Consider the following 101,270-nt stretch of genomic DNA (forward strand, 5'->3'; position numbering starts at 1 on the left):
AAAAAACCAGAGAAGCTAGCTTCTCTGGTTTAAATAATACTTTTTAAAACTGTCAACCTATTTTAGGACGACACATAGCTATTTGTAATTAATTTTAGTTTTCTCGTCTACTTCATTATATAAACAAACTAACCTTATGAAAACTAAAATAAGCCTATTCATAACTTTATTAAGTTGTATATCACTAATCTCTCAAATCATACAACCAAGTTTAAGTCCTACAATTACAACTAAACAAAAAGTTGGTTTAGCTAACATCAATTTACAGTACGGACAACCAAGTGTGAAAGGAAGAACAATTTTTGGTTCTTTAATTCCTTATAATAGAGTTTGGAGAACTGGAGCAAATGCTTCAACAAAATTTACAACAGATAAAGAAATTAATCTTGCTGGTTTAAACCTTCCTGCTGGAACTTACGGTTTATATTCTATTCCTGGAGAAAAAGAATGGACCGTTATATTCAACAAGAAAAGTAATTTATGGGGAAGCGCTGGATACAACAAAGAAAATGATATTATTCGTTTTAAAATACCAGTAACTAGCTCTAAAGAATTAAGAGAAACATTCTCTATATATTTTGAAAACTTTACGATTAATGGAGCTAGTATGGTTATTGCTTGGGAGAATACGATTATTAAAGTTCCTGTTCTAGTAAATTCAGATCGTATTATTGAAGAACAAATCGCTTCTAAAATAACAAATGAAAAAGGAGAAATTAAAGCACAGACATATTTTGATGCCGCTCAGTATTATTATCAAAAAAACAAAGATTTAAAGCAAGCTTTAATCTGGTTTACAAAAGCAGAAGAATTAAGACCTCAGGCTTTTTGGTATACGTATTATAAATCTGAATTGGCTTTAAAATTGAATAAAAAAGATATCGCTAAAACAGGAGCGCAAAAATGTTTAAAAGCGGCAAAAAATAGTAAGAGTTCTGACTATGGTTATATTGCTAAATGTTCATTATTGTTAAAAGCAATAGATAACTAAAAAACAAAACATATTTGATACTTTTAAAGGCTAATTATAATTAGCCTTTTTATATTTTTGGAACATGAATTTTCTTTATAACATTCTCATTCATGTCGCCTACTTGATTATACAGTGTCTAAGTCTCTTTAATAAAAAACTTAAACTGTTTGTTAATGGACGTAAAGAGACTTTTATAAAATTAGCTTCAATTACTTCTAATGATCGTGTTTTCTGGATTCATGTTGCTTCTTTGGGTGAGTTTGAGCAAGCCAGACCCATCATTGAAAAACTAAAAATTAAATATCCAAATCATAAAATTGTAGTTACTTTCTTCTCTCCTTCAGGATATGAAATCAGAAAAAATTATAATCTAGCAGATGTTGTTTGCTATTTACCTTTCGATACCAAAAGAAATGTAAAACGTTTTATAAAATTAGTACATCCTGATTTAGCTATTATTGTTAAATATGAATTCTGGCCTAATTTATTGAATCAACTAAAAAAGTCTAATACTACAACTATTTTAGTTTCTGGAATATTTAGAAAAGATCAACTGTTTTTTAAATCTTACGGACAATGGATGCGTAAGTTTTTACATACTTTTTCTTTCTTTTTTGTTCAAAATGAATCCTCTAAAAAATTATTAAACGACATCAATCTAGAAAATGTAAATATTTCTGGTGATACAAGGTTCGATCGTGTTTCTGAAATTCTAAGTCAAGATAATACTATTGAAACTATAGAATTATTTAAAAATAACACCTACACGGTTGTTGCAGGAAGTACGTGGAAAGAAGATGATGAATGCATAGTAAACTACATAAATAATAATGCTAAGAAAGATGAAAAATTTATTATTGCTCCACATAATATCGATAAGAATAAAATAGAAGAATTAAGAAATCTCATTTTAGAAAAAACAATCTTATATTCTGAAAGAAACAATGTTAATCTTTCAGATTATAAAGTTCTTATTATTGATAATATAGGATTACTTACCAAAATATATTCTTATGCAAACGCAGCTTATGTTGGAGGAGGATTAGCAACTGGTTTACATAATATTTTAGAACCTGCCACTTTCGGAATTCCTGTTGTTTTTGGAGGAAATAAGCATCAAAAGTTTCAAGAAGCAATAGATTTAACTTCACTAGGAGGTGCGAAAACCATCTTAAATACTAACGATTTTTCTAATATCTTTACCAGCTTAAAAAAAGACATCAACCTAAGAGTTACTATGGGAAACATCAATAAAAATTATATTGAAAACAATACAGGTGCTACCCAAAATATACTTGATTACATAGAAAAGAATATTGTATTGTGAATTTTATATTTGAACCTTGGCCATGGTATGTTTCTGGTCCTTTAATTGCTATTATTTTATTTCTGTTTTTTTACTTCGGAAAAAGTTTTGGTGTTTCATCTAATTTAGAAACGCTATGTACAATAAGTGGAGCAGATAAATTCTCAGACTATTTTAAAAAAGATTGGAAAGAAAGAGATTGGGCTTTAGTATTTTTATTAGGGTTAATTATTGGTGGTTTTATAGCTAGCAATTATCTCTCTAATCAAGCACCAATAGATTTAAATCCAACAACAATAATTGAACTAAACAAATTAGGCTTTTCCAATGCTGGTGAAACTTTAATGCCTAATGAATTGTTCGATTTTGAGCATATTTTCACTTTGAAAGGTTTCTTACTTTTATTAATCGCAGGAATTTGTATTGGTTTTGGAACACGTTATGCAGACGGTTGCACTTCTGGCCATGCTATTACAGGATTAAGTAATTTACAACTGCCTTCATTAATTGCTGTCTTAGGTTTTTTTATTGGTGGATTAATAATGATTTGGTTAATCTTCCCTCTTTTATTTAGATAACATGAAATACGTACGTTTTTTATTTATAGGAATTTTATTTGGTATTATACTAACTAAATCAGAAGCAGTTTCTTGGTATCGAATCTATGAAATGTTCAAATTTCAATCTTTTCATATGTATGGAATTATTGGAACAGCTATTACCACTTCAATGATTTTTATGTTTCTTTTTAAAAAAGGAATTATTAAAGATTATTTAGGTAATAAAATCCAACTTAAAGATAAAAGCAAAGAATATAAAAGAACGCTAATTGGTGGTGTTATTTTTGGGTTAGGTTGGGCTTTAGCCGGTTCTTGTCCTGCTCCTATTTTTACATTAATTGGCAATGGCGTTTTTGCTATATTAATTGTTCTATTAGGAAGTTTAATTGGAACTTTTATTTATGGTTTATTAAATAAAAAATTACCGAAATAAAATTTAATCTAATAACGGAATTTCTTTAAACGTATTGGTATTGTCTACTACTTCCCAATTATAAATTTTAGATAACTGGTAAATTTTAGATAACTCTTCAAATAAGCGCGTTTTAGCCTGCTTTCTTTGAAATTCATATTTAACAGTTTCTTTAATCTGATCAATTGCTCTTTTACTTAGTTCATTGAAGTCCTCGTTTGAAAACGTATTAAACTTACTTTGTTGTAAATCGAAATATTTGATATCTGGTGAAATAGTAATTTCTTCTTCAGGAATTTTATGAATTACTATTTGTTTAGCAACACTATCTATTTGAATATCTAGCTTAGATAAATCGTAGCCAACTTCAACTTTGGCATTTACAGATAACATTGCTTTTTTCTGAAACTCTACATAATCAAAAAAATACTTTTTAGTATCCGAAAAGCTATACATTTCAGAATATGTTCCCTGAGAAACAACAAGTTTACTCAAGTTTTCTATCTGATTTACCATTACTTTAATTTCTTCAGTTTGATGTTTTTCTTCTTTTCTATCGTACCAAAACTTTGCAACTAAGAAACCTATAAAGAAAACGGCTATATACTTTAGGAAACGCATAACAATTCAATATTTATGGATAGAAAATTACTAAATATTTAGAAGAAGAGGAAATTAAATTAAAATCGGGATGAAAGGATTCGAAAACATCAATTCCAAAAACACAAACAACTGTTTATCAACAGATTGAAAACCCGAAAAAACTCAATATTGTATGTTTTTGACACAGTTTTGACACATTAAACTGCTAACATCTACATCTTGGTTTGCAATATAAAACTAAATAACTATACATAACTCTATACTAATTATATATTTTTTGTACTCATTGTACTCAAAGAATAAATATATAAATAAACAGCTATAAAACAACTGTTTATAATGAGTACAAAATTTGAGTACAAAAATAATAATGAGTACAGTGAGTACAAACTCAAGATTTTACTCCAAAATATTTCTAAAAAAAGTTGCTCTTCTAAGGGTAAACCCTGATTGATTCCTAAAAATTGTCGGTATACATTTGTGTAGTAATCAGAAGTTAAACTATTATAATCAACATGGAAATAAAAAATAAAATGAAATTTAATTCGAATAAATCAGATATTTTAAAAAGAAGAATTTTAAGAACAACAATTATTGTTTTACTTCAAGTAATTGTTTTAATTCTTCCTTTTTTCATGTCTTCTTATTTTGTTTATTCTACTATTTTAAAAACTGATAATTTCTCTCTAATCTTTTTCTTAGCAATAGCTATTTCAAACATTATTTTATCAATAATATTTATCTCAAAACTTTACAACATATTACTTAGAATGAATAGAGGGAACGAAAAAGTAATTCAAAATTTAAATAGTTTATTAATAAACCATCCTACTAAATATATCAATCCAGAAAAGCATAAAGAATATTTAGCTGATACAGTTAATAAAATCTATGATACGATATATACAAAATTGTAATAACCTTTATTTTATTAAAAAAAATTCCTTTTCTAAGGGTTTCATGTACAAATTAGTTTGTTTGTTCGATTTATATTTGTGAAGTGATTTAAATTAATTAACCTCCAGCTGTTTAAACACAGTATAAAAATTTAAAAAGAAAATGAAAGTATTTCTGGTAGACGACCACGATATTATTTTCCCTGCTTACGAAGCCTTATTAAAACAAGAAAGGCACGAAGTAGTTGGAAAATCTACAACGGGTCAGGGACTGATTGATTTTCTTGAAAATGATACCTGTGATATTGTTTTTCTCGATTTGGTCCTTACAGATATGGACGGAATAGAAGTATTACAGAAAATCTATAATGTAGAAAACAAACCTAAAGTAATTGTTGTTTCTGGTGAATACGATACAGACCATATACAAAAAGCTTTAATACAAGGAGCTTTAGGATTTATAGATAAAAACGAAGTTTATGAAGTTATATTCGATGCAATTCGAATAGTTTCTAGAGGGAAAAAGTTTATCTCTCAAAACATCATAGATGATATTTTAAGAATGAGTATAGAAACGAACCAAATTGTTTCTATAGATGGTTTATTGTCTTCCAGACAAAATGAAGCTTTAGAGTTAATGTTAGAAGGTTATAACACCAAGGAGATAAGCAACAAAATGGAGATTGAATCTGGTACACTTTGGAAATTTTTTCAACGTATCAGAGAAAAACTCGGAGTGAAATCTAATATTGAATTAGCAAAATTATCATTAAAACATAACTATCTGAATAAGAAAAAACAAAGTGAGTAGAATGTAATTTTTCTTAATTTTAGTGGTTTAAAAATTTAAATCACTTATTATGAAAAATCTATTAAAATTCGTTGCAGTTGTAGCAATCTTAAGCTTTGTTTCTTGTACAGATAACCAAGAAATAGTAACAGAAAATGGACAAGTTATTCAAACAGACGAATTCGCAGTCGGGAAAGGAGATTCCTCAAACCCAAACAATGATGGAGGAATTGAACAAGATTACGACGAAGAATAAGAAAAACTTAATCAAACATATTTTATTAGGAGTCTTATTAGTAGGGCTTTTATATGCGTATGAGTTATTTAATAACTTCAGCGATAGCTATACTATTGCTCAAAAAGAATTTATTTCTGCAAAAAAAGAAAATAAAGCTGCTTTAAATAAGTTTAAGAAAGCTTATGAAAATACACCAGAATACAAAGAGTATTTATTGGTAAATGAAAAATATAAAGAAGCTATAAAAAAACATAAATCAATTGTTGATGATGAAAAGTTTTTGAATTTTAAATCTTTTCAATTGTTTTCATATGAGTTTTTTCCAACGTTAGCTTTACTACTGTACTTCTTACTTAATTTGTATAAAAACATTAGAAATAATATAGCCAACATTGGTTCTATGTTTGTTCATTTTGTTTTTATAATGTTTGCAATGTTTAAATTGACCTGGATATTTCAACCATTTGAAGATCTAAGTAAAATAGAGTATTATTCAATTGCGTTTATTAGTGCTGGAATTATTTCAATAGGAATTTGGTTCATCCATAAAAGAGAACAATCTTGGGAAAAGAAAGTACAAAAACGATTGTTGGAAGTTTCGTATCATGCTATGTTGAATTGCGATGAAGATCGAGTTGAAGATATGGCTAAAATAATTGAGCAACCAATTAAATAAAAAATCTAAATCCCCACATAAAATTAAGAATATAAAGAACTATTAACTTTTTAATAGGCTAGAATACTATTGTGTTATGTTAAGTAAGAGTAAACCATTAATTCTTCTTGAAAAATTAAGTATTTCGTTTAATTTACAATTAAACTTTAAGAGACTTCTCTACAAGTTAAAACCAGAATGTTTAAGTAAAAAACAATGCGCTCAAATACTCTATGAGCAAGAATTAAAAACCACTTTATTAAAGGCTAAGTTTGATAGAGAAAAAAGAGAGTTGTTTAAATAGTTTTTAAGCCTTTGTTTATGTGAGGTTAAAAGTATTTTTTATATTTATGATTGTTTATGAATAAGTAAAATTTAACTCCTATAAATTAAATGAAAAATTCAATTTTCAGAACAATTGCTATATCAATATTAATTATTCTATTTATATTACTTTCATTAGTAATTTCTATTAATTACGAAAACATTGCAAATTGGTTATACCCAAAAAATGATAATAAAAACGGAGAACTCCTAAAAATTATTTTAAGTGTTTTAGGAGCTTTAGGTGTTGTTTATGGTTTACATATCTCTTTAAGAAGAGCAAAAGCAATAGAAAAAGGTATAGAAAAGCAAAGTGAAGCTTTGGATCTTCAAAGTGACCAAATTAATCTTTCAAGAATTTCACAAATAAACGAACAATTTAAAAACGCTGTTGAACATTTAGGAAGTGATAAGGAACCTATTATTTTAGGTGGTGTTTCTGAATTACACCAAATAGCTAAAGAAAACCCAGATAAATATTCTGAAATTGTTTTTAATATTTTAACTGCATATATCAGATCTAATACAAAAAGAGAAGACTTACACAATGTAGAACCTGAAAAAGAAAAAGAAGAAGAAGATATAAAGGAAGCAGAAAAGACTTCTAATACAGTTATTCAAACAATTGTTGATTTTATTTTTGATAAAAATGCAAATTATTATAGTTATAAAGCTGATTTAAGTAGATGTGATTTAGCTGGTGTAAATTTTATTGATTTAGATTTAAGATATGTCAATTTTTATAAATCTAAAATGGGTAATTTAACCTCATGTGATATAGATTCTGCTGACTTTTCAAACGCTGTATTCTTTTTAAGTTCATTGAAAAATTTAAATTTTAGTAATACAAAAATTAATTATACATTATTTTTCCGAAGTAGTTTAAATAATATCGTTTTTGAAAATTTAGTCGATACATATGAATTAAATTTTTTAGAAACAGATTTAGAAGATGTAAAATTTAATGAAATTGAAATGATAGGTTGGAACTTTATTTCATGTAATATTCAAAAGTGTAGTTTCCATAAAGGTGAGATAAATTCTTCTGATTTTTGTTATAATACTATAGACAATTCTATATTTGATAATCCTCGTGTTTTTAGAAATGATTTTAGAGCAACAAGTTTTAACAATGTAAAATTTAAAAACATGTTTGTTATCGGTTGTAATTTTAATGGTATACAAAACTTACCGTTTAATTCTCTTAAAAGGATTGTTAATATTGATAGCATTTTGAATGAATCAGCTGATGAAAAAGGAATTGAACTTGAAAATAGTAGATTTGATAACGATTGTACATTTGATTCTATTTCAGAATCAGATTTTTTTGAAATAAAAACAAAATATAATACTTTGGGGAGGTTGTTTTTTAATAAAGATTTAGTTTAACTTATATTAAATCTTTTAATTTCACAAACCATTCTCCCTTTTCAACTCATCAATCTTTTGACGAACCTCTTTAGCTTCTTCATAAGCTTCAGCGATAATTTGTTGCACTTTAAAGTTTCCAAAAAGTCCAATAACTGCATCTATTTTAGATTCGTTTTTAAAATCTTTATTGTTACTAATTATATGATCTAAAATTTCTTCTGGAGTAAAAACATTAAGTGGTAATGTTTTCTTTAAAGCATTAAGTTTATCGTTATCTAATTGTAAGTTGTTTTGACTATAAATTAAGTTTGATTCTTCCTTTTTAAAAAACTCTTCAAAACCTTCAATTTTAAAATACTTCTCTTTAGTCTTACTTCTAGGGTTTCCTTGCTTTGACAAAAAATCACTAACAGCTTGTGGTGAATCTCCAATTATATTGGCTATATCATTCTGAGTTAAGCCTTTTAGCGTAATGTATTTTCGAAGTATTTCTTTAAACATATAATTAAAATCAATTTAAAAACAAGTTTTAATAAATATAAAATATTAAAAATACTTGATATTTACTTTATTTCTTGATTAATACTTGATATATTTGTCTTGTTCTCAAGTATTACAAATAACGCATTTTTCGTGCCAATACACAAGAAAACAGGTACAAATGCATATAAAATGTGATGTTTTCAGAAAATAAAAAAGCCCCATAAAATGAGGCTTTTAAGTAAGAAAGAGTATAAAACTCTAACTTCTAGTTTCACAGCTTCAAAGTTAGTTTTAATTCTCTTTCCAACAAAATTTTACAGAATAAACAATTGTTGTTTCAATACTTGTCAGGTGTGTTGTAGCAATTGTAAATAATTTAAAGTAGTAGTAATAGTTTTGATACCTAGTAAAATGCAGTCAATCTACCTGACCAATTTAAGTTTGGCTGCTTTTTTTACTACTACCTAAAGTAAAAAAATGGTCAGGATGAAACGAACAAAACTTCAAGCTCATGAAAGATTATAAATACAATGTAAATGAGCTATACGAAAACACCAACGATGGTTTAGATATCATTCATAAATATATCCCAGGGAGCGTCGGGTTAGAAAACACAAGCAAAAAGTTTGTGTTAACGCAAATAAGAGAAGAAAGAACAGCTTCTGCTTGTTTGTTTAAAACTAAAACCAACTGGATTGTTAAGGATTTCGGGGGTGAAACCTACAATCCAGTTGAATTAGTAATGAAAATTTCTGGTTCCGATTTCTTAACCACGCTTAAAAATTTATATGAAGAGTTTCATGTAAATACTTCTTTTAATCCTGTTAAAGCCAACATTACATTTAAAGAAAATAAAGAGAATTTTCCTAAAAGTTACTTTAGAATTAACATTAAAGAAGACTACGAAAACTTAAATCGTTTTGGTCCTTTTGTTTCTCCTAAAATAGCAATGATGTATAATGTACACGAAGTAGCATCGTATACAAAAATTACTACAAAAGAAGGAAAGTTAATGACGGTTGAAGCAACAGAAGATTATCCAATTTTTTGTTATTCATCAGATCTTAAAAAAGGAGCAAAACTTTATAATCCAGCAGAGTATAAAAGAAAAGATAAAAACGGAAAAACGATCAACTATAAACATGGATATTTAGGAGAAAAAGAAGCGAGTTATATTCATGGTTTAGATCGAATTCTTGCAGATGTAGAAGAAAAAACGATTAAAGAGTTATACAACAGTTTAAAATCAACTTCTAGTAGTGCAAGAAAAGAGATTTTAGATAAGATTAAAGACTTACAAGTAAAGAACATTATTATCTGTTCTGGTGGTTCCGATGGATTAAATCTTGCTTCTATTTCACATGATTATTATCCGATTTGGTTTAATTCCGAAAGTGAACAATTAAGCTATCAACAATACCAACGCATCAACAAATTGTGCAACAATTTTTATAACCTTCCAGATGTAGATACTTCAGGAATTAAATATGCACACAAGCTTTCCAACAGATATTGGAATTTAAAAACAATTTGGTTACCAAAGGAAAAACTAAATTCTAAAGGAAAAGATTTTAGAGATTGGATGAAATGTTATCCTAAAGCAGATCAACCAACACTAAAAAGACAATTTGAAAAACTTAAAAATGTTGCACTCCAATGCAATTTTATAGATAAAAACTCAAATAATAGACCAAGAGTAAACTTGGCAAATTTTCATTATTTCTTAAATGCAAACAATTATTATTCTTACAAGCCAAACTATTCTTATTTAGAGAAAAACAACGACGATACATCATTTTTAATAAAGATTGATGAATATAAAGTATCGATTCCAGAAAGTTCTGAAGTAAGAAAATTCTGTATTGATTTTTTAATTGATAAAGGTGCAGATTTAGATAAGATAAATTTGATAAAACAATCGAAGTTTTTTAATTCTAGTGAGTTAAAAACAATAGATCGAATTCAATTAGATTTCAAAAATTATGATGCAGATACACAATACTTTTATTTTAATAATAGTGTGGTTTCTATTTCTGCAGATGAGATTAAAAACTCTACTTCCAACATTAACGGAAAATACGTTTGGAATCATAAAATTGTCGATAAAAATATACGAATAGAAGATTCATATTTTAAGTATTACAAAGATGAAGAAGGAAATAATCGAGTAAAAATACTTGATAAATCATGCGACTTTATGTGTTATTTAATGAATGCAAGTCGTGTGTTCTGGAGAAAAGAAATTGAAGAAGCTTTTAACACAGTTGAAGAACAGGAAAAATACAGAAAAGAACACCTGTTTACACTTAACGGAAATCACTTATCTAATGAAGAACAAATAATACAAGAGCAACATTTTTTAAACAAATGTTTTGCTATTGGTTATTTGTTGCATCGTTACAAAAGAGAAGATTTTGCAAAGTTCGTTTACATCATGGATGATGCAGTAAAGTCTAACAGTTCAGAAGCAAATGGTGGAACAGGAAAGAGTTTATTGATTAGAGGATTAAAAGAACTTCTGAGTATTTTTAATGTAGACGGAAGAGACAAAAATCTTGTAACAGATAAGCATTTACTGGGTGAATTAAGACCAGAACACGATGTTATAAATATAGAAGATGGATTAAAAGGATTTGCTTTCAATTATTTTTACAATAAAGTAACTTCAGATATACAAGTAAATCCTAAAAACAGAAGTGGGTATAGTATTCCTTTTGCTGAAGCACAAAAATTAGTTGGAACTTTTAATTACGGATTATCAAATAGTAATGGATCCGATTTAAGAAGGATTTTGTTTGTGTCTTTTTCTAACTATTATCATTCTCTTACAGATGAATTTAAAAAAGAAAGAAAGGTTTCCGATGATTTTGGATATTCCTTCTTTCAAAATTGGAATGAAACTCACTATAACAAGTTTTACAATTTTCTTTTTCAGTGTTGTCAATTGTATTTACAGAATAGAAAAAATGTGTTTGCTGCTCCAATGGAGAACATTAACCAGAATAATATTATTTCTCAAATTGGAGACAACTTCATTGAGTGGGCATCAGAATACTTCATTGAAGATGCGGAAGAATCTAATTTCAATAAGAACATTTCAAGAATAGAATTATACGATACCTACAAGAGTAACATTGGAGCTAAAATGGCAATGGGAAAAAATAGATTTAAGTCTTCTCTTGGAAAGTTTTGTGAATTTAAAGGCTATGTTTTCAATCCTGTTGAATATAGAAATTCTCAAGGAAGAATTGTTGTAAATGTAACTATCCCAGGAACTCAGAAAAGAAAATCACAAGAATGTTTTCATATCCGATATAATCCTGAACCAAAATTAAATGTAAACACCGATGGACTTAGTTATTGAAGCTAAAAGATGGTGTTGGGCGCATCAAATAAAAATATATCCACATCCATTAAATACTAATGGAACGAAGCTGAAAATAATCATTTCTAAAAACGGAAATGAAGGGCTTGGAGAAAATACGTACTCGAAAGAGAATGTCTTCAAGAAAATAAATGAACTATACACTACTATTTACGAAAGACAATTAACTAATCAACTAAATAGTAATGGGAAGAGGACCAGATAAAAAGATCACAAAAGAGCAACAACGAGAGTTTTGGAAGCACGGTATAAATCCGATCATAGGAAGAAAATACAAAGGAATGAACTATGAGCAAGAAACAAAAAACAACAGTTGTTGTAAAGAACCAGATATAAGCATAATGGTAACTGAAGCATTTGATATTTATGAAGAAACTAAAGTAATATGTAACAAGTGCGGAAAGGAAATAAATAATCTTTAAAAATTTACTAGATGTATGATTCAAAAATTATAATAATTCAAAACGGAAAAGATTCCTACAATTTAACATTATTAGAAAATCGAAATCTAAATAGTGGAGAAATACGTCATATTATAGAAGTGTTAGATAAAGCAATTGATAAAGGAAAATGAATTTATCACTAGAAAATAAAATCACCAGTTTGAGATTGGTTACAATTCTAATGTTGTTTTATTTATTGGGATATTTTCTTAAAGCTTTCTTCTTGTTTGATAAATCATTTATTGAATTAATAAGTAGTCCAATTGCAAGAACGATAACATCTGTTTTTAGCTCGATAGTTGCTTCTTCTGCCCTTCTTGTGGCTTATGTTCATAAAGACCAACTAGAAAAAATCATTGGAACAAAGTATAAGGTTTTCAAATACCTTCCTTTAGTCATGTTCTTGTTTGATGTAATGATGATGCTCCTAATACTTGATGTCATCAAAAGCAAAGTGTTCAGGTTATGTTTTATCAGTGTTCTTTATGCAGTTTGTGGATTGCTGCTTATAAGCATATTCAAAGCACTATACAAGCAAGAAGAAGTAAACATAAAGCAAGCTAAAGCGAAGGTTGAGCAAAAAGAAGCAGAGGAAAAGCACAAGTGCGTTTGTGGTGTTGGATTTCCCACTAAGAAACAATTATCAGGACATCAAGGAAGATGTAAGATTTATAAAGAATTTAAAAATAACTAAAGTCTGTTGACAAGAATTTAATTAACCCACCTAAAATCAATAAAAAATGCCTTTTAAATATAACTACCCTAAAGTCAAAAGTAACGATTTAATCAACCATTTAATAACTATTATAGTCTCTATGATGTCAGGGGCAATGTTAACAATATTAGTGATTTATCTAACTTATTAAAACAAATTATAAAAAACTGTACGATAAAACTTTATTAATCAACAATGAAATTTGGATACGCAAGAGTAAGTACATCGGCTCAAAATTTAGACATGCAAATGGAAGCATTAGAAGCTTTTGGAATTGATGTTAAAAACATATTTACAGATGTAGCTTCAGGAGCAAAAGAAGATAGAAAAGGTTTAGAAACCTTATTGATGAAACTAAGAGAAGGAGATACTGTTGTAGTTTGGAAATCGTGCAGATTAGCAAGAAATGTCAAGCATATGCTTTCAATGATGGAGTTTTTTGAAAGTAATGATATAGAGTTTAAGAGTATTCAAGAGCCTTTTTTAGACACCAAATCACCACATGGCAAATTCATTTTTAATGTATTTACTTCTTTAAATCAAATGGATAGAGAGATAAATAGAGAAAGGGTAATGATTGGATTAAAGTCTGCAAGGAATCGAGGAAAAGTAGGAGGTAGACCAAAAGGTATCTCAAAAAAACTAAAAGAGGTTGCACCTGGAGTAGTTGCAATGTGGAAAGATGACAAGTCTTCTATAAGAACTATTCAAAATACTTTTAAAATATCACAAGGATCTGTATACAAATGCTTGGCACATGAAGGAATCGACCTAAAGAAGTTTAAGCATAAAAACACAAATAATAAAAACGCTAGTAAAAAACTAGTTTAAACAATCTGCAACTAAAGAAACATGGCTAGAAATAATAGACTTATTCAATTAAGAAACCGAAAAGTAAAACAACGTTTTAATCAGATAAGCTTAAAGTTTCCTCATTGGAAATATGATGCAGTTTTAGAAAATCTTTCACTTGAATTTTTTCTTAGTAAAAGAACATTATCAGCAATTTTAAATAACGAAGGAGTTTATAAAACAATTTAACTGTAATAAAATTAATACGATGAGAAAAGTAAGAATTAGAGCTAAAAGAGAAATTTTTTTCAATGTTGAAACTGAAATATCCGAAGAAGAATTTAAAAAAATTAAATCTCTTCAATATGACAATGTTCATTTTAATGATCGAGATAAATTTTTAGTTCTGGAAGATAATCTAGATGGAGAAGGTATAGAAAGTAGTTTCTTGTTTGAAGATGTAAGGGTAACAGAAATACAGTAGGTTTTCAGATCCTCAAAACTGAAAAGTTCATTGACATTGTAGTAAGAATATTATTTGCTATATTTAATTTTATACAAATTAATAACTATGCCTTCTTACAACCCAAATACTAAATACGGTAGAAGAAAAAACCGGGAAGAATTTCAAAGGAATTATAATAATAAAACAGAAGAAGAGAAAAGAAAACTTGATCAACAGGTTGGTTGTGCACGTTTTGTTTTGTTCATTATTGCAATGATAGTTTGTTTTGTCATAATAGCATTAGGAGGAAAAATAAAATAAATTTAAAATAAAATACTTACTACAAGAGCTTCATAACGAAGCTCTTTTTTATTGTCAAATATTTAGAAAACGAATTAAAAACAAAGTGTAGAAATTATGATAAAAATAGTACAAAAATTAATGGCTTTCGGGATGGACTTTGAATATGAAAATCGCGGATCAAATGGAGAAAAGATAATTGCATTTGAGATAGGTTTAGAAATATCTAATCAAAATGGTAAAATTTATTACTCAATTTCTTCTCCTACAGAAATAATTGATGAAACAGAAGATGCTTATAGTTTTTTGGCAAATAAAGTAAAAGAAGAATGTATTGCAGAAACATCATCATTTTAAGTGTAGAAAAAATGGAAAATATTGAAATCTCGAAAAAATTAGCAATTCAATGTTATTCTCTATTAGGATCAATCGATTTTGAATCTATACTTCTTGAAGAAAAGAGGAAAGATTCTATAGAGCAATTAGAAAAAACAATTAAACAGTAGTTAATCGACACTACTAAAACAGTCGATAAAGTTCATTGACATAATTGTAGTAAATAATAAATTCTTGTATTTTAGCAAGAAAAATTAAAATATAAAAGTACGTCAATTTCTATGCTAAATTTGGATTACAACCATGTACTTTATTCTTATTTCAGTAAGTTGTTGTAAGATTCGAAAAACTTAAAATTATGAGCATAAAAGATATATTTGAAATTAATAAACTTCCTTCATATTTTTTCTTGGTAATAGCATTTGTGGGAGCTTTTGTTTTTTATGGTGGTGAATATGTTTTGATTAAAGCCAACCCAAAAACTACGGTTGGATTTTATGCTTACATAATATGGCTAGTAAGTTGTGGTTTACTCATAACAAATATTGTTAAATATCTAATTCGAAAAATTCGTGGACTTTATCTAACTAAAAAATTTAATAAACAAGATAAAGATACTCTTAATGAATTGGATGCTCATGAAATTTCTGTAATCAGGGAATTCTTTTTACATAACCGTCATGCACTCGAATTCCCATATAATCACCCGGTTATTACCTGATTAATTAGTAAAAGAGTTATTTTCATTACATCTTCTTTAGGTCCTAATAATTTCATCGTAAAAGGAAGAAAAACAACTTTTACTATGAATAAATACATGCGCTCAATTATAGACCCAAATGATTTTTTTGGTTTAGACAAAATGAGTAAGCAACAAATTGAACAAAGTCGCCCACATTTTCTATATAAATAAAAGTCATAGGCCAATACAGTAAATATAAAACTGCTGTTTTAGAGCTAAACCCATGGAGGTTGCTCGTTTTGCTAATTATGATTTCTCATTGGATTATATTCCCTTACAAAACATAAACTATCTATATACAAACCGTAAAATATTATTTACTACAAACACCTTAATTAAGGTGTTTTTTTATGTCTAAAATTTTAGAAACAAATAATTAAATAATTGTAGTTAAGATGGCATCGAAAAGACGCAGTAAAAAAAAGATAAAGAAGATTTTAAATAAAGTTGAAAAGGAGTTGATAAGAGATGATATAAACATGGTTACATATAGTTATCTCTATTCAGCTAAAAGGCTACTAGAATCAAATTTAAAATTAATAATAAACCTGTAGCATTTCCGCTACGCAAAAAACGCAAAAATTAACCTTAAAAATACGTAGCAAATATGAAATGTAGAAAGTGTAAGATAGAAATGAAAGAAGAAGGAAAAGCTATAAAAAACACTTTACTAACTTTTGATGAAGGAACAATAACGAGAAAAGGGAGGGCAATAATAGTTAATGTATATAAGTGTCCGAAGTGTGGGCATAGTATAGAAAAATAGTAGTTAAATGAACCGAGAAGAAAAAACGACAGGATAAAAAAAGTCTCTCAGTGCGTTCGAGAGACTTTCTAATCTCATGCTGAGATTCGGGGGAAAGAAAGTTATTTAAAAGTAAACTAAAAATCAAAATCAGCAAACAGGTAAAACACTGATTTTAAACCAAATTATAAACTAATCGTAGCTAATCGACACTACTAAAACAATCGATAAAGTTCTTAAACATATTGGCAGAAAAGATTCATAAAAAACCACCTGCGATAACAGGTGGTGAAAAATTAGTTTAAAGATTTTGCAATCAATAAACCTAATGCAACTCCGAATAAAACAGGGGTAATAATATTATCGCCTTTAATTGCTACGGTGTTACATTCTTTTTCTTTACAATTACTAATCATAATTGTATTCATAAGCATTTTTAGATTCAGATTTTGAATAAATGGAATTAGAGTCCATTTGAAGCCTGAACCTAATTCAAAAATAAGTTTCTTTTCTGCCTTTTTCAGCAATAACCAACAAAATAGCGACAAATATTGCTACAATTTTTAAACAGTAATTAAATGAATTTCAAAGCACAACCTTATTTATCAAAGCAATGTGGTCAAACTTGTGTTGCCATGATTACAGGAAAGTCAATTGAAGATGTTTGTAATGAAATTAATAAAGAGTATACTACAAATATTTATACTGATTTACAAAAGTATTTAAATAATAATGGATATAAAACCTTTGTAGCATATGGAGACTTTCAATTTTCAGAAGTTCCTAACAACAGTATTATCCGACTTAATAAACCTGATGATTCAGGACATTTTGTAGTAAAAAACGAAAACGGAATAATTTACGATCCATCCGTAGGAATTGTTCAAAAGTATATGAGTTATTATACTATAACTCATTATCTAAAATTTGAAAAAGAGTAAAAAATAAAAACCCACTCAAAGCTTGAGTGGGAAAATTGCTATGAAAAAGAAAAAGTGTCTAAAACGTCTTTTAGACAATATCAAATATAATATATTTTACATTAAACTTCCCCCATTATATTTATAAACTCTTTACACTCTTTTGGTGTAATGTTTCTCTTCTTTTTTGCTTCACTTAAAGAGATATTCCTGCAATCTTTGATAATATTATTTATTGTTTCACGAATAAATCGATCAGGAAGTTTGTAATACTTTTTAAATAATTCTTGTTTGGTAAATAAGGGATTTATAGTCATGAATTTTATTTTGCGAAACTTATCAAAACTATTTGAAATACTAATTGTTACAAAATATTTGAACGAATATTTTTCTTTCTAGCCTCGCTTAAACTAGCGTAGCTTAACCTATCCTAACTTAGCCTTGCATAGCCTCACTTAGCTTGACATTGTAATTAGAAAACATTTCATTTTTGTTGTGTTAATAGTTTGTAAATGAGCATAAGCGCAATCAACACAGCATTATATAGACCAATAAAATCAAACTCGAAATATGATAAGTATTTTGAAAAAGTAAGTTGTGTATCAACATTTTTAGGAGAAGCAACAACAACTGTTGGTTTACAGTTAATGTCAGATTGGGCGAAAAAATATCAATATCAAACTAAACAGATTAGTAAAGAACTAAAAGGCAATACACTACACAAAACGGTAAATAACGTATACAATTTTTTATACCAGCACATTCAATATCAGGCCGACGGTTACGAACAAGAATTAAAAAGTCCAGCTTGCAGTTGGAAAATGAGGTTTACAGGAATAGACTGTAAGAGCTATTCACTTTTTGCCTCAACCATTCTTTCCAATTTAAATATAGCACACAAGTTTAGAAAAGTCGTTCAACCGTCCGCTCCTGATAGATGGTCTCATGTGTATGTAATCATAGAAAATGGAGGTAAAGAATTGGTTATAGACGGAGCAAATCATTTCAATAAAGAGGTTGAGTATTTACAAAAACACGATATGGAAATCAGAGATCAGAAACTGCCTTATTATGGTATGAACTCAGCTTTTACAAAATCATTTATGAATATGGATAAAGCTGTACGAAACTTTATAGGCTTCTTAGATGAACTTAAAATCAAACATGGTTTAAGTCCACAAATTGCAAATCAAATTAAATATGATGCGAAAAGGCATCTTGACAAAGGAGTTGAACCAAGAGTTCTTATTACAAAACGTTATGTTCAAATAAATCAAAATAGACATTATTTGAATTTAACTCCATCAGGCTTAGGTTTTTTAGATTTTGGTGGTAGTAATGATAAAGATAAAGACGATGATGATAGTAGTTTTTTAGGTGATCTAATTGATGCAATTAATGTAGGGAACTTTATCGATAGAGGTTTTGGTCAAGTGTTCGATAACGGCTTTGACTTCTCTTGTTGGAGAGCTTCCTTCCCTCCTTCTTTAGCTGAATCTGAAACTAAAGCTAAAATACAAGATATGTTTGTTAAGTCTAATCTTAGAGGTGTTGTTCAATCTTTAGATTTGACACGAATAAAACTTTCAGCAAATCGTGTTATAAGAGAATTACAATTAGCTGTAAATGATCGTTATGCACTTAGTCAATCTAGGAAAGGATGCACTAAAAAAGGAGAAACAGAGTCTTATAAGTTATTTAAGGCTGCTTTAGATAAGTTGTATGTGGCATTAGATTCAGACTTTAAAATAAACTATATAACAGTTGACAAGCCTGTCAATTTCACTTTTAGAGGTGGTTCAATAACTAGAAATACAACCGTGAAAGAGATTAGTACAATTTCATTGAAAAACAAACCAGTTACTGATACACCGACAAAACCAGTCACTGTAGATGATAAGAGCGGTACAGGAAAACCAAAAGAACCAAAAAATAACTCAAAAATATTAGGAACATTAGCTACTATTCTTGGTGGTGGTTTCTTATTGTTTAAATAAAATGCAAGATTAATATGAATTTTAAATTTAACAGAGGTAGTGTGCAAGATACAGCTACTTTAGGTGTTGGAGCAATAGCAGGAACTTATGTTTCTAAAGGTATTTCTGCTGTTGTTCCTTCGGAAATTAACGAACCAATAATTAAAGCAGCTATCGGTGCAGGTGGTATTGTTTTAGGAGGTTCTATACAAGGAAAAGGAAGTTTAGCAAATTTACTTAGAGGTGTTTGTCTAGGTTTAGGTGCAGAAAATATTTCTGGAGCAATAAATGGTTTAGTCGCACCAACTCTACCAGCAGATTCTACAACAAAAACTCAGAAAATTGCAAAAGCAATGTTTGGTATGAATTCTCCTATTGAAGAAGATTATATGCCAACTTTTATACCACCATCATTAGATGTATGGGAGAATACCGATTCGGTTAATTCAAGTAATGACAATTTAAATATAGCATTTAAAGCAGCTTAAAAAATAATCAGATAAAAAGAATAAAATGAATAGTTTAAATACACAAGAAGGAATAAGTGGAATTATAAATTTTAATAAATCTCGTCTTTCAACTCAATTTAAAGAATCTGCTAAAGAGGGACAATTAAAGTTTATGGATAGCTTTCATGTTTTAAGAAAACAAGTAGATGTTGGAAATAGACAATTTTTAGTAGACTCTACTACTAACAAAATTGATGGAGTTTCTGATTTCGATAAAAACAAGTTTGAAGCAGGAAAAGTTTTAATCGTTGATAGAATAAAAATTGGATACGACAAAGATCCAAGTGAAGGAAAAGAAGGAGTTTTAGGTTATCAAAAAGCATTACCTGCTGCATTTAGAAATGCAAAATTAGTAATTGATCAAGATGGTAAATTAGGAGAGTATCCTCTTTCTGAATTAGTTAACAAATACACTGGAAATTCTGTTCAAGATGATTATTTAGTGTTAAAACATCCTATCGTTTTAGTTGGAGGTCCTGAGTTTGTATTTGAATTAGTGTTTCCTAAGGGAGTTTCAGATACTGGAACTGATAAACATTATTTAGAGTTAACAGCAAGCGGAATTGTTGTTCAAAGATCAACAGCTGCATAAAGCTTCAATCAATTTATATAAGTAATAAAAAAGCTCATAAGGCTTTCTTGTGAGCTTTTTTTAAAAACAATTACATATGAAAATAAAAGCTTTAAATATAAAAATACCAACAGGAAACAGTTTTAGTGATGCTGAAATTAATATTCCTGAAGGAATGATTGCAAGATGTTCGATATTCACTGATGATAAACCAAGTTCTCCAGTAGATGTTCGATTAGAAGATGTAAACTCTGAAGAACTACATCCTTATGTTTCTTATAAAGAATATCAACCAACAAATGGCAATCATTATGAGAGCAGAAAAAAGCTAAACGCTAAAGGAAATAGAACTATTAGGGTAATAGCTAAATCAAGACAAAATTTAACTGAAGATTTTGATTTTCAGATGATCTTTTACATTGAAAAAGAATCTCAATAATGGGAAATGCACAAGGAACATATTTTGAAAAGATAATTACTTCAAATCAAGATTTTAAAATTGGAGGATTGGAAGACCTGTTTATTCAAAACATTGGTTCAAATTCTGTGAAAGTAGGTATTAGAACTTTAGAACCTTATGAAAGTTTACCGCCAATTGCAAGGCGAACAACATTAGAAAATACTGATTTATCAATTCATTTCGACACTGCTGAAGGAGGCATGAATCAATTGTATATAAGAGCAATTAAGGTTAGTTGTATTTGTACAGATTAATTTAATAACACACTACTAATTAAAAGCATGGAACAATATATAGACAATTTTGAAAATTATTTAAAGAGCAATTCAAAGTACTCTATTGATGTAAGAAATCACGATGATAATACTTTATTACATCGAAAATTAACCTTTGCAAAAATTAAAGAAACTGGGGCTGTTTCTCTATTTGAACTACTAACTCGATACTATAATAGAGGTATAAAAAATTTCTTCATTCAAAAGTTTAAACCTAATGGTACAAGTCATTCAAAATTTGAAGATCCATTAATTATTAAGAGTGTAGATAAAAAAAGTAGTAGTGTAGTTAATGAAACAGGAGTGAATATAGTTCATCAGCCCGCTGTTGCAACTCCTGTTTCTTCACAATCAACAAATGTTGCAAATAATTACCCGCCAACACAAAATATGTTTGGAATGAATGCTGCTGCTTTTGGTATGAATGGTATGCATTTAACCAACTTAATGTCTAAAGCTGATCGTTTTGATGAGAAAGTTGAATTAATAGGAGATCAAAAAGAAGAAATCAGAAGATTAAGAGTAAAGAACGATGAATTGGAATCTGAAAATAGAAGATTAAAGACAGAAGTCCAATTTGCTCAAAAAGAAAAGGAGTTAGAGTTAAAACAATTAGAGCTAAAAGACAAACCTATTTTACCTCCAGATACTGTAACTGCTTTAATGGGTGTAGTAGGAAAATTGATAGCCAATAAGTCAGCTCCTGTTCCTGGAATGGCTGCGCCAATACAAGAAAAATTATCTGAAAATAAAGAAGCTTTAATCTCATTAATGAAAGATGTAAAGTTTACAGATCAATTAACTCAAGACTTGATAAATGTTGCTATAGGAAAAATGAATAACCAAGAGTTTTCAATTGGCTTAAACAACTTATTAGAGAAGTATAATTTAAATCAATCATTTTAAGAAATGCAATTCAATATAGAGGTAAAAGGAAGAAATATTCCTGATAAAATCAAAAGAAAAGAATGTCTGGAAAATATATCAAAATCAGATACAGAAACATTAGTGCTATTAAATGATTTATTAAAAATTCCAGGAGCAGCAAACGCATTTAAAGAAAATGCAGATTTTCTTAAAACAGTAATTTAATTTATGAAAACTAAGAATACAAATACTGGTTTACAATCTCCAATTACAGCTTTGAGCATTGCTAATTCTGCTGCAAATACAGAAGAAGGAAAAAAAGCAATTGGTCAAGGTGTAAACGCTGTTAAATATTTAATCGGAGCATTTGGTGTTATAGCTATTGGAAAATTAGGGTATTCTCAGTTTAAGAAAATAAGATCAGATCGTTTTGCTCGTGAAAATGTAGGTAATCCTAATCTTACTGCTGCTGCAATTATTTATGATTCATTTACTCGTTTAGGCTTTCCTGATAGTAGTGTGTTAAGTTATTTAATTCCTTCTGTAAATATTTCTACAGATGAAAGTGCTTTATATGAAATAGCTACTCAGGTAACTAATGTAAAAGCAGTATCGGAAGCGTATACAATCTTATTTGACAGAAGTTTATTTAAAGATATTCATAAAGGTTTAGATACTGATGAACTTAAAAGGTTTTGGAACATTATAAATAGCCCGAGTGCAAATAATCAAAAGACTTTATATCCAATAGGTTCTAAATTATATTCTGGAAGCAAGAATAAAATTACTGTAAACATTGCTGTAAAGGAAAATGGATCTTGGAAAGGCACTGGTGAATTGTATAATACATTCAATTTTAGAGAAGAAGTAGGAGAAGTTATTGCTCATGGAGTTCATAACGGAGAAAATTACTACATAGTTGAACAATTTTTTTGGAGTGGATTATCTAAAAAGCAAGGAGTAGTTCTTCAACATCAAGTTACTAACGAAAAAATTTAAAAAATGTTAAGTTCAATTACAAGTACACGAAATGCAATTTTAACAGATGATATAGGAAGGATTCCTGATGTGCATATTTTCAATAAAACTAAAAAAACTGGAGCTATAACTAATTTAAATGGAGAGTTTACTATAGAAGCTTCAGATAGTGATGTAATTGAAATAACACATCAAAGTTATGCGACAAAAGTAATTTTAGGTAAAGATTTAAAAGGAACTATCGAATTATTAAATTCTTCTAATGTATTAGATGATGTTGAGATTTCATCTAAAAAGAAAAGAAAGTACTTACTTCCTTTTTTGGGTGTATTAGGACTTTTAGCAGCTTTACTTATAGCTAGTAATAACGAACCTGAAAAAGCAGTTTTATAATGGCTAATTTTAATTTATTTACTCAGACAATTTCTGCTTTTGAAGGAGGTTTTCAAAAGAGAAAAAGTGATCCTGGCAACTATAATTCTGAAAGAGTTCTAGTCGGTACAAATCATGGGATTTCAGCATCTTTTTATCAAACTAAAATTGGTAGACCACCAACTGAAGAAGATATGCGTGCTATTACTAAAGAGATGGCTAAAGCATTTTTTAAAACTGATTTCTGGGATAAGGTAAACGCAGATTTAATCCATTCACAAGCAGTTGCAGAAAACATTGTTGACCATGCTATTAATGCTGGACCAGGAACAATTGGTAGAATAGTTCAAAAGGTATTGAATAAATATTTTGGAAAGAGTTTAGCAGTTGACGGAGCAATTGGGTTAAAAAGTATTCAAGCGATCAATAGTGTCTCTTCAGAAAAGTTATTTCAGAAAATCAGTCAATATAGATTAATAGACTACAAAACAAAAAACAATCCAAGTTGGCTGAAAATTTGGATAAAAAGAGTTAATGATTTAGCAGATAAGTTTGGTATAAGCATCGAAAAAAAAAAGTATTTGCTTCATTGGTTGTGTTAACTCTTCTAACACTTGGAATAATCAAATTAAATCAAAAAAATGAAAACACTAATTGAACTTTTAGATAGCATAGGTATTAAAATGAATTATTTCTTACCTGGTCTTTTAGGAGGTTTTACTTATGCGGGATTAACTAAAAAGAGCTTCTGGAGAGGATTCTTTTCTGCTTTTGTTGGAGCTGTAACAACCTCATATATATCTCCAGTACTTTCACCGATTGTAATAGAAAAAATCAGTTGGCTTTCTAATAACTCAGTTTATGGTATATCATTTTCAATCGGGTTGTTATCTATGAATTTGACTTTAATTCTTGTAGATAACACCAAAAGTTTATCAAACATTTTGGAGGGATTGCAAAAGATTAAACATGTAATATTTTCATTTTTCTCAGGCTATGCAAAACATTAAATTAAACAAAAAACAGAAAGAGTTTTCGTTCAAGTATTTTGTGATAGTCGCTTTGATATTTTGTTTGTATCACTTGTACTTTAAACCTCAGGAATCTTTAACTAGAATTACAGAAAATAGAACGGAAACAATAATAGAAAAAAGAGATAGTGTTGTATTTGTTTATGATACTCTTAGAATTGTAAAAAAAGTCTTTTTACTAGATACAATAAAACAAACTATTCGTGAAAACTCTAAGGTTATTTTAAAAGATGAAGTACGCAAAGAATTAGTTGAAACAAAAGACACTTTCAATTTAAAAAATGCAGTGGTAAGATCTCAAATTATATCTGAAGGAAAAATCTTTTCACATAAGGTTGATGTATCAACTTTCGATAAACACATAAATACTGAAAGAACTATTGAAACTACTAAATATAACAATCGTTCAGTCCTTTTCTTAAATTTTGAACCGCTAGTGAACTTTAAGTCCATTATTGGTGGAGAAGTTTCAGTTGATTACACACTAAGAAATAAAATAAGATTTGGAGCAGGAATAGGGTTTAATACTCTTTTACCAAAAACTGAAGAGATATACTTAAAAGCTAAAATAGGAATACCATTAAATTAAAATTATGGAAGAAAATAAAGAAACTCAAAAAGAAAACAACTTTGTAAAGTATTCACTACTAACTCTATTTTTAGCAGGTGGAACTTATTTTAAAAGAAAGAAATTCTTAAACTTTATAGAACGTGTAAAATTTTCTATAAGAGTTAAAGGCATTAGAAATAATGTTGCCTTTTTAAATATTATGCCGTTAAATTTTTTGAACGTTCCTTACCATATCAAATCAATTGATCTGATACATGAAAAACAAAACTTAGCAGCAACAAATTCTAGTTGTGATTTACATCAAAGAATAGTATCTAATTCAAATATAGATGTGCATTTTAATTTGATGTCACCTAACATTGATAAACAAGTTCTTCAGGAGTGCGAGTTAGCAATTACATATTCCTTTTTTAAGTTCTCTTTTACGCGTCTTTACAAGCCTTTAAATTTTGTTGATACTAATAGTACAACAATTGTTGATGTGCCTGTTTCTTCATGCGGATGTAAAAAGTAATTATTATGAGAAAAGTTACAATAGAAAAAATAGAGTCAGCTACTGTTGTTACCATTGAAAAAGATGGTAAAATTCAAAAGAAGGCAACTTCAAAATCTAGAGATGTTAGACCTGTTCATGGTGGAGTAAAAATCATGCCGGAGAAAAATGAAACTCAATTCAATAATATGATTATTAAACTGGAGGAATTGACAGATGATTTTGGTGCATCAACTCCTAATGAATTGATTGAAGTATTTGCTGAAAAAGGTTTTTTTTTTGAGTCGCAAACAAGTTTAGATAACAATCAAGAAGAAGGATGTTTTCATTTGGTAGATCATACCTTAAGTATGTGTAATGTATATACTGTTTGGAACGAAAAGTTTATCTCAAATGGAAGAAATCGAATCGTTTTATTTTTTGAAGTTCCAGATTTTGATTTTTCAAATATTAGAGCAACTATTAATTTAGGGTCTACAAAATTAATAACCCCAACACCATTTATAAGAACAGCCCAAGTAACTAATATTCCACCATTAACAATTAAAATTAATACAAGTATTTATAGTTCTTCGGAGTACAAATTCCTTACAAGAATAGAAAAAACAATTGTTTCGCCAATTGTTTCTTATTCTAAAATCAGTGGTGATATAGAGAACTTCCCAGGTAATTTCTCTCTAAAATTAAGAGGTAATGATGGTATTGATAACCCTGATTCAATATTGCCTAATATTGAGAATTATTATCCTATTAATGATTCTCCGTTGAAAGTAAAAGGGGTACATCTTAATGATGGTAGGAAAGGATTATTTATATACTTACCACAAGATTTCTATGCGGGTATTCTGTCTTCTTTTTTTATTAATCTTTCATCCTTAGAAGTAACGTTTCAAAATTCAATAAATACAGAATTGTATAAAGCTTATCCTAAAGCTTCAATTCATGATCTAGCTAATTTACCTGAGCATGAAAGTATTGAAATACACGATATAGTAAATGGTAATAATTCAACTCCTATAGGATCTTAAATTTATAATAATGAAATTCAAATTAGATTTTAAAGTTTTTAAATACATCCTTAAAAGGATTCAAATATTTGATGATTTTTACCAGGAAGGAAATTTATATGTAACCTTAGTAGGTCATAACGGAGGTGTTGAATACACTTTTGATTCAGCAGGATCTTATGTTAGACTGGGAAACTTAATGCACGTAACCTTTTCTGCTAAAAATATTAACACGGTATTTGAAAATGATTTATCAAGATTTAATACTAGAACAAATTTACGTTTTGGTATTTTAAATCAAGATGGTACTCGTGAACAAATTAATCTTCAAGGAGGACAACATAATCTTAATATTGGATATATGAAAGGATTGTTAAATCAGGATTTTTATTCTGTAATCTTAGGACATCCTGAAGGAACTTCGTTCACATTTCAAAGAGATTTAGATGGAAGTATGGAAGTTGCCTCTGAAGCTTTAGAATTTCAAAATGGTGAATTACATGTTCATGGTACTTTAATTACAAACCTATATACAGTCCAAGAATGATAAGAAAGATACTAATAGGATCAGCCTTAGCTTTAGGAATGTACTCTTTTCGCAAAGTAAAAAGTACAGCGAATGCTTTGGATAAGTTGAAGGTTAAAATCTCCGGATTAAATAATGTAAATATCAGTTTAAAATCAATAAAGCTTCAAATTGATTTAACCTTAGAAAACCATTCTAATTTAGATATTGGAGTTAAAACATTTGAGTTGATAAGAATTAAAAAGGTTGATTTTTATAATAAATCCAATCAAGAATATATCGGTTCTGCCGATGTAAATATTTCCAATATTAAAATTCCTGCAGGAGATAAAACAGTCATTAAAAACATTCCTTTAAAAATTCCAGTTAAAAATCTAATCAACAACCTTTCTGTTTTTAAAGGCGACGTAAAAAACAACCTTAAAATAATTATTGTGTTAGACACTATGGGAAAAGAGTATGCTTTAAACACAGAAAACTTTATTTAATATGCTTAAAAATTTCATTGAAACTTATAACAATTTAGATCAAACAATTGTTGATAGAGCTGTGTTATCAGATATTAAAAGTAAATCAGAAATACTATCTAATATTCATCCTAAGATCAATGAGATTTATATAAAGACAAGTCAATTACTGAAAAACTCTGATGCAGAAGATTTCAGAATTGAAATTCAAAATAAAGTCTCATTTGATGATATTGTTTTAAGTAATAGTGAAATAAAAGGTTTGGGTGTTCCTTTTCACGATAAACCTATTGATAATGTTTTAGGTTTAAATGGTAAAGTTTCTTCTAACGACATTTATCAAATGATAACTGATAAAATGATTAAATTGATTGAAGAAGCTACAGGTTTAGGATATAAAAAAATGTGGCATGCAGATGGTTTCATGTATCCTAAAAACTTTGTTTCAAAAAAAGCCTATAGAGGTATAAATCATAATTTACTTACTCTTTTTGGTACTAGAAATTTCAAAAATCCATATTTCTTAACATTTAAGCAAATAGAAAAATTAAAAGGTAAATTAAAAAAAGGTGCAAAAGGTTATGAAGTAGTTTATTATAGCATCATATATACTTTTAGCCAAAAAGAAGATGATTTAAAAATATCAACTTACGATAACAAAAAGTTTATTTCTTACTTAAAAAAGAATCAATCAAAAATTAATTACTTAAAAAAGGAAGGAAACACCATTGAAAAGTTAATTTATAAATCATCTTTTCGTTTGCTAAAGTATTACTACGTTTTTAATGGTGAAGACATTACAGGTATCGATTTTAAACTTAAGGAATACAGAAAAGAAATGTTTAAAGATGATTCTGAAAAACTAGATACAGCAGAGCGAATCATCGAAAATTATCCTGAATTTGCACCAAGGTTAAAACATGGTGGAGATAGAGCTTTTTATAGTCCTTCACAAGATTTAGTTCAAATGCCAAGAATTAAAGATTTTGAAACGGAATTAGATTATTACAGAACTTTATTTCATGAATATGTACATAGTACAGGACATTACAACCGATTGGATAGATTAACATATTCTGGATTCGGAACTCCTGGATATGCTAAAGAAGAACTGGTTGCAGAATTTGGGTCTGTGTTTTTAAGTGCAGAAGCTGGTATTATGTGGAGAAACAATTCAAACCATGCAGAATATTTAAAAAATTGGAAAAATGCATTACAGTTTATTAAAGAAGACAACAAACTAATTTTAAGAGCATCAACTACTGCTCAAAAAGCGGTTGACTATATTTTACAACGTGATGCGGAAGGAACTCCATTATATCTTAAAAAACTTGAAAAAGAAATAGCTACAGCTAAAGAAATTAAAACTTATGAATTAGTTGGTATGAATGGTAGTAATGAAGTTGAAGTTTCTTTTAATAAAAACACTTTTACTTCCGAAACAAACAAATCAACAACAACTGTTGATAATATAGAAAATTCTATAAAGGAAAGTTTTTCGGACAACAAACAAGAATCAAATCAAGCTATAAATCCAGTTGTTAAAGAAAAAGATAATACTGTAACAACAAACAAACAGGTTTATTCAGTTCCAAAAACAACTAAAAATATAGAACACCAGGAACATAAAAATAATAGATCAAGAACTTTAACTGAACGAGAAGCAAAAAGAAATAGAGTAAAAGAATATTATAAAATACCCAATCCAGAAATTGCTGAGTTTTTAGGTGACATTGAAAAAAAGACAAAAGAAAGTGTTGCTATTACACTTGCTGGAGCACAAGGTTCTGGTAAAACTCGTTTTTTGTTTCAATTAATGGAAACCTTTGCAGAAAATTACAAAGTTGGTCATGCTTCCATGGAAGAACATCCTGATTCTGCATTATATCTTAGTAAGGAAGATGAGTATATAAGTGATCACTCATATTGTAATATTTCAAACCCTGAAATTGAAACTAAAGCGCAATTAGATAAACTCATTAAAGAGAATGACGTAATTCTAATAGATAGTTTCGCTAAACTTAGAAAGATTGATAAAAACATACAGCTAGATGAAGACTTACGAAAAAAATACGATGGAAAACTATTTATTGTTATTTACCAATTAACTGGAAACGGTAAAATGAGAGGCGGAAGCGAAAGTCAATTTGATGGTGATGTAATTTTATTCGTGGAAAAGAACCCAGATTATAGGTTAAGTTATGTGTATGCTGATAAAAACAGGTATCAAAACCGACCTTTAAATGAACTAGAATTTAATATTTATAGAGGTGAATTAAATAATAAGCAAGAAAAACCTATTGAAGCTAAAGAGGTTTGTTTTATCGCTAATTAGTTGTAAATTTTTAAAAATTCAACCATAATGAATGTGTAATTTGTTATATTGTATATTTACTCCTAATAAAATTTCAATGAAAAAAAAAGAAACAAAAATTTCAGATTATTTAAAATTTATAGGTATAGTTTTATTGCTCTTTGGATGCACTTACGCGTTTACTAGGCCTTATTTTCTAAAAAGCTTTAATTTTAGTGAAACTGGCCAGATAGGAGATACTATTGGAGGTATTACTGCGCCCGTGATAAATATCATTGGAGCTTGGCTAGTATATTTATCTTTTAAAGAACAAATGGAAGCTAACAAGTTTCAATATAAATTACTTAAAGATCAAGAAGATGCATTAAAAAAAGATAGAAATTTTCAAATAGCTCTCGAATTATTTAATTCTTTAAAAGAAGAGAATAGTTTTTTATATAAAGACCCCGAAAATATAAGCACTTTAAAGAGACTTATAAACGCTTTAAAACAATTAGATAATGATGGTTACGAAGATGAACAAATAAAAAAAACAGTCAAGAATTACTTGTCTATATTGAATAAATGGAAGTACATTATTATTGAATATGAATTTATTAAGAATCATATTGAAAATTCTAACTTAAGAAATGAGGAGAGATTAAAGATTGATACCCTAGTAGATTCTTTTTATAAAACTTTTCTAAAAGATGATACCGATTATATTAAAATGTTTCTTAATAAACACGATATTGATCTAAATAAGATATAATTTCAAAAATGTTTAAATGCCACGTAAAAAAACGTGGCATTTTTTATTGTATAGAAAAGAAAACACCCTATTGAAAATACAAACCCCCTTACCCCAAAAAACAATTTGTACTCAGTAAACCCCATATTGTACTCGGGTTTTGTACTATTTTAAAACACTATAAAACAGCTGTTTATGCGTATTTTTAGTATTTAAGTACAATGAGTACAAATATTTTTATAAACAGGTCATAGAATGTATTTAAAATTTAAAATCTGCATTTTTTACAGTTAAATCATAAGTATCATTTCGCTTTGTATAGGCTTCTGTGATTTTTAAATCGTGATGCCTTGCTTGATCTCTTACTTTTATAGATGGAATTCCACTATTAAGAAGATCAGTTATTCCCGTATCTTTTAAAGAATAAAATTGAAATTTTAATGGGATTTTATACTCTTTTCTAAACAAAGCCCATTGATCTGAAACTTTTTTTGGATTCAATTGTTTATTCCCTGGTTTAAAATCATTCTGCGAAAAAACAAAGTCAGATAATTTTGCATTTTTTAAATGATGTTCCAAAAAAGGTTTTAATTGATTAGGTATAGTTACGTTTTCAGTTTTCTTATTCTTAGCTGAAGATGCATCAATTGTAATATAATCTTTTTTAAGATTGACATTTGCCACCTTAATTTTTGTAAGTTCAGTTTTCCTTATAAAAGCATAATAAATACACATACATAAAGTATAGTATTCTTTATTTGATGAGCCATATTCTTTTAAATACTTCTTTATTTCTGGAGTTAAAACGGTTCTTATTTTGGCTGTTTTTGGTTTATTTTTAAAGTTTTTAGCAGGATTATCTACTAAATATCCTTTTTGCATACACCATGAAAAAAATGTATTTAAAAATTGCAAATAATTATTGAATGTAATAGGCGAAACTCGACGTTGAATGTATATATAGTCTAAAAAAGAGCTTACAATATGAATATCTACTTCAACAAGTAGCTTCAAAGCATGATTCTCTTTTACAAAATTTATGAAAATTCTATGAAACGACTTATAACTTCGTAAAGTATCTATTCTTTTAACACCGTCGTTAATCTCCTTTTCTATAAGTAAAAAATACTTTTCAAATACTTCATCTAAGGTTCGATACTTGTTACCTGTGTCTTCATAAAAAGGCGACCAACCATTAGCAAGCTTATTGTTTATGGCTTGAGTCATTTTCTTAGCATGTTCCAATCTTTCCCTGTAAGGAGAAATCTTAGGAACTCTAATTCTAAATCTTTTGAATTGGTTTGTTGCAGGAATTTTAGAATAGTAAACAATTAACCAATCATTGTTTTTCCTTAGTTCTGCTGGTTTATAGTCTATAAACATTTTTGCAGAATTCGAATTTTTAAATTTTGACATTTTTTTTTATTTCCACCTCATTTCCAACGAATTGAGTAGATATAAAACATGACACATAATTGACACGCTAAATCACTAAAAAATCAATTTAAAAAACTAACAACCAGTGATTTAAACATGTTTTGATCGGGATGAAAGGATTCGAACCTTCGATCTCTGGTCCCCCAGACCAGCACTTTAACCGGACTAAGCTACATCCCGAATTAATTTAAAACAAATATAAAAAAGAGGCATCATTATATAGAAAATAACGGCCTCTTTAACTTTTGTTCTTATCTAAGCTTTATATAACTAATTAATCACTATTTTTTTTATCACTTGGTCTTCTCCTTTAGTTTCAACTTTAAGTAAATAAACTCCTGTATTTAGTTGATGTTTTTTGGCTGAAATTTTATTTTCTCCTCCTTTTAACTTCATCTTTGCTACAACTTTTCCAGTAATATCATACATAAAAACATTAATATCGTTTTGGATCGTTTTATTTTCAATATTGATGTAGAAAAAATTTGTACTCGGATTTGGATTTACAACTAAAGAATAAAGTATTCCTTCCTTATCTGTTCCTATAATTGGTTTAATAGAATTCGCAACTACTTTACTTGCTAATGATGCATCACAAGAACCTTCATAAATTTTCACATTACTAAATACTGATGTATTTCCAGATCCGGCATCGTTGTCGTTAATAAAAACTAACCTATCCATTGTTCCTGTATAAAAACTTCCAATGGGTATTATATAAGTTTGAGTTCCACTTGTGTAATTATCATAATTTGTAACTCCATAATTCTGACTTCCATGTACTTTAAAGTATCTTGTTGAACTTAAATTATTATCATTTTCAAAACCTATTCCATGAATTTCACCCTGCGAAGTACTGTTAAATTCAAATTCTACAACAGTATTAGCTGTAACATTATAATCGTAAGGAATATATTTCCAAGTATTATTTACTAAAGTCAAAGAATTACCAGAATTTGTAATGTTGAATGTCCCATCAGAATCTTGATTTGAAAAAGCTGTAACTGTAAAATCATTAAAATTTAAAGATTGACAAGTTGGTGGTGGAATTGTTGTTCCATTTTTAATAGAAATTTCATCTATAGCAATATCACTTTGCCATCCTTCATTTCCTGAACCTGTAGTAATAATAAAACGAAACTGAACTTCTGCTGTATTTTTATAACTACTTAAGTCTACTGTAGCAGCCTCCCAATTATTTCCTTGAGTTCCGTTTTTTGTAAATATTGAATTCCAAGTAGTTTCACTCTTTAATTTCGCCTCTACTTCTAAAGAAGCTACAGCACTTCCTAACATATGATATTTAAAATTCAATTGAGGTGTATTAAGTGAAGTAAAATCAAAACACGGAGAATCTAAAATAGCTTTTTTACTTGGGAAACCAGAACCATTACCTGAAGCTTCTACATAAAGATAAAAACTTCCTGAAGCTGCTTCACTTGGTCCTGTATTGTTAGATGGTGTTGTTCCAGAATTCCTAGTGAAATTTAAATCATCATTAGTTGCATCACTCCAAAATCCTAAAGAGTTTTCAAAATCTTCTTCATATGGAAACGAATTTACTGATTGTACACAACCTGTCGGTGGCATAGCATTAACACCGTTAGAAATTTCAATTAAATACTCTAAAGCTAACTTTGCGAATTTAGCAGCATGTGTAGCATTAGGTGTAGGTGATCTATCAAAAGTATCTTGAGAAGTGTGAATGTTAGGATTACTTTGATTAAAACTTGCTTCAAAAGGAAAAGCTACATTATAACCTTCTTGTGCCCAACTGTAATGATCTGAACAACCATAATTACACTGTGAAGTTCCATAAGTTAATTTATGTGTTCCTGAAGCATTATAAAAATTCATTAATTCAATTAAAAAATTATTCAATGTATCATCGTTGTAAGAATCAGTAGAAATGTAAATATCATTTGTAGAACCTTTATAGTTTGTCATATCCAATTGCATATAACTAACTACATTTACATTTCGTTGTCTATAATCTTCAGCAATTTCTCTAGAACCTCTTAACCCTACTTCTTCAGCAGCAAAAGCCATAAATTCAATGGTTCTTTTCGGTCTAAAATTCATCTCAAACAATACTCTAGCAGCTTCAGTAAATGTTGCAATTCCAGAAGCATTATCATCTGCCCCAGGAGCATTATTATTATTACCTCTAGCAGTAGAGTCTATATGCCCACCAATAATTACAAATTCATCAGGAGCTTCGGTTCCAGTAACAGTCATAACAACTGAAGGCATATTTGTACTGGTATGATTTACAATTCTTACAGAAACATCACTTCTTCCGGAAGCCATATTTTCCCATTTTGTTTTTAAATCTAAAACAGATTGAGTTGCAGTATTTGTGGTATGATAACGAGTCCCGTAAGCTTCTAATTCTTGAATATGATTTGCAATATTTAAATTATTCACCAAATCTAAACTCTGTTTAACCAACGTTTCTTGAGTTATGGTAAAGGAAACCAAATTATTACTTAAAGAAGATCTGGAAGCTATTTTATTATTCTGATTAATAGCTGCAATAGCACTTTCTTTCGAGGATTCATAAATAAAACCTGGACCGTGAACCAATACTTTATGATGAAGCTCTTCGGCAGCATTCGGACTTAACATTACTGCACTGAAACCGTTCAAGGAATGAATAATTTTAATGTCTTTAGGATGGTTAATTTTTAATCCTTGTGCATCTCTAGTTTGCATTGTTGCATAAAACATTTCGGTAGTTTTTTGAGCGTAAAAAACATGAGATACCAAAAGTAAACTGCATAATAATACAGCGAGACAAATTGTTCGGATTGTTTTCATTTTATAGGGTTTTTTAGTTAATTACTTGAGGTTAAAGAAAAGAGTATTATTATCCTTTTCTGGGAGTAACTGCATTAAATTAGCAGCTTTTTTTAGATAATATTTGACATAGGAGGAAAAACATTAACTAATTACCATACAATCCTTTAATATAGAAAAAACGAAAGACTTTTAACAAAACCCTATTCATTAATTTACAAATAGTTAGAATCTAAACAACTTTTGAATAAGACAGTTTTTTTTAACAAAAAAGGTATTGTAAAAACATACAATACCTTTTATTATTTAATTTTTTTTATAATTACATCGTGTAAAAAAACTGTTCGTTTGTAATTTTTCCTTCCTGTACTTCAAATACACAAACTTCTTCCATTTGTTGTCTTCCTCTGTCTTTAAAAGTAACATCAAAAGCCATTTTAGAAGTAAAATGATTGTCCGCAACAACAGGATCAGAGATTTCTGAAGCATGAAATTCTACTACATTTTCTAACCATTGTTTACTCTTTTCAAAAACCTCCTGTTTTCCTGAAACAATTTCTCCGTATGGAACACCAGGCATTTCCTTACTTACAACATTATCTGCATACAATTCTGTAATACAATCTAAATTCTTTCCTTCTCTGCACATTTGTGCCCATTGGTTTGCAACTTCTTGTGTGGTCATAATAATTTAATTTACTTGTTAATTCCTTAAATTTAATAAAAAGCCACACACAGACCATTAATTACCTGTTAAGAATCAACGTTTAACGCGTTTTTATATGTTGTTAAACAGCGTTCTCTTGCAAACTTATGATCTACCATTTCTTTTGCATAAGTAAGCTCTTGAAATTCTGGAACCCACTTTTTAATATATTTTAATTCTTTATCAAACTTTTTAATTTGAGTAGTTGGGTTAAAAATTCTGAAATACGGTGCCGCATCTACACCACAACCTGCAACCCATTGCCAATTACCAACATTACTAGCCAATTCAAAATCTAATAATTTTTCAGCAAAATAAGCTTCTCCCCATCTCCAATCAATCAATAAATGTTTACATAAAAAACTTCCAACTAGCATACGAACTCTGTTGTGCATAAAACCTGTAGCATTTAACTCTCGCATTCCTGCATCTACTAATGGATATCCAGTTTTTCCTTCGCACCAACGTTTAAAATCTTCTTCATTATTTCTCCACACTATTCTGTCGTATTGTGGTTTAAAAGAATCTTTCTCTGTGTGCGGATAATGCCAAAGAATTTGAATAAAAAATTCACGCCAAATTAACTCTTTTAAAAAAGTGATATTCTCACTTTTATTTGCTTCTTGTACAGCTTTTCTTGTTGAATAACTTCCGAATCGTAAATGTAAACCTAGCTTTGATGTTCCTTTTATTGCTGGAAAATTTCGTTTTGCTTCGTATTCATCTATAATTTGCTGTCTTACATCGTAATCAGGAATTTCAATTCCCGAAGGTTCAAAACCTAATTCAGACATTGAATGAATAGCTTTACTTTCTGAAGTATATATTTGATCTAAATGTTCTTCAGAAGGAAAGAAATTTAACGTTGCTGTTTTGAATTTCGCTAACCATTTTTTAGAATATGGCGTATATACCTTATATGGATTTCCATCGTCTTTAACGACCTCTTTCTCTTCGAAAATTACGTGATCTTTAAACGATTTAAATCCGATTCCTTTTGAAGATAAAAACTCTTCAATATTATGATCTCTGTCTAATGCATAAGGTTCATAATCTTTATTTGTGTATACGTTTTCTATAGAAAACTTCTGAATAAGGCTTTCAAAAACATCTTCAGGCGTACTATAAAAAGTAGATAAATTCCCTCCTTTTTCTTGAAATATTTGGTGTAAAAATGAAAGTCTAGAATGAATAAAATCTAATCGAGCATCTTTCTTTGGAAGCTTATCCAATATGTTCTTATCGAAAATAAATATTGGAAGAATTTTTGTTCCACTTTGAAGTGCTTCAAATAATCCTTTGTTATCCTCAATTCTTAAATCTCTTCTGAACCAAAAAATTGAAATCTTATCCATTGTATTCTCCAAAAAGCTCTATTAATTTTGTTTGACGATAGCTAAAAATCTCTTCTAGTTTTGGTTTTACTAAAAACGGATGAACCATTTGACCTAAAATACCTAATGGAATTTTATAATCGATAATATCTTCCATTTCGACTCCTCCATCTATTTCTTTAATAAAGTGTTTGTGATGCCATAAAGCATAAGGACCAAAACGTTGCTCATCTACAAAATACTCTTGATGTTGTACGTGAGTAATCTCAGTTACCCATTTCGTTTTAATTCCTAAAACTGGTGTTACGATATACTGAATAATTTGACCAGGATACATTGGCCTATCTGCACCAGAAAGAATGTTAAACCCCATGTAATCGGGTGTAATTGCTTTTAAATTTTTTGGATCCGATAGAAATTCCCAAGCTTTCTCAACAGTTATCGGTAAGTTTTGTTTTTTTTGAAGACGATAAATTTTCATATTAACCGTAAATTTTTGATAAAAAAAAGGCTGTTAATTAAAAATAACAGCCCTTATAAATTTGTTTACTATGCAGTTAGAGGTTTCCCTTTAAGCCTTTTTTCTATTCTTTGCTTAACAACGGTTAACCTTTTCATTAAATCCATTAGCTCAGCATCTTTGCTTTTTTTGTACTCTTCATTTATTTCTAAAATAAGAGCTTTAGCTTCTCTAGAAGCTAAAATTCTATCGCTGGTAGTTACGAATTTAAATTTTCGGTTCTCAAACTCTAATGCTTTTTCTATTAATGTCATAACTATTCAATAATTATAATGTTTGCGCCAAACTACTATAGCTTGATCAAATTGATCGTCTCCGAATTTTGGTCGTAATTAATTGAGAAATCTTTCAGAAAAAAAATACAACAATCGTAAATTAAGAAACTTGGGGCAACAAATGTATACATATCTTTGACATATACATATATTTTTTGATTGATTTAAATAATATCTTAATTATTTTTTCTTATACCAATCATTTTGTTTAGCAAATTTAAAAAAAAAGTAAACAAATCAAAAAAACTATTGAAATTTAAATTGTTTAAGCATTAAAAGTAATCTATTTCTAGTTTAAAATTTTATGTAAATCATAAAAGAAGAAATTCTTATCATCATTCATGGCTACAAATAATCCACTCGGAAATTTCTCTCCTAAATCCAAAGTAGTTACATCACAGCCATCAGTTTCTAGAGTTGAAAGATTAACAACTCCTTTCATAACCTACAAAACAATTAATCTCACATAAAACTAGAGTTAATAAATTGTTATTTTAATTATTCAAAAAAAGCTTCATAAAGTAAGCATAAAACGAATTACACTAAAAAAGAAAAATCACCTTTTAAAAAGGTGATTTTAAGAACCAATACAACTAAAGTAGTAGCCTAATGTAAAAGATCTAACTGCTTTAGTAGATTATTAAATACAATTAAGTTTTTATTCCCTTTAAAAGTTAAAGTCTTATTATCGAAATTAACGATTGTTTTAGGTAAATCTCTTCCTTTTTTACTTTCAGAATTAACTACAGAAGATAGTTTAGATAATTCTCCTTTTAATAATTTCACCTGTTGTGTGGAAATTTGATATTCTGCTTCTCCTTTGATTTTAGTATTGTTAACTCCGTTAAAAATTACTTTCCCATTTTGATAAACATATAAATCAAAAACAGGACACTTGCCTAAACATGCTGTTTTTCTATAATGGATTTTATCTTCCGGAAAATTCTTTGCTGTTGAACAACTCACTATCAAAAGAATTATGATGATATATAACTGTTTCATGATTTTAAATTTTTAAATGCGCCAAAACTATTCAACATGAAAGAACCTGAACAAGTGTTTTGGCGCTAAGAGGGATATTTTAATGCTTATGACGTCTACAAGATTTTCCAATTTTATTTGCTTGTTTCCATTTTCCTGGCTCAGGTAAAACAAAGCTATTTCCACCTCTACTTCTAAGGTTTAAATTCGTACGAATGTGGTTTCTAAAATCTACAATTTCTTTTCTATTGTTCATTAATAACATTTTCTTTTCTGCTATTGTATTACCTGCTGCGATATCTCTTTTAGTCACATAAGTAGCAAAAACTTCAGCAATATCTTCTGCTGGATTTGTAGCAGCATAATTAGTTACAAATCGATCTCTGTTTGCTTCATAAAAATTATTTAAAGCTGCTTCTCCTTCATTATTTGCTTTTTCATAAGCACTCCAAATATCTGCCCAATACTTATGATATAACTCGTTAATGTATGCATTAGGTTTTGCACAACCTTCACCTGGATTGTATGTAGCACAACTTGTTTGACTTGAATCTAATTGAGTATCGTTTAACGTTAATACATGTCCGAATTCATGAATAATTGTGTAAGCTAATTCTCCTCCATTATTAAATCCTCCTTCGTAAGCATAGTTGATCGCGATTCCCATTTTCCAGCTCGATAAATCTTCTTTTATTTGAACTACAAAACCAGCGCTCCCCGTTGGAGTTCCGTTATAAATAACAAATTCTCCTACTTTTTTTAACTGATCTAACGGAACAATTTTTAAAACTAAATCCCAAATTTGATTATGTTTCGCAATATCTTTTTGATAAGCTAAATCTTCACCTGTAACTTTGTAATCTTGAATTTTATTAATTTTATCTCCAGTTACTTTGTACAAAGTAATTTCACCATCTTCACTTGTTGCCCCTTGATTTCCATCACCCGTCGGATCGGTCGTATCTGGCACAATAGTATCTGTCGGAATTATTACTTCATCATCACTACAACTTGTAACTACACTTAGTGTAAATGCTACTAAAAATAAAAACTTGAACACTTGTTTAAAATTTCTCATACTCATATCATTTAATAATTAATAATTTATGCCTGATTTGAATAAGAAACAGCCATCTAAAAATCTACCCTACCTTTTTTGATTAATTTTTTTTTATGTTTGCTTTACATGGAGCAAGAAAATTCAATATGTAAACCCAAAGTCTTTGAGGAAGTGTTCGACACACATTCTGAAAGTCTTAGAAATTATATGTTTTATAAATGTGGTGATGTAGATTTGGCGGAAGATTTCGTACAAGAAAGCTATGTTCGACTTTGGAAAAACTGTGCTAAAGTTCTAATAACTAAAGCTAAATCGTATTTATTTACTGTAGCTACTAATTTATTTTTAAATCATGTAGCTCATAAAAAAGTAGTCTTAAAACATCAAAAAGCTCAAGAAAAAAAATACACTTATGAAACACCAGAATTTCTTTTAGAAGAGAAAGAATTTATGGTAAAACTTCAAAATGCAATAAGTGAATTATCTGAAAAACAACGCGAAGTTTTTTTATTGAATAGAATTGACAAGAAAAAATATTCTGAAATTGCAGAAATGTTAGGAATATCTGTAAAAGCAGTTGAAAAAAGAATTTCTGCAGCTTTAAAAAAGCTTAGAGAAAAAATAGATGTAATATAGTTAGGGTAAATTATTAATAAACTGTTTTTAAGAAACAAACATCCTAAAAACTCAAATATGGAAATCAATAAAGATGAAACTTTTTTAGCCAAGTGGATGAATGGTGAGTTAAATGCTGAAGAATTAGAAGCGTTTAAAAAGCATCCTGATTTTCCATTATATGAAAAGATTGTTTTTAAATCAGAAAAATTAGCTGCTCCGCCTTATGATAAACAAAAACTTTTATCAAAAGTAAAGGAAGAAATTGAAGATACTAAAAAACCAAAAGTAGTTTCTTTATACTCTAAACTTACTATTGTAGCTGCTGCATCTCTATTAGTTTTGTTTAGTATTTTTTATTTTAAAAATTCAGCAACTGTATACAACACCAATTTCGGAGAACAATTAGCCGTTAATTTACCTGATGATTCTGAAGTAATATTAAATGCCAAGTCTTCTATTTCATTTAAAGAAAATGAATGGTCGAAAGCAAGAACGATGAACTTAAAAGGTGAAGCTTTTTTTAAAGTAAACAAAGGAAAAACATTTACTGTTGAAACTGATTTAGGTAAAGTAACTGTTTTAGGAACTCAATTTAATGTAAATATTGAGAATGATCTTTTACAAGTAAATTGTTACGAAGGAAAAGTAAAAGTAAGCGTCAATGAAAAAGATGTATTTCTAACTAAGGGAAAAGCATTTAGAATTACAAAAGACACAACTGAAGAATGGGAATTCAAAGCAAACAACCCTAGTTGGCAGAATGGTGAGAGCACATTTAATAGTGTTCCTTTAAAATACGTTATAAAAGCAATTACCAATCAATATAATGTAGAAATAAACGCAGCTGAAGATATAAATTTAAACTATCTTTACACTGGTGCATTTACTCATGAAGATTTAAAAATAGCTTTAGAAACTGTTTTTACCCCTTTAAAAATTAAATTTGAGTTTACAAATAAAAGCACCATTTTACTCGTTAAACATTAATGACGCTTAAAAAAAGGTACATTTTTCTTGCTCTTATTTTTATTTCGAATCTCCTTTTTTCTCAAAAAGATGGAGACAATAGTCACCTGAAAAATATTTTGATAAGCTTAGAGAAAAAACATAATGTTAAATTCTCGTATGCAGATGATGTAATTAAAGATAAAAAAGTTAGTACTAAACTTTTACAACTTTCTTTTAAAGAATTACTTGTTAAACTTGAGAAGCAAACCAATTTAATTTTTAAAAAAGTTTCCGATAGATATATACTTATTTTAGAGAAAGATAATGGTTCATTTATTTGCGGTTACGTAAAAGACAACTATTCTAATGAACCTATTTTTGGAGCGGAAGTTTACTTAGCAGATAATTCTATAGGAACTGTTACTAATGAAAAAGGATACTTTGAGTTGTCTGGACAGCGAAAAACAGATACCTTGGTTATTTCTTTATTAGGATACCAATCTAAACGAGTAATTATACCTCAACAAAAAAATACTGAATGCAGGCACTATACTATTGAAGAGCATTCTTCACAATTAAATGAAATCCTTATTACAAGTTATTTAACAGATGGAATTACAAAAAGCAATAATGGAACTATAGAAATTTCTCCTCAGAAGAGAGGAATTTTACCTGGATTAACAGAACCAGATGTACTTCAGAGTTTACAGTTATTACCAGACATTCAAAGTCCGAACGAAACAACTTCTGGTTTGCATATCAGAGGTGGAACTCCAGACCATAATCTTGTCCTTTTTGATGGAATTAGAGTTTATAATCCTGCACATTTTTTTGGAATGATTTCCGCTTTCAATCCTTATATAATTGATAAAGTAAACATTCAAACCAGTGGTGTAAATGCAAAATTTGGAAATCATATTGCTGGAGTTATTGATATAGAAACTGACTCTAAAATAGATTCTATAATTTCTGGTGGATTCGGAACAAACTTAACTCACGCCGACGCTTTTTTAAAATTTCCGTTGAGTAAAAACACAGCTATTCATATTGCTGGTAGAAGATCTTTAACCGACGCTTTAAATAGTATTACATTTCGAAGAATATCTGATCGTGTTTTTCAAAATTCAATTATAGCTAGTAATGAACTTAACGATACTGAAAACTTTTTTGAAAAAGACAACACCTTCTTTTTTGATGATTTGCATATTAAATTTCTAGCTAATTTAGGTAAGAAAGATCGTCTTTCTTTAAGTCATATATACGTTAATAACAAACTAGATTATAGGTTTGGGAACGAAAATAGAAGTTTTATTCAAAATGATGATTTGTCTGTTCAAAATTTTGGAATTAGTGGTTCTTGGGATAGAATTTGGAACGATAATTTGAAGCAAAAGACTACTTTATACTATTCAAAATATAACTTAGATTACACTTTTAATGGAGAACAAACTGTTGGAATTCCATATACTGAATCTTCATTAAAAAAGAATGAAATAAAAGAGTTTAGTTTAAAATCTTCATTAAATACATCTTTTAATGAAAAACATCTACTAGGTTTTGGTATTGAATATATTAGAAACAGAGTTAATTTTACGCTAGGTCGAACATATTCACTTTTTCCTGTTAATGATTATAGAACAGAAGAGGAAAATACGAACAATACCTTTTCTTTATTTTCAGAATATCAATTTAAAAAGAACAAAGATTTCAATATAAATTTAGGTATTAGAAGCAGCTATTTTTCTATTGAAAAAAAATTCACTTTTGCTCCCCGATTATTCTTACAAACGAAATTAGCAGATAACGTTTGGGTAAATATTTCTTATGAAAAGAAATATCAAAATATTAGCCAATTAATAGAGTTCTCTACTAGTGATTTCGGTTTAGAAAATAAAGTTTGGAGCCTTTCTAATAAAGAAGAAATCCCGATTTTAAAAGCTGATCAAATCTCTGCTGGTCTCGTGTTTAAAAATAATGGTTGGCTATTCGACCTTAACATGTATTATAAAGATGTAGACGGCTTGACTTCACTTTCGAGAGGTGTAACTTCAAATTCTAGTATCATATTAAATGGAGAAAGTACTTCTAAAGGTATTACAGCACTTTTGAAGAGAAAATTTGGTAATTATACCACTTGGATGAGTTATAGCTTAGGTGAAACTGATTTTACATTTCCTCTTGCTAATAACGGACAAGCATTTCCTGATGACAACGATATTCGACATAGTTTCTTTTGGTCTCATAGTTATCGTATTGGACAATTTAATTTCTCTTTAGGTTGGAATTATAGAACAGGAATTCCTTTTACTCAGGTTGTTGAAACCAACGAAAACGGATTTCAGGATTTTGTAGTAAATGAAATTAATGGGGAACGATTAACACGTTATCATCGTTTAGATTTTTCTGCGACCTATAAATTCAATCTCTCTAAAAGTAAGCGTTGGAAAGGAAAATTAGGTGTTTCTTTTCTCAATATTTACAATAGAAAGAACCAACTACAAAGACGTTTTTTCCTTGCTAACGATGGCTTTGACGATGTGCTATCTAATGAAGAAACTTTTTCGTTAGGCTTTACTCCTAATGCAGTTTTTAGGATAGAGTTTTAAAAGAGATACTTTGAGAACTTTTTTACAAACCCTCAAAGTTTAATCTCTTAACAAACATACATTATATATTCAAATTCTTTTTCATCATACCAATAAACTCATCATCTTTCATAGTATCTCTCGCTTTTAGTAATTGTTTCGCATCTTCTCCTGCTCTGTATCTTAATGTTTCTGAATTATCAGTAGTCGCAGTATAAATTACATCTGCAATAAGTTCTGGTGTACTCATTGTATCAGCATCAAAAGCTTTTCCGAATCCTGCCATAGTAGTCGTTACAAAATCATTGTACGCTGTAAGGTTTTCATTATGCTGATAATCTAAAGATCTTCCTCCAAAATCAGTTGCAACACCACCAGGCTCAACTATTTTAACTTTAATTCCAAGTGGTTGAAGTTCATAATGCAAAGATTCACTAAAACCTTCTACTGCAAATTTTGTAGCATGATATAATGGCATCAAAGGAAAAGTCATACGACCACCTATAGAAGAAATATTAATAATAACTCCTTGTTTATTTTCTCTAAAATGTGGTAATAAAGCTTTAGTAACATCAAACAATCCAAAAACATTTACATCAAATTGTCTTGCTACAGCTTCTCTACTTGCAGATTCAAAAGTTCCCATTAAACCGTAACCAGCGTTATTTAAAAGAGCATCTATTTTTCCAAATTTTTCTATTCCTTCTTTAACTGACTTTTCTATTGAACCTAAATCTTGCACATCTAATTGATTAACTAACACATTTTTTAAAGTATTTAACTCTTCTTCTTTTTCTAGCGATCTCATTGTTGCAATTACATTCCATCCTTCTTTTTGAAACTTTAATGCTGTTGCTCTACCTATACCTGTACTACTTCCTGTAATTAATATTGTTTTATTCATTTAAAATCTATTTTTATTTTAATCCTACTAGTTTGTAACTCTTTTCAACTAACTTTTGCGCTGCTTTCATATCAGATGCATTAGGGTTTGGTGATTCCATTGGCCAACCTCCTTTTTTACATTCTTTATCTCTATATAAAACACTATGCTGACTGAAATATGCTCCTGAATGTTTTGGGACATCATCTGACAATAAAACGTGAAGAGAAGTTTGCGCAGATTCCCAATTACTATTAGATATTGATTTGGTTAAAGGTTTAGCTAAAGTCATTAAGGTTCTTACGAAGAAATTACCTCCACTTCCGAAATTAGATCTTGCCCAACCAGGATGAATTGAAGCTGTGGTTACATTGTGTTCTTTTAATCTTTCTGCTAGTTCCATTGCATATTGAACAGTTGCTACTTTAGCTTCTCCATATGCTGCGAAATTGTTATACTTTCTATTAATAAAATTTAAATCGTTTAAATGAACTTTATATCGTTGTTTAGATGAACCAGCATGAACAACAGATGATAATATTCCTATTCTTGAACCATGAGTATTTTTTAAAGTATCTAATAAAAGTTCTGTAAGTAAAAAATGACCTAGAAAATTAACTCCGAATGTTTTTTCAAAGCCATCTTCAGTATATTGAATTCGGTTCTCCATAACAACCATTCCTGCATTACACATTAACCCATCTAATGATTGATATTTTTGAAGAAATAAAGACACAAACTTTCTAACAGACCATAAATTCGCCAAGTCAAGTTCAATAATATCATAACTTCCTTTCAAGTAATAAAAAGAAGCTGCTACTTCTTTAGCTGCATCAACTCTTCTACAAGCCATTACTACGTGAGCTCCTTGATTAATTAACTGTCTGGTAGTTTCTAAACCTACACCAGAATTTGCTCCTGTTACTAAATATGTTTTTCCAGTTAAATCTTTATTTAAGGTGTCTTTATCACACCAAATCATGTGTTTATGACTCATTATCTTTGTATTTATATTACAAAGAAACGCCTACTTTAATCGCTTTTAAAACACTATCTTCAGAAGTAAAAACACTATCTTCAGAAGTAAAAAAGCTTCATCTAAATTGATGAAGCCCTTATATTTAATGAATAGTTTTCTTTCTAAATTCTCCTGGACTTTCGCCTACTTTTTTCTTTAACATTCTACTGAAATAGTGAGGATAGTTAAATCCTAAATCATAAGCAATTTCACTTACAGAAAAACCTGTATTTAAGAGTTTATTTTTTGCTAGTTTTATAATATAATCGTCTATATAGTCTTTTGTACTCTTACCAGTTTCTTTTTTTAATAAATCACTAAGGTAATTGGTTGAGAAATGAACTTTTTGAGCAAAATATTCTGAAGTTGGAGTTCCTCGTTCTACTTGTAAATTATTATCATAATATTCTCTTATTAATTCTTCTACCTTACTCATCACATCAGAATTATGATGTTCTCTAGTTATAAATTGACGATCATAAAATCGTTTAGAATAATTTAAAAGTAACTGTAAGTTTGTGATTATTACTTCTTGAGTATGTTTATCGATATTTGATACCAACTCAGTTTTAATATTTGCTACAATATCTATAAGTGTATTTTCCTCTTTTTTAGACAAATGTAAAGCTTCGTGAGTACTGTAATTAAAGAAGTTATAACTGTTTATTTTTTTACCTAAATCAAAATTTCGAATCAAACTTGGATGAAAAACAAGCATAAAACCATAGGTACTTGGTGTATGAGAATTAGAAGTGATTACTTGATTAGGAGCTATAAAACTGAGTACTCCTTCTTCGAAATCATATTTATTTCTACCATAATGCATACCGCAATCACCATCTTTTAAAATAATACTGTATAACTCAGAACTCATTTTAACACCTTCATATTGACTTTTAATTTCTTGAGGTAATTCATCAATTTTTTTTACATCAATAATACCTATTAATGGATGTGTAGGCTTATTAAAATCAAAAGCATCAAACAACTGAGTAACTGACTCTATTCTAACTATTTCATTTGACATAAAGTAAGATTTAAATACATAATACAAACTTATAAGTTATAAAAAAGAACATAGAACACTAATTACTGAAATTAAAATTTAGATTTCTTGAAATTGTGTTTTCATAATTAACGTATATAAACTTTATAGGGTTTTACTAAACTCAGTTGTAATAGTATAGTTAAACATAAATATGATATTATGAAAAAAACTTTACTAATTACGGCGTTACTTTCTACATTATTTTCTTGTTCTAATGATGATGAACTTAGTAATTCAACATCTGAATGTAGTGAATTAGATAAGATTAAAATTGTCACAAATAATAAAAGCACTACAACTTGCGAAGCTAAATATGAGTTCAATTCTGATAGTTTTTCCAACCTAAAATATGATTGGTATATTAATAATAAACGTATTGACAATTCAACGGAAAACACCTCTACTCTTTCATATACGTTTACTGAAAATGGAACTTATGAAATATGTATGAAACCGATTGTAACAAATGGAACTTGTACACTTCAAAAAAAATGTATTACACTAGATATTGAAGATTTAAAGATAGGAACTGTAAAAGATATTCAAGATTATTTAGTCGGACTAGATGGACCTATGAACCCTGTATTAAAAGGAAATGAACTGTATTTTTCAGAATCAATAAGATCTTTTAATAGAATTTCTAAAATAGATATTACAGAAGCAACACCAACAATAAAAGAAGTTGTGTTAATACCTAAATCGGCAACTTTATTTGAAGTTCCTCTTATATCGGCTCTTGTATTTAAAGATAATATCCTTTATGCTGCAGAAAGTAGAAATGGTAATAACCTTGGAAATATTTACAAAATAGATGTTACTGCTGATTCTCCTAAAGCAGAAAGCATAGCAAAATTTCTAAAACCGACCGACTTAGCTTTTAAAGGAAATGATTTATATGTTGCAGATTTAGGTAATAGTACTAATTCAGATCAGAGTACAATTTATAAAATAGATGTTACTAGTTCTGAAATAAAAAAAGAAGTAGTAATAAAACCTACGTTAGCGCCTATTAGTATAGCTTTTAAAGGAGATGAACTTTTTATGATTTTAAGGCCTAATAGATTTTCTGGTGGACAAATTTCAAAAATTAACGTTACGAAAAACTCACCTCAACTTACCGATATAGCTACAGGACTTAATCTTCCGAGAAAAATTACTTTTATTGGAAACGATTTATACTTATTCGATTATAGTTTAAAAGAAATTTTAAGAGTAGATACAGGATCTGGAGCTATGACTAGTATTATTTCAAATGGACCAGATAATTTTCAGAACTTTATTTTTACAAATGGAGCTGTATTTTTAACATCTTATACGAAGAGAAAAATTCAAAAAATCACTTTAAATTGTAGTGAATTATAATTGTAAATTAATTCTATAAAAACATAATATTCTAGAATAAAAAAGCTTCATCTATTATGATGAAGCTTTTTTATTTCTATTCTCTATAGCTCTTTGAATCCTTTTCCTTGAATTCACTTCATTTTTCCTTGAATTCATTGTATAGCTATTTCAAAACGTACATCTTCAAAATACTTTTGAGCTGTAATTAAACGTGAAATATTATACAACTATGAAAATTATAGCCACATTTTTAACTCTTTTTATTTATACTATTAGTTTTGCACAAACCTTTACTGGAAAAGTAATCGACAAACAAAACCAACCTATTTCATTTGCAAATATTGTCGCAAAAAATAAAATCGATAATTCTATAATCACAGGAGTAATTTCTGATGAAAATGGTGAATTTTCTATTAAAACAAAAAAAGAAAATATATTCTTAGAAATTAGTTTTGTTGGGTTTACTACTAAAAAAATATTTCCAACTCAATCTAACATCGGAACTATTGTTTTAGAAGAAGAAGGAGAACAATTACAAGAAATTGTAATTACTGCTCGTAAAAAGTTAATTCAACAAAAAGTAGATCGTTTGGTATTTAATGTAGAAAATACAGTAGCAGGAACTGGAGGAACTTCTCTTGATGCATTAAAATCTACTCCAAGTGTAAATGTAGATACCGATAAACTAGCTATTGTTGGTAAAGGGAATGTTCGTGTAATGGTAAACGATAGAATTATTCAGTTATCTGGTAATGAATTAATGGCTTATTTAAATACAATTGCTTCAGATGATATCAAAAACATTGAAGTTATCACAACTCCTCCGTCTAAATACGATGCCGAAGGTGATAGCGGATTAATTAATATTGTATTAAAAAAATCAAAAGAAAACAGCTGGAATAATCAAATTAGAACTTCTTATACTCAAGCAACATTTCCTTTATTTAATGTCGGAAATACATTTAACTACAATAAAGATAAAATAAGTCTCGTAGCTTCATTAAATGGAACCAAGGGAAATTCAGCTCAATTCAATGAGTTTGATATTATTTATCCTTCTGCTTCGACAGTTACTAATTTAGACATGAAAAATAGAGAACAGTTAATTTCTGGTCGATTTGGTTTAGATTACGACTTAACAGAAAACACTTCTATAGGAATCTTATATTCAGGATCATATGAAGATAAAGGTATTGTTGATGAAGGAAAAACTTTAACTAATGATGGAAATGGAACATTTACTGATAATTTTGGTAATGCTGATTTAACAAATGAAAATCATTCGATAAATGCACATTACATTCAAAAATTAGACACACTCGGAAGAAAATTATCTGTAGATGTAGATTACTTCAATTTCAAAATTGCCAACACTAGAAATTTTAGTAGTGAACAGTTTATTACAAATCCTAGTTTTTTTGAAGCTGAAAATAGCACGAATCAAGAAATTAAAAATTATAGTGGTCGAATTGACATTCAACATCCAAGTAAATGGGGAAATTTTTCTTACGGAGCTAAAACGACATTTACTGAAACTGATAGCGACGTATCATTTTATAATAAAACAACTGGAACACCAATTTTTGATCCAACCCAAAGCAACGAGTTTATATATTCAGAAAACATTAATGCTTTATATGCTGATGTATCTAAATCACTAGGAAAAAAATGGCAAACAAAAGTTGGATTACGTTTTGAAAACACAAGAACAAAAGGAATTTCAAAAACGAACAATCAAACAAATATTAATTCATATAATAAGTTATTTCCATCTGTTTTCATTGGATATAACCCAAGTAAAGAGAATATGTTTAACTTAAGTTACAGTAGAAGAATTAAGAGACCAAGTTTCGAACTTTTAAATCCATTTCGTTTTTATATAAATTCTATTTCATACCAAGAAGGAAATCCATTTTTAAACCCTCAAATTTCTGAAAATATAGAACTTAAACACATCTATAAAGGAAAACTTATCAGTAAAGCATTTGTAAGTTATGTAGACGATGGATATTTCAATATTATTAGAGCAGAAGATGGAACACAACAAAGAATTGTAGTTACTTACGAAAACTTTTATAAAGCTTATAACTACGGGTTAACTGAAACCTTTTTATATAATCCAACAAAATGGTGGAATATGACTACCCAAGCTACGCTATCGAGAATGGATACACGTTACAAAGACGGATTTAATTTAAATGCTGAATTATTAAGCGGTTGGAATTTTCAATTATACAATAGAAATACATTTCAATTAAATGAGGCCAAAACTATTCAAGCAGAGACAACATTAATTTATGCTTCGCCTCAAAAACTTATGTATTTTTCAGTATCAGAAATGGTAAATTTAGACTTAGGGTTAAAGTTTTCTATGTTAGATAAAAAATTGAATTGCACACTTGCTTTAAATGACATTTTCAGAAGAAGAGCTACAAAAGTTAATACGAAAACAAATGGTATTGATCAGACATATTATAATTATTTTGACACAAGAAATTTTAAAATAAGTTTAAACTATAGTTTTGGTAATAAGAAAATAAAAGTGAATCAACGTAGTTCTGGAAACGAAGACGAACAAAACAGAGCAAAAAATAATTAACAAAAAGTAAAGCTGTTTTAGAGTATTTTATTCTTTAAACAGCTTTATTATTCTCAAAAAATGTATTTTTCAAACTTAAAAGTTTAAGAAGTGAAGGTTTTTAATCAAAAAATAAATCTAAAACAAGTTTTCATTGTAATTGCATTATTATTGATAGGAAATGTTGGAAAACTCTATCTTTTGCATAACGTGCGAACTAGAAGTGATATTGATTTTTATGACTATTTCGATCATTTGTCAGTTTTTCTATTCTCTTTAGTTGCAGTAATATCGGTACTATTTTCCTGGAGATTAATTAATAAAATAGAGGATACAAATACAATTCTAAAATTCGTAAAAGTTTATGTTTTATCTTTTTTTATATTTGGCTTCATAGGCATTATTATCGATTATGCTGTTTTACATGGCCTTTTAAGCACAAAAAAAACATATGATGTTATTGGTAGGGTTATAAATACGCTGTCTGTTGCTTTTATACTTGTCGATATTTTTGCACTTACTTCAGCATTTTTATATTTCAGACAATCTCAAAAAGCTTTATTAGAATTAGAACAAACTGAAAAAGAAAAAACAACACTACAATCACAAATGCTTCAGAAAAATTTAGAACCTCATTTTTTATTCAATAATCTAAGTATTTTATCAGGTCTAGCAAGAAAAAACCCAGAACAAATAGAAGACTTTATTGATGATTTTTCAGATGTATACCGCTATTATTTAAACCACGGAAAAAAGCAATTAGTTGAGTTAGAAAGTGAAATTTCTTTTCTGAAAAAATATATGAATTTAATGGAAAAACGCTTTGGAAAAGCATACCAAATTAAAAATAAGATTAAAAATAGTAGAGGTTTTATTATTCCTTGCTCATTACAATTATGCGTAGAAAACGCAATAAAACACAATAAAGGAAGTGAAGAAAATCCACTACTCATTTTTCTCTCATGTGAAGAGAATTCAATTGTGATAAAAAATAAATTAAATAAAGTAGATTTTACTCTTGGAACAGGAACTGGAAACGATTATTTAAAACGTCAATACCAATTGAATTTTAATACTAGTGTTGTTTTTACCGAAACTGATAAAGAATTCATTGTTAAAATCCCTTTAATTTTAGAAATATGAAAGTGCTAATTATAGAAGATGAAGTTATAAATATTGAAATTATTTCAGATCATATTCTTAGATATAACAATAAAATTGAAATTGCAGCAACATTACAAAGTAAAGAAGAAGTTAAACAATGGTATGCGATTAATGAACAAGTGGATTTGGTTTTTTCTGATATTGAATTATTAGATGGAAATGTGTTTTCATTATTAAACACTAACATTATAAAATCTCCAATTATATTCACAACAGCTTATAATACTTTTTATCAAGATGCTTTTGATGTTAACGGTATTGCTTACTTGTTAAAACCTATTAGTTTTAACAAGTTTAGTAAGGCTATGGAGAAGTTTGAATCATTACAAAACAAAGAAATAAACTGGAAAGAAATATCTGAAACTATTCACAGTTTAACCAATAATTACAAAGAGCGTATTATTATAAAAACCAAAACAGAGATAAAAATTTTAAGCACAAAAAATGCTAGTGCAATTCTATCTAACTCAGGAAAATGTATTGCAATAGATGAACACGGAAAAGAAAATGAATTTCGTTATAAATTATCCGATTTAATTAAGGAATTAAATCCAAAAGAGTTCTTTCAAATTAATCGTGGAGAAATTGTAAACATTAATTTTATTGAAAAAATAGAACCTTATTTTGGTGATCGGTTAGCAATTTCAATTAAAAATTACAAGCAACATTTAATTACAAGTGCTGCTACTACTAGCGAATTTAGAAAATGGATTGAATAAAACATCTTTAAAAAACCTTAAAAACAAAAAACACTGAAGATTAAAGAAATCAACAGTGTTTTTATATTTATTATGTTGTCGGGGTGGCAGGATTCGAACCTGCGACCTCCTGCTCCCAAAGCAGGCGCGATGACCGGGCTACGCTACACCCCGTTTAACGGGCGACAAATGTATAAAATTTTTTCTCAGAATACTAATTTATTCAAATAAAAATTGAAATGTAAGATTAATTTTAATTATCGTCTAATAACAGAAATATATGTATATTGTTCTTACGCAAATAAAAAAAATATACATTTGTAGTTCTATAAAAAATACCCAATGTCAAATACTGTAGAAAGAATAAAATGTTTAATAATCGGTTCTGGGCCTGCAGGATATACTGCTGCAATTTATGCTGCTAGAGCCGACATGAAACCTGTAATGTATACAGGAATGCAAATGGGTGGTCAGTTAACAACGACCACAGAAGTAGATAATTTCCCAGGATATCCAAATGGTACTGACGGGACAGCTATGATGGAAGATTTAAAAAACCAAGCTGAGCGTTTCGGTACTGAAGTTCGTTTTGGTTTAGTAACTAAAGTTGATTTTTCTACTGAAGAAGGAGGAATTCATAAAGTTGTTGTAGATGAGACTACCGAATTAGAAGCTGAAACTGTAATTATCTCAACAGGAGCTACAGCTAAATATCTTGGTTTAGAAAGTGAACAGCGTTTAATTGGTGGTGGAGTTTCTGCTTGTGCTACTTGTGATGGTTTCTTTTATAAAGGGCAAGATGTTGTAGTTGTTGGAGCTGGAGATACTGCTGCTGAAGAAGCTACTTACCTAGCTAACATTTGTAGTAAAGTTACTATGTTAGTTCGTAAAGATTATATGCGTGCGTCTAAAGCAATGCAACATAGAGTAAATAAAACTGAAAATATTGAAGTATTATTTAATACTGAAATTGATGAAGTTTTAGGAGATAATGTTGTTGAAGGTGTTAGAGCTGTAAACAATCAGACTGGAGACAAAACAGATATTCCTGTTACTGGAGTATTTATTGCTATCGGACATACACCAAATACACAATTATTTAAAGGTGTTTTAGATATGGACGAAACCGGTTACTTAATTACTAACGGTAAAACGACTAAAACGAATGTTCCTGGAGTTTTTGCTGCTGGTGATGTTCAAGATAAAGAATACAGACAAGCGGTTACTGCTGCTGGTACAGGTTGTATGGCTGCATTAGATGCTGAACGTTATTTAGGAGCTTTAGAATAGCGTTTTTAAACATAAAATTAGAAAAAGAGATTACGAAAAGTGATCTCTTTTTTATTTTAAACCTAGTTTATCTATCGTATTAAGAAGAGTTTTAGCTTTCATTTCATCTTCTAATTCAGTGAAATCTTCTTTCATTACTTTTTTTACAAAACTTCCTTTTTCTAATACATGGATTTCATCACAAGTTGTCGCTAAAGTTGAAAAAATATGAGATGAAATAATCACCAACTTATTCAGCTTTTTTAATTGATGAATAATTTCTGTGATGACAATATTACTTTGTATATCTACTCCATTAAAAGGTTCATCGAAAATAAAGACTTTATTTTCTTGTAAAAGAATTGCCGTTAAGGCCAATTTCTTTTTCATTCCTGTAGAATAATTAATCGCATATTTATCTAACGGTAAATTGAAAATATTACGTTTATCTATATCCTTTACACTTACTTCTCTAGCATTTAATAACAATTGAATATATTCTCTTCCTGTGATTTTTGGAAAGAAATAAAATTCAGTTTGTAAAAAACCAATTGTGTCTTTTAAATTCGATATTGAAATAATATTTCCATTATAATTTTCTATTCCAGACAAACAGTTAAAAAAAGTAGTTTTACCTGCTCCATTTTCACCTACAACTCCATATACTTTGCCTTCTTCAAAATCAATATTAATGTCATTCAATACTGAGTTTCTTCCATATTTTTTAGATAGATTTTTAATGCTTATCATGTAAAATGGATTTTAATTTTTGAATAGATCTCTTGTAAAAATAACCAAATGTAAAAAGCACAAAAGGTGGCAAAGCTAAACTCGCTGCAAATATCATTGAGCTTGGTAAATTCATTTTTTTTGGAAAATCGCAATACTTAGCTATAATAGCTTGAATGTAATACAAAAAACAAAGTAGATTAAAAATCATTATAATAAGCACATATTCACTAAAAAAAACGGTTAAAAATATAGTAATCGGTAGACTTAAAATAATTGCATACAATACTCCTATTTTTATTTTTTTTTGAAGGAATTCTTCTGCAGAATATTTAAATGACCACACATAAAACTCATTTTCCATTTTAGAATAATATGTGATAAGTGTAACAAATAACAAGAGTAAAGAAAAGATTCCAAGATTAAAATTACCAACTTCAATTGATTTGTGAGTTAACCAATATACTATTGGAAACATGTAAAAACTATTTCTAAAACCTAAAGGAAATTCAAATGGCTTTTTTCCAAATGGTGTTGGAATAACAACACTAGAAGAAATCTTTGTTATTAATTTACTTAATATTAATATCGCAATGAAGACGTATCCTAGAAATATGTATTCGCTTTGATAAATGAAGTATAAAACAAACGGTATACTTATTACTAAGTTTTCTATAATTCTTAGCTTGTTGTATAATTTTTTGGTGAAAATAAGCTTTAAAAAATCATTTCGTTTTTTTTCACTCAACTTAATTAATACAGATACTAACAACAATAAATAACCATAAGCTGCATAATGTTCTAAAGTGTAAAATATGAAATTAGAACTTAAAACGAATAAAGTAAGTAAAATAGGATAAGCAAATAGTGGTGGTACTCCAAAATCATTTAAATGTCGGTTAAACATTTTTATTTGAAGCTTTAAATACCACTTCATCTATTCTTTTTTTGCCTTAGGAAAAGCTTGTTTATTAAAAATAAATAATAAAATTACACCAATGGTAATCCAACTATCCGCTCCATTAAATATAGCATTAAAGAAAGTAAAACTTTCTCCTTGATACATTGGAAAGTATAGCATATCTACCACTTTTCCGAAGAAAAAATCAGCATAACCATCTTCTGGAAACATAGTGGCAACAACACCTCTATCAGACTTACTAAAAATCACTCCATAAAAAACAGAATCGATAATGTTTCCTATGGCTCCAGCAAGAATTAAAGAAATTGCGATCACTACTCCGTTATGAATTTTACTTTTTATAGTTTGTATTAACCAGTAAATAATACCAGAAACAGCAACTAATCGAAACAATGTTAAGAATAACTTTCCTGCTTTTCCTCCAAACTCAAACCCCCAGGCCATTCCATTGTTTTCAGTAAAATGAATTCTAAACCAATCTAAGCCTAATACCTTTATCTCTTCTCCTAACGAAAAGTGTGTTTTTATGTAAATCTTACTAATTTGATCTATCAATATCGCTAGAATTACGGTAAGTATCGCTATAGTTTTCTTAGACATCTTTAAAATTTAATAGCGACAAAAATAAGAAAAGTATTATGAATAAAGTAAGTAGCTTTTAGGCAAAAAACTATTTTAAGGAAAATTTATCAATATGAAAAAAATATAGTAAGTTGCTTACCTTATGATGGATATTAAAACGATAAGTCCAAGCACTGAACTTTCTAAATATATTTGCTTTTATTATGAACTCGAATTACGTGATGAAAGTTATCATGCATTTCCATCCGGTAATAATGTAGTTTGTATTTTTGAAAAAGCTAATGTCAGTTATAAAGACGATTGTATTTCTATTAAAGAAGACTCCAATTACCCGAATACCTTTACTGCTTTAAATAAATACGCTAAACCTTTACAAGTTAAAACAGAAGGGCATGTTCGTGAATTTGTTATCATTTTTACACCCTTTGGTTTATCTCAGTTTACAACTAAAGATTTTACTAACATTCCTTTTTTTCAAATTGATGATTTTAAAGATTTTTTTGATCAAAATGATAATTTCTTTAGTCAAGCTATAGAAATTAAAATCAAAATCGTGGAAGAATATCTACTCAGTAAATTAAATGAAAAAAAAGAATTAGATATTATTATTCAAGCTGTACATCTTCTTCAAGAAGAAAAACTGAATATTGATGAAATTGCTAAAGAATTACATTGCAGCTACAAAAAACTATATCGCTTATTTATAACACATTGTAGATGTTCTCCTACTATTATTAGAAATAATATTCGTTTTAGAAATACTTTAGAAAAAATAAAAGAGAAAAATAAAGATTTTAAACTTTCCGACATTGCTTACGAACAGAAATTTTACGATCAAGCTTCTTTTAACAGGATGTTTAAAGCTCAAACCGGAGTTACTCCAAATCAATTTTTTAAAGAAGTAAATATCTTTTCTGACGAAAACATCTATTTTAAAGATCTTAAATAGTGTTAATGTCCATTTAATACAATTTTTTGTAGTTCGATAAAGATAGTTTTGAGGTTGATAAAGTTTTATCTAATTAATCAACCTATGAATAATACCTCTATAGAAACTACACAGTGGTCTAAAAGTGAAAAAATCTCATTCCGTTTTTTCTTTACTTATTTTGTGCTATTCCTATTATTTATGCACGATATAGGTAATTTTTTTACTTTTTTTCTATCTAAAATAGTTCCTTGGTTTGGTAAAACTATTTTCAATATCGATTATGAAATAAAATCTGCTTTCACGGGTAGTAGTGATACTACATACAATTATATTTTAATTTTTACTATTTGTCTATTTTCTGTTTTATCTACAATTATTTGGTCTTTGTTAGATAGAAATAAAGCGAATTATAAAAAACTATACTACTGGTTAACTGTTTTTTTAAGGTTTTACCTAGGATTAATGTTAATCAGTTATGGAATGGCTAAAATTATAAAAACACAATTTCCATACCCATCATACAATCGTTTAAATCAAACTTATGGAGACTCTTCTCCAATGGGATTAGCTTGGACGTTTTTAGGCTTTTCTAAAGGATATAATTTATTCATGGGATTTGCTGAAGTAGCCGCTGTGCTTTTATTCTTTAGAAGAACGTTAACCTTTGGATTAATAATTACCGTAGCTACTTTAGCGAATGTAGTTGCTATTAACTTTTTTTATGATGTTCCTGTTAAAATAGTTTCTTCTAATTTAATGCTTATGGCATTATTCTTACTTGCCTATAACTTTAAAGATTTATTTCAATTTTTCTTTTTAAAGAAACCAGTTCAAATTAAAGAAATAGAAAAACCTAAACTAAAAAATTGGCTGAACAAAACATTTATAGTTCTTAAAATAATTATCGTTTTTTTAGCGATTCCGTACAATCTGTATAGTAGAATTGGAATGGATAGTACAAGTCCTTTAAAAGGATATTATGAAGTAAAAGAATTTGAAGTAAATGATTCCATTTATTCTATATCTGATACAACCAAATTTAAGATTACAAAATGGAAAGATATGCTAATTGAATCTAAACAATGGTTGCGTATAAAAAAAGAAGACGATAAAACTAGTTGGTATAGAATTGATTTAAATGAAGAAAAAAATAAACTTAAACTAACTGGTTATAGAGATACTACCGAAGTTTACAACTTTAAATATAAAGAAATAGACACAGCGAATTTTATTGTAAGAGGCTCTTTAAAATCTGATTCAATATATATTAAATTCAATAAAACTAAAGACTATAGAAAAAATTACCTCTTAACTAATAGAGGATTCCATTGGATTAACGAAAGACCGTTTAATAGATAATAATCAAAAATGAATATCCCTAAAGATAAATATCTAGTTCTTTTTGATGGAGATTGCAATTTATGCAACTCTAGTGTACAATTTATTTTAAAACACGATAAGAAAAAACAATTTGTTTTTACTTCATTACAAGGAAAAACAGCTGAAAAAATCATAGACAATTTTAATATTGATACTGATAAAGTAGATTCTATTTTGTTGTTTACTCCTGAAGAGAATTTATTTTATAAATCTACAGCGGCACTAAAAATAGCGTACCGCTTAAAGTTTCCTGTACATCTTGTGACTATATTTTTTATTCTACCAAGATTTATAAGAGATATTATTTACGATTTTATTGCTAAGAACAGATATAAGTGGTTCGGTAAAAGGGAATCTTGTTATGTACCAACACCAGAATTATCAACCAAATTTCTGGACTAACCTAACTTAGTTACACTAACCAAACGAAAGGTCATTAATACTAATGTATTATTGGCCTTTCTTATTACATTTAAAATCATTTAACTACCAATTCTTCAAAATGAAATTCTTCTATATTCACTCTTAAAGATTTCATAATTCCAAAAAACAAATGACAAACCTTCACTTCTTTCTCTCTTTGCAATTTACTTTCTGAAATAATAGTTAACAGATTATTTAAATCTAACTCTTCTGAAATAGAACTTTTAGGGAAATAAAATTCTTCTTTCGTTTGTAACAACCATTCGTCAAGAATTTCAACATCTATTTTATTATCTCTCTCATCTAATAAGTGAATTGACTTTATAATAAATAAGCTTTTTAATGTGTTGATTATTATTTCGTGATACTGTTCTTTTTTAAAACTATTAAATACATTCAATAAATATTGAACTCTATTTTCTAAAGAACTTTCTTCATGCTTTTTGGATAATGAAATAAAGAAATTTGTACAAATCTCAAGCTGATTATTCGTTAAGAAAGGAATGATATTTTTAATATATAGTAACTGAAAATTGTTATTCAGAACATCTTTTTCAGATAAAAAAACAACACTTTTTTCTGCTACAAGATTATCAAAACCATAATAATAGTTTTCTATTCTATTTTGAGAAATAGCTTCTTGTATATCATCATTGTTCGTAAATCCAAAAAAATTGTATTCAGAAACAGGAGCTATATAATTACTAACATTTAGTAGATCTTTTTGATCTAAAATACAGTTTTGATTTTCTCTATTCTTTGTATACTGAAATTGTTTTTCAATTACTTTTCCTCTGTAAGATCCACTGGTATGAATTGGGTAAGACAAATAAGACAAATAATTAAATACGTGTTCTGAAAGTCTTATTGAAGCGAAATTCATTTCTTCAACAGTATCTTTTGCTATATCATCCTTATTGGCCGATATGCTATCTAATGAGATCGTAGATACTTCATAATTAGGAATAAATGATGTTGTAAAACAATCATAAAGGTATTTAATAACACTTACGAATGTATCTCCTAAACTATCTTTATCTTGAATTATACTATACTTATGTATTGACGAAAAAAACTTCCCAAAAAATGGAGAGCCACTTAAAGCACCTAAAACTAAAGCTCCCATATCTTTATGATTTATGAACGATATATCATAAGTTATTCCTTGAATTTTTTCTTTTACAGCAAAGGTTTTACTGTTGTTGAGTATTACAAAATCGATATCCGAATTCTTTCGGATTTCTTTTTTTGACATTATATCGTGATTGCTACCAACAATTAATATGGAGTTTATATCTACATTCTCACTAGTTAAACTAATTAATTTATTTAAAGTATTTAAAATAGTATTGTAATCGATTTTTATATATTCCATCTATAATATTTATTAATGGATATTAGACAAATAAAAAATTAAGTATTCATCTAATATCCATTTTAATTTTTAGCTTTCTCTACATTCCCAGTACTCCTGATTACCCACAACATAATCCACATAACAATAACCTCTAAAAGGACCATCGTAACAGTATTTTCTACAATCACTTAGAGAACTATATGCTCCTCCAACAATTTGTTTCTGTTCTTCGCTATTAAGTTCTTTTGAATTATTGGCTTTTGATAATAATTCTTCTTTCAAAAATTTTAAGCTTTTCATAAAATTTCAATTATTTATTTGATATAGGGTCTACTCTATTAAAAGGTTTTTCGACTTCCACCTTATTTGTTATTCAACAAATATTTTTACTCTTTAGGTTAATTTCGTGTTTCTATAAATGACCAATGAAATCTGGTTTGATAGCAATTTTTACCTTTTTCAAAATAACAATTTGTAATAGTTAAATTAGAATTTAATTTTCAAACTCTTGTTAAGCCAGCGTTATTATAATCTTTCTTTATAAAAAAGAAAAAGAGCAAAACGAAATCGTTTTGCTCTTTTTTTAAAAAAACTTAGTGCTTATATTTTTATCCTTTTAACCAAGCATTTAATAAATCTTTCTGTTTTTGAGTCGCATCTGATTTAGCTCCTAAACTTTTACCCATTGTATACGATTGAGTCAGTTTCGTTTTTATAACGATTTCTTTTCCTGCTCTTTCTAACTTCACTTCTACATCAGTTCCAGGCTGCCATCCGAATAATCCTCCAATTACTTGTCTTGCATTTTCTCTTGTTAAAGCAGTACCGTTAATTACTTTAATTGCATCTCCTGGTAAAGCCCCGTTTTCAGCCCAAAAACTATTAGCTTTTACAGCTTCTGTAAAAATAATGTTTCCTGTAGCTTGATCTCCACGTAAAATAAATGCTCCTCCATTTCTTACATAATCTGTTTCAATTTTGCGTTCTGCAACACCTACTCCAACTTTTTCAAAGAAAGAGTTATAATCTATAGGAGTTCCTCCAACAACATGAGTGTTTAAAAATTCTCCGATAGAAGGATATGTCATTGCCGTAATTTCTTCAATTAATTTATCATCTTCGAAAGGTTGATTTTTACCGTATTTATTCGACAATTCTTTCATTAAAGAAAGGATTCCTCTTTCACCATTACTTTCTTCACGCATTAAAATATCAATACACATACCAATTAAAGCTCCTTTTTGGTATACATTTATATATTGATCATGATATTCTTTTTCTAAAATATTTTCACTCATTTTAGTAAAACTCATAGCATCGTTCATACGAGAAGCACTATTAATTTTACCCATAATTTTTGAAAAGAATTCATCTTCTTTTACCAAACCTTTATTTACTTGGAAATGTGTTGCAAAATATTCTGTTACTCCTTCGTACATCCATAAATGTTTAGAGAACGTAGGTTGATCATAGTCAAAATAATGAACATCTTCAGAATGAACACTTAACGGAGTTACAATATGAAAAAACTCGTGAGAAACTACATCTATCATCGATTGTGCTAATCTAGCATCATCCATAACTTCTGGTAACACAACTACTGTAGATGTGTGATGCTCTAAAGCTCCAAAACCTTTAGGAGAACCTTCATTTTGTCCTGCTAAGTATAAATAAATATCATATCTCGGTGTACTATTAACACTACCTAAATAAGATTTTTGAGCTTGCATCATTTTTTCCATTACTGCTTTAATTTTTTTAGCAGAATGTTTTTTAGTTGGAGAGTATACACTTAAAACAATTTTAATATCTCCTACATTAAATTCTTCTACATCTAATTCTCCATAAAACATAGGATTATCTGTAATATCAAAATAACGAGGAGCTAAAAAACTAGTTGTCACAGTAGAACCATCTTCACTTGTTTTCGTTCCAACTTCTTGCAATGCAGAAGTTCTTTTAAACTTTGAAGGAGCAATTACATCAAGCTTGTATTGATTCTTTTTTAAAGCATCGAAATACCCAATAAATCCATGTAAGTTTAAAACATAATTTGTCTCTTCAATATTAGTTCCTGATGGTGAAAAAGGAACTTCTTCTCCTATTCCTCCTACTTTTTCTTGATCGAAAGTATCATTTACAGCATATGAAACTTTATCTAATTGAGTAGCATTGGTAATTTCCCAAGTATTTTCATCAAGCTTTTGAACTGGTAAAGTTTCACCACTATAATCAAACGCTTTAAAATCGTCTACATATTTACCAAAATTACTCACAGAATAAGTTCCTTGAACAACTCTAGGCAATCTATAGGTTACTTTTTCAGCAGTGAATCTTCCTGGATTAATAACTACAGGAACCTGATCATTTTTTACGTTTGTTAAATCTATACTAGATTCTATGGGATTATTAACTGCAGAATCATCTTTCTTTAGAGATTTAGTAGAATTACAACCTACTAATAACAATCCTGCTGCAACAGCAGTTAATGTATTTTTGTTCATTCGTATTTATTTTTTTTAATGGTCTTTAATTAGTTTACAAAAATTGCAATCTGTTACGAATTCACAAGAATATTTAACGCTTTTTATGAAATTTTATGAAGATTATAATTCATTTACGAAGATATTTGCTCGAATAGAAGAAACTTTAATTTGTTTTTTAAGGCTTCTGTTTTTTTTAAGATAAGGCGAAGTTTTTAAACTATCATTACATTTTATTTTACCTCTATTTGTTTTGATATTAAAGTTCGATTTTTTTGAAGAGAAATATACATTTCCTTGAAATAGTTTTAAGTTTAAACTACGTTTTACTTCGTTCAAATTGACATATCCTTTTTCAATAAAAATATTTAAGTCTCCTTTATAATTTTCAGAAATAACATCTACATTCTCTCCAACTATAGTTAAGCTCTTATTTTCAGGAATCTTAATTAACACAGATGCTCTATTAACTCTTTTCGTTATATATTTTCTGAAAACATTTCTTGACAACGAACTTGCTTTAAAATCTATTTTTAAGAAACTTTCAAACTCTTTTGTAATAACATCATAATGCTGTTCAGATTGGCTCAATACATGAATTTCTATTTCATTAGTCTCCGAATTTTGAATTTTCACTTCATCTAATGCTTTAACATTAACCTCTATTTCATTTAAAGGTGAAACAAAACTTTTAAAGGAACTATTTTGCCCCAAAATTGTAAACTGAGAGACAAGTATTATAACTAAAGTAATGTAGTATCTCATAAAATAAAAAAGCTTCCTAAAAAGGAAGCTTTTGCTTATTGTTTTCTTTTGGCCTCAATACTTAAGGTTGCATGAGGTACTAATTTCAATCTTTCTTTCTGAATAAGTTTACCTGTAACTCTACACACTCCGTATGTTTTGTTTTCAATACGAATTAAAGCGTTTTTTAAATCACGTATAAACTTTTCTTGACGAATAGCTAATTGCATATTACGCTCTTTAGCCATAGTCTCTGTTCCTTCTTCAAACGACTTAAATGTCGGAGAAGTATCATCCGTTCCATTTCCAGCACCATTTTCGTATGAAGATTTTAATAACTCTAAATCCTCTTCGGCTCGCTGCATTTTCTTTTGAATGATTTCTTTGAATTCTTGTAGGTCACTATCAGAGTACCTTACTTTAACATCTTCTGCCATACTACTATGCTTTTTCGATTAACATCTTACTTTTAATGGTATCAAACTCGATATCTGTACCATTCTCAATAGCATCAACAAAAACCAACTCATTAGTAAGTGTTTCTGTTTTTATGTAGTTTTCATTAGCTAACACAGATTGTTGTAACTCTTCTAGATTTAAAAACGTTAATTTGATTTTATCAGTTACTTCAAAACCTGAATCTTTACGTGCATTTTGAATTCTATTTACAAGTTCTCTTGCTATACCTTCTTTACGTAGTTCATCTGTAATCGTAACATCTAACGCAACTGTTAAACCACCAGCATTTGCCACTAGCCAACCTTCTATGTCTTTTGATGAAATTTCTACATCAGCCGTTTCTAATGTAATCATTTTTCCGCTAATTTCAATAGAAATTTGACCATCTTTTTCTAACTGAGCAATGTGTTCTTGCGTAAAAGACTGAATTTCAGAAGCAACAGATTTCATGTCTTTTCCAAATTTTGGACCTAAGGCTTTAAAATTTGGTTTGATTTGTTTTACTAAAATACCTGAAGCATCATCTAAAAGTTCTATTTCTTTTACATTTACTTCCGATTTTATTAAATCTGAAACAGCTAAGATTTCCTCTTTTTGAGTATCATCTAAAACAGGAATCATGATTCTTTGTAATGGTTGACGAACTTTTATTTTTTCTTTAGCTCTTAAAGAAAGTACTAAAGATGAAATTGTTTGTGCGTTTTCCATTTTACGCTCTAACGATTTATCAACCAAAGCTTCATTGAATTTTGGAAACTCTGCTAAATGAACACTTTCGAAAGATTCTTTACCTGTTGCTGCATTTAAATCTTTATATAAACGATCCATAAAGAATGGTGCAACTGGTGCTCCTAACTTAGCTACAGTTTCCATACAAGTGTATAATGTCTGGTAAGCAGAAATTTTATCTTGAGCATATTCTCCTTTCCAAAAACGTCTTCTACATAAACGAACGTACCAGTTACTTAAGTGATCTTGAACAAAATCTGAAACTGCTCTTGTTGCTCTTGTTGGCTCATATTCTGCATAGAATTTATCAACTTTAGCAACTAAAGTATTTAATTCAGAAAGGATCCAACGATCGATTTCTGGACGCTCAGCTAAAGGAATTTCAGCTTCAGCATAAGTAAATCCATCGATATTAGCATATAAACTAAAGAATGAATATGTGTTGTATAATGTTCCAAAGAACTTACGTTTTACCTCTTCAATTCCAGCGATATCAAACTTTAAGTTATCCCAAGGATTTGCATTTGAAATCATATACCAACGCGTTGCATCTGGTCCATGATCTGCTAATGTGGTAAACGGATCGACAGCGTTTCCTAAACGCTTCGACATTTTTTGCCCGTTTTTATCTAAAACCAATCCGTTAGATACTACATTTTTATACGCTACAGAATCGAACACCATTGTTCCAATGGCATGTAAAGTATAAAACCATCCACGCGTTTGATCTACTCCTTCTGCGATAAAGTTTGCTGGATAACTTTCTTTATTATCAATTAATTCTTTGTTTTCAAATGGATAGTGCCATTGTGCATAAGGCATTGACCCAGAATCGAACCAAACATCTATTAAATCACTTTCACGTTGCATTGGTTTTCCTGAAGCAGAAACTAATATGATTTTATCAACTACATTTTTGTGTAAGTCAACTTTATCATAGTTTTCTTCAGACATATTACCAACTTCAAACTCAGCAAAAATATCTGAATCCATAACTCCAGCTTCAACAGCTTTTGCTATTTCTGATTTTAATTCTTCTAAAGAACCAATACAAATTTGTTCTGTTCCGTCTTCAGTTCTCCATATCGGTAATGGAATTCCCCAGAAACGAGAACGTGATAAATTCCAATCGTTTGCGTTCTTTAACCAATTTCCGAAACGACCTTCACCAGTTGATTTTGGCTTCCAGTTGATCGTTTGATTTAAATCAAACATTTTCTCTCCAACCTCAGTAACCTTAATAAACCAAGAATCTAATGGATAATATAAAATTGGTTTATCTGTTCTCCAACAATGTGGATAACTATGCACATATTTTTCAACCTTAAAGGCTTTATTTTCTGTTTTTAGTTTAATCGCAATCTCAACATCGATTGATTTTTCAGGAGCATCCTCTTCTGTGTAATATTCATTCTTCACATATTTCCCTCCAAACTCTTTCAATTCTGGTCTGAAACGACCTTGTAAATCTACTAAAGGTACCGGTTCTCCATTTTCATCAAGAACTAATAATGGTGGTATTTCAGGAACAGCTTTTTTAGCTACAAAAGCATCGTCTGCACCAAAAGTTGGCGCAGTATGCACAATTCCTGTTCCATCTTCCGTAGTTACAAAATCTCCTCCAATAACACGGAATGCATTTTCTGCATTCTCATATGGCAATACATAATCGATTAATTGCTCATATTTGATATTGATTAAATCAGCTCCTTTAAATTCTTTAACTACATAAAAAGGAATTTGTTTGTCTCCTTCTTTATATGATATTAGATCTGATTTAGCTTCAACTTTATTAAACTTTTTACCAGCAAATTGTTTAGCAACTAAATTTTTTGCTAATACAACATTTATAGGTTCGAAAGTATACTGATTATATGTTTCTACTAAAACATAATCAATCTTTGGCCCAACTGTTAAAGCAGTGTTACTTGGTAACGTCCAAGGTGTTGTCGTCCAAGCTAAGAAATAAATTGTTCCTTCATTCTGTAAGAAATCTGGTAACGTTTCTTCAACTGCTTTAAACTGCGCAACAACTGTAGTATCAGTTACATCACGATAACATCCTGGTTGATTTAATTCGTTATTACTTAATCCTGTTCCTGCTTTAGGTGAATACGGTTGAATTGTATAACCTTTGTAAATTAAATCTTTATTATAAATCTGCTTAAGTAACCACCAAACAGATTCCATATATTTTGGTTTGTATGTGATATATGGATCTTCTGTATCTACCCAATATCCCATTTTGTGAGTAAGGTTATTCCAGATATCTGTATAACGCATTACAGCTTTTTTACAAGCTTCGTTGTATTCTTCAACTGTAATTTTACTTCCGATATCTTCTTTAGTAATACCTAACTCTTTTTCTACACCAAGTTCAACCGGTAAACCATGTGTATCCCAACCTGCTTTACGCTTCACTTGATATCCTTTTTGCGTTTTATAACGGCAAAAAATATCTTTAATAGAACGTGCCATTACGTGGTGAATTCCAGGTAATCCATTTGCTGAAGGCGGACCTTCGAAAAACACGAATGGTTCATTTCCTTCACGAGTTGTAACACTTTTCTCAAATATGTTATTTTCCTCCCAATAGTTTAAGATTTCTTCTGCTACTTTAGGTAGGTTTAATCCTTTGTATTCAGTAAAATTCTTACTCATTTTTTCGTTCTATATATTGAATTTGCGAAATTACATATTTTATTGTAATTCTAATCTTTAACAAAAGAAAAACGCTCCAAGAAAGGAACGTTTTTTTCATATTTATATTTTTCCTTTAAAATTGCTTAAAAATCTATATCTAGTTGATCTTTTTAAGGGATATTTATGACATATTTCTTTCATTCTTGATGCTCTCATAAGCATTTTGAATACTCTGGAATTTTTCTTTAGCTCCCTTTTTATGTTCATCACCTACATCTTGTATGCGATCTGGATGGTATTTCTTTGCCATTCTTCGGTAAGCTTTTTTCACTTCATCATCTGAAGCTTCTTTTTCAATTTCTAAAATTCGATATGCACTATCAACTTCATTATAGAACATTGCCTTTATAGACTCATAATCTGCGGCGTTAATGTATAAATATCCAGAAATTTTATGAATTGCTTCTTCTTCTGAAGCAGCTACTATTCCATCTGCTTTTGCAATTCCAAATAAAAAGTGAATTAGTTGTAATCTTGAAGAATGAGACATGTGTTCACGAATTTGGATACACACTTGCCTTGTTGAAACATCTTTCTTTATAATTCCATTAAATAATTTGAATGCATTATTTGCTCTTTCTTTACCATATAAATTGATGAAGTGTAGGCGAACATAATCTAGTTCTGTCTTATCAATTTTTCCATCAGCTTTAATTACAATCGAAGCTAAAATTAATAAACTAATTTCAAAATCTCCAGCAGTTGTCTGCTTTACACTTGGTCTTTCTTTTCTCCCAATAGTTTTTTTATAATCTTCTTGCTCACTTGTAAAATCTTCAATTTTAACTCCATCTAACATTGTTCCTATTGCGTAACCTATTATTGCACCAATAGGACCACCAAAAGTAAATCCAAGTCCAGCTCCTAGCCATTTTGTAAATTTTCCCATCTCTATTCTTTTGAATGTCAAATATAATGAGATTATAAGTATCTTTGTACCTCTAAAAATAAATAATTATGTATCCAGAAGAATTAGTAAAACCTATGCGTGATCAGTTAATTGATGCTGGGTTTACTGCATTATATACTGCAGAAGATGTTGATACTGCATTAACAAAAGAAGGAACTACTTTAGTAATGGTTAATTCTGTATGTGGTTGTGCTGCAGGAACTGCTAGACCAGGAGCTATTGCTTCTTTAGGAGCAGATAAAACTCCTACAAACTTAACTACAGTTTTTGCTGGTGTAGAGAAAGAATCTACAGCTAAAGCACGTGAATATATGATTCCTTTTCCACCTTCATCTCCAGCTATCGCTTTATTTAAAGATGGAAAATTAGTTCACATGTTAGAAAGACATCACATTGAAGGTCGTTCTGCTCAAATGATCGCACAAAATTTAGCACAAGCTTATGACGAGTTCTGTTAATTTACAGCATTCATAAAAGTTTTAAAATATAATCCACTCGCTGAGTGGATTTTTTTATGCGTACTTTTGAACCTTAATTTAATTCTCGTTTCTTGAAGAAAAAAAAACATATTATTGTTTTCAGATTATCTGCAATGGGAGATGTTGCTATGACAGTTCCTGTCATAAAAGCTTTAATCCAACAAAATCCTGATGTAAAAATCACAGTAGTTTCAAAAAAGTTTTTAGCTCCTTTGTTTAAAAACATCGGAAATGTGAGTTTTTTCACTGCAGAAGTTAATGAAAGGCATAAAGGTTTTTTCGGATTAGTAAGATTATATAAAGATCTTAAAAAACTTAAACCTACTCATTTTGCCGACCTTCATAATGTTTTACGCTCTAAAGTAGTTCGAACTTTATTTCAATTTTTCAGTTCTATTAAAGTCTTTAAAATTGATAAAGGAAGAAAAGAGAAAAAACTATTAACGGCCGAGACAAAAAAAACTATTCAGCAATTAAAAACCTCACATCAGAGATATGTTGATGTTTTTAGTGATTTAGGATTTTCTATCAACTTAAATAAAGTTATTTTAAATACATCTCCTTTGAACTCTGCTAATATTTCTAAGCTAGGAAATAAAACGAAACCTTGGATTGGAATTGCTCCTTTTGCTGCGTTTGATTCAAAGACATATCCTTTAGATTTATTAGAACAAGTAATTGATCAACTCACTAAGAACGACATTCAAATATTTTTATTCGGCGGAAAGAATGATACTAAAATCCTTGAAGAACTTGAAAAAAAATACAGTAATACTATTTCTCTTGCTGGAAAACTAAATGGACTACAAAACGAACTGAATGTTATCGAGAACTTAGATATAATGCTTTCTATGGATAGTGGAAATGCACATTTAGCTGCAATGAAAAACATAAAAACAATTACTTTATGGGGAAATACACATCCGTATGCTGGGTTTGCTCCTTTTAATCAGCCAAAAGATTTTTGCATTTTACCTGATTTAGACAAATACCCATTGTTACCTTGTTCAATATATGGAAACAAAACTTTTGAAGGTTATGAAGATGTAATGAGAAGTATTTCACCTGAAATAATATCAGAAAAAATTCTATCACTATTATAAAAAAAAGCATCACAATACTGTGATGCTTTTCTATTTTGGTTATGTAACTTTTGGTTAGTCCACTAAAGGTGGAATTCTTAATACTTGCCCAGGGTAAATCTTATCTGGATGTTCTAACATTGGCTTGTTAGCTTCAAAGATTACAGGATACTTCATTGCATCACCATAAAAAGTTTTTGCAATTTTACCTAAAGTATCACCACTTACCACTGTGTGGAATTGCGCCATTTCTTCTTCAGCTACTTCTTCAACCTCAGCCACAGTCATATTATCTTCTACAGTTGCAATACCTTCTGTATTTCCAACTACTAATACTACTTTTTCTTTTGTAGCTAAATCAGCAGCCTCTCCACTAATTGTTGCTTTATCATCATCAACGTTAATTGCTAAATCTGCAACAGACAATTCTAAAGCATTAACAGCACCAACTAGTTTGTTTGCTTTTTCTGCTGCTTCTTCTTCTGTTGTTTTACCAATTCCGAAAACCTTTGCTCCGGCGTTTTTAATGAATGAAAATAAACCCATTTCTTTTAATTTTTTGTTATTGTTAAATATTTATTCGATTAACAATATACAAATTTTATACCATAAATATTATCTTTCTTGATTGAAAGAATTCCAACCCTGAGCCTTCAATTTAATTGACTGATTTCCACGTGTGATTAAATTCACACCTTCATTTTCTTCCGTAATGTGACCGATTACAGACAAATTTGGATTCCCTTTAATTTTATCAAAATCTTTTATTGGAACTGTAAATAATAACTCATAGTCTTCACCTCCGCTTAAAGCAACTGTTGTAGAATCTAAATCGAACTCTTCACATGTAGAAATTACTTGCGGATCTAATGGCAATTTTTCCTCATAAATATTACAACCAACTTTACTTTGCGTACATATATGAATTAACTCTGATGATAATCCATCTGAAACATCGATCATTGACGTTGGTTTAACCTCCAGCTCTTTCAATAATTTAGGAATATCTTTTCTTGCTTCTGGTTTTAATTGTCTTTCTATTATGTAAGAATACTCTTGAAGATCTGGTTGATTTTGCGGATTTACCTTAAACACTTCCTTCTCTCGTTCTAGAACTTGTAATCCTAAATAAGCCCCACCAATATCTCCAGACAAAACAATAAGGTCTGTTGGTTTTGCCCCATTACGGTAAGCTATTTCATCCTTTTTAGCTGAACCAATAGCTGTAATAGAAATTATCATTCCTTTGGTAGACGATGTTGTGTCTCCTCCTATTAAATCAATTTTATAAGTATCACAAGCCAATTGAATTCCTGCATATAACTCTTCAATAGCTTCTAAAGGGAAACGATTAGAAACTGCAATTGAAACAGTTATTTGTTCTGCTTCTGCATTCATAGCATAAACATCAGAAATATTTACCATTACAGCTTTATATCCTAAATGTTTTAAAGGCATATAACTTAAGTCGAAATGCACTCCTTCTACTAGAAAATCTGTTGTAATTAAAGTTTCATTATCATGAGAAATAACAGCACAATCATCACCTATTCCTTTTACTGTAGTTTCATGATTTATTTTAAAAAATTGAGTTAAATGATCTATCAAGCCAAACTCTCCTAATTCAGCTAATGAAGTTCTTTGTTTATTCTTATCTTCCAACATGTTGGCAAAGATAGTATTAGATTTAAGAATCAAATACTATAAAACGATAATTAAAATGAAAAAAAATTGAAAGTATGTTAGGGATTTTACATTTTTAACTGTTTAATTTTAGAATTAACTTACCAAAATTCATAAATTTGTTTATGACTCTTAATAAAATCTATATTGAAAAAAAATTACTATCAGCCTTAATTCTGACTTTAGTTTTTAACCTCGCTCTATTTTCGCAAACACCTTGTTCTGGTGGTTTTGCTGGTTCATATCCTTGTAAAGATTACGATTTAATGTCCATTGTTTCTAAACAAACACTTTCTGGTTCTACAACAGCCGAAGGAAGTGATGTATGGGGCTGGACAGACCCTTCTAACGGAAAAGAATATGCTATTGCCGCAATGACAAATAGCACTGCTTTTGTTGATATATCAGATCCATTAAATCCAATATTTTTAGGTAGATTAAATACAAATGCAGGCACTAACTTCTGGAGAGATGTTAAAGTATACAACAACTATGCTTTTATTGTTGCGGATAATGTTGGTGCTCATGGCGTTCAAGTTTTTGATTTAACTAAATTAAGAAATGTAACTTCTCCTCCTGCTAATTTCTCAGCTGATACAGTATTTACAGGTGTAAGTAGCTGTCATAATATTGTTATTAACGAAGATAAAGCTGTGGCTTATTTAGTAGGCTGTAAAGCCAATAATGGTGGCGGACCTATCTTTTTAGATATTTCAAATCCTTTAAACCCAACTTCATTAGGTGATTTTAGAGGTGCAGGTTATTCTCATGATGCACAAGTTATAACTTACAATGGTCCTGATACAGAACATGCTGGTAAAGAAATTTATATTGGTAGTAACGAAACGGAAATTGTAATTCTTGATGTTACCAACAAGACTGCTGTAGTAGAATTAGCTACAGTAGATTATCCCCAAATTGGATATACGCACCAAGGATGGTTTACCGACGATCAAAGATATTTTATACTTGGAGATGAAACAGATGAAAGAGATTTGGGATTAAACACAAGAACTTTAGTTTTTGATTTAACTGATTTAGACAATCCTAGACTTTCTTCAACTCATACTGGATTAACCAAAGCAATAGATCATAATGGATACGTAAAAGAAAACGAATATTTTATGGCAAATTATACTGCAGGTATGCGTGTTTTTGACATTTCTAATATTGCTGCTAGCACTAATTCAATGTCTGAAACTGCTTTCTTTGATACTTATCCTACTAATGATGCTACTTCTTTTAATGGAGCTTGGAGTGTTTATCCGTATTTCCCAAGTGGAAATATAATAATCAATGATATTGATAACGGGTTATTTATAGTAAGAAAAAGCGGAACACTATCTACAAATCCAATTACAAAAGCTAAAAACAGTTTTACTATAACTCCTAATCCTACACGTCAAGACCCTAGAATTATTTCCAGTGATCAACCTATACAGTCTGTAGAAGTATTTAATATCTTAGGAAAAAGAGTATTTCAAAAGAACAACATTAATCAGAAAAACTTCACTATTCCATTATCAAGCCAATCAAGTGGTATTTATATTGTAAAAATCAATAATATTATTGGTAAAAAATTAATTTTAAAATAGCGAGTGATTGATCTCAAAAACATATTATTTCTAACACTATCATTAGTTTTTTTTTCTTGTAGTAGTGATCCTGATACAGATGAAATTAAAGATCCTGAACCTACTTTTTTAGGAGAACTAGATTTCACTAAAACCTTTGGAGGAACTAGAAATGAAATAGGAAATTCGATTATAGCCACAAATGATTCTGGTTATGCAATTTTAGGTTATGTAGATAGTACTGATGGTGACGTAACAAACAGAACAACAAATGATTCAGATTTCTTAGTTCTTAAATATGATGCTAATGATAATTTACAATGGCAAAAATCATATGGAGGAACTAAAGATGATAGAGGAAATTCAATTATACAAACTAACGACAATGGGTATGCGTTAATTGGTTTCAGTAAAAGCAACGATGGTGACGTTGGTCAAAATGAAGGTAATTCTGACTTTTGGTTTATTAAACTCTCTCCTTCAGGAGATATTAACTGGAAAAGAACTTTTGGTTTTTCTGGTAATGACTTTGGAACATCTGTTATTCAAACTTCTGATAATGGTTTTTTAATTGTTGGAGAACTAGATGTAACTTCATCTGGAGGACAAGGTAATTCAAGACTTATAAATAGACATGCTGGTGGAGATTTTTGGGCTATTAAACTAAATGCTTCTGGTGATACAGAATGGACAAAATTCTTTGGTGGCACTTTTACAGACACAGCTTTAGATGTTGTTCAAACAGATGATAATAGTTTTATTATTCTAGGAACTTCAGACAGTACAGATACAGATATTACAGACCCAAAAGGCGATTATGATTTCTGGATTATCAAAATTAGCAACACTGGAAATTTAATCTGGGAAAAGAATTTTGGAGGCTCACAAATAGATAAAGCTGCTAAACTCGTTAAAACTACCGATGGTCACTTTTTATGTGTTGGAAACACCAGAAGTTCTGATAAAAATATCACAGCCAATAACGGCGGTGGTGATCTTTGGATTATTAAAATTTCTACAGATGGAAATATGATCTGGGAAAAAACTTATGGTGGTACAAATTTCGATGACGGTACTTCAATTTCATCAAGTAAAAACGGCAACTTCATTTTGGTTGGAAACTCTAGAAGCACAGATAATCAATTCACAAATAATGGCCAAAATGATGCTTGGATCTTAAAAATATCTTCTAACGGAAACACTATTTGGCAAAAATTTATTGGAGGAAGCAATATAGATCTACTTCACGATGTTATTGAATTAGATAATGAAAATATTGTCGCTGTTGGAGAAAGCAATAGTAGCGACAAAGATATTTCAGAAAACAAAGGTTTTTCTGATTTATTAATAGTAAAAATCAAATAAATCAATGAATAAAATAATCACCTCTTTAATTACATTATTATTAATCGTTTCTTGTTCAAGTAATGAAGATGACACTTTACAAAGCAAAAAAATCACAATTAATTTTATCCATAAATGGGATGATGTAGTAGTTACAAAAGCTGATTTTAATACTGTAAAATTTGAAACCAGGAATGAAGATAAAGTAAGTATTGAACGATACAGATATGTTTTATCTAACATTAAGTTAGTAGATGCAAATAATAATGAAACTCCTCTATCTGATTATTTACTTGTTGATCTTGGCGAAGAACAAAACTTAATTTTCGAGACTGATAAAATTGTACTTAATGGAACATATAGTTTAGATTTTACGTTTGGTTTTACTGATGAAGATAACAAAGACGGTGAATATGCAGATTTAAACTCTGCTAACTTTAATGTACCTGCAATGTTAGGTGGCGGATATCATTACATGCAGTTTGATGGTAAATTCACCAGCTCAACCACTACAGCTGCTACAGGTTTTAATTACCACGCAATTAGAGCCGCAAATATTACAGATCCTGCAAACCCTACATATCAGGACACTTCTATTGCTGTTAAATTAACAGATATTGAAGTTACAAATAATGATATAATAATTGATGTAAATATAGACATCAACCAATGGTTTGAAGATCCTAACACCTGGGATTTAAATACATTAAACCAGATGTTAATGCCCAATTTCGATGCACAAATTCTAATGAATGCTAATGGCTCTACAGTTTTTAGTTTAAGCAGTGACAGTGATTCGTAATTACATACTTGTTTTTATAATATCCTTTTTTATTTCTTGTTCTTCAGACGCTAATGAAGAGCAAGAAACATATACACCCGTTCCAATTTCACTGAACACTCCAAAATTATTTAGTGATAAACTTATTGTTCCTGTAATTCCAAGTACAAATCCAACAACTAAAGAAGGAGTTCGACTAGGTAAAAAATTATTTTTTGATCCTATTTTATCTTTAGACAACTCTACATCTTGTGCTTCTTGTCATGATCCAAAAAAATCATTTACAGACAATTTACAGTTTAGTGGAGGAGTAAATAATAAAATTGGAACTCGTAATTCTATGCCATTATTTAATTTAGCTTGGAATTTTGATGAACGTTTTGCGTGGGATGGTAAAGAATTTGGTTTAGAAGCGCAAGCGTTCGAACCTGTTACTAATCCTTTAGAAATGAATAGTGACTGGAAAGTTGTAGCTACAAAACTTAAAAACCACAATGAATATCCGCTATTATTTAAAGAAGCATTCGGTGATATTGAAATAGATTCAAACTTAGTTGTTAAAGCTATTGCTCAATTTGAAAGAACTTTAATTTCTGGAAATTCTAAGTTTGATAAGTTTCTAAACAATGAAGTTGAACTTACTCCAGAAGAACAAAATGGTTTTAATGTATTTATGGAAGAAAGCAGAGGGGACTGTTTCCATTGTCACGGTAGCGAAAATAATCCACTATGGACTAACAATAAATTCCACAATAACGGATTAGATGAAAACTTCACAGATTTAGGTTTAGGTGCAATTACTGGTGACTCTAATGATAACGGAAAATTTAGAACTCCATCACTACGAAACTTAGCATTTACCGCTCCATACATGCACGATGGACGTTTTACCACACTAGAAGAAGTAATTAATCATTATTCAGAAGGCTTAAAAAACTCTCCTACTGTAGATCCACTAATGAAAAAAGTTACTCAAGGTGGAGTACGCTTAACCGATAAAGACAAAGCTGATTTAAAAGCATTTCTTCTAACACTTTCGGATACTGAATTCATAAATAATCCTGATTTTCAGAAATAATTATTAAACTTTTACGACAAAATAGTTAAACATTATAGTTGCATAGATCATATTCATTCTAAAAATAGGATAATATGACATTTTGTATTTATCTTTGCACTCAATTTAGACTTAATCAATTTAAAGTATGATAAAAGTTTCAGACACAGCTAAAAAGAAAGTTGTTCAATTAATGACCGAAGATGGTTTTGATGCTACAAACGACTTTGTACGTGTTGGTGTTAAAAGCGGTGGTTGTTCAGGACTTTCTTACGATTTAAAATTTGATAATTCACAAGAAGAAAATGATAAACTTTTTGAAGACAATGGTGTAAAAATCATCGTTGACAAAAAGAGTTTCTTGTACTTAGTAGGGACTACCCTAGAATATTCTGGTGGTTTAAACGGTAAAGGATTTGTATTTAATAATCCGAATGCCAACAGAACTTGTGGTTGTGGAGAAAGCTTCTCTCTATAACATTCATTCCAACAACTGAAAACTTGACGATGAGTAAATATACAGAAGACGATTTAAGAGAAGAGTTAAAAACCAAAGAATATGAATATGGTTTTTATACTGATATAGAAAGTGAAACATTTCCTAAAGGATTAAATGAAGATATAGTTCGTGCTATTTCTAAAAAGAAAAACGAACCTGAATGGATGACTGAATGGAGATTAGAAGCTTTTAGAATTTGGCAAGAAATGGAAGAGCCAGAATGGGCTAATGTTAATTATGAGAAGCCTAAATTCCAAGATATCTCATATTATTCTGCACCTAAGCAAAAACCAAAATTAAATAGTTTAGATGAAGTAGATCCAGAAATGCTAGCTACTTTCGAAAAACTAGGTATTTCTTTAGAAGAACAAAAACGTTTAGCTAATGTTGCAGTTGATATCGTTATGGATTCTGTATCTGTAGCTACTACTTTTAAAGAAACTTTGGCTGAAAAAGGAATTATATTTATGCCTATTTCAGAAGCCATTCAAGAACATCCAGAATTAGTAAAGAAATATATTGGTTCTGTAGTTCCACCAACAGATAACTTTTATGCTGCATTAAATTCGGCGGTTTTCTCTGATGGATCTTTCTGTTATATTCCTAAAGGAGTTCGTTGTCCTATGGAATTATCTACGTACTTCAGAATTAATGAAGGCGGAACAGGACAGTTTGAAAGAACTTTAGTAGTTGCTGATGAAAGTAGTTATGTATCTTACTTAGAAGGATGTACTGCACCTCAACGTGATGAAAATCAATTACACGCAGCTGTAGTTGAATTAATTGCAATGGATGATGCAGAAATTAAATACTCTACAGTTCAAAACTGGTTCCCTGGTGATGCTGAAGGAAAAGGTGGAGTTTTCAACTTTGTAACAAAAAGAGGTTTATGCGAAACAAACGCTAAGATTTCTTGGACTCAAGTTGAAACTGGATCAGCTGTTACATGGAAATACCCTAGTTGTGTATTAAAAGGAAATAACTCTGTTGGAGAATTTTATTCAATTGCAGTAACTAACAATTACCAACAAGCAGATACAGGAACAAAAATGATTCACTTAGGTAAGAATACGAAGTCAACTATCATTTCTAAAGGTATTTCTGCTGGTAAATCACAAAATAGTTATCGTGGTCTAGTTCAAATAGGTTCTAGAGCAGAAAATGCAAGAAACTTCTCTCAATGTGATTCTTTATTAATGGGTAACGAATGTGGAGCACATACATTCCCTTACATTGAAGCTAAAAATAAAACGGCTCAAATAGAGCACGAAGCAACTACAAGTAAAATTGGTGAAGACCAATTATTCTACTGTAATCAACGTGGTATCGATACTGAAAAAGCCATTGCACTTATTGTAAATGGATTCAGTAAAGAAGTATTAAACAAATTACCGATGGAATTTGCTGTAGAAGCACAAAAATTATTAGAGATTTCTTTAGAAGGAAGTGTCGGATAATTCAACAAATAATTAAAACAAAATTAGAAATCAAGCTTTAAGCTAATAGCATAAATAAGATGTTAAAAATTCAAAACTTACACGCAGAAGTAGAAGAAAAGTCAATCTTAAAAGGATTGAATTTAGAAGTAAAGGCAGGAGAAGTACACGCAATTATGGGACCTAACGGAGCTGGAAAAAGTACAATGGCTTCTGTTATTGCAGGTAAAGAAGAGTATGAAGTAACTTCTGGAACTATTGAATTAGAAGGTGAAGATATTAGTGAATTAGCACCTGAGGAAAGAGCACACGCTGGAGTATTTTTATCATTCCAATATCCTGTAGAAATTCCTGGGGTAACTGTAACAAATTTCGTTAAAACATCTATCAACGAATCAAGAAAGGCACAAGGTTTAGAAGAAATGCCTGCTAAAGAAATGTTACAAAAGATTCGTGAGAAATCTGAATTATTAGAAATTGATCGTAAATTCTTATCACGTTCTTTAAACGAAGGATTTTCTGGAGGTGAAAAGAAACGTAATGAGATTTTTCAAATGGCAATGTTAGAACCTAAATTAGCAATCTTAGATGAAACAGATTCTGGTTTAGATATCGATGCATTACGTATTGTTGCTAATGGTGTAAACAAATTAAAATCTAAAGACAACGCTGTTATTGTTATTACGCACTACCAACGTTTATTAGATTATATCGTGCCAGATTATGTACACGTTTTACACGATGGAAAAATCGTTAAGACTGGAGATGCTTCTTTAGCCTTAGAATTAGAAGCTAAAGGATACGATTGGATTAAGGAAGAAGTGAACTCGTAATTCATTTCAAAAACAACACTAGAGAATGGAATTAAAAGATAAATTAATATCATCATACGTTGCTTTTGAAAATGGATTGAATGTAAATTCTGACGTTCATGATATTAGATCAAAAGCGCTTCAAAATTTTGAAAAGTTAGGCTTTCCTACGAAAAAATTAGAAGCATGGAAATACACTTCTTTAAATTCAGTTTTAAAAGAAGATTATAGTTTATTTCCTAAAGCTGAAAAAGCTGTTGAATTAGCAGATGTAAAGAAATATTTCATACATGATATTGATACGTATAAAATCATATTTATCGATGGAAAATATAGTTCTTTTTTATCTGAAACTACTCACGATAATATCGATGTTTGCTTACTATCATCGGCTTTAGATAAGGCAAAATACAAACCAGTAATAGAAAACTATTTCAATAAAATAGCAAAAGAAGACAATTTAACATCGTTAAATACTGCATTTGCTAACGAAGGAGCTTACATTCATATTCCTAGAAACGTTGAAGTAGAAAAACCTATACAAATTATCAACTTTACTACTGGGGCAGAAAACGCGACTATGTTACAACCTCGTAACTTAATTGTTGCTGATAGAAATGCTCATGTACAAATTATTGAGCGTCACCAAAGTTTAACTGACCATCCAGTATTAACGAATTCTGTAACTGAAATTTTTGTTGATACTCATGCAAATGTAGATTATTACAAAATTCAGAATGATAACATTAATGCTTCTTTAGTTGATAACACTTATATAGAACAACAAAAAGAGAGTGTTTGTTCTGTACATACTTTCTCTTTCGGAGGAAATATTACTAGAAATAACTTAAACTTTTACCAAAAAGGAGAACATATCAATTCTATTCAAAAAGGAATTACTATTCTTGAAGGTAAACAACATGTTGATCATCATACATTAGTTCATCATATTGAGCCAAACTGTGAAAGTCATCAAGATTATAAAGGGATTTACGGAGATCGTTCCACAGGAGTTTTTAATGGTAAAGTAGTTGTTGAGAAAGAAGCTCAAAAAACAAATGCTTATCAACAAAACAACAATGTTTTAATTAGTGATAAAGCAACTATAAACGCAAAGCCTCAATTAGAGATTTTCGCTGATGATGTAAAGTGTTCTCATGGTTGTACGATTGGTCAATTAGATGATCAAGCATTATTTTACATGCAACAAAGAGGAATTCCTAAGAAAGAAGCTAAAGCTCTTTTAATGTATGCTTTTGCTAATACTGTTTTAGAAAGTGTTAGAATTCCAGAAGTAAAACAAAGAATTAATAAATTAATCGCTAACAAACTAGGAGTTAACATCGGTTTTGACCTATAGATTTTTTAGTATTTAATTTTAAGAATAAAATAAAAACCCTCTTGATTTTCAAGAGGGTTTTCTAGTCAATTCAATTAATAATTATACTACTCTATTTATTACTTTTCAATAATAAATTTCTTACTAGTTTTTGCAAACTTATTTTCTACTCTTAAAATGTAAACTCCAGCGTTTAACTCATTTGTTTCAATTGCTTTTGCTTCATTTACATTTCCTTTTTTAACAACTTGCCCTAACATATTTACTACAGCATAAGAAGCGTCTTTTAAACTTCTATCTGGCCCTAATATTTGCAATGTACTTCCTCTCTTTAATGGATTTGGAGCCAATTGAATTGCTGTAAATAAATCTTCATCTTCATCTCCTAAAACATCTATTCTAGTTCCGAAAGATTCAGCAACTATTACATTTGCATTTTCACAAGATCCTTCATAAATTCTAACATTAGAGAATGTAGAATTATTTCCAGAACCTCCATCATTATCATTAATAAACACTAAACGATCCATATTTCCTGTGTAAGAACTTCCAACAGGTATTGTATACGTTACAGTTCCACTTGTGTAATTATCATAGTTAGTTACACCATAATTTTGAGTACCATGTACTTTAAAATAACGAGAAGATGTTAATGTATTATCATCCTCAAAACCAATTCCGTGAATTTCTCCTTGAGATGTACTAGAAAATTGGAATTCAATTACTGTATTTGCGGTAACTGTATAGTTCATTGGTAAATACTTCCAAGTATTATTTGTTAATGTTAAAGAAGCTCCAGAATTACCTACTGAAGAATTACCATCTGCATCTTGATTAGAGAATGAAGTAATTGAGAAATCATTGAAATTTAAAGCAGCACAAGCTGGAGGATTTGGATCTCCACCACCACTAGTTAATGATAAATCATCGATTGCAATATCACTAGACCAACTAGAACCTGTTGTTCCAACAAAACGTAATCTTACTTCACTCTGTCCTAAATAACTACTTAAGTTTACAGAAACACTATTCCATTGGTTTCCTTTATTTCCAGAATCATTCCATAAGCTAGACCAAGTTGCTCCATCTGTAGAAGCTTCTAAACGTAAAGAACCTACACTTGTACCATACATATGATTACTAAAAGAAAAAGTAGCAGAAGACAAACTAGAAAGATTAAAACATGGACTCTCTAAAATTGCTGTTGCGTTAGAACCTATTTGACCAGTACTTCCGTTTGTAGAAGCTTCTAAGAACAAGTAAAAACTTCCATCAGCACCAGCACTTGGTCCTGTTCCAGAAGAAGGTGTACCAGAAGCATCTCTTACCCAATTTCCATCATCTCCACTAGCTTGAGTCCAACCTACATTAGATTCAAAACTTTCTCCGTATGGAAAAGAACTTACTGAAGAAGAGCACTGTGTTGGATTTGGTGGATTTCCTCCTCCACCATTTCCATCTACACCATCATTTGGCATATCATTTCCTATAGAAGAAATTAAATCGTCACTTCTACCAAATGAACCATTAGGACATTCACCAGTATTGTGAATAGCTAAAACTAAATGAGAATTATAATCAATTACTGGAGAACCAGAACTTCCACCTTCCGTATCTGCAAAGTAGTTAATTGTTTTTTGAGGTACACGAGGAGTTGCACAGTTTCCTACACAATTTACAGTAGAAAAACCACTATCTGTATTCACAGAAATTTCCTTTCTTCTTCCTCCTGGGTGTTGAGGAATATAAATTCTATCACCAGCTGAAGGCAAAACAGAACTTAAACTTAAAAAACCATAAGTCGCTGTTGGATTTGTTGGTAATTTAACTAACGTATAATCTAAACCAGAACTTGTTTTAATGAAAGTTGAAGAAGAGGCTACAACATCTGAACTCGCAGCACTAGTACCAGAACAATTATTATTTTGAAAATTAAAAACAAAATCTGTGTTTTGAGCTGCAGAAGACGAACCGATACAGTGGTTATTAGTCATTAAGTGTCCTTCACTACCTAACAGCCATCCAGTACAACTACTACTACCATTAATAATTAAACGACAAACAGCTTTTGCTTTTTCAAACATTTCTGTTCCTTGATAACAAGCTATTTGCTCTTTATTATCACTAGAACATATTGCTCTACTTTGTAATGATTTATTATCATCAAATATCTTAGCTAATTTTTCATTACTAAATCCATAAGCTACTCTAGAGATTTCAAATCCTTTATGATTATCTATTTTACCATAAGAATATAATTTTACCTCTACTTTATCATCAAATAATACTTTAGACCAAAAATCACTAATCATAGTCATATCACTATCAACAATTTTTCCTTTACCTCCATAGATAATTTTTTCACCAGTAGTCATACCTGTGATTTCTACATAATCACCTGGAGCTAAGTCAAAATCTTTGAAATATAATTTCACATAAGAAGAATTTTCAGAGTGAAATTCTTTTTTAAACACCATATCTGGTTTCCCATTAATGTTCTTAAATTTTAATTCTTTTAGTTCTTGATAACTTCTTGTCATCTTAACATTAGAATCAAATTCATCTCCAATTTTAAATGCTTTTTGCGCTTTTATACTATATGCACATAGAAAAGTAGTGGCAAAAAAAGCCACTTTGAAAAAGAGTTTTTTCATTTTTGAAGGGTTTATAGTTGGTTAATTACTTATCAACAAATCTATAAATTATTCATAAAAAATACAATTTTTTATCACAAAACAAACAAAAATCATGATTATTTTTAACTTTTTAACTCAAACGTTAAACAAAATTCATTTTCATGTTTTAAACTAAAAACAAACTTATTTTAAAAAAAATCATCAACATTTGTTAATTTTTAATAATTAAACTAAATCATTGATAAACTCTAGTAAAACCTGATTTTTTGAACTTAAAAAAAGTTCAAACTTTAACAATTTTTATTTCTTTTTTTGTTTTTTTTTATTCTGAAACTGTAATGTCCTTTTTTTTAACACGTCTTAATCATTGTAAATAAATTCCCCGAGCGGATAAATTAATACAAAATGAAAAAACTATTTATTACTTTACTATTCAGCGCATTAACTTACAATGCTCAGTCTCAATCTAACGAAGTCTTTGACGCACTATTAAAAACTTATGTAACTTCTGATGGAATGTTAGATTACAAAGGTTTACGAAAAAACAAAGCCGTTTTAGACATCTATTTAAATCAACTTGAATCTACAATACCTACAAAAAAATGGTCTTCTAAAAAAGCCAAAGCTTTTTGGATGAATGCCTATAATGCTTACACTATCAAATTAATTATAGATAGTTATCCTTTAAAAAAATTAACTGACATAAAAATAAAAGGAAGAAATGCGTGGAAATTACCATTTGCTAAAGTTGGAAAACAAACCTATTCTTTAGACTATATTGAACATAAAATTTTAAGAAGATGGCATGATGATGCAAGAATCCATGTAGGTGTAAATGCAGGATCTGTGTCTGGACCTAAGTTCCCAAATTATGCTTTTACTGCAAAAAATATAGATGAAAAGTTAGAAAGTTTAATGACTGACTTTATAAATGATTCTTCGAAAAACAAAATCACTTTAACAGAAATTAAAGTTTCAAAAATATTTGAGTGGTATCAAGAAGATTTTACATCGAACACTACGTTAGTAGACTATATAAACAAATACTCTAAAACTAAAGTAAATGATAACGCTAAGGTTTCTTACTTAGAATACGATTGGAGTTTAAATGACAAATAAGAACACCTAAAGTGTCCCTTCTTAATAAATAATACCCTAAGAATAATTCCCAAAAACGAGTAGTGTTAAACTACTCGTTTTGTTTTTACAAAAAAACTGAATTTACAATTAAAATTTTAGTAATCAACACAATACTCTTATTAATAAATAAGTATATTAGAACAGCAGATTGACTAACTCAAATTCTTAATTATGAAAAAAATCATTTTCATTGCATCAGTAATACTAATTACAAATACCTTATTTAGTCAGACAGAAAATTATGATACTATCCTGCAAAATAATGTAGATAATCAAGGAATGATAAACTATAAATCAATCCAAGAAAACCCAGATGATTTAAATACTTATTTAGAATATTTATCAAATACAATACCTACAGAAAGTTGGAGTGAAAACAAAAAAAAAGCATTTTGGATAAATGCATATAATGCTTATACCATTAAAATAATAATAGATAATTATCCTCCTAAGAAAAAAGTTGATATTGAAAAAAAACAAAACTCTAATAATGCAGTTAGTTTTGTTATTACAAATACAATAAGTAATAGTATAACTTTTATAAAAAAAGACGGAAAAGATGCTTGGAATTACCGTTTCGCAAAAATTGGTGGTAAATTATATACGTTAAATGAGATTGAGCATGGAATAATTAGAAAACAATTTAATGATGGACGCATACATGTTGGATTAAACGCAGCTAGTTATTCAGGACCAAAATTCGTTAACTATGCTTTTACAGAAAATAACATCGATCAAAATTTAGAACAACTCACTAGACAATTTATTAATGATTCTACAAAAAATAAAATTTCAAATACTGATATAGAAATATCTAAAGTTTTTGAATGGTATCCAGAAGATTTCAATATGGGAAATATCATCACTTTTATTAACAAATACTCAAACGTGAAAGTACTATCAAATGCCGAAATAAAATACATGAATTACAATTGGAAACTTAATGACCAAAAGTGATTTTTTTCACTTTTTTAATAATGAAATAAAATATCTTACTTTATTTATCAACACGAAATCGATTTCGATTCTAATCACTGAATAAAAGGCAATAAATAATAGCTAAATTGTCGAAAATGTAATTAATACTGCAGATAATTACATTTTTATCAACCTTCAATTTATTACAAACAAACCCTATTATTCATGAAAAAAACTTACCGAAAATTAAGTTTTGTGGCTTTGTTGATTGCCACATTGACTTTTAGTAATGTTTACTCTCAAGTTGATTTTAGAGAAGAAACAATTTATTTTCTACTTACCAGTAGATTTAATGATGGAGACCCCAACAATAATGCTCCCACAGAATGGTCTTCATACAACCCTGACCCAGACATCAATTCAAGTATTACAGATCCAAACGATGTAACTTGGCGCGGTGATTTTAAAGGTCTAATTGAAAAGTTAGATTACATTAAAGATTTAGGTTTCACAGCAATTTGGGTTACTCCAATTGTACATAACCGAAGTCCGTTAGATTATCATGGTTATCATGCTTGGGATTTCACCAAAGTAGATCCAAGATTAGAATCTCCTGGTGCAACATTTCAAGATTTGATTAATGAAATTCATGCAAGAGACATGAAAATCGTTCTTGATGTAGTTACCAATCATGCCGGACGATTTGGGATTAAAGATGTTGCCGAAATTAAATATAACACAGACCCCGCAAAACCTTGGGCTGCAGACGACAATCCGAATTGGGAATATGATGGAATTACACCAAATCCAGACGACGGATTAATTTGGAGTAGAGCAAATCTTGCCAAAATGCCAGCTCCATATAATCAAAACTTAGCAGCTTATAATTTCCCAGGAAAAGAAAGTTATGTTGATACTAGTGATCCTGATTGGTATCATCATTCTGGCAATGGTTTTGCGCAAGGATTCGACGATGTCGAAAACTTACAAAACAGAGCACTTGCAGGAGACACTCCAGATTTAAACACTGGAAGTCAAAAAGTAAGAGACTACTTAGTAAATGCCTACAGAAAGTATATTGAAATGGGAGTTGATGCTTTCCGATGGGATACGTTAAAACATATGAGTAAAGAAGATGTTTTATATTTCTTTGATGCTTTTAAAACTATAAATCCTGATTTATTCATTTTTGGTGAAGTGGCTCAAAAAAGACATGAGTTGCATCCAGTGGAAGAAACAAATCCGCACTATTATACTTGGCGTGGTGCTGTTAATAATTCTGCTCCATTAGATTTAGCCGTAATCGATTTTTACGGGGAAGCTACTTTTCACGGAACTTTTGAAGAAGGTCAATCGTTTCCTACAGTAAAAGCTGCAGCTAGATATGATAATTTATATAGTGATCCGTCAACATTAGTTACATGGTTAGATAACCATGATTTTGGGCCAAATAATGACTGGAACAGACGTTATGGTGGTACAGATGAGAACTTAGCGGCTTGTATGAACTTTATGTTTACTTGGCGCGGAATTCCGACAGTATATTACGGAACTGAAATGCGTTTTAAAGCTGGAGAATTTGCTGATATTCATAATGCAGCTGGTATTCAAGAATCTATTGATAAAACAGGTAGAGCCTATTATGGTGATGTAATGGATCAAGCTCCAAATCATCAAATCTACCAGCAAATTAAAAAGTTAAATGCAATGCGTCGTGCTATTCCTGCTTTACAAAAAGGAAATTGGGAATGGAAAGAAGCTCCTGGAAATGCAGTTTCGTACAAAAGAGTTCATGGAAACAGTGAAGTTGTTGTAGGTTTAGCTAAAGACGGTGGTGCATCATTTTCAATTTCTGGTGTTCGCGACGGAGTTTACAGAGATGCAGTAACTGGTAGAGAAGCTTTTGCTTCTGGTGGAAGAATCAATTTTTCTGTAACTTCTGGTTCTGCGGGTATTTATGTGTTAAACGGACCTGGTTTAATCGGACCTTGTGGTGGTGGATATTTTGAAAATTGTGTAAACGGACCAAGTAAACCAATTGTAAATATTAATCCAAGTAACACAAGATCTGAAGATCCAATACAAGTTTCTATGGAAGCTTTTGGTGGAAGTGGAAACTTAGAAATCTTCTTCACTACCGATAATTCAAATCCTAGTAGATCTAGTACTAGATATTCGGGTTCATTTACCATTAATAACTCTACAACAATTAAAGCTATTGCTTATGATAGTAGCGGAATTGCTTCTGATGTAATTACAAAATCTTTTGTTATTGGTCCGATTGAAGGATTACATGTATACTTTAAAAAACCAAACTCATGGTCTCAAGTAAATGTACATTATTGGAATGAATCTCCTGATGTTTTACCACCAAGTAATTGGCCTGGTCCGCAAATGAGTAGAATTGGAAATACAGATTGGTACGAATATATTTTCGATGGTGTTAGTAGTACAAATCTATTATTCAATGATAATGGAAACACTAAAACTGATGATTTATCTAGAGATAGAGATGGTTGGTTTGATAATGGAGCTTGGCATGATACTGATCCTAGAGATTCAAATCCAGATAACCCTGACAATCCAGACAACCCTGATACATCAGATTCAATGACTGTGTATTACAAAGGAAACTTATCAAATCCTACTGTATATTTTTGGAATACAAGTCCGGGATCACAAACTACTTCATGGCCTGGAGAAAATATGACTGATATTGGTAACGGATGGTATTCGTATACCTTAAATGGTGTGGGATGTACAAATCTTATTTTTAGTCAGAATGGAGCAAATAAAACATCAGATTTACAACGTTGTGGAGATGGATGGTATTTCAATGGAACTTGGTATGATCAAAATCCAGAAAATCAACAAGGAGGAAGTAATGATTTAAAAATATATTTTAAATCTGATAATTTTAGTAATCCAGAAATTTACTTCTGGTCTGTTTCACCTTCAAACCTAACTACTAGTTGGCCAGGTGAAACTATGCAATTAGAAGCTAATGGTTGGTATAGCTATACTTTATCTAATACAGACTGCGCAAATATTATTTTCAGTAACAATGGAAGTTCTCAAACAGCTGATTTATCAAGATGTACTGATGGTTGGTATTATAATGGAACTTGGTATGATCAAAATCCGAATACTGCTTCAAGAAGCATTACAACTAGTAACACTGGCTTAATTTCAGATACCATGTTAATTTACCCAAATGCTTTAAATGAAAAGTCTGTGGTAGAAATAACAAATTCGACAAATAATTCGCTTGTAAAAATTGAATTCATCAATATTTATGGAGCATCTCAAACTATTGTTAATTCTAAAATAGATTCTGGAATTCACAAATTTAAATTAGATGAAATTCAAAGTCGTTTGGCTAGCGGAATTTATTTCTGTAGAGTTACTTTGAATGGAAAATCTATGATTAAAAAAGTTATTAAGAAATAACAACCTATAAGCCACCTTATGTAAAATCGGGTGGCTTCCTATTTAACCTTTTATTTAAAAAATTAAAACTAATGAGAACACTTTTAATAAGTTTTTTCTTGCTATTCAGTCTTTTTGTAGTGGGACAAAACGAAAATCGAGATAAACCCTTTAGCTGGGATAACTCTACTGTATACTTTGTAATCCAAGATCGTTTTGAAAACGGAAAAACAAGTAATGATCAATCTTATGGAAGAGGAAAAGATGGAAATGGAAATGATTATGGATTTGATGAAGTTGGTAATTTCTATGGAGGAGATTTCGTTGGATTAACTCAAAAAATCAACGAAGGGTATTTTGATGACTTAGGAGTTAATGCCATTTGGTTTTCTGCTCCGTATGAACAAATCCATGGATGGGTTTCTGGTGGACAAAATGGAGAATTTAGACATTATGCATATCATGGTTACTATGGATTAGACTGGACTGAAATGGACGCTAATTTTGGTACAGAAGATGAATTTAGAGCTTTTGTAGATGCAGCACATAATCGTGGCATTCGTTTGGTTATGGATGTGGTAATGAACCATGTTGGTTACAATACATTACACGATATGCAAGAGTTTAATTTTGGTTGTGCAAATGATAGTTGGAAAGGTTGGAGACCTTCAAACGGTCAAAATTGGGCAAGTATTCACGATTTATTTATCAATTATTCCAACGGTTGTAATAACTGGGGGAATTGGTGGTCTGGTGATTGGATGCGTGCAGGATTACCTGGATATCCTTCTCCAGGAGGAAGTGAGCTTACGCAAACTTTAGCTGGTTTACCCGATATCCTTACTGAGTCTAACTCTGAAGTTGGATTACCACCTATTCTACTTAGAAAATGGTCTTCAAGCAAATTAGCTCAAGAACAATCAGAATTAAATGACTTTTTTAACAGAACAGGATATCGTAGAACGGTACGAAATCACTTCGTAAAATGGTTAACTGACTGGGTTAGAGAATACGGAATTGACGGATTTAGAGTTGATACTGAAAAACATGTAGAAGGAGAATCGTGGAGAATTTTAAAAGAACAAGCCGTAATTGCTTTACAAGATTGGAAAAATAATAATCCGACTAAGAAAATAGATGATTTACCATTCTGGATGGTTGGAGAAAATTTTGGTTACGGATTTGGAAGATCTCAATATCATATTGATAATGGTTTTGATGGTTTAATCAACTTTGATTTTCAAGGAAGAGCTGGAAACATAAACGATTTAGAAAATATTTATTCTAGTTATGCAAACTCGATCAATTCAGCTTCAGATTGGAATGCTTTAAGTTATATTTCTTCTCACGATACTTCTTTATTTGACAGAGGAAACTTAATTAATGGAGGAACTAGTTTACTATTAGCTCCTGGATCTGTACAAATTTTTTATGGAGACGAAACAGGAAGACCAGAAGGCCCAAGAGGTGGTGATCCACACCAAGGAACTCGATCTTATATGAACTGGAATAACATAAACACCAATGTTCAAAACCACTGGCAAAGATTAGGACAATTTAGAAGAAATCACCTAGCTGTTGGTGGAGGAACTCACCAGAGATTATCTAGTAGTCCGTATACATTTTCAAGAACACTAAATGATGATAGAGTTGTAGTTGTTGTAGGTGCATCTGGTAATACTTCAGTGAATGTATCTTCTCTATTTCCTAACGGAACCGAATTACGTGATTTTTATACAGAAGCTGTAGCAATAGTATCAAACGGATCTGTTACTTTCAATGCTCATAGTAATGGAATCATCTTAATAGAAGAAACAAATCCTACAAATCGTCCTTCATTAGTAGTTACACCTGAAAGTAGTTATGATCCAGATGCTATCACGATGACTGCTTCAGCAACGGATAAAGAAGATCCAAATCCGACGATATATTACACTACTGACTTAAACTTAAGTACAGATAATTTAAACAATTGGACAGTTTATACTGGCGATGTAACTTTTACTGAAACTGTAGATGTACAAATCGTAGCTCAGAATGCAAACGGAGAATTATCTTCTGTAGTAACTAGAAAATATTCTATTGGTGAAATTGATGGATTTACACTGTATGCTTTTTCTGATTGTGGTGAAGTTCCTAAAGTTTATTATTGGTTAGAAGAACCAAACGTATTACCAAATATAGCTTGGCCTGGTGTAGAAATGATTCCTTTAGGCGAAGGTTGTGAAGGCTGGTACAAATATGAATTACCAGGAATTTTGAGTACAAATTACATTATCAATCAATGTGGTGGACAAACAGAAGATTTATTCTTAGATAGTCAAATGCCTGTTCCATGTACAACAGGAAATCAAGCTCCGAGTTTATCTGTAAGTCCAGTTGGTGGTGAATACACTATAGGAGAAACAGTTGAAGTTAGTTTAACTGCTACAGATAGTAGTGATCCGAATCCTGTAATTAGATATACTGTAGATGATTCTACACCAACAAGTTCTTCACCAATTTATAATGGGCCGATAAGTATCACAACAAACACGACTGTAAAAGCAGTTGCTTTTGATGCAGAAGGTTTAGCTTCAAATATTATTTCAGAAACTTACACTTTTACTGAACAATCGAGTGGTATGACAGTGTATTATAAAGGAAATCTTACAAATCCAAGTATTTATTTCTGGAATACGAATCCTGCTTCTTTAACTACATCTTGGCCAGGAGAAAACATGACTGATATTGGTAATGGTTGGTTTTCTTACACTTTTGATGGAGTTGATTGTACCAACTTAATTTTCAGCAATAATGGAGCAAATCAAACAGCAGATTTACAACGTTGTGGAGATGGTTGGTATTTCAATGGAACTTGGTATGATGAACAACCAAATAGCAATGATTTAAAAATATATTTTAAATCGGATTCTTTTAGTGATCCTGAAATTTACTTCTGGAATACATCTCCATCGAACTTGACTACATCTTGGCCTGGAGAAACTATGCAGCAAGAAGCTAACGGTTGGTATAGTTATACTTTTACAGATACGAATTGTGCAAATGTAATTTTTAGTAATAATGGAAATTCTCAAACTGCTGATTTATCTAGATGTTCTGAAGGTTGGTATTACAACGGAACTTGGTACGATCAAAATCCGAATACACTTTCATCGAGAAACATTACGCCAGACAACACGAAATTTCTTTCAAATGAAATGCTGATTTATCCTAATGCATTAAATGAGAAATCTGTAGTAGAAGTAACGAATTCTGAGGATAACACGCTCATTAAAATTGAGTTCATTAATGTGTATGGAACTTCTCAAACTATTGTTGACACTAAGATAAATTCAGGAATTCATAAATTTAAATTAAATGAAATCCAAGATAGATTAGCAAGCGGAATCTATTTTTGTAGAGTTACTCTAAATGGAAAATCTATGATTAAAAAAGTGATTAAAAAGTAAACACTTGTATGCTTGTCAGATGGAGCGGATAGTATATCTCTATTCCGCTCTAACTGACTTTCATTTTATACGTGTTGATCTATTAAAATTGTGTTTCCATCAGGATCAAAAAACACAATACTTGCAGGACCAGTTGTAGTTTCATCTGTTTCTTTTTCTAATTTAACCTGATTCTCTTTTAAGTGTTTTTGAATCGTTCTTACATCATCAAATTCTTCTAAATTATTTGCATTTTCATCCCAACCTGGATTAAATGTTAGAATATTGTTTTCGAACATTCCTTGAAATAAACCAATCAACGAATTTCCATTTTTCATGATTAGATAGTTTCGTTCCATTTCTCCAGCGAATATTGAAAAACCTAGTGTTTCATAAAACTCTTTTGATTTTTTTAAGCTTTTAACAGCCAAACTTATTGAGAAAGCACCTAATTTCATTGTAAGAAAATTTAGTTAATATCCTCTAATTTAGTCTTTTTTCTTTTTCTGTATAACAAAAATCCCACAACACCTATTAAAATCACTGGCCAAATGTGTACTAGAGTTAGCACTAAATTCTCAAAAAAAGCCCAACCAAAGGAAATCGCTCGCTTAAATTTACTACCAAAAGTTTCTGTTTTTACTTTTGAAGCTTTATAAGGAATTTCTTCATATAATTTTACATGAATTGTACTTAACATCACTCTATTTGACAAGTATTTCAATCGACCTTGTGCTGCTTCTATTTCTTCCTGAATAGCCCCTAACTTCTCTTCTGCATAGATAACATCTTCTACAGTTTTAGCTTTCTTCTTTAATATGGTTTCGTATCGTTCTTTAACTTGAAGTTTTGTTGCTAGTCTTGTTTCTATATCTAAAAATTCTTCAGTAACATCTTGGGTACTCACATTTTCATGATCTAAAACTTCAGCATAAGTACTAATTGAATCTAATAATACATCAAAATATGCTTTCGGTACTTTAATTGTAAAATTATTTCGCTTTTGATAAGAAGTGTTTTCATATCGCAAATTTGCTATGTAAGCATTGTACTTTTCTAGTAAAGTTTTTATTTGTGCAGTTGCTTTTTTTACATTTTTAACTTTAAGTTTTAACTCACCAGTTTTAATAATTTTTAATTTCTGCTTTTCAATAGTTTCAATAGTTGACTTATCTTTTACTTCTTCTGAAACAGCAAATGTTTTCAAATCATTTTCACTTGCATAGCTTTCTGAAACAGAAATATTTTCATTGTAAGATGGAGATTTGTCGCTACACGCAAAAACTTGTGATAACACAAGAAATAAACAACACCTTTTTAATTGAGTTTTGATTGAATAAACTTTCATAACTTTATATTTAATAATTCGTTTTACAAACCTATTTTTGTTGCTATACATAGCCTTGTAAAATACTTGTAAAAGCTTTGTAAACTATTTTACAAAACAAAAAAGCTATTAGAACTTTGGAGAAAACCGAATCTTATCACTTTGATTTACTTAAAAAAGAGCTTGTTGTTACTTTTTTAAAAACGCATAGCGCTCCAAAAAACATTGAAGATTGGAAAGGAGAAAATATTGTTCTTTTTCAGGAAGATTTATTCGCTAAAGTAAAAGGAAAAGTAAGTGAAAAATGGTTTTACACCTATTGCAAGAATACTTCTGATAAGTTACCAAGAATTGATATTTTAAATTTATTAAGTAAGTATATTGGTTACGAAAACTGGAATGATTTCGTCACTAAAAACGAAAAAGAAAGAAGTAACATTATTCCTAAAAAACCTGTACTCCTCGGAATTTTAATTCTTTTAATTAGTATTATCGGATGGACTTTAGTAAAACCTAAAACTAATGAATTTGTATTCTGTTTTGTAAACCAAATTACAGATATTCCAATTACCAAATCACATTTAAATATTACCGTACTATCGAAAAAAGAATCTCCTTTGTATTTTAAAACAGACAGTTCAGGTTGTTTTCGATACAAAACTACGGCTAAACAAATCACTTTTGTTGTGAGTTCTCCTTACCATAAAACAGACACTATTACGCGTCGTATTGTATCTAATAGTAATAATAAAGTAAAAATTGCTTCTGATGATTATTCTTTAATGTTAGATTATTATGCAAATAACAATGTGAAAGACTGGAAGGTTCGTCAACAACACTTAAATAATTTAATTGCACAAAATGCTAAAATCTATCGTTTTTACGGAAATGACTTAGGCGTAGAAGTATATTCAAAATTAAACTTTATTCAGCTGATTTCTACTCCAACGAATACTTTAAAGAAAATTAAAATTCTTGATAAAATTATTGAGCATGGAAAAATTGTTAAACTTAAATTTATTGTACAATGAAACAGTTAATCTACATAATTTTAGTTTTACTATTTGTGTCTTGTGCGAATAAAGAGATGAATAAAACCTATGATTTCACTACTGAAAGTTATACCGAAACTTCTGCTTTAAAAATCACAAAACATGAACTCTTAACAGAGAAATTCAATCAGTATTTTGATTTACTGAAACTGAAAGCCACTCATCCTGATTTTGAAGAAAATATAATCACTCAACTACAAGAATTATCTCAGAATGAAATATTTGAAATCAATTCAGTTAAAGAGGCTAAAATTGAAAACATTCAAGTAACTGATCAAATTATTATTGTATCTGATTCTATTGAAAAAATTAAAATTAATTATGATTTGGTTACACCTAAATTAACCGTAAAGGATTCAATTTACGCCTACAAAACCTCTTCTGAAATAACTATAGATGGTGTTACTTTTCCTAGCTTAAAAATTAAATTTTCTAAAGAATAACTTTATTTCTTCACGTTTTTTATCACTGCTCTCATTAAAAAATAATATGCTGTATTGTATAAGACAACACTTAAAATGATAAAAAACAATGACGTTCCTGTAATTTTTTTAGAACCTGATAAAGCATCAGAAATAATAAAAATTATTATAGCTAATAACATTTCTCTATTCCCAAAACCTCCTCCTTTTGTTGTGAATACTGAAAAAGCTGCTGATAATAACAACAACAAACCTAAAGTTGTAATTATAGATAAATAATAAAACAGACTATCTACATATAATGCGTACAATACAATTCCGAAAAAAGTAGAAGTAATTCCCAATACCTTAAAAAAGGTGATATAATCAATTTTTGTGTTTAAATCGAAAATTAGCTTCAACCAGGTAAAGCGTAAAGCAATTAAACTTAACATTCCTAACAAGGTGTAATCATCTAAAGAAAACAAAACACCTGTTAAAACAATAAAAAATGACAATATCCAAAAACTTAATTTGACCTGTTTTTTAGAAAAATATCCATATAATACAACTGCAATTAAGCTTAAAAATCTTGGTAGCCATAACAAATCTTTAAAGCCGAATAAAATAGTGGAAACATCAATGATGCTAAACGAAATAAACAAAGCAAAAAATAAATGCTTAGGGTGCATTATGAGGGAATTTATAAAAATGAAACGATAAATATATAAAATCCTTACATAAGCACGTAATCAATTATCTCTTTTTAGCTTAAAAAGCTTTTTATAAGTTAAACACCTCCACAACCATTCTAATGGACCAAATTTAAAATAGTACAACCATATTTTACTGGTAACAATCTGAAAAACAAAAACTAGTAGTGCTATTAAAAAAGTTTGTGAGGGGCTAAAAGTTTCATACAGTGATAAACCTACAGAAGAAAATAATATCAAACCAATAAAACTATGCATTAAATAATTCGTTAATGCCATTTTACCTACATATTTTAAAGGTGATAAAACATTTTTAAATTTTGTTTTATACCATAACCAACCTATTATCCATAAATAAAACAATCCCATAATTACATCTGAGACGACCATCAACTTTATAAAAAGTTGCCTTACAACATCAATTTTATAGACATCTAATTTTACCAATACATAAAGAAATAATATTCGATATACATTAGAAATAACTGTTATAATTAGTACCGGCTTTTTAATGTTAATTATAAAACTTTCTAGAGATTCATATATCTTATTTTTTCCTAGATACAATCCTAATAAAAACATTGATAAAGCTATTGGAGCAAGAAACCCAATTAACATAGGAAAATTCGCTCCATATTCTAAAAACCGTAATTGCATACCTTCAAAATAAGATCCGTTTCTTATTATATTTCTTACAGATTCTCCTGAATGGTTTATTAAAAATTGGCTAGAATCATAACCTATAACATTAAATAATTGCTCAAACACAAAATCGTAAAAAGGAAAGAGTAAAAACAACAATGATAATCCTAAAATCAATCGGTTAGATTTTTTAATAAAAAACACCGTTAACAAACCCAGAAAAGCATACATATTTAATACATCTCCAGACCACAGTAAACTGATATGTAAAAGTCCAAACAAGAATAAGAAGAACATTCTCCTCATAAAAAAAGCAGTGCTTATTTTTCCTTTTTCAGCTAGTTTAATAGCTTGCATAGAAATCCCTAGACCAAATAACAAAGAGAAAATTGGAAAAAACTTAGTATAAAAAAATAACTGCAAAATTTTCTGAGTAATAACATCAACATTAGATGTCCATTGAATAGCGAATTCATCTTGATTTAAAAATGTAGAATTCATGATCACGATATTCACGACAAAAATTCCGAGAATAGCAAACCCTCTGTAAACATCTAATAATTCTATTCTTTTTGTTGTAGCAATTTTTGAATCTTGTAGTTTCATTTTCTTGGTTAATCATGTGGCAAAAAAAATCCTACACTGTTTAGGCATAGGATTTTTGATTTTATATTCGCTATAAAGAAAATTACATTTCTAAAGCTTTCTTAATATCTCCGTTCATTAGTAATTCTACAGGATTTTCTAAAGCCTCTTTAACAGCAACTAAGAAACCTACAGATTCTTTACCATCAATAATTCTGTGATCGTAAGATAAAGCTACATACATAATCGGACGAATAACAACTTCTCCGTTTTCTGCAACTGGTCTGTTCACAATATTATGCATTCCTAAGATTGCACTTTGTGGAGGATTAATAATTGGTGTAGATAACATAGATCCAAATACACCGCCATTTGTAATTGTAAATGTACCACCTGTCATTTCATCAACAGTAATTTGACCTTCACGAGCTCTGATAGCTAAACGCTTTACTTCACTTTCAACACCTCTAAACGTTAAATTTTCAACATTTCTAATTACAGGTACCATTAAACCTTTTGGTCCAGAAACCGCAATTGAAATATCTTGAAAATCGAAAGAAACCATTTCTTTACCGTCGATCATAGAGTTTACTGCTGGATACATTTGTAATGCTCTTACACAAGCTAATGTGAAGAAACTCATGAATCCTAAACCAACTCCATGCTTCGCTTTAAAAGCTTCTTTATATTCGTTACGTAAATCGAAAATTGGCTTCATATTAACTTCGTTAAACGTAGTTAACATAGCTGTTTCATTCTTTACAGAAACTAAACGCTCTGCAACTTTTCTACGTAACATCGATAATTTCTTACGCTCAGAACCACGAGCTCCCATTCCTGGAGTTCCCATAGATGGAACAGCTTTTACCGCATCTTCTTTAGTAATTCTTCCGTCTTTTCCAGTTCCTTTAACAGTAGCGGCGCTAATTCCTTTTTCAGCTAAAATTTTCTTAGCTGCTGGCGATGCAGTTCCTGTTGCATATGTATCTTTTGCTGATTCAGCTTTAGGAGCTTCTTTTTTCTCTTCTGCTTTTGGTGCATCTTCCTTCTTCTCTGCTCCACCTTCTGGTTTAGCAGCACTCATATCGATATGACAAACTACAGCACCAACTGCTACAGCATCTCCTTCTTCTGCTTTTAAAGTGATAATTCCGCTTTCTTCCGCTGGTAATTCTAACGTAGCTTTGTCAGAATCAACTTCGGCAATTGGTTGATCTTTTTCTACATAGTCTCCATCTTCAACTAACCAAGTTGCTATTTCTACTTCTGTAATTGATTCCCCCGGAGAAGGAACTTTCATTTCTAAAACCATCAGTATTAATTTTTATATCTGAAATTTATTTTATTCTTTTTTATTTATCAAAAACTTTAGCAATAATTGCTTTATGACGCTCTTCTGAACGTTTTTTAGAACCTGCAGCTGGAGCAGCTCTGTATGCATCTGAAACGCATTCTAATCTTGCGTGCTCAAAACGCTCTAACATGTGCGACCAAGCTCCCATATTTTTAGGTTCTTCCTGTGCCCAAACATAACTTTCAACGTTTGGATACTTATCCATAACTTCTTTGATTTTGTCGTTATGTAATGGGAATAATTGCTCAATACGAACTAAAGCAACATCTTCTCTACCTAATTCATTACGTTCAGCTAATAAGTCGTAATAGAATTTACCCGTACAGAATACCATTTTCTTCACTTTAGCTGTATCGATTGTATCATCGATTACTTCTTGGAAAGTTCCTTCTGCTAATTCTTCAATTGTACTTACTGCCGCCGGTAAACGTAATAAACTCTTAGGAGTAAATACCACTAAAGGTTTTCTGAACTCACGTTTCATCTGACGACGTAAAATGTGGTACATGTTTGCTGGTGTAGAACAATTTGCGATTGTCCAGTTATCTGTTGAACAAGACTGTAAGAAACGTTCTATTCTTGCTGATGAATGTTCAGGTCCTTGACCTTCATATCCATGAGGTAATAACATTACCAATCCGTTCTGTAACTTCCACTTATCTTCTGCTGAAGAAATATATTGATCGAAAACGATTTGTGCTCCATTAGCAAAATCACCAAACTGTGCTTCCCAAATTGTTAAAGTATTTGGTGCAGCCATTGCATAACCGTAATCGAAACCTAAAACTCCGTATTCAGATAAATGAGAGTTGAAAATTGTTAACTCTCCTTTATTTTTAGGATTTGTGTTTAATAAGTTTACACGCTCTAAAGTATTTTCATCACGCATGATCGCATGACGGTGAGAGAATGTTCCTCTTTCTACATCTTCTCCAGAAATACGAACATTATAACCTTCTTCTAATAAAGTTCCGTAAGCTAAATTTTCGGCAGTACCCCAATCTAACTCATTCTTTTCAAACACCATATCTGCACGTCCTTTTAAAATACGTTCAGCTTTACGAACAAACTTATGTCCGTCTGGTGTAGATGAAATTACTTTTGCAATATCTTTTAATGCTTCAACAGAATACGTTGTATCTGTTGGTTGTAACATATCTTCTAATTGCTTACGTACGAATCCGTCCCAAACGTCTGGCATGAAATCTTGAATCTTTGAAGTTGTTTTCTTCTTCGACTCTGTAAACTCAGCCTCTAAATGCTCTTTGAATTCGTCTGTAATTTGTTTTACATAATCTTTAGTTATTGATCCATCTTCTAATAACTTTGCTACGTAAATTTCTTTTGCATTTTTATGCTTCTTGATTAATTGATATAATTTAGGCTGTGTGAAACTTGGCTCATCACCTTCGTTATGACCATATTTACGGTATCCTAATAAATCAATAAATACATCTTTTTTGAATTTCGCTCTGTATTCCACAGCAATTTGCATTGCATGACAAACAGCCTCTGCGTCATCTGCATTAACATGTAATACAGGAGACAATGTTACTTTTGCAACATCTGTACAGTATGTACTAGAACGAGCATCTAAATAATTCGTTGTAAAACCAACTTGGTTATTAACTACAACGTGAATTGTTCCACCCGTTTTATATCCGTTTAATTGTGCCATTTGCACAACTTCATACACGATACCTTGACCTGCGATTGCAGCATCACCATGTACTAAAATTGGAAGAATTTTGGAATCATCTCCATCATAATCTAAATCAACTTTAGCTCTAACAATTCCTTCAGCAACCGCATCTACAGTTTCTAAGTGAGAAGGGTTAGGAACTAAGTTCATTTTCATCTCTTGACCACCTCTATATGATTTACTTAACGTAAGACCTAAGTGATATTTTACATCTCCATCGATAGTTTCATCTTCGAAATCTTTTCCTTCAAACTCGCTAAATAAATCACGAACAGGTTTTTTAAAGATATTCACTAATGTATTTAAACGACCACGGTGAGCCATACCTAAAACACACTCTTGAACTCCATATTTTTCAGCAGCATCACGAAGCGCCACACTAATACCTGGAATTAAAGTTTCTCCACCTTCAACAGAGAAACGTTTTTGACCTACATATTTTGTTTGTAAAAAACTCTCGAAAGTAGAGGCTTGATTTAATTTAGATAAGATATATTTCTTTTCCTCTAAATTATAACTTGGGTGATTATCGTTTTTATTCAAACGATCTTGCCACCATTTAATCTCTTCTGGATTTCTAAGATACATATACTCTACACCAATACTATCGCAGTAGATGTTTTGTAAATGCTTAACGATTACAGATAACGTTTGCGGGCCAATACCTAAAATTTGTCCGGCATTAAATACCGTTGTTAAATCTTGATCCGTTAATCCGAAATTTGCTAAATCTAAAGTAGGCGTATACTTTCTACGCTCTCTTACAGGATTCGTTTTAGTGAACAGGTGTCCTCTGGTACGATATCCATTTATTAAATCGATTACTAGAAACTCTTTACGAACTTCTTCAGGAATCTCTATCTCTTCTTCATCAGTTAACGAGTAATTCTCGTTTGCTAAATCATATCCTTGGAAAAAACTTCTCCAACTTGGTTCAACAGCATCTGGGTTTTTCTGATATTGTTCATACAACTCTGAAATAAAACCGATGTGTGCTGCATTTAAGAACGAAAACTTGTCCATATAAAACAATTGTACTTTTCTGTAATAAGAATAACTAATACAAAAGTACAACTTTTAGTAAAATAGCATTCTTTAATTTTAAGATTTTAATTTTGAGACACTAATTAAAAAAAAAATGTTTTTTTTCACTAAAAAGTTTGCTAAATAAAAAAATGATGTTATATTTGCACTCGCAAAACACAAATCTTGTGTCGCAAACTCCTCCTTAGCTCAGTTGGTTAGAGCATCTGACTGTTAATCAGAGGGTCCTTGGTTCGAGCCCAAGAGGGGGAGCAAAAAAGTCCAGCAGAAATGTTGGACTTTTTTTATTGAATTTATTTTCAAAAAACTCACATCTGATTATTATTCTATCTCATTCATTCTTAACTCATTTAATTCTTCCAACTAAATTTCTTCAAAGAATTACGTAAAATAACGTTTGCTGAATAAAAAAATGATGTTATATTTGCACTCGCAAAACACAAATCTTGTGTCGCAAACTCCTCCTTAGCTCAGTTGGTTAGAGCATCTGACTGTTAATCAGAGGGTCCTTGGTTCGAGCCCAAGAGGGGGAGCAATGAGTCGTCCTAAAATAGGTTGACAGTTTTAAAAAGTATTATTTAAACCAGAGAAGCTAGCTTCTCTGGTTTTTTG

General features: G+C 29.7%; 102 protein-coding genes and 4 tRNA genes. 69 read left to right on the forward strand and 37 right to left on the reverse strand.

Translation table 11 applies throughout. The features are described from left to right. The first annotated feature begins 136 nt into the window (after nt 1-136). The 4 genes from Q1A46_RS16020 (at nt 137) to Q1A46_RS16035 (ending at nt 3,272) form a co-directional block, all read left to right on the forward strand. Complete coding sequence (locus tag Q1A46_RS16020) at nt 137-991, forward strand: DUF2911 domain-containing protein (RefSeq protein WP_299681029.1); 855 nt, start codon at nt 137-139, stop codon at nt 989-991. 64 nt (nt 992-1,055) lie between these two features. Next, nucleotides 1,056-2,300, forward strand: a complete 1,245-nt coding sequence (locus tag Q1A46_RS16025; protein WP_299681032.1) for a 3-deoxy-D-manno-octulosonic acid transferase — start codon at nt 1,056-1,058, stop codon at nt 2,298-2,300. Continuing rightward, nucleotides 2,297-2,857, forward strand: coding sequence for a YeeE/YedE family protein (locus Q1A46_RS16030; protein WP_299681035.1), 561 nt, complete (start codon nt 2,297-2,299; stop codon nt 2,855-2,857). The genes Q1A46_RS16025 and Q1A46_RS16030 overlap by 4 nt, the downstream gene beginning before the upstream one ends. Before the next feature lies 1 nt (nt 2,858). Then, entirely contained in the window at nt 2,859-3,272 is a 414-nt protein-coding gene (locus tag Q1A46_RS16035) for a DUF6691 family protein (RefSeq protein ID WP_299681037.1), read from the forward strand. 3 nt (nt 3,273-3,275) lie between these two features. Here the strand turns inward: Q1A46_RS16035 and Q1A46_RS16040 are convergent, their stop codons facing one another. Continuing rightward, nucleotides 3,276-3,872 (reverse strand): DUF4230 domain-containing protein, encoded by a 597-nt coding sequence (locus Q1A46_RS16040; RefSeq protein WP_299681040.1) that lies wholly within the window; start codon nt 3,870-3,872, stop codon nt 3,276-3,278. Between the two features lie 515 nt (nt 3,873-4,387). Here Q1A46_RS16040 and Q1A46_RS16045 point away from each other — a divergent pair. From Q1A46_RS16045 to Q1A46_RS16065, 5 genes are all read left to right on the forward strand, one after another. Next, on the forward strand, nt 4,388-4,771 hold the full coding sequence (locus Q1A46_RS16045) for a hypothetical protein (RefSeq protein ID WP_299681043.1): 384 nt from the start codon (nt 4,388-4,390) through the stop codon (nt 4,769-4,771). Between the two features lie 142 nt (nt 4,772-4,913). Then, nucleotides 4,914-5,561 (forward strand): response regulator transcription factor, encoded by a 648-nt coding sequence (locus Q1A46_RS16050; RefSeq protein WP_299681046.1) that lies wholly within the window; start codon nt 4,914-4,916, stop codon nt 5,559-5,561. A 49-nt stretch (nt 5,562-5,610) separates the two neighbouring features. After that, nucleotides 5,611-5,796: a hypothetical protein gene (locus Q1A46_RS16055; RefSeq protein WP_299681049.1), complete on the forward strand. Its 186-nt coding sequence runs from the start codon at nt 5,611-5,613 to the stop codon at nt 5,794-5,796. Beyond that, a complete protein-coding gene (locus Q1A46_RS16060; RefSeq protein WP_299681052.1) occupies nt 5,762-6,454 on the forward strand; it encodes a hypothetical protein in 693 nt (230 codons plus the stop codon). Before Q1A46_RS16055 ends, Q1A46_RS16060 begins: the two co-directional genes overlap by 35 nt. A gap of 372 nt (nt 6,455-6,826) precedes the next feature. Then, nucleotides 6,827-8,146, forward strand: coding sequence for a pentapeptide repeat-containing protein (locus tag Q1A46_RS16065; RefSeq protein ID WP_299681055.1), 1,320 nt, complete (start codon nt 6,827-6,829; stop codon nt 8,144-8,146). A gap of 21 nt (nt 8,147-8,167) precedes the next feature. Here Q1A46_RS16065 and Q1A46_RS16070 read toward each other — a convergent pair whose 3' ends face one another. Beyond that, on the reverse strand, nt 8,168-8,629 hold the full coding sequence (locus tag Q1A46_RS16070) for a helix-turn-helix transcriptional regulator (protein ID WP_299681058.1): 462 nt from the start codon (nt 8,627-8,629) through the stop codon (nt 8,168-8,170). Between the two features lie 493 nt (nt 8,630-9,122). On the opposite strand from Q1A46_RS16070, the gene Q1A46_RS16075 reads away from it, so the two are divergent. From Q1A46_RS16075 to Q1A46_RS16130, 12 genes are all read left to right on the forward strand, one after another. Beyond that, entirely contained in the window at nt 9,123-11,975 is a 2,853-nt protein-coding gene (locus Q1A46_RS16075; RefSeq protein ID WP_299681060.1) for a hypothetical protein, read from the forward strand. Further along, the gene (locus Q1A46_RS16080) at nt 11,959-12,201 is read left to right on the forward strand and encodes a hypothetical protein (RefSeq protein ID WP_299681063.1); all 243 of its coding nucleotides are present in this window, start codon (nt 11,959-11,961) and stop codon (nt 12,199-12,201) included. The genes Q1A46_RS16075 and Q1A46_RS16080 overlap by 17 nt, the downstream gene beginning before the upstream one ends. Continuing rightward, nucleotides 12,182-12,418 carry a hypothetical protein gene (locus tag Q1A46_RS16085; RefSeq protein WP_299681066.1) on the forward strand — a complete coding sequence of 79 codons (237 nt, stop codon included), beginning with the start codon at nt 12,182-12,184 and terminating at the stop codon, nt 12,416-12,418. The genes Q1A46_RS16080 and Q1A46_RS16085 overlap by 20 nt, the downstream gene beginning before the upstream one ends. 11 nt (nt 12,419-12,429) lie before the next feature. Then, nucleotides 12,430-12,570 carry a hypothetical protein gene (locus Q1A46_RS16090; protein ID WP_299681069.1) on the forward strand — a complete coding sequence of 47 codons (141 nt, stop codon included), beginning with the start codon at nt 12,430-12,432 and terminating at the stop codon, nt 12,568-12,570. Continuing rightward, complete coding sequence (locus Q1A46_RS16095; RefSeq protein ID WP_299681072.1) at nt 12,567-13,133, forward strand: hypothetical protein; 567 nt, start codon at nt 12,567-12,569, stop codon at nt 13,131-13,133. Before Q1A46_RS16090 ends, Q1A46_RS16095 begins: the two co-directional genes overlap by 4 nt. A 216-nt stretch (nt 13,134-13,349) precedes the next feature. Next, complete coding sequence (locus Q1A46_RS16100; protein WP_299681075.1) at nt 13,350-13,985, forward strand: recombinase family protein; 636 nt, start codon at nt 13,350-13,352, stop codon at nt 13,983-13,985. A 21-nt stretch (nt 13,986-14,006) separates the two neighbouring features. Then, nucleotides 14,007-14,195, forward strand: a complete 189-nt coding sequence (locus tag Q1A46_RS16105; protein ID WP_299673296.1) for a hypothetical protein — start codon at nt 14,007-14,009, stop codon at nt 14,193-14,195. Between the two features lie 19 nt (nt 14,196-14,214). Continuing rightward, a complete protein-coding gene (locus Q1A46_RS16110; RefSeq protein WP_299681077.1) occupies nt 14,215-14,430 on the forward strand; it encodes a hypothetical protein in 216 nt (71 codons plus the stop codon). A gap of 87 nt (nt 14,431-14,517) precedes the next feature. Then, nucleotides 14,518-14,712, forward strand: a complete 195-nt coding sequence (locus Q1A46_RS16115) for a hypothetical protein (RefSeq protein ID WP_299681080.1) — start codon at nt 14,518-14,520, stop codon at nt 14,710-14,712. Nucleotides 14,713-14,808: 96 nt separating this feature from the next. Then, nucleotides 14,809-15,048 (forward strand): hypothetical protein, encoded by a 240-nt coding sequence (locus Q1A46_RS16120; RefSeq protein WP_299681083.1) that lies wholly within the window; start codon nt 14,809-14,811, stop codon nt 15,046-15,048. Nucleotides 15,049-15,385: 337 nt separating this feature from the next. Then, complete coding sequence (locus tag Q1A46_RS16125) at nt 15,386-15,748, forward strand: super-infection exclusion protein B (protein ID WP_299681086.1); 363 nt, start codon at nt 15,386-15,388, stop codon at nt 15,746-15,748. A gap of 628 nt (nt 15,749-16,376) precedes the next feature. Continuing rightward, nucleotides 16,377-16,535 (forward strand): hypothetical protein, encoded by a 159-nt coding sequence (locus Q1A46_RS16130; RefSeq protein WP_299681089.1) that lies wholly within the window; start codon nt 16,377-16,379, stop codon nt 16,533-16,535. A gap of 275 nt (nt 16,536-16,810) precedes the next feature. Here Q1A46_RS16130 and Q1A46_RS16135 read toward each other — a convergent pair whose 3' ends face one another. Further along, nucleotides 16,811-16,942, reverse strand: coding sequence for a hypothetical protein (locus Q1A46_RS16135; RefSeq protein WP_299681092.1), 132 nt, complete (start codon nt 16,940-16,942; stop codon nt 16,811-16,813). Between the two features lie 150 nt (nt 16,943-17,092). Here Q1A46_RS16135 and Q1A46_RS16140 point away from each other — a divergent pair, with 150 nt between their 5' ends. After that, complete coding sequence (locus Q1A46_RS16140; RefSeq protein WP_299681095.1) at nt 17,093-17,455, forward strand: hypothetical protein; 363 nt, start codon at nt 17,093-17,095, stop codon at nt 17,453-17,455. A gap of 101 nt (nt 17,456-17,556) precedes the next feature. Here the strand turns inward: Q1A46_RS16140 and Q1A46_RS16145 are convergent, their stop codons facing one another. Next, nucleotides 17,557-17,751, reverse strand: coding sequence for a hypothetical protein (locus Q1A46_RS16145; RefSeq protein ID WP_299681098.1), 195 nt, complete (start codon nt 17,749-17,751; stop codon nt 17,557-17,559). A gap of 195 nt (nt 17,752-17,946) precedes the next feature. On the opposite strand from Q1A46_RS16145, the gene Q1A46_RS16150 reads away from it, so the two are divergent. From Q1A46_RS16150 to Q1A46_RS16235, 18 genes are all read left to right on the forward strand, one after another. Beyond that, nucleotides 17,947-19,431 carry a transglutaminase-like domain-containing protein gene (locus tag Q1A46_RS16150; protein WP_299681101.1) on the forward strand — a complete coding sequence of 495 codons (1,485 nt, stop codon included), beginning with the start codon at nt 17,947-17,949 and terminating at the stop codon, nt 19,429-19,431. Nucleotides 19,432-19,445: 14 nt separating this feature from the next. Next, nucleotides 19,446-19,898 carry a hypothetical protein gene (locus Q1A46_RS16155; RefSeq protein ID WP_299681104.1) on the forward strand — a complete coding sequence of 151 codons (453 nt, stop codon included), beginning with the start codon at nt 19,446-19,448 and terminating at the stop codon, nt 19,896-19,898. A 25-nt stretch (nt 19,899-19,923) separates the two neighbouring features. Continuing rightward, entirely contained in the window at nt 19,924-20,511 is a 588-nt protein-coding gene (locus Q1A46_RS16160; protein ID WP_299681107.1) for a hypothetical protein, read from the forward strand. Between the two features lie 76 nt (nt 20,512-20,587). Further along, nucleotides 20,588-20,929: a hypothetical protein gene (locus tag Q1A46_RS16165; protein WP_299681109.1), complete on the forward strand. Its 342-nt coding sequence runs from the start codon at nt 20,588-20,590 to the stop codon at nt 20,927-20,929. Continuing rightward, on the forward strand, nt 20,929-21,204 hold the full coding sequence (locus Q1A46_RS16170; RefSeq protein WP_299681112.1) for a hypothetical protein: 276 nt from the start codon (nt 20,929-20,931) through the stop codon (nt 21,202-21,204). Before Q1A46_RS16165 ends, Q1A46_RS16170 begins: the two co-directional genes overlap by 1 nt. Before the next feature lie 27 nt (nt 21,205-21,231). Then, on the forward strand, nt 21,232-22,131 hold the full coding sequence (locus Q1A46_RS16175; protein WP_299681114.1) for a bZIP transcription factor: 900 nt from the start codon (nt 21,232-21,234) through the stop codon (nt 22,129-22,131). Between the two features lie 3 nt (nt 22,132-22,134). Further along, nucleotides 22,135-22,317: a hypothetical protein gene (locus Q1A46_RS16180; RefSeq protein ID WP_299681117.1), complete on the forward strand. Its 183-nt coding sequence runs from the start codon at nt 22,135-22,137 to the stop codon at nt 22,315-22,317. A 3-nt stretch (nt 22,318-22,320) separates the two neighbouring features. After that, the gene (locus Q1A46_RS16185) at nt 22,321-23,091 is read left to right on the forward strand and encodes a hypothetical protein (protein WP_299681120.1); all 771 of its coding nucleotides are present in this window, start codon (nt 22,321-22,323) and stop codon (nt 23,089-23,091) included. Nucleotides 23,092-23,094: 3 nt separating this feature from the next. Then, entirely contained in the window at nt 23,095-23,463 is a 369-nt protein-coding gene (locus Q1A46_RS16190) for a hypothetical protein (protein WP_299681123.1), read from the forward strand. Further along, nucleotides 23,463-24,044 (forward strand): glycoside hydrolase family 108 protein, encoded by a 582-nt coding sequence (locus Q1A46_RS16195; RefSeq protein ID WP_299681126.1) that lies wholly within the window; start codon nt 23,463-23,465, stop codon nt 24,042-24,044. The genes Q1A46_RS16190 and Q1A46_RS16195 overlap by 1 nt, the downstream gene beginning before the upstream one ends. 39 nt (nt 24,045-24,083) lie before the next feature. Beyond that, nucleotides 24,084-24,452: a hypothetical protein gene (locus Q1A46_RS16200; RefSeq protein ID WP_299681129.1), complete on the forward strand. Its 369-nt coding sequence runs from the start codon at nt 24,084-24,086 to the stop codon at nt 24,450-24,452. A 73-nt stretch (nt 24,453-24,525) separates the two neighbouring features. After that, nucleotides 24,526-25,062 carry a hypothetical protein gene (locus tag Q1A46_RS16205; RefSeq protein WP_299681132.1) on the forward strand — a complete coding sequence of 179 codons (537 nt, stop codon included), beginning with the start codon at nt 24,526-24,528 and terminating at the stop codon, nt 25,060-25,062. Nucleotides 25,063-25,066: 4 nt separating this feature from the next. Beyond that, nucleotides 25,067-25,558: a hypothetical protein gene (locus Q1A46_RS16210; protein WP_299681135.1), complete on the forward strand. Its 492-nt coding sequence runs from the start codon at nt 25,067-25,069 to the stop codon at nt 25,556-25,558. A 5-nt stretch (nt 25,559-25,563) separates the two neighbouring features. Further along, entirely contained in the window at nt 25,564-26,565 is a 1,002-nt protein-coding gene (locus Q1A46_RS16215; RefSeq protein WP_299681138.1) for a hypothetical protein, read from the forward strand. Between the two features lie 10 nt (nt 26,566-26,575). Beyond that, nucleotides 26,576-27,091, forward strand: coding sequence for a hypothetical protein (locus Q1A46_RS16220; protein ID WP_299681141.1), 516 nt, complete (start codon nt 26,576-26,578; stop codon nt 27,089-27,091). Beyond that, complete coding sequence (locus Q1A46_RS16225; protein WP_299681144.1) at nt 27,088-27,558, forward strand: hypothetical protein; 471 nt, start codon at nt 27,088-27,090, stop codon at nt 27,556-27,558. The genes Q1A46_RS16220 and Q1A46_RS16225 overlap by 4 nt, the downstream gene beginning before the upstream one ends. 1 nt (nt 27,559) lies before the next feature. Beyond that, entirely contained in the window at nt 27,560-29,872 is a 2,313-nt protein-coding gene (locus Q1A46_RS16230; RefSeq protein ID WP_299681147.1) for a zincin-like metallopeptidase domain-containing protein, read from the forward strand. A 76-nt stretch (nt 29,873-29,948) separates the two neighbouring features. After that, on the forward strand, nt 29,949-30,602 hold the full coding sequence (locus tag Q1A46_RS16235) for a hypothetical protein (protein ID WP_299681150.1): 654 nt from the start codon (nt 29,949-29,951) through the stop codon (nt 30,600-30,602). A gap of 240 nt (nt 30,603-30,842) precedes the next feature. Here the strand turns inward: Q1A46_RS16235 and Q1A46_RS16240 are convergent, their stop codons facing one another. The 10 genes from Q1A46_RS16240 to Q1A46_RS16285 all read right to left on the reverse strand — a co-directional run bounded on the left by Q1A46_RS16240 (nt 30,843) and on the right by Q1A46_RS16285 (nt 39,711). After that, on the reverse strand, nt 30,843-31,997 hold the full coding sequence (locus tag Q1A46_RS16240) for a site-specific integrase (RefSeq protein WP_299681153.1): 1,155 nt from the start codon (nt 31,995-31,997) through the stop codon (nt 30,843-30,845). A gap of 126 nt (nt 31,998-32,123) precedes the next feature. Continuing rightward, nucleotides 32,124-32,198: transfer RNA gene (locus Q1A46_RS16245), tRNA-Pro, on the reverse strand. A gap of 90 nt (nt 32,199-32,288) precedes the next feature. Continuing rightward, entirely contained in the window at nt 32,289-34,838 is a 2,550-nt protein-coding gene (locus Q1A46_RS16250) for a M20/M25/M40 family metallo-hydrolase (protein WP_299681186.1), read from the reverse strand. Between the two features lie 301 nt (nt 34,839-35,139). After that, a complete protein-coding gene (locus Q1A46_RS16255; protein ID WP_299681190.1) occupies nt 35,140-35,502 on the reverse strand; it encodes a nuclear transport factor 2 family protein in 363 nt (120 codons plus the stop codon). Nucleotides 35,503-35,570: 68 nt separating this feature from the next. Next, nucleotides 35,571-36,878 carry a deoxyribodipyrimidine photo-lyase gene (locus Q1A46_RS16260; RefSeq protein WP_299681194.1) on the reverse strand — a complete coding sequence of 436 codons (1,308 nt, stop codon included), beginning with the start codon at nt 36,876-36,878 and terminating at the stop codon, nt 35,571-35,573. Beyond that, nucleotides 36,871-37,338: an SRPBCC family protein gene (locus Q1A46_RS16265; RefSeq protein ID WP_299681197.1), complete on the reverse strand. Its 468-nt coding sequence runs from the start codon at nt 37,336-37,338 to the stop codon at nt 36,871-36,873. The genes Q1A46_RS16260 and Q1A46_RS16265 overlap by 8 nt, the downstream gene beginning before the upstream one ends. 68 nt (nt 37,339-37,406) lie before the next feature. Next, nucleotides 37,407-37,631, reverse strand: coding sequence for a hypothetical protein (locus Q1A46_RS16270; RefSeq protein ID WP_299681200.1), 225 nt, complete (start codon nt 37,629-37,631; stop codon nt 37,407-37,409). A 310-nt stretch (nt 37,632-37,941) separates the two neighbouring features. Beyond that, nucleotides 37,942-38,094 carry a phytase gene (locus Q1A46_RS16275; protein ID WP_306420538.1) on the reverse strand — a complete coding sequence of 51 codons (153 nt, stop codon included), beginning with the start codon at nt 38,092-38,094 and terminating at the stop codon, nt 37,942-37,944. A gap of 164 nt (nt 38,095-38,258) precedes the next feature. Beyond that, a complete protein-coding gene (locus tag Q1A46_RS16280) occupies nt 38,259-38,654 on the reverse strand; it encodes a DUF6438 domain-containing protein (protein WP_299681204.1) in 396 nt (131 codons plus the stop codon). A gap of 79 nt (nt 38,655-38,733) precedes the next feature. Next, nucleotides 38,734-39,711, reverse strand: coding sequence for a putative zinc-binding metallopeptidase (locus Q1A46_RS16285; protein WP_299681207.1), 978 nt, complete (start codon nt 39,709-39,711; stop codon nt 38,734-38,736). A 108-nt stretch (nt 39,712-39,819) separates the two neighbouring features. Between Q1A46_RS16285 and Q1A46_RS16290 the strand changes: the two genes are divergently transcribed. The 3 genes from Q1A46_RS16290 (at nt 39,820) to Q1A46_RS16300 (ending at nt 43,865) form a co-directional block, all read left to right on the forward strand. After that, nucleotides 39,820-40,329, forward strand: a complete 510-nt coding sequence (locus Q1A46_RS16290; protein ID WP_299681210.1) for an RNA polymerase sigma factor — start codon at nt 39,820-39,822, stop codon at nt 40,327-40,329. A gap of 57 nt (nt 40,330-40,386) precedes the next feature. After that, on the forward strand, nt 40,387-41,298 hold the full coding sequence (locus Q1A46_RS16295) for a FecR family protein (RefSeq protein ID WP_299681213.1): 912 nt from the start codon (nt 40,387-40,389) through the stop codon (nt 41,296-41,298). A gap of 98 nt (nt 41,299-41,396) precedes the next feature. Then, nucleotides 41,397-43,865 carry a TonB-dependent receptor gene (locus tag Q1A46_RS16300; protein ID WP_299681216.1) on the forward strand — a complete coding sequence of 823 codons (2,469 nt, stop codon included), beginning with the start codon at nt 41,397-41,399 and terminating at the stop codon, nt 43,863-43,865. 61 nt (nt 43,866-43,926) lie between these two features. Here Q1A46_RS16300 and Q1A46_RS16305 read toward each other — a convergent pair whose 3' ends face one another. The 3 genes from Q1A46_RS16305 to Q1A46_RS16315 form a co-directional block, all read right to left on the reverse strand. Then, nucleotides 43,927-44,748, reverse strand: a complete 822-nt coding sequence (locus tag Q1A46_RS16305) for an SDR family oxidoreductase (RefSeq protein ID WP_299681219.1) — start codon at nt 44,746-44,748, stop codon at nt 43,927-43,929. 13 nt (nt 44,749-44,761) lie between these two features. After that, nucleotides 44,762-45,724, reverse strand: coding sequence for an SDR family NAD(P)-dependent oxidoreductase (locus Q1A46_RS16310; protein ID WP_299681222.1), 963 nt, complete (start codon nt 45,722-45,724; stop codon nt 44,762-44,764). A 124-nt stretch (nt 45,725-45,848) separates the two neighbouring features. Then, nucleotides 45,849-46,772 (reverse strand): AraC family transcriptional regulator, encoded by a 924-nt coding sequence (locus Q1A46_RS16315; protein WP_299681225.1) that lies wholly within the window; start codon nt 46,770-46,772, stop codon nt 45,849-45,851. A gap of 180 nt (nt 46,773-46,952) precedes the next feature. On the opposite strand from Q1A46_RS16315, the gene Q1A46_RS16320 reads away from it, so the two are divergent. The 4 genes from Q1A46_RS16320 to Q1A46_RS16335 all read left to right on the forward strand — a co-directional run bounded on the left by Q1A46_RS16320 (nt 46,953) and on the right by Q1A46_RS16335 (nt 52,598). Beyond that, entirely contained in the window at nt 46,953-48,155 is a 1,203-nt protein-coding gene (locus tag Q1A46_RS16320; RefSeq protein ID WP_299681228.1) for a hypothetical protein, read from the forward strand. 211 nt (nt 48,156-48,366) lie between these two features. Continuing rightward, on the forward strand, nt 48,367-50,736 hold the full coding sequence (locus Q1A46_RS16325) for an outer membrane beta-barrel family protein (protein WP_299681231.1): 2,370 nt from the start codon (nt 48,367-48,369) through the stop codon (nt 50,734-50,736). 90 nt (nt 50,737-50,826) lie between these two features. Then, on the forward strand, nt 50,827-51,858 hold the full coding sequence (locus Q1A46_RS16330; RefSeq protein ID WP_299681234.1) for a sensor histidine kinase: 1,032 nt from the start codon (nt 50,827-50,829) through the stop codon (nt 51,856-51,858). Beyond that, nucleotides 51,855-52,598 carry a LytTR family DNA-binding domain-containing protein gene (locus Q1A46_RS16335; RefSeq protein WP_299681237.1) on the forward strand — a complete coding sequence of 248 codons (744 nt, stop codon included), beginning with the start codon at nt 51,855-51,857 and terminating at the stop codon, nt 52,596-52,598. The genes Q1A46_RS16330 and Q1A46_RS16335 overlap by 4 nt, the downstream gene beginning before the upstream one ends. Before the next feature lie 78 nt (nt 52,599-52,676). On the opposite strand, the gene Q1A46_RS16340 is transcribed toward Q1A46_RS16335, so the two are convergent. After that, nucleotides 52,677-52,751: transfer RNA gene (locus Q1A46_RS16340), tRNA-Pro, on the reverse strand. A gap of 168 nt (nt 52,752-52,919) precedes the next feature. Here Q1A46_RS16340 and trxB point away from each other — a divergent pair. Further along, the gene (gene trxB, locus Q1A46_RS16345; RefSeq protein ID WP_299681240.1) at nt 52,920-53,867 is read left to right on the forward strand and encodes a thioredoxin-disulfide reductase; all 948 of its coding nucleotides are present in this window, start codon (nt 52,920-52,922) and stop codon (nt 53,865-53,867) included. 51 nt (nt 53,868-53,918) lie between these two features. Here trxB and Q1A46_RS16350 read toward each other — a convergent pair whose 3' ends face one another. Genes Q1A46_RS16350 through Q1A46_RS16360 form a run of 3 tightly spaced genes read right to left on the reverse strand, consistent with a single transcriptional unit; the run spans nt 53,919 to nt 56,097 of the window. Continuing rightward, nucleotides 53,919-54,596, reverse strand: a complete 678-nt coding sequence (locus Q1A46_RS16350; RefSeq protein ID WP_299681243.1) for an ATP-binding cassette domain-containing protein — start codon at nt 54,594-54,596, stop codon at nt 53,919-53,921. Further along, complete coding sequence (locus Q1A46_RS16355) at nt 54,583-55,512, reverse strand: ABC transporter permease (RefSeq protein ID WP_299681247.1); 930 nt, start codon at nt 55,510-55,512, stop codon at nt 54,583-54,585. The genes Q1A46_RS16350 and Q1A46_RS16355 overlap by 14 nt, the downstream gene beginning before the upstream one ends. After that, nucleotides 55,513-56,097 carry a lipoprotein signal peptidase gene (locus tag Q1A46_RS16360; protein ID WP_299681250.1) on the reverse strand — a complete coding sequence of 195 codons (585 nt, stop codon included), beginning with the start codon at nt 56,095-56,097 and terminating at the stop codon, nt 55,513-55,515. It abuts the gene before it with no gap. A gap of 124 nt (nt 56,098-56,221) precedes the next feature. On the opposite strand from Q1A46_RS16360, the gene Q1A46_RS16365 reads away from it, so the two are divergent. The 3 genes from Q1A46_RS16365 (at nt 56,222) to Q1A46_RS16375 (ending at nt 58,792) form a co-directional block, all read left to right on the forward strand. Continuing rightward, nucleotides 56,222-57,028 carry an AraC family transcriptional regulator gene (locus Q1A46_RS16365; protein ID WP_299681253.1) on the forward strand — a complete coding sequence of 269 codons (807 nt, stop codon included), beginning with the start codon at nt 56,222-56,224 and terminating at the stop codon, nt 57,026-57,028. A gap of 84 nt (nt 57,029-57,112) precedes the next feature. Then, nucleotides 57,113-58,369 (forward strand): hypothetical protein, encoded by a 1,257-nt coding sequence (locus Q1A46_RS16370; RefSeq protein WP_299681256.1) that lies wholly within the window; start codon nt 57,113-57,115, stop codon nt 58,367-58,369. Between the two features lie 9 nt (nt 58,370-58,378). Then, entirely contained in the window at nt 58,379-58,792 is a 414-nt protein-coding gene (locus tag Q1A46_RS16375) for a thiol-disulfide oxidoreductase DCC family protein (protein WP_299681259.1), read from the forward strand. A 76-nt stretch (nt 58,793-58,868) separates the two neighbouring features. Here the strand turns inward: Q1A46_RS16375 and Q1A46_RS16380 are convergent, their stop codons facing one another. The 7 genes from Q1A46_RS16380 to Q1A46_RS16410 all read right to left on the reverse strand — a co-directional run bounded on the left by Q1A46_RS16380 (nt 58,869) and on the right by Q1A46_RS16410 (nt 68,177). After that, nucleotides 58,869-60,188, reverse strand: coding sequence for a hypothetical protein (locus Q1A46_RS16380; RefSeq protein WP_299681262.1), 1,320 nt, complete (start codon nt 60,186-60,188; stop codon nt 58,869-58,871). Between the two features lie 69 nt (nt 60,189-60,257). After that, entirely contained in the window at nt 60,258-60,470 is a 213-nt protein-coding gene (locus Q1A46_RS16385; protein WP_299681265.1) for a hypothetical protein, read from the reverse strand. A 308-nt stretch (nt 60,471-60,778) separates the two neighbouring features. Then, nucleotides 60,779-62,674, reverse strand: coding sequence for a peptidase M61 (locus Q1A46_RS16390; RefSeq protein ID WP_299681268.1), 1,896 nt, complete (start codon nt 62,672-62,674; stop codon nt 60,779-60,781). 102 nt (nt 62,675-62,776) lie between these two features. After that, complete coding sequence (locus Q1A46_RS16395) at nt 62,777-63,418, reverse strand: hypothetical protein (protein ID WP_299681271.1); 642 nt, start codon at nt 63,416-63,418, stop codon at nt 62,777-62,779. Nucleotides 63,419-63,453: 35 nt separating this feature from the next. Next, nucleotides 63,454-63,834, reverse strand: coding sequence for a TraR/DksA C4-type zinc finger protein (locus Q1A46_RS16400; protein ID WP_299681274.1), 381 nt, complete (start codon nt 63,832-63,834; stop codon nt 63,454-63,456). A 4-nt stretch (nt 63,835-63,838) separates the two neighbouring features. Further along, nucleotides 63,839-67,246 (reverse strand): isoleucine--tRNA ligase, encoded by a 3,408-nt coding sequence (gene ileS, locus Q1A46_RS16405; RefSeq protein WP_299681277.1) that lies wholly within the window; start codon nt 67,244-67,246, stop codon nt 63,839-63,841. Between the two features lie 163 nt (nt 67,247-67,409). Further along, a complete protein-coding gene (locus Q1A46_RS16410; protein ID WP_299681280.1) occupies nt 67,410-68,177 on the reverse strand; it encodes a TerB family tellurite resistance protein in 768 nt (255 codons plus the stop codon). Nucleotides 68,178-68,245: 68 nt separating this feature from the next. Between Q1A46_RS16410 and Q1A46_RS16415 the strand changes: the two genes are divergently transcribed. Both Q1A46_RS16415 and Q1A46_RS16420 read left to right on the forward strand, forming a co-directional pair. Continuing rightward, nucleotides 68,246-68,656, forward strand: a complete 411-nt coding sequence (locus tag Q1A46_RS16415) for a BrxA/BrxB family bacilliredoxin (RefSeq protein WP_299681283.1) — start codon at nt 68,246-68,248, stop codon at nt 68,654-68,656. A gap of 92 nt (nt 68,657-68,748) precedes the next feature. Next, a complete protein-coding gene (locus Q1A46_RS16420) occupies nt 68,749-69,780 on the forward strand; it encodes a glycosyltransferase family 9 protein (RefSeq protein WP_299681286.1) in 1,032 nt (343 codons plus the stop codon). Nucleotides 69,781-69,834: 54 nt separating this feature from the next. Here Q1A46_RS16420 and lysM read toward each other — a convergent pair whose 3' ends face one another. Together lysM and thiL are read right to left on the reverse strand one after the other, a co-directional pair. Beyond that, nucleotides 69,835-70,305: a peptidoglycan-binding protein LysM gene (gene lysM, locus Q1A46_RS16425; protein ID WP_299681289.1), complete on the reverse strand. Its 471-nt coding sequence runs from the start codon at nt 70,303-70,305 to the stop codon at nt 69,835-69,837. Nucleotides 70,306-70,374: 69 nt separating this feature from the next. Further along, complete coding sequence (thiL, locus tag Q1A46_RS16430) at nt 70,375-71,424, reverse strand: thiamine-phosphate kinase (RefSeq protein WP_299681292.1); 1,050 nt, start codon at nt 71,422-71,424, stop codon at nt 70,375-70,377. A gap of 143 nt (nt 71,425-71,567) precedes the next feature. Between thiL and Q1A46_RS16435 the strand changes: the two genes are divergently transcribed. The 8 genes from Q1A46_RS16435 (at nt 71,568) to sufD (ending at nt 80,305) form a co-directional block, all read left to right on the forward strand. Then, a complete protein-coding gene (locus Q1A46_RS16435; protein ID WP_299681295.1) occupies nt 71,568-73,037 on the forward strand; it encodes a choice-of-anchor B family protein in 1,470 nt (489 codons plus the stop codon). Between the two features lie 3 nt (nt 73,038-73,040). Continuing rightward, nucleotides 73,041-74,381, forward strand: coding sequence for a hypothetical protein (locus tag Q1A46_RS16440; protein WP_299681298.1), 1,341 nt, complete (start codon nt 73,041-73,043; stop codon nt 74,379-74,381). A 4-nt stretch (nt 74,382-74,385) separates the two neighbouring features. Then, a complete protein-coding gene (locus Q1A46_RS16445; protein WP_299681301.1) occupies nt 74,386-75,162 on the forward strand; it encodes an MbnP family protein in 777 nt (258 codons plus the stop codon). Continuing rightward, nucleotides 75,152-76,219 (forward strand): cytochrome-c peroxidase, encoded by a 1,068-nt coding sequence (locus Q1A46_RS16450; protein WP_373456515.1) that lies wholly within the window; start codon nt 75,152-75,154, stop codon nt 76,217-76,219. Before Q1A46_RS16445 ends, Q1A46_RS16450 begins: the two co-directional genes overlap by 11 nt. A 127-nt stretch (nt 76,220-76,346) precedes the next feature. Beyond that, nucleotides 76,347-76,676 carry an iron-sulfur cluster assembly accessory protein gene (locus Q1A46_RS16455; RefSeq protein WP_095069089.1) on the forward strand — a complete coding sequence of 110 codons (330 nt, stop codon included), beginning with the start codon at nt 76,347-76,349 and terminating at the stop codon, nt 76,674-76,676. A gap of 29 nt (nt 76,677-76,705) precedes the next feature. Beyond that, on the forward strand, nt 76,706-78,154 hold the full coding sequence (gene sufB / locus Q1A46_RS16460) for a Fe-S cluster assembly protein SufB (protein ID WP_299681316.1): 1,449 nt from the start codon (nt 76,706-76,708) through the stop codon (nt 78,152-78,154). Nucleotides 78,155-78,213: 59 nt separating this feature from the next. Then, on the forward strand, nt 78,214-78,966 hold the full coding sequence (gene sufC, locus Q1A46_RS16465) for a Fe-S cluster assembly ATPase SufC (RefSeq protein WP_299622219.1): 753 nt from the start codon (nt 78,214-78,216) through the stop codon (nt 78,964-78,966). Between the two features lie 25 nt (nt 78,967-78,991). Next, nucleotides 78,992-80,305, forward strand: a complete 1,314-nt coding sequence (sufD, locus tag Q1A46_RS16470) for a Fe-S cluster assembly protein SufD (RefSeq protein ID WP_299681319.1) — start codon at nt 78,992-78,994, stop codon at nt 80,303-80,305. Between the two features lie 98 nt (nt 80,306-80,403). On the opposite strand, the gene Q1A46_RS16475 is transcribed toward sufD, so the two are convergent. Beyond that, nucleotides 80,404-82,938 carry a trypsin-like peptidase domain-containing protein gene (locus tag Q1A46_RS16475; protein ID WP_299681321.1) on the reverse strand — a complete coding sequence of 845 codons (2,535 nt, stop codon included), beginning with the start codon at nt 82,936-82,938 and terminating at the stop codon, nt 80,404-80,406. Nucleotides 82,939-83,325: 387 nt separating this feature from the next. On the opposite strand from Q1A46_RS16475, the gene Q1A46_RS16480 reads away from it, so the two are divergent. From Q1A46_RS16480 to Q1A46_RS16495, 4 genes are all read left to right on the forward strand, one after another. Further along, on the forward strand, nt 83,326-84,039 hold the full coding sequence (locus tag Q1A46_RS16480; RefSeq protein ID WP_299681323.1) for a DUF547 domain-containing protein: 714 nt from the start codon (nt 83,326-83,328) through the stop codon (nt 84,037-84,039). A gap of 192 nt (nt 84,040-84,231) precedes the next feature. Beyond that, entirely contained in the window at nt 84,232-85,017 is a 786-nt protein-coding gene (locus Q1A46_RS16485; RefSeq protein ID WP_299681326.1) for a DUF547 domain-containing protein, read from the forward strand. Nucleotides 85,018-85,203: 186 nt separating this feature from the next. Further along, a complete protein-coding gene (locus Q1A46_RS16490; protein ID WP_299681329.1) occupies nt 85,204-88,428 on the forward strand; it encodes a starch-binding protein in 3,225 nt (1,074 codons plus the stop codon). Nucleotides 88,429-88,499: 71 nt separating this feature from the next. Then, nucleotides 88,500-91,859 carry a starch-binding protein gene (locus tag Q1A46_RS16495; protein WP_299681332.1) on the forward strand — a complete coding sequence of 1,120 codons (3,360 nt, stop codon included), beginning with the start codon at nt 88,500-88,502 and terminating at the stop codon, nt 91,857-91,859. 65 nt (nt 91,860-91,924) lie between these two features. On the opposite strand, the gene Q1A46_RS16500 is transcribed toward Q1A46_RS16495, so the two are convergent. Beyond that, complete coding sequence (locus Q1A46_RS16500) at nt 91,925-92,296, reverse strand: VOC family protein (protein ID WP_299681335.1); 372 nt, start codon at nt 92,294-92,296, stop codon at nt 91,925-91,927. An 11-nt stretch (nt 92,297-92,307) separates the two neighbouring features. Continuing rightward, complete coding sequence (locus Q1A46_RS16505; RefSeq protein ID WP_299681337.1) at nt 92,308-93,186, reverse strand: DUF4349 domain-containing protein; 879 nt, start codon at nt 93,184-93,186, stop codon at nt 92,308-92,310. A gap of 116 nt (nt 93,187-93,302) precedes the next feature. Here Q1A46_RS16505 and Q1A46_RS16510 point away from each other — a divergent pair, with 116 nt between their 5' ends. After that, nucleotides 93,303-94,196: a hypothetical protein gene (locus tag Q1A46_RS16510; RefSeq protein WP_299681340.1), complete on the forward strand. Its 894-nt coding sequence runs from the start codon at nt 93,303-93,305 to the stop codon at nt 94,194-94,196. Beyond that, on the forward strand, nt 94,193-94,660 hold the full coding sequence (locus Q1A46_RS16515; RefSeq protein ID WP_299681342.1) for a hypothetical protein: 468 nt from the start codon (nt 94,193-94,195) through the stop codon (nt 94,658-94,660). Before Q1A46_RS16510 ends, Q1A46_RS16515 begins: the two co-directional genes overlap by 4 nt. A gap of 2 nt (nt 94,661-94,662) precedes the next feature. Here Q1A46_RS16515 and Q1A46_RS16520 read toward each other — a convergent pair whose 3' ends face one another. The 4 genes from Q1A46_RS16520 to Q1A46_RS16535 form a co-directional block, all read right to left on the reverse strand. After that, complete coding sequence (locus Q1A46_RS16520) at nt 94,663-95,310, reverse strand: hypothetical protein (protein WP_299681345.1); 648 nt, start codon at nt 95,308-95,310, stop codon at nt 94,663-94,665. 60 nt (nt 95,311-95,370) lie between these two features. Next, complete coding sequence (locus Q1A46_RS16525; protein ID WP_299681348.1) at nt 95,371-96,579, reverse strand: DUF418 domain-containing protein; 1,209 nt, start codon at nt 96,577-96,579, stop codon at nt 95,371-95,373. 82 nt (nt 96,580-96,661) lie between these two features. After that, nucleotides 96,662-97,870 (reverse strand): 2-oxoglutarate dehydrogenase complex dihydrolipoyllysine-residue succinyltransferase, encoded by a 1,209-nt coding sequence (gene odhB / locus Q1A46_RS16530; protein WP_299681351.1) that lies wholly within the window; start codon nt 97,868-97,870, stop codon nt 96,662-96,664. 40 nt (nt 97,871-97,910) lie between these two features. Beyond that, nucleotides 97,911-100,637: a 2-oxoglutarate dehydrogenase E1 component gene (locus Q1A46_RS16535; RefSeq protein WP_299681354.1), complete on the reverse strand. Its 2,727-nt coding sequence runs from the start codon at nt 100,635-100,637 to the stop codon at nt 97,911-97,913. Between the two features lie 199 nt (nt 100,638-100,836). On the opposite strand from Q1A46_RS16535, the gene Q1A46_RS16540 reads away from it, so the two are divergent. Both Q1A46_RS16540 and Q1A46_RS16545 read left to right on the forward strand, forming a co-directional pair. Beyond that, nucleotides 100,837-100,910: transfer RNA gene (locus Q1A46_RS16540), tRNA-Asn, on the forward strand. A 207-nt stretch (nt 100,911-101,117) separates the two neighbouring features. Further along, nucleotides 101,118-101,191 (forward strand) — tRNA-Asn (locus Q1A46_RS16545). Nucleotides 101,192-101,270: the final 79 nt, after the last annotated feature.

The organism is uncultured Tenacibaculum sp. (assembly GCF_947502995.1).
GTDB lineage: Bacteria > Bacteroidota > Bacteroidia > Flavobacteriales > Flavobacteriaceae > Polaribacter.

Bases quoted from the DNA above. Each gene is read 5' to 3' on its own strand.
- trxB (WP_299681240.1), top strand. From the start codon at position 52,920: ATGTCAAATACTGTAGAAAGAATAAAATGTTTAATAATCGGTTCTGGG.
- Q1A46_RS16070 (WP_299681058.1), bottom strand. From the start codon at position 8,629: ATGTTTAAAGAAATACTTCGAAAATACATTACGCTAAAAGGCTTAACT.
- Q1A46_RS16220 (WP_299681141.1), top strand. From the start codon at position 26,576: ATGAAATTCAAATTAGATTTTAAAGTTTTTAAATACATCCTTAAAAGG.
- Q1A46_RS16040 (WP_299681040.1), bottom strand. From the start codon at position 3,872: ATGCGTTTCCTAAAGTATATAGCCGTTTTCTTTATAGGTTTCTTAGTT.
- Q1A46_RS16035 (WP_299681037.1), top strand. From the start codon at position 2,859: ATGAAATACGTACGTTTTTTATTTATAGGAATTTTATTTGGTATTATA.
- Q1A46_RS16285 (WP_299681207.1), bottom strand. From the start codon at position 39,711: ATGAGAAATTTTAAACAAGTGTTCAAGTTTTTATTTTTAGTAGCATTT.
- Q1A46_RS16385 (WP_299681265.1), bottom strand. From the start codon at position 60,470: ATGAAAAGCTTAAAATTTTTGAAAGAAGAATTATTATCAAAAGCCAAT.
- Q1A46_RS16415 (WP_299681283.1), top strand. From the start codon at position 68,246: ATGTATCCAGAAGAATTAGTAAAACCTATGCGTGATCAGTTAATTGAT.
- Q1A46_RS16520 (WP_299681345.1), bottom strand. From the start codon at position 95,310: ATGCACCCTAAGCATTTATTTTTTGCTTTGTTTATTTCGTTTAGCATC.
- Q1A46_RS16435 (WP_299681295.1), top strand. From the start codon at position 71,568: ATGACTCTTAATAAAATCTATATTGAAAAAAAATTACTATCAGCCTTA.
- Q1A46_RS16165 (WP_299681109.1), top strand. From the start codon at position 20,588: ATGAAAATAAAAGCTTTAAATATAAAAATACCAACAGGAAACAGTTTT.
- Q1A46_RS16445 (WP_299681301.1), top strand. From the start codon at position 74,386: ATGAATAAAATAATCACCTCTTTAATTACATTATTATTAATCGTTTCT.
- Q1A46_RS16225 (WP_299681144.1), top strand. From the start codon at position 27,088: ATGATAAGAAAGATACTAATAGGATCAGCCTTAGCTTTAGGAATGTAC.
- Q1A46_RS16525 (WP_299681348.1), bottom strand. From the start codon at position 96,579: ATGAAACTACAAGATTCAAAAATTGCTACAACAAAAAGAATAGAATTA.
- Q1A46_RS16215 (WP_299681138.1), top strand. From the start codon at position 25,564: ATGAGAAAAGTTACAATAGAAAAAATAGAGTCAGCTACTGTTGTTACC.
- Q1A46_RS16200 (WP_299681129.1), top strand. From the start codon at position 24,084: ATGAAAACACTAATTGAACTTTTAGATAGCATAGGTATTAAAATGAAT.
- Q1A46_RS16090 (WP_299681069.1), top strand. From the start codon at position 12,430: ATGTATGATTCAAAAATTATAATAATTCAAAACGGAAAAGATTCCTAC.
- Q1A46_RS16065 (WP_299681055.1), top strand. From the start codon at position 6,827: ATGAAAAATTCAATTTTCAGAACAATTGCTATATCAATATTAATTATT.
- Q1A46_RS16475 (WP_299681321.1), bottom strand. From the start codon at position 82,938: ATGAAAAAACTCTTTTTCAAAGTGGCTTTTTTTGCCACTACTTTTCTA.
- Q1A46_RS16185 (WP_299681120.1), top strand. From the start codon at position 22,321: ATGAAAACTAAGAATACAAATACTGGTTTACAATCTCCAATTACAGCT.
- Q1A46_RS16055 (WP_299681049.1), top strand. From the start codon at position 5,611: ATGAAAAATCTATTAAAATTCGTTGCAGTTGTAGCAATCTTAAGCTTT.
- Q1A46_RS16100 (WP_299681075.1), top strand. From the start codon at position 13,350: ATGAAATTTGGATACGCAAGAGTAAGTACATCGGCTCAAAATTTAGAC.
- Q1A46_RS16325 (WP_299681231.1), top strand. From the start codon at position 48,367: ATGAAAATTATAGCCACATTTTTAACTCTTTTTATTTATACTATTAGT.
- Q1A46_RS16105 (WP_299673296.1), top strand. From the start codon at position 14,007: ATGGCTAGAAATAATAGACTTATTCAATTAAGAAACCGAAAAGTAAAA.
- Q1A46_RS16350 (WP_299681243.1), bottom strand. From the start codon at position 54,596: ATGATAAGCATTAAAAATCTATCTAAAAAATATGGAAGAAACTCAGTA.
- Q1A46_RS16025 (WP_299681032.1), top strand. From the start codon at position 1,056: ATGAATTTTCTTTATAACATTCTCATTCATGTCGCCTACTTGATTATA.
- Q1A46_RS16485 (WP_299681326.1), top strand. From the start codon at position 84,232: ATGAAAAAAATCATTTTCATTGCATCAGTAATACTAATTACAAATACC.
- Q1A46_RS16155 (WP_299681104.1), top strand. From the start codon at position 19,446: ATGAATTTTAAATTTAACAGAGGTAGTGTGCAAGATACAGCTACTTTA.
- Q1A46_RS16380 (WP_299681262.1), bottom strand. From the start codon at position 60,188: ATGGAATATATAAAAATCGATTACAATACTATTTTAAATACTTTAAAT.
- thiL (WP_299681292.1), bottom strand. From the start codon at position 71,424: ATGTTGGAAGATAAGAATAAACAAAGAACTTCATTAGCTGAATTAGGA.
- Q1A46_RS16335 (WP_299681237.1), top strand. From the start codon at position 51,855: ATGAAAGTGCTAATTATAGAAGATGAAGTTATAAATATTGAAATTATT.
- Q1A46_RS16115 (WP_299681080.1), top strand. From the start codon at position 14,518: ATGCCTTCTTACAACCCAAATACTAAATACGGTAGAAGAAAAAACCGG.
- Q1A46_RS16480 (WP_299681323.1), top strand. From the start codon at position 83,326: ATGAAAAAACTATTTATTACTTTACTATTCAGCGCATTAACTTACAAT.
- Q1A46_RS16190 (WP_299681123.1), top strand. From the start codon at position 23,095: ATGTTAAGTTCAATTACAAGTACACGAAATGCAATTTTAACAGATGAT.
- Q1A46_RS16305 (WP_299681219.1), bottom strand. From the start codon at position 44,748: ATGAATAAAACAATATTAATTACAGGAAGTAGTACAGGTATAGGTAGA.
- Q1A46_RS16455 (WP_095069089.1), top strand. From the start codon at position 76,347: ATGATAAAAGTTTCAGACACAGCTAAAAAGAAAGTTGTTCAATTAATG.
- Q1A46_RS16075 (WP_299681060.1), top strand. From the start codon at position 9,123: ATGAAAGATTATAAATACAATGTAAATGAGCTATACGAAAACACCAAC.
- Q1A46_RS16020 (WP_299681029.1), top strand. From the start codon at position 137: ATGAAAACTAAAATAAGCCTATTCATAACTTTATTAAGTTGTATATCA.
- Q1A46_RS16250 (WP_299681186.1), bottom strand. From the start codon at position 34,838: ATGAAAACAATCCGAACAATTTGTCTCGCTGTATTATTATGCAGTTTA.
- Q1A46_RS16535 (WP_299681354.1), bottom strand. From the start codon at position 100,637: ATGGACAAGTTTTCGTTCTTAAATGCAGCACACATCGGTTTTATTTCA.
- lysM (WP_299681289.1), bottom strand. From the start codon at position 70,305: ATGGGTTTATTTTCATTCATTAAAAACGCCGGAGCAAAGGTTTTCGGA.
- Q1A46_RS16390 (WP_299681268.1), bottom strand. From the start codon at position 62,674: ATGAACAAAAATACATTAACTGCTGTTGCAGCAGGATTGTTATTAGTA.
- Q1A46_RS16495 (WP_299681332.1), top strand. From the start codon at position 88,500: ATGAGAACACTTTTAATAAGTTTTTTCTTGCTATTCAGTCTTTTTGTA.
- Q1A46_RS16310 (WP_299681222.1), bottom strand. From the start codon at position 45,724: ATGAGTCATAAACACATGATTTGGTGTGATAAAGACACCTTAAATAAA.
- sufD (WP_299681319.1), top strand. From the start codon at position 78,992: ATGGAATTAAAAGATAAATTAATATCATCATACGTTGCTTTTGAAAAT.
- sufB (WP_299681316.1), top strand. From the start codon at position 76,706: ATGAGTAAATATACAGAAGACGATTTAAGAGAAGAGTTAAAAACCAAA.
- Q1A46_RS16145 (WP_299681098.1), bottom strand. From the start codon at position 17,751: ATGACTATAAATCCCTTATTTACCAAACAAGAATTATTTAAAAAGTAT.
- Q1A46_RS16230 (WP_299681147.1), top strand. From the start codon at position 27,560: ATGCTTAAAAATTTCATTGAAACTTATAACAATTTAGATCAAACAATT.
- Q1A46_RS16360 (WP_299681250.1), bottom strand. From the start codon at position 56,097: ATGTCTAAGAAAACTATAGCGATACTTACCGTAATTCTAGCGATATTG.
- Q1A46_RS16515 (WP_299681342.1), top strand. From the start codon at position 94,193: ATGAAACAGTTAATCTACATAATTTTAGTTTTACTATTTGTGTCTTGT.
- Q1A46_RS16295 (WP_299681213.1), top strand. From the start codon at position 40,387: ATGGAAATCAATAAAGATGAAACTTTTTTAGCCAAGTGGATGAATGGT.
- Q1A46_RS16085 (WP_299681066.1), top strand. From the start codon at position 12,182: ATGGGAAGAGGACCAGATAAAAAGATCACAAAAGAGCAACAACGAGAG.
- Q1A46_RS16400 (WP_299681274.1), bottom strand. From the start codon at position 63,834: ATGGCAGAAGATGTTAAAGTAAGGTACTCTGATAGTGACCTACAAGAA.
- Q1A46_RS16275 (WP_306420538.1), bottom strand. From the start codon at position 38,094: ATGAAAGGAGTTGTTAATCTTTCAACTCTAGAAACTGATGGCTGTGAT.
- Q1A46_RS16175 (WP_299681114.1), top strand. From the start codon at position 21,232: ATGGAACAATATATAGACAATTTTGAAAATTATTTAAAGAGCAATTCA.
- Q1A46_RS16320 (WP_299681228.1), top strand. From the start codon at position 46,953: ATGAAAAAAACTTTACTAATTACGGCGTTACTTTCTACATTATTTTCT.
- Q1A46_RS16500 (WP_299681335.1), bottom strand. From the start codon at position 92,296: ATGAAATTAGGTGCTTTCTCAATAAGTTTGGCTGTTAAAAGCTTAAAA.
- ileS (WP_299681277.1), bottom strand. From the start codon at position 67,246: ATGAGTAAGAATTTTACTGAATACAAAGGATTAAACCTACCTAAAGTA.
- sufC (WP_299622219.1), top strand. From the start codon at position 78,214: ATGTTAAAAATTCAAAACTTACACGCAGAAGTAGAAGAAAAGTCAATC.
- Q1A46_RS16050 (WP_299681046.1), top strand. From the start codon at position 4,914: ATGAAAGTATTTCTGGTAGACGACCACGATATTATTTTCCCTGCTTAC.
- Q1A46_RS16355 (WP_299681247.1), bottom strand. From the start codon at position 55,512: ATGAAGTGGTATTTAAAGCTTCAAATAAAAATGTTTAACCGACATTTA.
- Q1A46_RS16490 (WP_299681329.1), top strand. From the start codon at position 85,204: ATGAAAAAAACTTACCGAAAATTAAGTTTTGTGGCTTTGTTGATTGCC.
- Q1A46_RS16315 (WP_299681225.1), bottom strand. From the start codon at position 46,772: ATGTCAAATGAAATAGTTAGAATAGAGTCAGTTACTCAGTTGTTTGAT.
- Q1A46_RS16235 (WP_299681150.1), top strand. From the start codon at position 29,949: ATGAAAAAAAAAGAAACAAAAATTTCAGATTATTTAAAATTTATAGGT.
- Q1A46_RS16395 (WP_299681271.1), bottom strand. From the start codon at position 63,418: ATGAGATACTACATTACTTTAGTTATAATACTTGTCTCTCAGTTTACA.
- Q1A46_RS16270 (WP_299681200.1), bottom strand. From the start codon at position 37,631: ATGACATTAATAGAAAAAGCATTAGAGTTTGAGAACCGAAAATTTAAA.
- Q1A46_RS16505 (WP_299681337.1), bottom strand. From the start codon at position 93,186: ATGAAAGTTTATTCAATCAAAACTCAATTAAAAAGGTGTTGTTTATTT.
- Q1A46_RS16240 (WP_299681153.1), bottom strand. From the start codon at position 31,997: ATGTCAAAATTTAAAAATTCGAATTCTGCAAAAATGTTTATAGACTAT.
- Q1A46_RS16120 (WP_299681083.1), top strand. From the start codon at position 14,809: ATGATAAAAATAGTACAAAAATTAATGGCTTTCGGGATGGACTTTGAA.
- Q1A46_RS16150 (WP_299681101.1), top strand. From the start codon at position 17,947: ATGAGCATAAGCGCAATCAACACAGCATTATATAGACCAATAAAATCA.
- Q1A46_RS16080 (WP_299681063.1), top strand. From the start codon at position 11,959: ATGGACTTAGTTATTGAAGCTAAAAGATGGTGTTGGGCGCATCAAATA.
- Q1A46_RS16195 (WP_299681126.1), top strand. From the start codon at position 23,463: ATGGCTAATTTTAATTTATTTACTCAGACAATTTCTGCTTTTGAAGGA.
- Q1A46_RS16210 (WP_299681135.1), top strand. From the start codon at position 25,067: ATGGAAGAAAATAAAGAAACTCAAAAAGAAAACAACTTTGTAAAGTAT.
- Q1A46_RS16265 (WP_299681197.1), bottom strand. From the start codon at position 37,338: ATGAAAATTTATCGTCTTCAAAAAAAACAAAACTTACCGATAACTGTT.
- Q1A46_RS16260 (WP_299681194.1), bottom strand. From the start codon at position 36,878: ATGGATAAGATTTCAATTTTTTGGTTCAGAAGAGATTTAAGAATTGAG.
- Q1A46_RS16045 (WP_299681043.1), top strand. From the start codon at position 4,388: ATGAAATTTAATTCGAATAAATCAGATATTTTAAAAAGAAGAATTTTA.
- Q1A46_RS16180 (WP_299681117.1), top strand. From the start codon at position 22,135: ATGCAATTCAATATAGAGGTAAAAGGAAGAAATATTCCTGATAAAATC.
- Q1A46_RS16095 (WP_299681072.1), top strand. From the start codon at position 12,567: ATGAATTTATCACTAGAAAATAAAATCACCAGTTTGAGATTGGTTACA.
- Q1A46_RS16135 (WP_299681092.1), bottom strand. From the start codon at position 16,942: ATGAATACAATTATGATTAGTAATTGTAAAGAAAAAGAATGTAACACC.
- Q1A46_RS16375 (WP_299681259.1), top strand. From the start codon at position 58,379: ATGAATATCCCTAAAGATAAATATCTAGTTCTTTTTGATGGAGATTGC.
- Q1A46_RS16410 (WP_299681280.1), bottom strand. From the start codon at position 68,177: ATGGGAAAATTTACAAAATGGCTAGGAGCTGGACTTGGATTTACTTTT.
- Q1A46_RS16110 (WP_299681077.1), top strand. From the start codon at position 14,215: ATGAGAAAAGTAAGAATTAGAGCTAAAAGAGAAATTTTTTTCAATGTT.
- odhB (WP_299681351.1), bottom strand. From the start codon at position 97,870: ATGGTTTTAGAAATGAAAGTTCCTTCTCCGGGGGAATCAATTACAGAA.
- Q1A46_RS16280 (WP_299681204.1), bottom strand. From the start codon at position 38,654: ATGAAACAGTTATATATCATCATAATTCTTTTGATAGTGAGTTGTTCA.
- Q1A46_RS16365 (WP_299681253.1), top strand. From the start codon at position 56,222: ATGATGGATATTAAAACGATAAGTCCAAGCACTGAACTTTCTAAATAT.
- Q1A46_RS16290 (WP_299681210.1), top strand. From the start codon at position 39,820: ATGGAGCAAGAAAATTCAATATGTAAACCCAAAGTCTTTGAGGAAGTG.
- Q1A46_RS16160 (WP_299681107.1), top strand. From the start codon at position 19,924: ATGAATAGTTTAAATACACAAGAAGGAATAAGTGGAATTATAAATTTT.
- Q1A46_RS16060 (WP_299681052.1), top strand. From the start codon at position 5,762: ATGGAGGAATTGAACAAGATTACGACGAAGAATAAGAAAAACTTAATC.
- Q1A46_RS16130 (WP_299681089.1), top strand. From the start codon at position 16,377: ATGAAATGTAGAAAGTGTAAGATAGAAATGAAAGAAGAAGGAAAAGCT.
- Q1A46_RS16125 (WP_299681086.1), top strand. From the start codon at position 15,386: ATGAGCATAAAAGATATATTTGAAATTAATAAACTTCCTTCATATTTT.
- Q1A46_RS16370 (WP_299681256.1), top strand. From the start codon at position 57,113: ATGAATAATACCTCTATAGAAACTACACAGTGGTCTAAAAGTGAAAAA.
- Q1A46_RS16140 (WP_299681095.1), top strand. From the start codon at position 17,093: ATGAATTTCAAAGCACAACCTTATTTATCAAAGCAATGTGGTCAAACT.
- Q1A46_RS16255 (WP_299681190.1), bottom strand. From the start codon at position 35,502: ATGACCACACAAGAAGTTGCAAACCAATGGGCACAAATGTGCAGAGAA.
- Q1A46_RS16170 (WP_299681112.1), top strand. From the start codon at position 20,929: ATGGGAAATGCACAAGGAACATATTTTGAAAAGATAATTACTTCAAAT.